Origin of the sequence: Amycolatopsis sacchari, assembly GCF_900114035.1 — a bacterium.
GTDB lineage: Bacteria > Actinomycetota > Actinomycetes > Mycobacteriales > Pseudonocardiaceae > Amycolatopsis_E > Amycolatopsis_E sacchari.
On sequence record NZ_FORP01000011.1, the window covers coordinates 57195 to 169144 of the forward strand.

110 protein-coding genes and 1 pseudogene (2 of these 111 cut by a window edge) are annotated in these 111950 nt (G+C 71.7%); 40 read left to right on the forward strand and 71 right to left on the reverse strand.

The window, feature by feature from the left end:
- The 7 genes in view from BMZ92_RS19340 to BMZ92_RS19370 are tightly spaced (at most 11 nt apart) and all read right to left on the reverse strand, a layout consistent with a single transcriptional unit that may run on beyond the window.
- Positions 1-74, reverse strand: the 5' portion of a protein-coding gene (locus BMZ92_RS19340) for an iron-containing alcohol dehydrogenase (protein ID WP_177228775.1). Its footprint begins 1114 nt before the window's first position; the window shows 74 of its 1188 coding nt (coding positions 1-74); it begins with the start codon at positions 72-74; the stop codon falls past the left edge of the window.
- 4 nt (positions 75-78) lie between these two features.
- Entirely contained in the window at positions 79-834 is a 756-nt protein-coding gene (locus BMZ92_RS19345) for an SDR family NAD(P)-dependent oxidoreductase (protein WP_091509521.1), read from the reverse strand.
- The gene (gene kce / locus BMZ92_RS19350) at positions 831-1760 is read right to left on the reverse strand and encodes a 3,5-dioxohexanoate:acetyl-CoA acetone transferase (protein WP_091509523.1); all 930 of its coding nucleotides are present in this window, start codon (positions 1758-1760) and stop codon (positions 831-833) included. Before kce ends, BMZ92_RS19345 begins: the two co-directional genes overlap by 4 nt.
- Complete coding sequence (locus BMZ92_RS19355; protein ID WP_091509526.1) at positions 1760-2623, reverse strand: LLM class flavin-dependent oxidoreductase; 864 nt, start codon at positions 2621-2623, stop codon at positions 1760-1762. The genes kce and BMZ92_RS19355 overlap by 1 nt, the downstream gene beginning before the upstream one ends.
- Positions 2620-3390 (reverse strand): HpcH/HpaI aldolase family protein, encoded by a 771-nt coding sequence (locus BMZ92_RS19360; protein WP_091509528.1) that lies wholly within the window; start codon positions 3388-3390, stop codon positions 2620-2622. Before BMZ92_RS19360 ends, BMZ92_RS19355 begins: the two co-directional genes overlap by 4 nt.
- The gene (locus tag BMZ92_RS19365) at positions 3387-4253 is read right to left on the reverse strand and encodes a cupin domain-containing protein (RefSeq protein ID WP_091509530.1); all 867 of its coding nucleotides are present in this window, start codon (positions 4251-4253) and stop codon (positions 3387-3389) included. Before BMZ92_RS19365 ends, BMZ92_RS19360 begins: the two co-directional genes overlap by 4 nt.
- An 11-nt stretch (positions 4254-4264) precedes the next feature.
- Positions 4265-5155: a DUF6282 family protein gene (locus BMZ92_RS19370; RefSeq protein ID WP_091509532.1), complete on the reverse strand. Its 891-nt coding sequence runs from the start codon at positions 5153-5155 to the stop codon at positions 4265-4267.
- A gap of 143 nt (positions 5156-5298) precedes the next feature.
- Between BMZ92_RS19370 and BMZ92_RS19375 the strand changes: the two genes are divergently transcribed.
- Positions 5299-6675, forward strand: a complete 1377-nt coding sequence (locus tag BMZ92_RS19375) for an MFS transporter (protein WP_091509860.1) — start codon at positions 5299-5301, stop codon at positions 6673-6675.
- Positions 6676-7701, forward strand: a complete 1026-nt coding sequence (locus BMZ92_RS19380) for a dihydroorotate dehydrogenase (RefSeq protein ID WP_091509534.1) — start codon at positions 6676-6678, stop codon at positions 7699-7701.
- On the opposite strand, the gene BMZ92_RS19385 is transcribed toward BMZ92_RS19380, so the two are convergent.
- Positions 7677-8471: an IclR family transcriptional regulator gene (locus BMZ92_RS19385; protein WP_091509537.1), complete on the reverse strand. Its 795-nt coding sequence runs from the start codon at positions 8469-8471 to the stop codon at positions 7677-7679. The genes BMZ92_RS19380 and BMZ92_RS19385 overlap by 25 nt on opposite strands.
- A 43-nt stretch (positions 8472-8514) precedes the next feature.
- Positions 8515-10713 (reverse strand): RNA polymerase recycling motor ATPase HelR, encoded by a 2199-nt coding sequence (gene helR / locus BMZ92_RS19390; protein ID WP_177228782.1) that lies wholly within the window; start codon positions 10711-10713, stop codon positions 8515-8517.
- 225 nt (positions 10714-10938) lie between these two features.
- On the opposite strand from helR, the gene cmtR reads away from it, so the two are divergent.
- Positions 10939-11280 carry a Cd(II)/Pb(II)-sensing metalloregulatory transcriptional regulator CmtR gene (cmtR, locus tag BMZ92_RS19395; protein WP_091509542.1) on the forward strand — a complete coding sequence of 114 codons (342 nt, stop codon included), beginning with the start codon at positions 10939-10941 and terminating at the stop codon, positions 11278-11280.
- Positions 11277-11936 (forward strand): cation efflux transmembrane domain-containing protein, encoded by a 660-nt coding sequence (locus BMZ92_RS19400; protein ID WP_425425829.1) that lies wholly within the window; start codon positions 11277-11279, stop codon positions 11934-11936. Before cmtR ends, BMZ92_RS19400 begins: the two co-directional genes overlap by 4 nt.
- A gap of 10 nt (positions 11937-11946) precedes the next feature.
- Here the strand turns inward: BMZ92_RS19400 and BMZ92_RS19405 are convergent, their stop codons facing one another.
- On the reverse strand, positions 11947-12525 hold the full coding sequence (locus tag BMZ92_RS19405; protein WP_245783139.1) for a CGNR zinc finger domain-containing protein: 579 nt from the start codon (positions 12523-12525) through the stop codon (positions 11947-11949).
- A gap of 52 nt (positions 12526-12577) precedes the next feature.
- Here BMZ92_RS19405 and BMZ92_RS19410 point away from each other — a divergent pair, with 52 nt between their 5' ends.
- Positions 12578-13444, forward strand: a complete 867-nt coding sequence (locus BMZ92_RS19410; protein ID WP_091509546.1) for a DMT family transporter — start codon at positions 12578-12580, stop codon at positions 13442-13444.
- Positions 13445-13632: 188 nt separating this feature from the next.
- Positions 13633-14853, forward strand: coding sequence for a DUF7933 domain-containing protein (locus BMZ92_RS19415; RefSeq protein ID WP_143249899.1), 1221 nt, complete (start codon positions 13633-13635; stop codon positions 14851-14853).
- Positions 14854-14898: 45 nt separating this feature from the next.
- On the opposite strand, the gene BMZ92_RS19420 is transcribed toward BMZ92_RS19415, so the two are convergent.
- From BMZ92_RS19420 to BMZ92_RS19480, 12 genes are all read right to left on the reverse strand, one after another.
- Positions 14899-16314 (reverse strand): MFS transporter, encoded by a 1416-nt coding sequence (locus tag BMZ92_RS19420; protein ID WP_177228776.1) that lies wholly within the window; start codon positions 16312-16314, stop codon positions 14899-14901.
- 699 nt (positions 16315-17013) lie between these two features.
- A complete protein-coding gene (locus BMZ92_RS19430; protein WP_091509552.1) occupies positions 17014-17352 on the reverse strand; it encodes a P-II family nitrogen regulator in 339 nt (112 codons plus the stop codon).
- Between the two features lie 25 nt (positions 17353-17377).
- Complete coding sequence (locus BMZ92_RS19435; protein ID WP_091509554.1) at positions 17378-17956, reverse strand: UbiX family flavin prenyltransferase; 579 nt, start codon at positions 17954-17956, stop codon at positions 17378-17380.
- Entirely contained in the window at positions 17953-19341 is a 1389-nt protein-coding gene (locus BMZ92_RS19440; RefSeq protein ID WP_091509556.1) for an aldehyde dehydrogenase family protein, read from the reverse strand. The genes BMZ92_RS19435 and BMZ92_RS19440 overlap by 4 nt, the downstream gene beginning before the upstream one ends.
- Positions 19341-20093, reverse strand: a complete 753-nt coding sequence (locus tag BMZ92_RS19445) for an SDR family NAD(P)-dependent oxidoreductase (RefSeq protein WP_091509557.1) — start codon at positions 20091-20093, stop codon at positions 19341-19343. Before BMZ92_RS19445 ends, BMZ92_RS19440 begins: the two co-directional genes overlap by 1 nt.
- Entirely contained in the window at positions 20090-21424 is a 1335-nt protein-coding gene (locus tag BMZ92_RS19450; protein WP_091509559.1) for an MFS transporter, read from the reverse strand. The genes BMZ92_RS19445 and BMZ92_RS19450 overlap by 4 nt, the downstream gene beginning before the upstream one ends.
- Before the next feature lie 283 nt (positions 21425-21707).
- On the reverse strand, positions 21708-22616 hold the full coding sequence (locus BMZ92_RS19455; RefSeq protein ID WP_091509560.1) for a LysR family transcriptional regulator: 909 nt from the start codon (positions 22614-22616) through the stop codon (positions 21708-21710).
- 7 nt (positions 22617-22623) lie between these two features.
- Complete coding sequence (locus tag BMZ92_RS19460) at positions 22624-23814, reverse strand: xanthine dehydrogenase family Fe-S subunit (RefSeq protein ID WP_091509563.1); 1191 nt, start codon at positions 23812-23814, stop codon at positions 22624-22626.
- Positions 23801-24622 carry an FAD binding domain-containing protein gene (locus BMZ92_RS19465; protein ID WP_091509566.1) on the reverse strand — a complete coding sequence of 274 codons (822 nt, stop codon included), beginning with the start codon at positions 24620-24622 and terminating at the stop codon, positions 23801-23803. The genes BMZ92_RS19460 and BMZ92_RS19465 overlap by 14 nt, the downstream gene beginning before the upstream one ends.
- 7 nt (positions 24623-24629) lie before the next feature.
- Positions 24630-25409, reverse strand: coding sequence for an enoyl-CoA hydratase/isomerase family protein (locus BMZ92_RS19470; RefSeq protein WP_091509567.1), 780 nt, complete (start codon positions 25407-25409; stop codon positions 24630-24632).
- A gap of 2 nt (positions 25410-25411) precedes the next feature.
- The gene (locus BMZ92_RS19475; RefSeq protein ID WP_091509570.1) at positions 25412-27811 is read right to left on the reverse strand and encodes a xanthine dehydrogenase family protein molybdopterin-binding subunit; all 2400 of its coding nucleotides are present in this window, start codon (positions 27809-27811) and stop codon (positions 25412-25414) included.
- The gene (locus tag BMZ92_RS19480; protein WP_091509573.1) at positions 27808-29319 is read right to left on the reverse strand and encodes a class I adenylate-forming enzyme family protein; all 1512 of its coding nucleotides are present in this window, start codon (positions 29317-29319) and stop codon (positions 27808-27810) included. Before BMZ92_RS19480 ends, BMZ92_RS19475 begins: the two co-directional genes overlap by 4 nt.
- Before the next feature lie 132 nt (positions 29320-29451).
- Between BMZ92_RS19480 and BMZ92_RS19485 the strand changes: the two genes are divergently transcribed.
- The 4 genes from BMZ92_RS19485 (at position 29452) to BMZ92_RS19500 (ending at position 33023) form a co-directional block, all read left to right on the forward strand.
- Positions 29452-30021 carry a PadR family transcriptional regulator gene (locus BMZ92_RS19485; RefSeq protein WP_091509575.1) on the forward strand — a complete coding sequence of 190 codons (570 nt, stop codon included), beginning with the start codon at positions 29452-29454 and terminating at the stop codon, positions 30019-30021.
- 87 nt (positions 30022-30108) lie between these two features.
- A complete protein-coding gene (locus BMZ92_RS19490) occupies positions 30109-31482 on the forward strand; it encodes a UbiD family decarboxylase (protein WP_091509578.1) in 1374 nt (457 codons plus the stop codon).
- A 30-nt stretch (positions 31483-31512) separates the two neighbouring features.
- On the forward strand, positions 31513-31995 hold the full coding sequence (locus BMZ92_RS19495; protein WP_091509580.1) for a hypothetical protein: 483 nt from the start codon (positions 31513-31515) through the stop codon (positions 31993-31995).
- Positions 31996-32099: 104 nt separating this feature from the next.
- Positions 32100-33023 (forward strand): NADP-dependent oxidoreductase, encoded by a 924-nt coding sequence (locus tag BMZ92_RS19500; protein ID WP_091509582.1) that lies wholly within the window; start codon positions 32100-32102, stop codon positions 33021-33023.
- A gap of 12 nt (positions 33024-33035) precedes the next feature.
- Here BMZ92_RS19500 and BMZ92_RS19505 read toward each other — a convergent pair whose 3' ends face one another.
- From BMZ92_RS19505 to BMZ92_RS19520, 4 genes are all read right to left on the reverse strand, one after another.
- On the reverse strand, positions 33036-34289 hold the full coding sequence (locus tag BMZ92_RS19505; RefSeq protein WP_091509584.1) for an alpha-hydroxy acid oxidase: 1254 nt from the start codon (positions 34287-34289) through the stop codon (positions 33036-33038).
- On the reverse strand, positions 34286-35686 hold the full coding sequence (locus BMZ92_RS19510; protein WP_218153500.1) for an MFS transporter: 1401 nt from the start codon (positions 35684-35686) through the stop codon (positions 34286-34288). The genes BMZ92_RS19505 and BMZ92_RS19510 overlap by 4 nt, the downstream gene beginning before the upstream one ends.
- 63 nt (positions 35687-35749) lie before the next feature.
- Entirely contained in the window at positions 35750-36904 is a 1155-nt protein-coding gene (locus BMZ92_RS19515) for a MalY/PatB family protein (RefSeq protein ID WP_091509586.1), read from the reverse strand.
- On the reverse strand, positions 36901-37365 hold the full coding sequence (locus tag BMZ92_RS19520) for a mycothiol transferase (RefSeq protein ID WP_091509588.1): 465 nt from the start codon (positions 37363-37365) through the stop codon (positions 36901-36903). The genes BMZ92_RS19515 and BMZ92_RS19520 overlap by 4 nt, the downstream gene beginning before the upstream one ends.
- Before the next feature lie 75 nt (positions 37366-37440).
- Here BMZ92_RS19520 and BMZ92_RS19525 point away from each other — a divergent pair, with 75 nt between their 5' ends.
- Positions 37441-37980 carry a CGNR zinc finger domain-containing protein gene (locus BMZ92_RS19525; protein ID WP_218153501.1) on the forward strand — a complete coding sequence of 180 codons (540 nt, stop codon included), beginning with the start codon at positions 37441-37443 and terminating at the stop codon, positions 37978-37980.
- Positions 37981-37987: 7 nt separating this feature from the next.
- Here the strand turns inward: BMZ92_RS19525 and BMZ92_RS19530 are convergent, their stop codons facing one another.
- Genes BMZ92_RS19530 through BMZ92_RS19545 form a run of 4 tightly spaced genes read right to left on the reverse strand, consistent with a single transcriptional unit; the run spans position 37988 to position 43792 of the window.
- On the reverse strand, positions 37988-41032 hold the full coding sequence (locus BMZ92_RS19530) for a helicase HerA domain-containing protein (protein ID WP_091509593.1): 3045 nt from the start codon (positions 41030-41032) through the stop codon (positions 37988-37990).
- On the reverse strand, positions 41032-41652 hold the full coding sequence (locus BMZ92_RS19535; RefSeq protein WP_091509595.1) for a hypothetical protein: 621 nt from the start codon (positions 41650-41652) through the stop codon (positions 41032-41034). Before BMZ92_RS19535 ends, BMZ92_RS19530 begins: the two co-directional genes overlap by 1 nt.
- On the reverse strand, positions 41649-43202 hold the full coding sequence (locus BMZ92_RS19540; protein ID WP_091509596.1) for a KGGVGR-motif variant AAA ATPase: 1554 nt from the start codon (positions 43200-43202) through the stop codon (positions 41649-41651). Before BMZ92_RS19540 ends, BMZ92_RS19535 begins: the two co-directional genes overlap by 4 nt.
- Before the next feature lie 5 nt (positions 43203-43207).
- Entirely contained in the window at positions 43208-43792 is a 585-nt protein-coding gene (locus BMZ92_RS19545; protein ID WP_091509599.1) for a TIR domain-containing protein, read from the reverse strand.
- A gap of 185 nt (positions 43793-43977) precedes the next feature.
- Here BMZ92_RS19545 and BMZ92_RS19550 point away from each other — a divergent pair, with 185 nt between their 5' ends.
- A complete protein-coding gene (locus BMZ92_RS19550) occupies positions 43978-44901 on the forward strand; it encodes an SEFIR domain-containing protein (RefSeq protein ID WP_091509601.1) in 924 nt (307 codons plus the stop codon).
- On the opposite strand, the gene BMZ92_RS19555 is transcribed toward BMZ92_RS19550, so the two are convergent.
- Genes BMZ92_RS19555 through BMZ92_RS19565 form a run of 3 tightly spaced genes read right to left on the reverse strand, consistent with a single transcriptional unit; the run spans position 44898 to position 46411 of the window.
- Entirely contained in the window at positions 44898-45290 is a 393-nt protein-coding gene (locus tag BMZ92_RS19555; RefSeq protein ID WP_091509603.1) for a VOC family protein, read from the reverse strand. The genes BMZ92_RS19550 and BMZ92_RS19555 overlap by 4 nt on opposite strands.
- A complete protein-coding gene (locus BMZ92_RS19560) occupies positions 45287-45580 on the reverse strand; it encodes an ArsR/SmtB family transcription factor (RefSeq protein ID WP_177228777.1) in 294 nt (97 codons plus the stop codon). Before BMZ92_RS19560 ends, BMZ92_RS19555 begins: the two co-directional genes overlap by 4 nt.
- Positions 45581-45601: 21 nt before the next feature.
- On the reverse strand, positions 45602-46411 hold the full coding sequence (locus BMZ92_RS19565) for an endonuclease/exonuclease/phosphatase family protein (protein WP_177228778.1): 810 nt from the start codon (positions 46409-46411) through the stop codon (positions 45602-45604).
- Positions 46412-46622: 211 nt separating this feature from the next.
- Here BMZ92_RS19565 and BMZ92_RS19570 point away from each other — a divergent pair, with 211 nt between their 5' ends.
- Positions 46623-46835, forward strand: a complete 213-nt coding sequence (locus BMZ92_RS19570; RefSeq protein WP_091509607.1) for a hypothetical protein — start codon at positions 46623-46625, stop codon at positions 46833-46835.
- A gap of 80 nt (positions 46836-46915) precedes the next feature.
- On the opposite strand, the gene BMZ92_RS19575 is transcribed toward BMZ92_RS19570, so the two are convergent.
- Both BMZ92_RS19575 and mdlC read right to left on the reverse strand, forming a co-directional pair.
- Complete coding sequence (locus BMZ92_RS19575; protein ID WP_091509609.1) at positions 46916-48142, reverse strand: MFS transporter; 1227 nt, start codon at positions 48140-48142, stop codon at positions 46916-46918.
- Between the two features lie 51 nt (positions 48143-48193).
- On the reverse strand, positions 48194-49768 hold the full coding sequence (mdlC, locus tag BMZ92_RS19580; RefSeq protein ID WP_091509611.1) for a benzoylformate decarboxylase: 1575 nt from the start codon (positions 49766-49768) through the stop codon (positions 48194-48196).
- A 103-nt stretch (positions 49769-49871) separates the two neighbouring features.
- Between mdlC and BMZ92_RS19585 the strand changes: the two genes are divergently transcribed.
- Positions 49872-50777 carry a LysR family transcriptional regulator gene (locus tag BMZ92_RS19585; RefSeq protein ID WP_091509873.1) on the forward strand — a complete coding sequence of 302 codons (906 nt, stop codon included), beginning with the start codon at positions 49872-49874 and terminating at the stop codon, positions 50775-50777.
- 2 nt (positions 50778-50779) lie between these two features.
- On the opposite strand, the gene BMZ92_RS19590 is transcribed toward BMZ92_RS19585, so the two are convergent.
- Positions 50780-51457, reverse strand: a complete 678-nt coding sequence (locus tag BMZ92_RS19590) for a hypothetical protein (protein ID WP_091509614.1) — start codon at positions 51455-51457, stop codon at positions 50780-50782.
- A 69-nt stretch (positions 51458-51526) separates the two neighbouring features.
- Positions 51527-52288, reverse strand: coding sequence for a dihydropteroate synthase (gene folP, locus BMZ92_RS19595; RefSeq protein WP_245783140.1), 762 nt, complete (start codon positions 52286-52288; stop codon positions 51527-51529).
- A 171-nt stretch (positions 52289-52459) separates the two neighbouring features.
- On the opposite strand from folP, the gene BMZ92_RS19600 reads away from it, so the two are divergent.
- Both BMZ92_RS19600 and BMZ92_RS19605 read left to right on the forward strand, forming a co-directional pair.
- Positions 52460-53929 carry a sensor histidine kinase gene (locus tag BMZ92_RS19600; protein ID WP_091509617.1) on the forward strand — a complete coding sequence of 490 codons (1470 nt, stop codon included), beginning with the start codon at positions 52460-52462 and terminating at the stop codon, positions 53927-53929.
- A gap of 20 nt (positions 53930-53949) precedes the next feature.
- Positions 53950-54564, forward strand: coding sequence for a response regulator transcription factor (locus BMZ92_RS19605; protein WP_245783141.1), 615 nt, complete (start codon positions 53950-53952; stop codon positions 54562-54564).
- A gap of 181 nt (positions 54565-54745) precedes the next feature.
- On the opposite strand, the gene BMZ92_RS19610 is transcribed toward BMZ92_RS19605, so the two are convergent.
- The 8 genes from BMZ92_RS19610 to pabB form a co-directional block, all read right to left on the reverse strand.
- Positions 54746-55441 carry an alpha/beta fold hydrolase gene (locus BMZ92_RS19610; RefSeq protein ID WP_091509622.1) on the reverse strand — a complete coding sequence of 232 codons (696 nt, stop codon included), beginning with the start codon at positions 55439-55441 and terminating at the stop codon, positions 54746-54748.
- Positions 55438-56274, reverse strand: coding sequence for a class III extradiol dioxygenase subunit beta (locus tag BMZ92_RS19615; RefSeq protein ID WP_483860454.1), 837 nt, complete (start codon positions 56272-56274; stop codon positions 55438-55440). The genes BMZ92_RS19610 and BMZ92_RS19615 overlap by 4 nt, the downstream gene beginning before the upstream one ends.
- Position 56275: 1 nt before the next feature.
- Positions 56276-56620 carry a protocatechuate 3,4-dioxygenase gene (locus BMZ92_RS19620; RefSeq protein WP_091509626.1) on the reverse strand — a complete coding sequence of 115 codons (345 nt, stop codon included), beginning with the start codon at positions 56618-56620 and terminating at the stop codon, positions 56276-56278.
- Positions 56617-57459: a bifunctional 5,10-methylenetetrahydrofolate dehydrogenase/5,10-methenyltetrahydrofolate cyclohydrolase gene (locus BMZ92_RS19625; RefSeq protein ID WP_091509628.1), complete on the reverse strand. Its 843-nt coding sequence runs from the start codon at positions 57457-57459 to the stop codon at positions 56617-56619. The genes BMZ92_RS19620 and BMZ92_RS19625 overlap by 4 nt, the downstream gene beginning before the upstream one ends.
- Entirely contained in the window at positions 57456-58331 is an 876-nt protein-coding gene (purU, locus tag BMZ92_RS19630) for a formyltetrahydrofolate deformylase (protein WP_091509629.1), read from the reverse strand. Before purU ends, BMZ92_RS19625 begins: the two co-directional genes overlap by 4 nt.
- Positions 58328-59203, reverse strand: a complete 876-nt coding sequence (locus BMZ92_RS19635) for a methylenetetrahydrofolate reductase (RefSeq protein WP_091509631.1) — start codon at positions 59201-59203, stop codon at positions 58328-58330. The genes purU and BMZ92_RS19635 overlap by 4 nt, the downstream gene beginning before the upstream one ends.
- Positions 59204-59242: 39 nt before the next feature.
- Complete coding sequence (locus BMZ92_RS19640; RefSeq protein ID WP_091509632.1) at positions 59243-60595, reverse strand: aminomethyltransferase family protein; 1353 nt, start codon at positions 60593-60595, stop codon at positions 59243-59245.
- Between the two features lie 77 nt (positions 60596-60672).
- Positions 60673-61827 carry an aminodeoxychorismate synthase component I gene (pabB, locus tag BMZ92_RS19645; RefSeq protein WP_091509878.1) on the reverse strand — a complete coding sequence of 385 codons (1155 nt, stop codon included), beginning with the start codon at positions 61825-61827 and terminating at the stop codon, positions 60673-60675.
- Positions 61828-62043: 216 nt separating this feature from the next.
- Here pabB and ligM point away from each other — a divergent pair, with 216 nt between their 5' ends.
- Positions 62044-63447, forward strand: coding sequence for a vanillate/3-O-methylgallate O-demethylase (gene ligM / locus BMZ92_RS19650; protein WP_091509635.1), 1404 nt, complete (start codon positions 62044-62046; stop codon positions 63445-63447).
- Positions 63448-63792: 345 nt separating this feature from the next.
- On the opposite strand, the gene BMZ92_RS19655 is transcribed toward ligM, so the two are convergent.
- A complete protein-coding gene (locus tag BMZ92_RS19655) occupies positions 63793-64713 on the reverse strand; it encodes a LysR family transcriptional regulator (protein ID WP_091509637.1) in 921 nt (306 codons plus the stop codon).
- A gap of 128 nt (positions 64714-64841) precedes the next feature.
- On the opposite strand from BMZ92_RS19655, the gene BMZ92_RS19660 reads away from it, so the two are divergent.
- Entirely contained in the window at positions 64842-65675 is an 834-nt protein-coding gene (locus BMZ92_RS19660) for an SDR family oxidoreductase (RefSeq protein ID WP_091509639.1), read from the forward strand.
- 249 nt (positions 65676-65924) lie between these two features.
- Here BMZ92_RS19660 and BMZ92_RS19665 read toward each other — a convergent pair whose 3' ends face one another.
- Genes BMZ92_RS19665 through BMZ92_RS19685 form a run of 5 tightly spaced genes read right to left on the reverse strand, consistent with a single transcriptional unit; the run spans position 65925 to position 71766 of the window.
- Positions 65925-66932, reverse strand: a complete 1008-nt coding sequence (locus tag BMZ92_RS19665; protein WP_091509642.1) for an amidohydrolase family protein — start codon at positions 66930-66932, stop codon at positions 65925-65927.
- Positions 66933-66941: 9 nt separating this feature from the next.
- On the reverse strand, positions 66942-68039 hold the full coding sequence (locus BMZ92_RS19670; protein WP_091509643.1) for a zinc-dependent alcohol dehydrogenase: 1098 nt from the start codon (positions 68037-68039) through the stop codon (positions 66942-66944).
- Positions 68040-68055: 16 nt separating this feature from the next.
- Positions 68056-69345: a phenylacetate--CoA ligase family protein gene (locus tag BMZ92_RS19675; RefSeq protein WP_091509646.1), complete on the reverse strand. Its 1290-nt coding sequence runs from the start codon at positions 69343-69345 to the stop codon at positions 68056-68058.
- A gap of 11 nt (positions 69346-69356) precedes the next feature.
- Positions 69357-70313 (reverse strand): LLM class F420-dependent oxidoreductase, encoded by a 957-nt coding sequence (locus BMZ92_RS19680; RefSeq protein WP_091509649.1) that lies wholly within the window; start codon positions 70311-70313, stop codon positions 69357-69359.
- Complete coding sequence (locus tag BMZ92_RS19685; RefSeq protein ID WP_091509651.1) at positions 70300-71766, reverse strand: aldehyde dehydrogenase family protein; 1467 nt, start codon at positions 71764-71766, stop codon at positions 70300-70302. Before BMZ92_RS19685 ends, BMZ92_RS19680 begins: the two co-directional genes overlap by 14 nt.
- A gap of 174 nt (positions 71767-71940) precedes the next feature.
- Here BMZ92_RS19685 and BMZ92_RS19690 point away from each other — a divergent pair, with 174 nt between their 5' ends.
- Genes BMZ92_RS19690 through BMZ92_RS19700 form a run of 3 tightly spaced genes read left to right on the forward strand, consistent with a single transcriptional unit; the run spans position 71941 to position 74856 of the window.
- A complete protein-coding gene (locus tag BMZ92_RS19690; protein ID WP_091509654.1) occupies positions 71941-73269 on the forward strand; it encodes an MFS transporter in 1329 nt (442 codons plus the stop codon).
- Between the two features lie 10 nt (positions 73270-73279).
- Positions 73280-73831: a UGSC family (seleno)protein gene (locus tag BMZ92_RS19695; RefSeq protein ID WP_091509656.1), complete on the forward strand. Its 552-nt coding sequence runs from the start codon at positions 73280-73282 to the stop codon at positions 73829-73831.
- Positions 73828-74856: a hypothetical protein gene (locus BMZ92_RS19700; RefSeq protein ID WP_091509658.1), complete on the forward strand. Its 1029-nt coding sequence runs from the start codon at positions 73828-73830 to the stop codon at positions 74854-74856. The genes BMZ92_RS19695 and BMZ92_RS19700 overlap by 4 nt, the downstream gene beginning before the upstream one ends.
- A gap of 51 nt (positions 74857-74907) precedes the next feature.
- On the opposite strand, the gene BMZ92_RS19705 is transcribed toward BMZ92_RS19700, so the two are convergent.
- Positions 74908-75912: a DUF11 domain-containing protein gene (locus BMZ92_RS19705; protein WP_091509661.1), complete on the reverse strand. Its 1005-nt coding sequence runs from the start codon at positions 75910-75912 to the stop codon at positions 74908-74910.
- A 64-nt stretch (positions 75913-75976) separates the two neighbouring features.
- Positions 75977-77581 (reverse strand): ABC transporter substrate-binding protein, encoded by a 1605-nt coding sequence (locus BMZ92_RS19710; protein ID WP_245783142.1) that lies wholly within the window; start codon positions 77579-77581, stop codon positions 75977-75979.
- Between the two features lie 385 nt (positions 77582-77966).
- Here BMZ92_RS19710 and BMZ92_RS19715 point away from each other — a divergent pair, with 385 nt between their 5' ends.
- Complete coding sequence (locus BMZ92_RS19715) at positions 77967-78740, forward strand: IclR family transcriptional regulator (RefSeq protein WP_245783153.1); 774 nt, start codon at positions 77967-77969, stop codon at positions 78738-78740.
- Between the two features lie 46 nt (positions 78741-78786).
- On the opposite strand, the gene BMZ92_RS19720 is transcribed toward BMZ92_RS19715, so the two are convergent.
- Positions 78787-79431 carry a TetR-like C-terminal domain-containing protein gene (locus tag BMZ92_RS19720; RefSeq protein WP_091509667.1) on the reverse strand — a complete coding sequence of 215 codons (645 nt, stop codon included), beginning with the start codon at positions 79429-79431 and terminating at the stop codon, positions 78787-78789.
- A 126-nt stretch (positions 79432-79557) separates the two neighbouring features.
- On the opposite strand from BMZ92_RS19720, the gene BMZ92_RS19725 reads away from it, so the two are divergent.
- Genes BMZ92_RS19725 through BMZ92_RS19740 form a run of 4 tightly spaced genes read left to right on the forward strand, consistent with a single transcriptional unit; the run spans position 79558 to position 83191 of the window.
- Positions 79558-80115: a cupin domain-containing protein gene (locus BMZ92_RS19725; protein WP_091509669.1), complete on the forward strand. Its 558-nt coding sequence runs from the start codon at positions 79558-79560 to the stop codon at positions 80113-80115.
- Positions 80112-80597 carry a nuclear transport factor 2 family protein gene (locus BMZ92_RS19730; protein WP_091509672.1) on the forward strand — a complete coding sequence of 162 codons (486 nt, stop codon included), beginning with the start codon at positions 80112-80114 and terminating at the stop codon, positions 80595-80597. Before BMZ92_RS19725 ends, BMZ92_RS19730 begins: the two co-directional genes overlap by 4 nt.
- Before the next feature lie 37 nt (positions 80598-80634).
- Positions 80635-82185, forward strand: a complete 1551-nt coding sequence (locus tag BMZ92_RS19735) for an amidase family protein (RefSeq protein WP_143249900.1) — start codon at positions 80635-80637, stop codon at positions 82183-82185.
- Positions 82186-82198: 13 nt separating this feature from the next.
- Entirely contained in the window at positions 82199-83191 is a 993-nt protein-coding gene (locus tag BMZ92_RS19740) for an NAD(P)-dependent alcohol dehydrogenase (protein ID WP_091509677.1), read from the forward strand.
- Between the two features lie 21 nt (positions 83192-83212).
- Here the strand turns inward: BMZ92_RS19740 and BMZ92_RS19745 are convergent, their stop codons facing one another.
- The 11 genes from BMZ92_RS19745 to BMZ92_RS19795 form a co-directional block, all read right to left on the reverse strand.
- Entirely contained in the window at positions 83213-84145 is a 933-nt protein-coding gene (locus BMZ92_RS19745; RefSeq protein WP_091509679.1) for an SDR family NAD(P)-dependent oxidoreductase, read from the reverse strand.
- Positions 84146-84157: 12 nt separating this feature from the next.
- The gene (locus tag BMZ92_RS19750) at positions 84158-84811 is read right to left on the reverse strand and encodes a response regulator (RefSeq protein WP_218153502.1); all 654 of its coding nucleotides are present in this window, start codon (positions 84809-84811) and stop codon (positions 84158-84160) included.
- A gap of 4 nt (positions 84812-84815) precedes the next feature.
- The gene (locus BMZ92_RS19755; protein ID WP_091509682.1) at positions 84816-85787 is read right to left on the reverse strand and encodes an ABC transporter ATP-binding protein; all 972 of its coding nucleotides are present in this window, start codon (positions 85785-85787) and stop codon (positions 84816-84818) included.
- Positions 85784-86809, reverse strand: coding sequence for an ABC transporter ATP-binding protein (locus BMZ92_RS19760; RefSeq protein ID WP_091509696.1), 1026 nt, complete (start codon positions 86807-86809; stop codon positions 85784-85786). Before BMZ92_RS19760 ends, BMZ92_RS19755 begins: the two co-directional genes overlap by 4 nt.
- Positions 86806-87684 (reverse strand): ABC transporter permease, encoded by an 879-nt coding sequence (locus tag BMZ92_RS19765; RefSeq protein WP_091509699.1) that lies wholly within the window; start codon positions 87682-87684, stop codon positions 86806-86808. Before BMZ92_RS19765 ends, BMZ92_RS19760 begins: the two co-directional genes overlap by 4 nt.
- Positions 87671-88681, reverse strand: coding sequence for an ABC transporter permease (locus BMZ92_RS19770; protein ID WP_091509701.1), 1011 nt, complete (start codon positions 88679-88681; stop codon positions 87671-87673). The genes BMZ92_RS19765 and BMZ92_RS19770 overlap by 14 nt, the downstream gene beginning before the upstream one ends.
- The gene (locus tag BMZ92_RS19775; RefSeq protein ID WP_245783143.1) at positions 88678-90282 is read right to left on the reverse strand and encodes an ABC transporter substrate-binding protein; all 1605 of its coding nucleotides are present in this window, start codon (positions 90280-90282) and stop codon (positions 88678-88680) included. Before BMZ92_RS19775 ends, BMZ92_RS19770 begins: the two co-directional genes overlap by 4 nt.
- 10 nt (positions 90283-90292) lie before the next feature.
- Positions 90293-91411, reverse strand: a complete 1119-nt coding sequence (locus BMZ92_RS19780) for an NDMA-dependent alcohol dehydrogenase (protein ID WP_091509704.1) — start codon at positions 91409-91411, stop codon at positions 90293-90295.
- 15 nt (positions 91412-91426) lie between these two features.
- Complete coding sequence (locus tag BMZ92_RS19785) at positions 91427-92533, reverse strand: NDMA-dependent alcohol dehydrogenase (RefSeq protein WP_091509705.1); 1107 nt, start codon at positions 92531-92533, stop codon at positions 91427-91429.
- 151 nt (positions 92534-92684) lie between these two features.
- Entirely contained in the window at positions 92685-93323 is a 639-nt protein-coding gene (locus BMZ92_RS19790) for a response regulator (protein WP_091509708.1), read from the reverse strand.
- Between the two features lie 83 nt (positions 93324-93406).
- Positions 93407-94639, reverse strand: a complete 1233-nt coding sequence (locus BMZ92_RS19795; protein WP_245783144.1) for a GAF domain-containing sensor histidine kinase — start codon at positions 94637-94639, stop codon at positions 93407-93409.
- 235 nt (positions 94640-94874) lie between these two features.
- Here BMZ92_RS19795 and BMZ92_RS19800 point away from each other — a divergent pair, with 235 nt between their 5' ends.
- Together BMZ92_RS19800 and BMZ92_RS19805 are read left to right on the forward strand one after the other, a co-directional pair.
- Positions 94875-95543, forward strand: a complete 669-nt coding sequence (locus BMZ92_RS19800) for a GntR family transcriptional regulator (protein ID WP_091509710.1) — start codon at positions 94875-94877, stop codon at positions 95541-95543.
- Positions 95544-95795: 252 nt separating this feature from the next.
- Entirely contained in the window at positions 95796-96662 is an 867-nt protein-coding gene (locus BMZ92_RS19805; protein WP_091509712.1) for an amidohydrolase family protein, read from the forward strand.
- 59 nt (positions 96663-96721) lie between these two features.
- Here the strand turns inward: BMZ92_RS19805 and BMZ92_RS19810 are convergent, their stop codons facing one another.
- A complete protein-coding gene (locus BMZ92_RS19810) occupies positions 96722-98086 on the reverse strand; it encodes an FAD-dependent oxidoreductase (protein WP_091509715.1) in 1365 nt (454 codons plus the stop codon).
- Positions 98087-98243: 157 nt separating this feature from the next.
- Here BMZ92_RS19810 and BMZ92_RS19815 point away from each other — a divergent pair, with 157 nt between their 5' ends.
- From BMZ92_RS19815 to BMZ92_RS19825, 3 genes are all read left to right on the forward strand, one after another.
- Entirely contained in the window at positions 98244-99353 is a 1110-nt protein-coding gene (locus BMZ92_RS19815) for an NDMA-dependent alcohol dehydrogenase (RefSeq protein ID WP_091509717.1), read from the forward strand.
- 9 nt (positions 99354-99362) lie between these two features.
- Positions 99363-99653, forward strand: a complete 291-nt coding sequence (locus BMZ92_RS19820) for a muconolactone Delta-isomerase (protein ID WP_091509719.1) — start codon at positions 99363-99365, stop codon at positions 99651-99653.
- Between the two features lie 66 nt (positions 99654-99719).
- Positions 99720-100838 (forward strand): NDMA-dependent alcohol dehydrogenase, encoded by a 1119-nt coding sequence (locus BMZ92_RS19825; protein ID WP_091509722.1) that lies wholly within the window; start codon positions 99720-99722, stop codon positions 100836-100838.
- A gap of 41 nt (positions 100839-100879) precedes the next feature.
- On the opposite strand, the gene BMZ92_RS19830 is transcribed toward BMZ92_RS19825, so the two are convergent.
- The gene (locus BMZ92_RS19830) at positions 100880-102280 is read right to left on the reverse strand and encodes a 3-oxoacid CoA-transferase (protein WP_091509723.1); all 1401 of its coding nucleotides are present in this window, start codon (positions 102278-102280) and stop codon (positions 100880-100882) included.
- 96 nt (positions 102281-102376) lie between these two features.
- Between BMZ92_RS19830 and BMZ92_RS19835 the strand changes: the two genes are divergently transcribed.
- The 9 genes and pseudogenes from BMZ92_RS19835 to BMZ92_RS19870 all read left to right on the forward strand — a co-directional run bounded on the left by BMZ92_RS19835 (position 102377) and on the right by BMZ92_RS19870 (position 109494).
- The gene (locus BMZ92_RS19835; protein WP_091509726.1) at positions 102377-102832 is read left to right on the forward strand and encodes a Rieske (2Fe-2S) protein; all 456 of its coding nucleotides are present in this window, start codon (positions 102377-102379) and stop codon (positions 102830-102832) included.
- A gap of 2 nt (positions 102833-102834) precedes the next feature.
- Positions 102835-103908 carry an amidohydrolase family protein gene (locus BMZ92_RS19840; RefSeq protein WP_091509729.1) on the forward strand — a complete coding sequence of 358 codons (1074 nt, stop codon included), beginning with the start codon at positions 102835-102837 and terminating at the stop codon, positions 103906-103908.
- Positions 103905-104954, forward strand: coding sequence for an amidohydrolase family protein (locus BMZ92_RS19845; protein WP_091509731.1), 1050 nt, complete (start codon positions 103905-103907; stop codon positions 104952-104954). Before BMZ92_RS19840 ends, BMZ92_RS19845 begins: the two co-directional genes overlap by 4 nt.
- A gap of 35 nt (positions 104955-104989) precedes the next feature.
- Positions 104990-105607, forward strand: a complete 618-nt coding sequence (locus BMZ92_RS19850) for a TetR/AcrR family transcriptional regulator (RefSeq protein WP_091509733.1) — start codon at positions 104990-104992, stop codon at positions 105605-105607.
- A gap of 111 nt (positions 105608-105718) precedes the next feature.
- Positions 105719-106917 (forward strand): annotated as a pseudogene (locus BMZ92_RS19855) (cytochrome P450).
- A gap of 26 nt (positions 106918-106943) precedes the next feature.
- Positions 106944-107747: an IclR family transcriptional regulator domain-containing protein gene (locus BMZ92_RS19860; RefSeq protein WP_091509736.1), complete on the forward strand. Its 804-nt coding sequence runs from the start codon at positions 106944-106946 to the stop codon at positions 107745-107747.
- A gap of 210 nt (positions 107748-107957) precedes the next feature.
- Positions 107958-108488 carry a CGNR zinc finger domain-containing protein gene (locus BMZ92_RS19865; RefSeq protein ID WP_091509738.1) on the forward strand — a complete coding sequence of 177 codons (531 nt, stop codon included), beginning with the start codon at positions 107958-107960 and terminating at the stop codon, positions 108486-108488.
- A gap of 73 nt (positions 108489-108561) precedes the next feature.
- Entirely contained in the window at positions 108562-108699 is a 138-nt protein-coding gene (locus tag BMZ92_RS37445) for a hypothetical protein (protein ID WP_177228779.1), read from the forward strand.
- Between the two features lie 153 nt (positions 108700-108852).
- On the forward strand, positions 108853-109494 hold the full coding sequence (locus tag BMZ92_RS19870; protein WP_245783145.1) for a hypothetical protein: 642 nt from the start codon (positions 108853-108855) through the stop codon (positions 109492-109494).
- On the opposite strand, the gene BMZ92_RS19875 is transcribed toward BMZ92_RS19870, so the two are convergent.
- The 4 genes in view from BMZ92_RS19875 to BMZ92_RS19890 are tightly spaced (at most 1 nt apart) and all read right to left on the reverse strand, a layout consistent with a single transcriptional unit that may run on beyond the window.
- Positions 109487-109849: a hypothetical protein gene (locus tag BMZ92_RS19875; RefSeq protein ID WP_091509741.1), complete on the reverse strand. Its 363-nt coding sequence runs from the start codon at positions 109847-109849 to the stop codon at positions 109487-109489. The two genes, BMZ92_RS19870 and BMZ92_RS19875, sit on opposite strands and share 8 nt — an antisense overlap.
- The gene (locus BMZ92_RS19880) at positions 109846-110706 is read right to left on the reverse strand and encodes a DODA-type extradiol aromatic ring-opening family dioxygenase (RefSeq protein WP_091509743.1); all 861 of its coding nucleotides are present in this window, start codon (positions 110704-110706) and stop codon (positions 109846-109848) included. Before BMZ92_RS19880 ends, BMZ92_RS19875 begins: the two co-directional genes overlap by 4 nt.
- 1 nt (position 110707) lies before the next feature.
- Complete coding sequence (locus tag BMZ92_RS19885) at positions 110708-111496, reverse strand: citryl-CoA lyase (RefSeq protein ID WP_091509745.1); 789 nt, start codon at positions 111494-111496, stop codon at positions 110708-110710.
- Positions 111493-111950 carry the end of a CaiB/BaiF CoA transferase family protein gene (locus tag BMZ92_RS19890; RefSeq protein WP_091509748.1) on the reverse strand. The gene runs 700 nt beyond the window's last position, so 458 of the gene's 1158 nt are visible here — the last part of the coding sequence; its start codon lies off the right edge, out of view; its stop codon occupies positions 111493-111495. Before BMZ92_RS19890 ends, BMZ92_RS19885 begins: the two co-directional genes overlap by 4 nt.

Below are 111950 nucleotides of genomic sequence, written 5' to 3' on the forward strand. Positions count from 1 at the left end.
GCCACGATCTCCGGCAGCTGGGCCCGTGCGCCGTAACCGAAGTGCACCCGGGCCGGCAGCCGGAGAGTCCCCACGTCTTCAGGCAAGGAAGCCCCCGTCGACCGGCAGGATGACGCCGCTGAGGTGGCTCGCGCGGTCGCTGAGCAGGAACGCCGCCACCGCACCGACCTCCGCGCCCGTGCCCGCCTTGCGCAGTGGCGTGGCGGCGATCCGCGCCTCCACCCCGCCCGGGATCGCCTGGCGCAGCTGGTCGAGCATCGCGGTCTCGGTCGGCCCGGGAGCCAGCACGTTCACGCGGATGCCGAGCGGTCCGAAGTCGTGTGCCGCGGTGCGCGTCAACCCGATGACCGCGTGCTTGGTGGCCTGGTAGGCGCCGCTGCCCGAACTGCCGCGCAGGCCGCCGATGCTGCTCACGTTGACGATCGACCCCGCGCCGAGCGGCTCCATCACCCGCACCTCCTCGCGGAGGCACAGCCACGTGCCCTTGACGTTCACCGCCATGATGCGGTCGAAGTCCTCCTCGGACACCTTGTCGAGGCGCCCGGCCCCGCCCATGGCCGCGTTGTTGAACGCGCCGTCGAGCCGCCCGAACCGCTCCACGGTGGCGTCGACGAACGCGGTCACGCTGTCCGCGGAGGCGATGTCGCCGACCGTGTAGGCCACGTCGTGCCCGGCGTCGGTGAGTTCCTTGGTGAGCGCGGCCAACGGTTCCTCGCTGCGGGCCACGAGCATCACCTTCGCGCCATCCTGGGCGAACACCCGGGCGGCATCGGCACCGATCCCCGCGCTGGCCCCGACGACGAGGACGACCTTGCCTGCCAGTGGCGCGCTCATGCGCTCTCCTTGTCGTTGCCGCGCAGCGCGAGCATCGCGCGCGCTTCCGCGGGGGTGGCGATCTCCTTGCCGAGGTCCTCGACCACGCCCCGGATCTTCCTCACCTGCTGGGCGTTGCTCTCCGCCAGCTTGCCCCTGCCGATCCACAGGCTGTCCTCCAGCCCCACCCGCACGTGCCCGCCGAGCCACGCGCTGTGGGTGCCGAACTGGAGCTGGTCGCGCCCGGCGGCGAACGCCGAGAACGAGTAGTCGTCACCGAAGAGCTTGTCGGCGATGCGCACCATGTGCTCCAGGTTCGCGTGGTCGGCGCCGATGCCGCCGAGGACGCCGAACACGCCCTGGATCAGCAGCGGCGGCTTCGCGAGTCCTTTTCGGACGAAGTAGTCGAGCGTGTACAGGTGGCCGATGTCGTAGCACTCGTACTCGAACCGCGTGCCCGCTTCGCCGAGCGTGCGCAGGGTCCGTTCGATCGAGTCGAAGGTGTTGACGAACGGGTGCGAGTACGTGTTGAGCACGTAGGGTTTTTCCCAGTCGTGCTTCCACTCGGTCACCTTGTCGGCGATGCCCGAGTAGACGAAGTTCATCGAGCCCATGTTCAGCGACGCGAGTTCCGGCCGCAGCCGCAGCGCGGCGGCGAGCCGCTGTTCCATCGTCATCGATGTCGCGCCGCCGGTGGTGATGTTGATGACCGCGTCGGTCTCGGCGGTGATGCGCCCGACGATCTTCTCGAACACCTCCGGGTCGGCGGTGGGACGGCCATCGGGCTCGCGGGCGTGCAGGTGCACGACGGCGGAACCGGCCGCGATCGCCCCGAGTGCGGCCTCGGCGACCTCGTCCGCCGAAAGCGGCAGGTAGGGGCTCTGGGACGGGACGTTGACCGATCCCGTGACGGCGGTCGTGATGATGACCTTTTCGGCTGCGCGCATCAGTTCTCCAACTCGGTGAGGGCGCGGTAGGCGTCGAGCTTGGCGTCGTCGAGCGGGCCGACCAGGCTCAGTGCGACCTGCGTGGCGCCCGCGTCGTACTGCCTCCGGACGGCTTCGCGCACCTGCTCGGGGGTGCCATAGGCGACGAGGGCGTCGACGAGGCGGTCGGACCCCGGCGGGGCGAGGTCGGCCTCGGTGAACCCGAGCCGCGCCAGCTTGGCGAGCTGGTGCGGCAACGTCAGGTAGTAGGCGAGCCGCTTGCGGGCGACCTCGCGGGCGGCCGCCCGGTCGCGGCCGACCACCGCCCACTGCACGACGGACAGGAACAGCTCGCTCCCGATCGTCTCGCGCGCCCAGCGGGTGTGCTCTGGTGTGACCAGGAACGTGATCAACCCGTCGGCGCGCTCGGCGGCGAGCCGCGTGATCCCGGACGAGTACGCCCCGAGCACGCGCGGCACGTCGCTGCTCTTGCCACCGCGGCGTTCGAGGGTCGCGTCGATCTCGTCGAGGTAGTTCCGCAGGAACGGCAACGGGCCCATGCCGCGCTCGCGGGCCGCGCCGCTGGCGCCCAAGCCCAGCACGTAGCGCCCGGGATAGCCGGCGGCGAGGTCCCGTGCCGCGGACGCGGCCGACTTCGGCACGCGTTCGAGCGCGCGGGCCACGCCGTTGCCGACCACGAGCCGTCCGGTCGAGGCGAGCACGAGTGCCGCCGTGGTGAAAGCCTCCCGGCCGGCGACCTCGGGGATCCACACCATGCGGTGCCCGCTGTCCTCCAGGAAACGGACGAAGCGCACGACGCCGTCGTGGTCGAGCTCGTCCAGCTCGGCCACCGACAACGCCGTGCGGGGCAGGGAAAGCGTCATCCCACCGCTTCCCGGAACGCCGACACCAGCCGGCTCGCCGCCTCGGCGAGCATCGTGGTGTCGTTGCTGAGCAGGACGAAGTCGCAGCCGTCGCGCACCGCCTGCGCGGCCCGCGCCGGCGCACCGCCGAACGCCAGCCCGCACCGTTTCCCGGCGGCGTGGGCGGCGTCGATCGCCGAAGCGACCAGCTCGAGCACCTCCGGTGCCGCGGGCGTGGTGCCCATCGACATCGACAGGTCCGCCGCGCCGACGAACACGGCGTCCACGGTGTCCAGCGCCAGCATCTCGGGCGCGGCCTTGATCGCCTCGACGCTTTCCAGCTGCGCGATGCACAGCACGTCGTCGTTGCCGGTGGCGAGGTACTCGGCGGTCGGGCGCAGTCCCCACGCCCCAGCGCGGCTCGTGCCGCCCGCGCCGCGGATGCCGTGGGGTGGGAACCGGCACGCCTGCCCGACGGCCTCGGCCTGCTCGACGGTGTCCACGTGGGGCACGAGGATGCCCATCGCCCCCGCGTCCAGGATCTTCTGGATGGTCGACGGCGTCTTGTCCGGCACCCGCACCAGGGGCACGACACCGAGCGCGGCGGCGGAGTTGATCAGCCGGTACGCGGTCTGCAGGTCGAGCGGTGCGTGCTCCAGGTCGATCACGACGAAGTCGAACCCCGCGTACGCCATGATCTCCGCCGGCTCGGTCGAGGCGATCTTGAGCCACGTGCCGACCGGGGTGTGCTCGCGGGTGAACAGCCCGCCGCCCGTGCGCGTGCTCATGGCATCGGGTATTCGTCGGCGTTGAGCACCCAGCCGGGTTTCTCGGAGAAGTCCGTGCGGGGCGGGCTGAAGATGTCGATCAGCTGGTTCACGCCGGGGTCGCTCGCCTCGGAGGTGTGCACGGTGGGCGGCGGGATGATCGTGACGGACGGGCTGCCGATGCGCACGTGCTCGTCCTCGCGCCACGTCGTGCTGTCGGTGAGCCAGGGCGTGCGGATGTGGTGGACGTACTCCCCTTGCACCGCGAGGGAAAGCTGCTCGAAGTCGTCGTGGTGGTGCGGCGAGAGCTTGCGCGGGTCGCGCGGGCCGTGCTGCTCGGGCAGGAAGTTCACCATGAACGAGCGGGTGCGGAAGATGCGGCCGAAGCGGCCGGGTTCGTCCGGCACCTGGGACAGCGGGTAGAACCGCACGCGCGGTTTCCCGGCGGGTTCCGGCCACCGCCGCAGCAGCGCGACGCGGGGGTGGTCCTGCGCGTAGGCGTCGGCGTTGGCGGGGCGGTCCCGCCAGGCGGGTTCAGTCGCCTCGACGAGGCGGACGAGCGGCCCGTCGCCCCGCACGCTGATCCGGGAGGCGCCGGGCGGCACCACGACGAGGCCCGGTTCGTCGACGTTGGTCGCGCCGTCCTCGGTGACGACGGTGAAGGCGGGCGAAGCGCCGGTGACGATGATCGCGAGTTCGCCCTCCAGCGTGCCGTTGTCCAGGTCGTCCCCGGCGCGGGCCTCGGTGTGCACCAGAATCACGTTCTGCGCCCGCACGACGGGGTTCTCCCGCAGGTCGAAGTACTGCGGCGCCGCGATGGCGTCCCCGGTGTCAGGCCGCGCCGCCGTCGCCAGCGACGAGCGTGGATCGTCCTTTTCGTACACGGTGGGTCCTTTCAGGCGTCCAGGTTCAGCAGGTAGCTGGGGTTGTCGCGGACCATGCGGCGGAGGTCCTTCTCCGGGACGCCGAGGTCGAGCAGCGCCTCGCCGACCCGCAGCCACGCGTCCACCGGCTTGGGGTTGGCCTTCTGCCCGAAGTCCGACGCCAGCACGATGTGCTCGGGGCCCAGCTGCTCGATCCAGTTCGCCAGCTGCTTCGGGTCCCACTTCTGCGTACCCTCCGGGTCGTACATGCCGACCTCGTGCTCGACGAACGCGCCGAGTTCGATCAGCTCGCGGCACAGCGCCGGGTCGGCGCCGATGACGAAGTCCGGGTGGCTCACGACCATCCGCTTGATGCCGCGTTCCTTCGCCTCCTGGAACAGCGTGCGGATGTACTCCGGGTACATGTGCCCGCCGTTGACGACGGCCCCCTGCTCCTTGATCTCGTCGAGGATCTCGCCCGCCTCCGGCTTCAGCGCGCCGCTGGAGTCGACGATGTCGATGCGCTCCAGCGTCAGCGGCACCGTCGTGGTCGGGAACGCGCCGTCCTCGGGGTGGCAGTCGATGTGCCTGCCCGAGGAGATCGTCGGGAACCACACGACCTTGCCGCCCATCCGCAGGCACATGCGCACGGCGTGCACGTTGAGCCCGCCGACGGTGCTGTTGAGCGCGATCCCGCCGAACACGGTGGCGGCGACGTCCGCCAGCCGCCCCTTCATCGCGAGGACGTCCATCTGCGTGTTGTGGTGGTGGGATTTCGCGACCATGGCGCGCATGCCGATCCTGGCGCCGTCCTGCGCGGCCTCGACGTGGTCGAAGCGCCGGGGGAACGGGCTGGGGCCGGAGTGGACGTGCATGTCGACCAGACCGTCCAGGACGGCGGCGATGGCGGGACGCTGGCTCATGAGGGCTCGCCTTCGTTCGTATTGTGAATTCAAAGTTCACTATAAGACCACGTGTCAACCCTCCCTTCGCTCTTGTGCTGCTTCGTTTGCCTGTTTACGGTATGGGCTGTTCACTTCGCGAACTGGAAGTTCGGAGGACGATGATGTCCACACCGCCCGAAGCCGCGGAACCCCCTGCGGCCCTGGACGCTCCCCGTGCCGGCACCCCGCACGGCCCCGACCCCGCCAAGGTGCGTGCCGCGGTCCGCGGCGGCACGCTCGCCTACTTCGTCGACCAGTTCGACATCTACCTGCCGATCGTGGTGCTGGCGCCCGCCACGATGTACTTCCAGGCGGCCAACCTGAGCGCGGCCACGACGGCGCTGCTGTCGTCGCTGGTGTTCGCCTCGACGCTGATCGGCCGCCCGCTCGGCGCCGTGATCTTCGGCCACTTCGCCGACACGGTCGGCCGCAAGCGCACGACGCTCGTCGCGGTCGGCGGCTTCGGCACGATCACGCTCCTGACCGCGTGCCTGCCCGGCCACGAGACGATCGGCATGTGGTCGGTCGGGGTGCTGATCGCCCTGCGTTTCCTCGACGGGATCTTCCTCGGCGGCGAGTACACGACCGCGGTCCCGCTGGCGATGGAGTGGAGCCCGAAGCACAAACGCGGCCTCTACGCCTCGATCATCACCTCGACCTCGCCCGCGGCCTACGCCGTGATCGCCGCGATCACGCTGCTGCTGCTCCAGCTGCTGCCCTCCGCCGGCCTGCACAGCGCGTACGTGCAGTGGGGCTGGCGCATCCCGTTCATCGTCGGGGCGCTGCTCGCGGCGGTGCTGTTCCGCTACTACCTCACGCAGGTGCACGAGCCGCCCGCGGAACTGACCGGCGAGAAGCACAAGCTGCCGTTCGTCCGGCTGCTCGTGCGCTACCCGAAGGCGCTGGCCCAGGTGTTCGTGCTGATGACCGGCACGTGGCTGGCGACCAACATGGAGGCCGCCGTGACGCCCGCGCAGCTCAAGGCGCACCTGGAGCTGTCGAGCAAGCAGATCACGCTGATCATGCTCGTGATCAACGCGTCCGCCGCGCTGTCCTACCCGCTGTTCGGGATGCTGTCCCAGCGCATCGGGCGGCGCCGGTTCTACATCGGCTACGGGCTGTCGGTCTCGGTGCTCGGCGCCGGGGCCTACACGCTGCTGATGGTGTCCCACAGCGGTTTCGGCGCGGCGCTGGGCTGGGCGGTGCTGATCGGCGTGTTCACCGTCGGCACGTTCGGCCCGATCGCGGCCTACCTGACGGAGCGGTTCCCGGCGAGCATCCGGTCCACCGGCTACGGTGTCGGCTACAGCCTCGCGCTCATCGCACCGGCGTTCTACCAGTTCTACCTGCAGCAGCTCGACGGCCTGATGGCCCCGCACCTCGCCCCCGCCGTGCTGATCGTGCTCGCCGGGCTGCTCATCAGCCTCGGTGGTTTCCTCGGCCCGGAGACGAAGGACGTGGACATGGCCGACGACCGCACGATCCCGGCACTGTCCTGAGTGGACGTCGCGGGACTGGTCACCGCCAACCCGGTCTGGGTCGGATCCTCCGAACTGACCATGACCCCGGCCGGGTTGGCCGCCTGCGTGGACGCGGGCGCGGGAGCCGTCGTGGCGAAGTCGGTGAACGAAAGCGACGCCGCCCGGCGGCAGCTGGACATCGCCGACTACGCCTTCATCTCCGGTGATCGTGAAGTGCGCCCGGCAGGCGAGGCCCGCCGGGAAGACGGGCTGCTCAACCGCTCCGGGCTCGCGCAAGTAGACCTAGACGACTGGCTGGAGGTCCTCGCGGCCGCCGCCGGGCACGGGGCGACGCGGGGCTGCCCCGTGCTCGGCAGCATCACCCTCGGCGATCCGGCCGCGGCGGCCCGCATCGCGCACGCGATGGCCGCGGCCGTGCCCGCCGTCGAACTCAACATCGGCGCACCACACGGCCGCGAGGCCCGCGCCGTGCGGCAGCTGACCGAAGTGGACGCGGTGCGCGAAGCGGTGCGGATCGTCCGGTCCTCTGTGGACATCCCGCTCCTCGTGAAGCTGCCCGGCCAGGCCTCGGATGTCGTCGCACTCGCCCGTGCCGCCCGCTCGGCCGGGGCGGACGGCATAGGGCTCGTCGGGCGGTACCCGGGCTTCCTGCCCGACCTCGACGGCGGCGCGGTGCTCGGGTCCTGGGGCGCCTGGGGTTCACCGGCGTGCCTGCCGATGAGCCTGTACTGGGTCGGCAAAACCCGGCAGGCGCTGGGCGCCGACGTGCCGCTGGTCGGGACCAATGGCGCGCGTACCGCCGCCGACGTGCTGCGGTTCCTCGCCGCCGGGGCCCGTGCTGTCGAGGTGGTCACCGCGTTGTGGATCGACGGGCCCGGCGTGGTCGCGGAACTGGTCGCCGGGGTCGAGGCGTACCTGGCCACCCGCGAGGGAGGCCTGGACGCGTTCGTCGGCAGTGCGCTCGCCGGAACACGGGACTACGCCGACATCCCGCCGCGGCCCTCCCCCGCCTGGCTGCCCTACCTGGGTTCGTCCGGCCAGTAACGCCCGCCGAGTTCGGCGGTCAGCTCCCGCGCGGTGTCCACGACCACCCGCAGCTCGGGCGCGTCGTCCGACATGGACAGTGTGTTGTCCGGGCCCACGATCGCGATCGTGGCGCAGATGCCGGACTCGTCGAACACGGGCGCGGCCACCGCCACGACGCCGGGCGTGCTCATCGCGGAACAGTGGCCCACCTCGCGGACCCGCTCGACCTCGGCCCGCAGCTCGTCGCGCGCCGTGCCGGACAGGTTCGCCATCAGCCGTTCCATCGACAGCTGGTCGGCGTGGTAGGCGAGGAAGACCTTGCTCTGCGCCGTGTCCAGCGGCAGGTGGCTGCCGACCCGCACCGACACCACGACGATCGTCGACGGGTTCTCCTCCACCCGCGACACCACCGGGCCCGTCAGGCCCCACAGGCTCAGCACCACGCTCGTCTGCGTCGCGCGGGAAAGCGCGCGCATGTGCCGTGGCGCCAGGTTGACGACCCGGCGGTGCCCGATCGCGAACGCGCCCAGCTGCAGCAGCAGCCCGCCGGGCACGTAGGCGCCGTCGGCGCTGCGTTCCAGCAGGCCGGCGGCGACCAGCGACGTGCAGTACCGGTACGCGGTGGTGCGGTTGAGCCCCAGCCGCTCGGCGACCTGGGCCGGCGTCACCTCGGGGGTGGCCGGCTCGAACAGCGACAGGATCTGGCTGACCCGGCTCACCGCCTGGATGTCGGCCTGGTCGCCGCGGTCGGCACGGCCGGCGTCCGCCGACCGCGTCGATTTGGTCACGGGCCCCTCCGCCGAACGGTGATCGAAAGCGTGGACTGGGTGTTCACTTCGTGAACACGCCCGTCAGGCTACCTGACCCGGCCCCGGCGAGACCGCTCAGTGCCCGGGGCAGCGGGCCCCGGTGCAGCACGCCGAGGCGCTGCGTCGCCCGCGTGAGGGCGACGTAGAGTTCCGCCGCGCCACGCGGCCCGTCCGCGAGGATGCGCTCCGGTTCCACCACCAGCACCGCGTCGAACTCCAGCCCCTTCGTCTCCGAGGGCGGCACCGCACCCGGCACGCCCGGCGGTCCGATCACGACGCTGGTGCCCTCGCGCCCGGCCTCGTCCCGCTCGAACTCCTCGATGGCGCCGGGCAGTTCGTCCTCGGTGACCTGCCGCGCCCAGGGGCGCACCCCGGACGCGCGCACCGACTCCGGCGGCCGCACGCCCGGCGCGAACTCGGCCAGCAACGCGGCGGCGACCTCCATGATCTCCGCCGGGGTGCGGTAGTTCACCGTCAGCGACCGGTAGACCCAGCGTCCCGGCACGTACCGCCCCAGCATCGACTCCCACGACCGCGCCCCGGCGGGCGAGCGCCGCTGCGCGAGGTCGCCGACGACGGTGAAGGACCGGTCGGGGCACCGCCGCATCAGCACCCGCCAGTCCATTTCGGACAGTTCCTGCGCCTCGTCGACAACGACGTGCCGGTAGGTCCACTCGCGGTCGGCGGCGGCGCGCTCGGCGAGGTCCCGCGTGTCCTGCTCGGTGAACCGTTCGGCGAGGTCCTCGGCGTAGAGCAGGTCGCTGGCGATCAGGCCGATGTCCTCGTCCACGTCCTGGCGCTCGATGAGGTTGTCCAGCACGTGGTCGGCGTAGGCGGCCTGGGCCCGCCGTTCCCGCTCCGCTGCGCGGGCGGCCTCGGCCTCGGCCGCCTTGTCGCGGCCCAGCAACTCGACCAGTTCGTCGAGCAACGGCACGTCCGAGACCGTCCACGCGGCACCGTCGGCGCGCCACAGCGCCTCGTCCGCGCCCGCCGCACGCAACCGGTCCTTCGACTGGTACAGCTCCGAGAGCACGGTTTCCGGGGTCAGCACCGGCCACAGCCGGTCGAGCGCGGCGGTGAAGGTCTCGTTGCCCGCCAGCTCCTCCAGCAACTGCCGCCGCAGGTCCTCCCACGCCTGCCGGTCGTTGCGGTCCAGCCAGCCCCGGCCGATGGCGCGCTCGGTGAGCACGTACGTGACGATGTCGGTGAACACCGCGCGCGCCTCGTTGTGCGGCAGGCCGCTTCCCCGCGCCTCCTCCCTGGCCCATTCGGCGGTCGCCGCGTCGATCCGTCCCGTGACGCCACCCAGCTCGACCTGCACCGGCTCCTCCGGCAGCCGCTGGTACTGCGCGATCGCCGCCTTCAGCACGTCCAGGATGCCCAGGGAACCCTTGAGCCGCGCGGCTTCGGGCGTGTCGTCGGCGGTGACGTGCAGTCCGGGCACCAGGTCGCCGGGCGTGGCGAACACGACGTCGGACTCGCCCAGCGACGGCAGGACGCGGCCGATGTGGTTGAGGAACGCCGGGTTCGGCCCCACGACGAGCACGCCGTGGCGTTCCATCCGCTCCCGCTGCGTGTAGAGCAGGTAGGCGACGCGGTGCAGCGCCACGACGGTCTTGCCGGTGCCGGGGCCGCCCTCGATCACGAGGACCCCGGGGTGGTCGAGCCGGATGATCTCGTCCTGCTCGGCCTGGATGGTCGCGACGATGTCCCGCATGCCCTCGCCGCGGGGCGCGTTGATCGCGGCCAGCAGCGCGGCGTCCCCGTGCTCGCTCCCGCTCGGGCGGCCGAGCACCTCGTCGGTGTAGTCGACCACGTGACGGCCGCGGGTGTGGAACTGGCGGCGCAGGCGCATACCCTCCGGGCTGACGGCGGTGGCGGTGTAGAACGGCCGCGACGCCGGGGCGCGCCAGTCCAGCAGCACCGGCCGGTACTCGTCCTCCTCGTCGAACAACCCGATGCGGCCGATGTACAGCCGGTCACCACTCACGGTGTCGAGGCGGCCGAAGCACAGCCCGTTGTCCGCCACGTTGAGCCGCTTGACCTCCCTGGCCTTGGCGCGCACCTCGACGTCCCGCTCCACCAGCGGGCTGCCGTCGCCCCGCAGCGCCGCTTCGTACTCCCCCTTCACCCTCGCCCGCTCGGCGTCGAGCCGCGCGTACAGCCCGGCGATGTAGTTCCGCTCGGACCGGAGTTCTTCCTGGTACCCCTGCTCGGACACGTGCCCCCTCATGCTGTTTTCCGGGTCGGAGACGCGATTCTGCGGCATCACCCGGGTCTTGCCGCAAGCCCCGGGGTGCGCTATATGTTTAAGTGGGAGGAGAAGTATTTCCCATCTCGCGGCCCGCCATTCCGCAGCGGACGCGCCATTCCCCGGATGACACCCCTTCTTCGGCGTGCGCTTGAGGCCTTCCCATGGTTCAGCCTTCGCTGTACTGTTCGAGGCATGCTGAAGTGTGAGACGCGGGGTGACGCGCTCGCCCGGCTGGGCCGCGCCCTCGCCGATCCGACGCGCTGCCGCATCCTGGTCGCGCTGCTCGACGGCACCGCCTACCCCGCGGCGCTGGCCGCCGAGCTGGGCCTTTCGCGGTCGAACGTGTCCAACCACCTCGCGTGCCTGCGGGGCTGCGGGCTGGTCGTGGCCACCTACGAGGGCAGGCAGGTCCGCTACGCGCTCGCCGACCCGCACCTGGCCAAGGCGCTCAACGAGCTGGCGCAGGTCGTGCTCGCGGTCGACACCGCGCAGCCCTGCCTCGACGAGCCCGCTGCCGCGGAGGTCGTCCGGTGAACGAGAGGCTGCCGCTTTACGCGGCCGAGGACACCTGTGCCGACGGGTGCTGCACGCCTGCGCGGTCGCGGCGGGCGGCGTTGTCGCGGCGGGTGCGGTGGCTGGTGGCGGCGACGATCACCTACAACGTCATCGAGGCCGTCGTCGCGATCACGGCGGGCTCGTCGGCTTCGTCCACCGCGCTGATCGGGTTCGGGCTGGACTCGGTCATCGAGGTCGCCTCCGCCGCGGCTGTCGCGTGGCAGTTCTCGGGCAGCGACCCGGAGGCGCGGGAACGAACGGCGCTGAAGGTCATCGCGGTGTCGTTCTTCGCGCTCGCGGCCTATGTGACCGTCGAGGCGGTTCAGTCGCTGCTGGGCTCGGGTGCGGCCGAGCACTCCACAGTCGGCATCGTGCTGGCCGCCGTGTCGCTGCTGGTCATGCCGGGCCTGTCCTACGCGCAGCGGCGCGCCGGCCGGGAACTCGGCTCGGCGAGCGCCGTCGCCGACTCCAAGCAGACCCTGCTGTGCACCTACCTGTCCGGCGTGCTGCTGCTCGGCCTGCTGCTCAACAGCCTGTTCGGCTGGTCGTGGGCCGATCCGGTGGTCGCACTCGTGATCGCCGCGGTTGCCGTCCGCGAGGGGCGCGAAGCGTGGCGGGGCGACCACTGCTGCTGACCAGACTTGATCAGCGCCGTGGCCGGTTCCGCTCGTAGTGGCGGCGGGCCCGGGAGCGGTTGCCGCAGTCGGCGGAGCTGCACCACCGGCGTGAGCCGTTCCTGCTGCTGTCGAGGAACACCCACCCGCACCCCTCGTCCGCGCACTGCCGGAGCCGCGTCCGGTCCACGGACTCCAGGAAGCGCCACACCTCCAGCGCGAGCAACACGGGCAGCTCGGACACGTCGGCGGGGGTGAACTCCCACTGCAGCGGCACCACGCCGGTCAGGCGCGCCCGGCGCAGCGCCTGGACGATCGCGTGGTGCACCGCCTCCGCCGCGTCGGAAGGTGGCTCCTGGCCGTCGATCGAGGCGCTCAGCACCGCGTAGAGGTCGTCACGCAGCTTCCGCGCCCGCTTGACGGTAGCCGCGGCCCGGGCTGGCGAGACCGGCGCTGGATCGGTCCGCAGCAGGCCGGTGCGGCGCAGCCAGGTCACCAGCGCGTCGGCCGTCGTGAGGTCGTCGGCGAACCGCGCCGGGTCGAGCCGCCACGCCACCGTGTTGACGAAATCGAGCACGACGTGCCCGCCCACCAACGGCCGCATCTCCATCTAACAACCATAACCGGTTTTGGTTGTTAGGTCTGCCGGGTAGCCGGGAGGCATGGAACGGACGGCGGCGGTGTGGGGCATGACGACGGCGGCACTGGCGGTGTCCGCGTCGGCGGTGGTCATCAGCGTTTCGGGGACGGCACCGGGCACCGCTTCGTTCTGGCGCTGCCTGATGGCGCTGCCGGCGCTGGTGCCGGCCGCCCTGTGGGAGCGGCGCCGCAGTGGCGCGCCGTCCCGCCGCGCGCTGCTCACCGCGGCGGTCGCCGGGGTGTTGTTCGCCGGCGACATGCTGCTGTGGACGCAGGCGATCTCCGAGGTGGGCGCCGGGCTGTCGACGGTGCTGGTGAACCTGCAGGTCGTCCTGGTGCCGGTGCTGGCGTGGCTGGTCGACCGGGAACGCATGACGCGGTCGTTCTTCGTGTGCGCCCCGGTGATGCTGGCGGGCGTGCTGTGCACCGCGGGTCTGCTCGACCGGGCTCCGGCGGGCGCGGATCCGGTGTGGGGCACGGTGCACGCGCTGCTGGCGGCGTTGTGCTACTCGGGTTTCCTGTTCCTGCTGCGGCGCGGCGGGCAGGGCGCACCGCCCGTGCAGCCGTACGTCCTGGTGATGGTCGCGGCGACGGTGGCGTCACTGGCGGCCGGTGCCTGGTGGTACGGCTTGGACCTCACGCCGGCCGCCCCCGCACTGGGCTGGCTGGCGTTGGTGGCGTTGTCCTCGCAGATCGTGGGCTGGCTGCTGGTCGCCGTGTGCTCGCCGAAGCTGTCCAGCCAGCTCGGTGCGGTGCTCCTGCTGCTGACGCCCATCGGATCGGTGGTGCTGGGCGCGGTGGTGCTCGGCGAACACCCCTCCCCCTGGCAGCTCGTCGGGTGCGCGCTGATCCTCGCGGGAGCATTTCGGTTGGCCGTGGCCAGGAAGTGAGTTCCGGGTTGACTCTTCTCCCCCGAGGGCCTGGGCGCCGGGGTCCATCGGCGCTGGCGCGCCTGCTGAGCGGCCCCAACGTGGGTGGGTGTGGGCGGTGGGCCATCCCCGTGAAGGGGTAGGTGCGTCAGGGTTTCCTCTCCTGCCCCGGTCTGTCCGGTGATGTCCTTTCCGGAAGGAGAAAACCGATGACAGCACGCTCGAGACCGCGGCGGCGGGCGAGGAGGGTGGCGGCCGGTGCTGCCGTATCGCTGCTCGCACTGGGTGGGGCGTTCGCCGCGCTGGGGTCGGCCAGTGCGGCCACCTCGGCTTCGCAGCAGTGGATGACCAGTGTCTCCCCGGCAGCGACCCCCGGAGTGGGCCAGACGATGACCGCCGGTTTCGGTGACACCGGCGTGACCGCGACGATCCAGGTGGTCTCCGGCACCAACACCACCTGTTCCTGGCCCGCTCCCGCAGGCACCCTCGGCGGCACCAACGCGACCGACTTCCTCGAACCCGATCCCCCAGCGGGCTCTGCCGCCGTGCAGCAGTGCACCGGCCAGGGCAGCGCCTTCACGCAGGTGGTCACGTTCAGCAAGCCCGTGCTCTCCCCGATCCTGCACGTCGACAACCTCGACGGCAGCCTCGCTTCCGTAGGCGGCACCACGACCACCGGTGCTCCCGTCACGCTGACCACGCTGACGAAGAACAACGCGCTGGAGGTTTCCCCGAGCGGCAACAGCACCGTCCTGAACAGCACACCGCAGGTCGCGCGCAACGCGGGTTGCCAGGCCGACGACGGGACGAACCCCACCGCGGGCTGCGGTTCCTTCGTGCTGGGCGGCGGCCCCGTCAAGTCTTTCACGCTCTACAACCAGATGGGCAACGTCACCGGCGGTGACGCGTGGGCCTGGTCGCTGTCCTTCCCGACCGTCAAGCTCACCAAGGCGTTCGAGCCGGGGAAGATCCAGGCCGGTGAGACCGGGGAGCTGAACTTCTTCATCACCAACCCGGTCGACAACCAGCAGCCGACCCTGTCCCCGCTCGACTTCACCGACGCGCTCCCCGCGGGCGTCACGATCGCGGACTCCACCTTCGGCACCAACAGCCAGTGCGGCACCCCGGCGGTGACCGATGCGGCCGGTGGCTCACTCGACGCCGGTGACACCGGGGTGAAGGCGGCGAACCTGACCGTCTCCCCCGGCACGACGTGCATCCTGACCGTGCACGTCACCTCGGACACGCCGGGCAGCTACACCAACGACAACAGCAACCTGTCGACCGGGGTGGCGAACCTCGTGCCCGACACGAGCACCGTGCTCGTGGTCGACACGCCGATGATCGCGGGCTCGGCCGCTGCCGCCGCCCTCGTCCTCGGCGGTGGTGGCTGGCTGTTCTCCCGCCGCTCGCGGGTGACGCGGCAGTAGAGACCGGACGGCGCGCCGGAGGGTTCCGGCGCGTCGTCCTTCCACTCAGGCGCGGCGGCCGGGCAGGAAGGCCGCGATCGCGAAGGCTCCCAGCGCGGCCGCCCCGCCGACGACCAGCACGACCTTGAAAGCGCTTTCCGTGGGCACCGCCACCGGGCCGAGGCGCATCGTCAAGTGGGCCAGGATGACCCCGGCGACCGCGCTCGACACCGACGTCCCGATCGAGCGCATCAGCGTGTTGAGGCTGTTCGCGGCGGCCGTCTCCGACACCGGCACCGCCCCCATCACGAGCGCGGGCATCGCGCCGTACGCGAGCCCGATCCCGGCGCCGATGAAGCTCGACGCGATCAGCAGCTGCCAGACCGTGCCCATCATGACCGTCGTCAGCCCGTAGCCGAACGCGACGACGAGCGCGCCGAGCATCAGCGTCACCTTCGGGCCCCGCGTCCGCGAAACTCGCGCGGACAGCGGCGCCACCGCCATCATCACCAGCCCGTTGGGCGCCATCACCAGCCCCGCCGCGAGGATCGACTGCCCCAGCCCGTACCCGGTCGCCGCGGGCAGCTGCAGCAGCTGCGGGATCACCAGCGACATCGCGAACATCGCGAAACCCATCACCACGGACGCGAGGTTGGTGAGCAGCACCTGGCGGCGCGCGGTGGTGCGCAGGTCGACCAGCGGCTCCCGCGTGCGCAGTTCCCAGAAACCCCAGCACAGCAACACGACGACCGCGGCGGCGAGCAGCCCCAGCGTGGTCCCGCTGCCCCAGCCCCAGTCGGCCCCCTTGGAGATCGCCAGCAGCAGGCACAGCAGCGCGACCGACAGGCCCAGCGCGCCGGGCAGGTCGAACCGGCCGCCCGTGCGGACCGCCGACTCGGGGACGAGCGCGACGACGAGCACCCCTGCGACGACACCGAGCCCGGCGGCGGTCCAGAAAAGCGTGTGCCAGTCGGCGTTTTCGACCAGCAGCGCCGCGGCGGGCAGGCCCAGCGCGCCGCCGACGCCGAGCGAAGCGCTCATCAGCGCGGTGGCGCCGCCGAGCCGTTCCGGTGGCAGCTCGTCCCGCATGATGCTGATGCCCAGCGGGATGACCCCGGACGCGAGACCTTGCAGCGCACGTCCGACGACCATCGGCGCGAGACTGTCCGACAGCCCGCACAGCACCGAACCCACGACCAGCATCGCGACGCTGAACAGCAGCATGCGCCGCTTGCCGTACATGTCGCCGAGCCGCCCGACCGTCGGCGTGGCGACGGCGGCGGCGAGCAGGGTGGCGGTGATCGCCCACGTGGTGTCGCCCGCCGACGCGCCCAGCAGCCCCGGCAGCACCGGCACCAGCGGGATCACCAGGGTCTGCATCAGCGAGACGACGATCCCGCCGAAGGCCAGGACCGCGACGACCACGTTCGGCCGCACCACCCCCGCGGCCCGTCTCGGTGTCCCCACAGCGGCACTGGTCATCAGGATCCCCTCTCGTCTCCGGTGTCGATCACCGGGCACGGGAGCTTATTCTAAGTCAACTGATTGACTTACCTTGGCGCGACCTGTGGAGAAGTCGAGCGCCTCGCCTCCACTGGTCCGGACCGGCCGCGGGCCGCCAACGCCCACTGACGGGGGGCGGCCCCACCGCGCGCGAACCGCGTCGTTCGGCGGCGGTCATCGGGGGTCCGGTGGTGGTCCTCGGGCCGAAGGCGCTGGGGCCGATCCCACCGGACCAGTTCGCCGAGAGGGTGGACCGGTCGGGCATCCGGTTGGTGACGCGATCGTGGTACCCGGTCAGCGAGCGGTTGATGGTGGTGGAGGAAGACGCGAGGTGGCCGCAAGACCCGTCGCCGGCCCGGGTGGCGACGGTGTTCCGCGTCGTGGACGGCAAGGCCACGACGCCGCGACGGGATGAACGAGGCAGGCCCGGGCCGGCTCCTCTGCTGGACAAGCGCGCCTTGTCCTGGTGACGGAGGCGGCGGCGGCACTGGCCGGCCGTGACGAGCCTGCGAGGGTGAACGCGATCGCGGATGAACCCGGTCTGACCAGAGTGGCGCTTCACGGCTGATCAGGGGCGCGGTCGGCGCCGGCGGCGACGGGCCGGCTTCCGGTCCGCGACGGCCGGCCTGATCACCCGCTCCCCCGCGATCGACCTGCCGGCCACGCGCCGGTGACCGGCTAAACGGCGTCCGCGCCGCGTTCGCCCGTGCGGACGCGCACGACCGTCTCCACCGGCGTGACCCAGATCTTGCCGTCGCCGATGCGGCCCGTGCGGCACACCCGCAGCACGGCATCGAGCACGCGCTCGACCAGTTCGTCGGGCAGCAGCACCTCGATGCGCACCTTGCGCACGAAGTCCACCTCGTACTCGGCACCGCGGTAGACCTCCCGATGGCCCTTCTGCCTGCCGTACCCGTGCACCTCCGTCACGGTCATGCCCAGGACCGCCAGGCGTTCCAGCGCAGCGCGGACGTCGTCGAGCACGAAGGGACGCACGATCGCGGTCAGCAGTTTCACGGGCACGATCCTGCCAGCCGGGCCGTCAGCGCGCGCCCGCCGTCCAGCGGGCGGTGGCGGGGTGCGGCAGCCGCAACGCGTCGAGCGCACGGCCGACGGTCTGCGTGACCAGCTCGTCCAGCGAAGCCGGCTTCGTGTAGAACGCGGGTACCGGCGGCATGATCGTCGCGCCCATCTCGCACGCCTGGCTCATCAGCCGCAGGTGCCCGGCGTGCAACGGGGTTTCGCGCACCAGCAGCACGAGCGGCCGCCGCTCCTTGAGCGTCACGTCCGCGGCCCGCACGAGCAGTGTCTCGTCGTAGCTGTTCGCGATGCCGGACAACGATTTCACGCTGCACGGCGCGACCAGCATCCCATCGGTGGGGAACGATCCGCTCGCGATCTCCGCGCCGAGGTCGTGCTCGGAATGCACGTGGTCGGCCAGCGCGCGCACGTCCGCGACGGTCAGGTCCGTCTCCTGCGCGAGTGTCGCGCGCGCCGCCTTCGTGAACACCAGGTGTGTCTCGACGCCCAGCTGTGACAGCAGTTCCAGCGCCCGCACTCCGTAGACGACCCCGGACGCGCCGCTGATGCCGACCACGATCCGCGGCGGGAACCCGGTCATACCGGCCCTCCGAAGTGGACGTGCTTGAGTTCGGTGAACTGCTCGATCCCCTCGACGCCCCGCGTCCGGCCGAGCCCCGAAGAACCGTAGCCACCACTGGGCATTTCGGCGTAGGACCGGTTGTAACCGTTGACCCACACCGTGCCCGCCCTGATCCGCCGCGAAGCCCGCCACGCCCGGTCGAGGTCCGCGGTCCACACCGACGCCGCCAGCCCGTACGGCGTGGCGTTCGCCAGCGTGACCGCCTCGTCCTCGTCGTCGAACGGCTCAATGCTCAACAGTGGGCCGAACAGGTCGTGCTGCACCAGCGGCGAATCCACACGCAGGCCGGTGACGGCGGCAGGTGTCACGAAGTGCCCGGGCCGGTCCAGGCGCTCGCCGCCCGTCAGGACCCGAGCGGACGAGCGGGCCAGCGCGATGTGCTCGGAGAACCGGTCCAGTGCGGGCCCGGAGATGAGGGGCCCGACGTCGGTCGCCTCGTCACGGGGATCACCGGTGCGCAGGGTACGCAGGACGTCCACCACGGTGTCCCGGACTCTCGCGAAAACCGGGCGCTGCACCAGCAACCTCGTGCACGCCATGCACATCTGGCCGGCGGTGATCACCGCGGCACGGGCGGCGGTCTCGGCGGCCTCGTCCACGCGGGCGTCGGCGAACACGGTCATGCTCGCCTTGCCGCCCAGCTCCAGCAGCGCTCGTGTCATGTCCGGCGCGGCGGCCGCGCGGATCGCCGCACCGACCGCCGTCGAACCGGTGAACGCGACCGCCCGCACGAGCGGATGTGTGACGAGGCGTTCCCCCACGAGCCCGTCGCCGACGACGAGCCGGACGACGTCCTCACCGATCCCCGCTTCACGGGCCAGTTCCAGGGCGCGCCGGGTGACGAGGGTGGTCTGCGGAGCCGGCTTCACGAGTGCGGTCACGCCGGCCGCGAGCGCCGGGGCGAGATCGCGCAGGAGCAGCAGCAACGGCCAGTTCCACGGCACGATGAACGCGGTGACGCCGACCGGCTCCCGCACCAGGTGCGCCTGCGAACCGTCGGGAAGCGTGCCCGCCCGGCCGTGCACCAGCCGGGCCATGCCCGCGTTGTAGCGCAAGGCGTCCACGACGCCGGTGACCTCGATCCCCGCTTCCCGCACGGGTTTGCCGCTCTCGGCGACGAGCGAGGTCACGAGTTCGCCGCGGTGCTCCTCCAGCAGATCGGCCCAGCGCCACAACAGTCCCTGCCGCTGCTTCGCGTCCACCGGCCAGGTACCGTGCTGGGCCTCGTCGGCCGTGCGCACCGCCTTGTCCAGCTCCCCCGGCGTGGTGGCCGGAACTTCGCCGAGGACGCGCAACGTGGCCGGGTCGGCGGGCCGGGCGTCCTGCGGCACCTCCCAGCCCATCAGACGAACACCCCGCCGCCGTCCACCACGATCGTCTGGCCCGTCACGAACCCGCTGTCCGGCCCGGTCAGCCACAACACGGCGCCGACGAGGTCGTCGGGCCGCATGTCGCGGGGCAGGGACCGGCCCGCGCTCGCGGCGGCCACGTAACCGGAGTCGTTGAGCGCACGGGTCGCGGCGTCGTCGACCAGGCCGGGCGACACGGAGTTCACCGTGATCCCGTACCGGCCGAGTTCCCTGGCCGCGGCGCGCGTCAGGCCCTCGACCGCGGCCTTCGACGCGACGTAGTGGGCGAACCCGGGAGGCGCGGTCCTCGCGACGGACGACGCGATGTTGACGATCCGGCCGCCGCCCCGCTCCCGCAACGCGGGCAGCGCCGCCTTGATCACCTGCCACATCCCGCGCACGTTGACCCGCAGCACGAGGTCCCAGTCGTCGTTGGTCAGCTCCTCCAGTGGCCGTTTGCGGCCCAGTCCCCGGTAGACGGCGGCGTTGTTGATCACCGCGTCCAGCCCGCCGAAGCGGTCCACGGCCAGCCGCACGGCGGACTCGAGCTCGGCGTCCTCCGTGACGTCGCAGCGCTGGAAGACGGCCTTGCCGGGACCGGCGACGGATTCGACCGCTGCGGTGCCGTCGGCGAGGTCCACCGCCACCACGTTGTGGCCCGTCGCGGTGAGCGCCTTGAGGTACGCGACGCCGATGTCGCCGGTGCAGCCGGTCAGCAGGACGGTTCGCTCGTTCACAGCGTTCACAGGATCTCCTCCTTGTTCGGGGTGCGGGCCACGGCACGCGACGCCGGTTCGTCCATGCCACCACGGGTTTCCGGGCTGATCGCGTTGGCCACGAGGAACACGGCGACCATCACGCCGAGGAACACGACGAGCCTGCTCGGCACATCCGCGAGCCCGGGGCTCGCGAGGTTGACGAAGGTGGGCATCAGGCCGCCGATCATGAAGCCGAGGTTCCAGCAGACCGCCGTGCCCCGCGAGCGTAGCGCCGTCGGGTACCGCTCGTTGAGGAACACGAGCACGGGCGCGTAGGCGGCGTTGGCGAGGAACCCGAGCGCGGTCGAGTACCACAGGATCGCCGTGGTGGCACCGGGATCGCTGCTGCTGATGAGCCACACGAGGAGCGGCAGCGCGACGAGGTTGACGGCGCCGAAGGCCAGCATCGTGCGCCGGCGGCCGAGGTGCTCGCTCAGTTCCCCGGCGACGATCGTGCCCAGCACCACGCCGAGGCTCGACACCAGCAGGATCACGCCCTGCGTACCGCCACGGACGCCGGTGACGTCGCCGAGCAGCGTGGGCAGGTAGCCGGAGGTGAGGTAGTACTGGGATCCCGCGCCCGCGACGAGGACGATGTTGAGGGCGAACACCTTCCCGCGCCCGCCACGCACGAGGTCGGCCAGGCGCGTCCTGGGCGGCGGTCCCGCCTGGTGCGCCGCCTTCCACAGCGGGGACTCCTCGACGCCGCGCACCACGAGGTAGCTCAGCAGGGCGGCGACGAGACCCGACAGGAACATCACGCGCCAGCCCCACACCGTGAACTGCTCGCCGGGGAAGAGCTGGCTCACGCCGATGTAGAGCCCGCTGGCGAGGGCCGCACCGACCCCGGCGCCCCCACCGCCGATCAGCCCGGACATCAGGCCACGCCAGCGCGGCGGCACGCTTTCCGTGCCGAGCGTGTGCGTTGCGGCCACCACCCCGCCGACGAAGATGCCCTGCACCAGCCGCAGCGCGAGGAACAGCAGCGGTGCGGTGATCCCGGCGGCGGCGTAGGTGGGCACCAGGCCCATCGCGGCCGTCGACAGCCCGACCCCGGCGAGCACGACCACCATGGTCTTCTTCCGCCCGCTCCGGTCCGCGACGACGCCGAAGATCGCCGCGCCCGCGGGCCGCAACAGCACGCTGACCGCGAACGACGCGTACACCGCGGCGAGGCTCAGCGTCGGGCTGTGCGCGGGGAAGATCAGCTTGCCGACGGTCCCGGCGATGTAGAGCAGGATGAACAGGTCGAACAGATCGAACGCCCAGCCCGCGACCGAGGAAACGGCCGCGTAGAGCGTCGCACGACGGGACGCCATACCCACCTCCTTGTGGTGTGTGCTCGCCCTTTGCAGGAACTTCTTGGTCTGTTCCGTGGCGGCAGGCGGCGGAACCTCCGCCGCCCACCCGTCGCCCGGCTCCCGCCCCCGGTGAACGTGCTGTTCCCGGCTCCGGGATCGCCTCCCCATGACTGTCCACGTCATCACGGGTTCTCCGCTCACCGAACGGCTGCCACCGCTTTGAAGAGATCTCCCTCCCCATTACAGCCAGGGCGGGTTCGCGCGGCGATGCGCAGTTCCCTACCGGCCCGGTAGGCGTTGCCTATGGCTCTCCGTCCACTGTGGTCTCGTCGCTCAGCTCGCGCGTCGCCGTCAGCAGCAGGTCCAGCAGGGCCCGTGCCGCGGGTGCGAGCTGACCGCCCGCGCGCCACACCACGGCCAGCTCCCGCGCATCCCGCGGATCGGCCAGGCGCACGGCGACCGGGTAATCCGCCGCGACCAGGCGCGGCACCACCGAAACCCCGACCCCGTTGCGCACCATGCCCGCGAGCACCGACAGCTGCTCGGTCTCCACGGTCACGCGCGGCGTGAACCCGTGCCGCCGGCACGAAGCCTCCAACAGCTCCCGCAGGCCAGAACCGGTGGACATCGCGACAAAATCGGCTTCCGCGAGGTCGGCCAGGTCCAGCTCCGCGAGCCCGTCCAGCCGGTGTCCCGGCGGCAGCATCGCCACCATCGGCTCGCGGATCAGCACCCGCCCGGTGATGCCCGGCCGCGACCACGGCGCCCTGGTCAACGCGAGGTCCAGCTCGCCGACCTGCACCATCCGCTCGAAGTCCGCCGAGACGTTGTGCTCGATCAGCCTCAGCTCGATGTCGGGGTGCGCCGCGCGGTACCCCGCGAGCACGCGCGGCAGCACGCTCGCCCCGGCACTGGGCAGGGTGCCGATCGCGAGCCTGCCGCGCTGCAGGTTCCGCACCGCCACGGCTTCCTCGCGCGCCCGCTCCAGATGGAACAACGCCGGCCGGACGTGCTCCAGGAACACCTCCCCCGCCGTGGTCAGCACGACCTTGCGACCCAGCCGCTCGAACAACGCGACGCCGAGTTCCTTCTCCAGCTTGCGGATCTGGACCGACAGCGACGGCTGCGCGAGGTAGAGCACCTCGGCGGCCCTGGTGAAGCCGCCCGCCTCGGCGACGGCCGCGACGTAGCGGAGCTGGTGCAGTTCCACCGGACCCTCACCGCCGGCGCCGCCGGAACCGGTCGAGCAGCGTCGCGAGCATGAGCTTGAGCGCGCTGGGCGGCTTGACCGGTCCCTCGGGCGCCCTGCCCGATGTCGCCGCGGTCGCGACCGCGGCTGCGAACTGCTCGAACATCCGGCGGCTGATGTCCCCAGCCAGCGCGCGGCCGAACTGCGCGATCCGGCCCGTCAGGTACACCTTCGCGTCGGCGTGCAGCACCGTGCCGCCCGCCGTGGCTTCGGTGCGCAGCTCGATCGCGGCCTGCGTCTGCGCGCCGCCGGTGTCGCGGCCCTGCGCCAGCACGCGCAGCCGCCCCGCCGAGCGGTCGTGCTCCAGGATCCGGGCCACACCGTCGAACTTGAGCTTCACCGGCCCGACCGAAACCTTCGCGCGCCCGGCGTAGGTGTCCGCGCCCAGCTCCTCGGTCAACTCCGCGCCCGGCAGGCAGCTCGCGAGCAGGTGGACGTCGTCGAACACGTCCCACACCCGGCCGGATTCGACGTCCACTCCGGTCGCTACCTCGACCGCGATCGTGGGTTCTCCGTCCGGAAGCGCGATTTCCGTGGACACCGGCTCCGCCACGGCCTCGGTCTCCTGCCGTTCGTCGCCGACCCGGACCGTCGCGCGCCCCGCCAGTGCCCGTGTACCGCAGTTGCCCGGTGCCGGAATGCCTTCCGGGAACGACTCCTGCGTCTCACGCACGGCCGTGACGATGTTGCGGTAACCCGTGCAGCGGCAGATCACCCCGGACAGCTCCGCCGGCAGTTCCTCGGGCGTCACGTCCGGTTTGCCAGTGAGCAGGTCGTAGGAGCTCATCAGGAAGCCCGGGGTGCAGAACCCGCACTGCAGCGCGTGGTTGCGGCCGAAGGACTCCTGCAGCGGGTGCAGCTCGTCCGGTTTGCCGAGCCCTTCCACGGTCACGATCTCGGCGCCGTCCAGCTGTACCGCGAACAGCAGGCACGCTCGCGCGGCCTGCCCGTCCACCAGCACCGTGCACATGCCGCACACGCCGTGCTCGCAGCCGACGTGCGTGCCGGTTAGCCCGAGGTGGTCGCGCAACGCGTCGGACAGCGTGACGCGGGCCGGCAGCTTCAGCGTCGCCGGGGTGCCGTTGACGGTGAAGGTGACGTCGACGAGTTCCCCCGCTTCCGCACGGACCGGGCGCGGGGTCGGTTCAGCGGTCGTCATTCCTGGCCTTCCTGGTGGCTCGGTCGATCTCCCGTCGCGCGAGCACGCGGAACAGGCGGCGGCGGTAGTCCCGCGAGGCGTGCGCGTCACCGTCGGTGTCGACCATCTCGTCGAGCAGTTCGGGCGTGACCTCGTCCAACGCCACGGCACGGGTCACCGGCCGGTCGGAGATGCCGAACCCGGTCAGTGTCACGCCCTCGCCGCGGACGTGCACCGCGACCCCGGCGAGCGCGAAATCCCCGTGCCTGCGAGCGATTTCGGCGAACCCGAACCCGTCGCCGGGCAGTGCCGACGGGAACCGCACCGCGGTCAGCAGTTCGTCGGGACCGAGCGCGGTCATCATCGCCCCGGCGAAGAACTCGCGGGCCGCGACACGGCGGGTGCCCGAGGGTCCCGCCAGCGTCAGCGACGCGTCGAGGCAGCAGGCCACCGCGGGCAGTTCCGCGGCCGGGTCGGCGTGCGCGAGGCTGCCGCACACCGTCCCCCGGCTGCGCAACTCACGGTGGCCCACCCACGGCAGCGCCAGTCCCAGCAACGGCACCTCCGAGCTGACCGGGTCCCGCTCGACGGTGCGCTGCCGGACGGTCGCGCCCAGCTTGGCGTACCCGTCGCCGCGCTCGATGCGGTCCAGCCCGGGGATCGCGTTGATGTCCACCAGCACGTCGGGCCGGGCCAGCCGCATCGCGAGCACCGGCACGAGCGACTGGCCGCCCGAGATGACCTTGCCGCCCCCGTCGGAACGGGTCAGCTCGGCCACCGCCTCGTCCACTGTGGAGGGACGGGAGTAGGCGAACGGCGCTGCCTTCAAGGGGTGCTCACCTGCCCTGGAACTTGGGCGCGCGCTTCTCGGTGAACGCCGCGACGCCCTCGGCGAAGTCCTTGCTGGAGCGCAGCATCGCGTACGCCTTGCGCTCCAGCTCGATCCCGGAGTACAGCGGCGCGTCCACGCCCTTGTCGAGGACCTCCTTGGCGGTGCGGGCGGCCAGCGGCGAGTACCCGAGCAGCACCCCGACGATCCGCTCGACCTCGGCGTCCAACGCCTCGCGGTCCGGCAGCACGTTCGCGACCAGCCCCCAGTCCCCGGCCTGCTGGGCCTTGATCCGGCTCGCGGTCATGATGTGGTACTTCGCGCGGGACAGCCCGATCAGCCGGGCGAGCCGCTGCGTGCCACCGGAACCGGGGATCATGCCCAGCCGCATCTCCGGCAGCGCGAACTCGCTGCGCTCGGTGCAGACGCGGATGTCCGTGGACAGCGCGAGTTCCAGCCCCACGCCGAAGCAGTAGCCGTCGACGGCCGTGATCACCGGCTTCGGGCTGCGCGCCGGGGCGGTGACGTTGTGGCCGAGGTCGGTGAAATCGACCGGGTCGACCTCCATGAAGCCCGCGATGTCGCCGCCGGAGGAGAAGTGCTCGCCCTCGGCCCGCACCACGACGACCTGGATCTCGTCGTCGGCGTCGATCTCGGCGAAGCGGTCGGCCATCACCTGCCGCGTCTCCCAGGTGATGATGTTGAACCTGCCGTGGTCGAGCGTCAGGTAGGCGACGCGGCCTTCGTGCCCGCGGTCCAGCCGGATCTCGCCTCCGGTGAGTGCCATGCTCAGTTCTTCCCTTCCTTGTTCTCCAGCAGCGCGTGCACGACGTCGCCGTGCAGCGGCAGGCTCGTGATCTCGACGCCTTCGGGCGCGAGCGCGTCGGCGACGGCGTTGGCGATCGCGACGGGCAGGCTCATGCAGCTGCCCTCGCCGCAGCCCTTCGCGCCGAGTTTGGTCAACGGCGACGGGGTTTCCCGGTGGTCGCTGTCGAGTTCGTAGGTGGTTTCGGCGGACGTCGGGCAGAGGTAGTCCATGAACGTCGCCGTCGGCTGGCCCGCGTCGGTGTAGCGCATCTCCTCCAGCAGCGCGCCGCCGAGCGCGTGCGCGAGCGCGCCGTGCACCTGGCCCTCCAGCAGGACCGGGTTGAGGATGGTGCCGGCGTCATGCACCGTCACCACGCGCTCCAGCTTCACCTCCCGCGTGTCGCGGTCGATCCGCACGACCGCCAGCTCCGCGACGAAGCCGTAGCAGAGGCTGGAGTTGATCTGGTCGCTGCGGCTGGCGGCTTTGGACTCCGGCGGGGTGAAGGCGGCTTCCTCGTACAGGCGCGCCGAAACGCCCTCCGGCAGCGAACCCGGGTCCCAGTGCACGAGCCCGGCCGCGTGCCGGAACGCCACCGAGCGCTCGGGTTCCGCGCGCACGCGGACCTTGCCCTCGGCCAGTTCGACATCCGCGGCGTCGGCGCCCAGCAGCACCGCCCCGGCGATCTTGATGGTCCCGGCGAGCCGTTCGCTCGCCTCGACGAGCGCGCTGGTGAGCAGCGGCGCGAACCGGGAGGAGTAGCTGCCGGAACTGATCGTCCACGGCGTCGTGGCCGTGTCCATCTCCACGACGGGGCGGACGTGCTCGCGCGGCAGCCCGAGCTGGTCCGCGACGATCGCCTGTGCCACGGTCGCGTGCCCCTGTCCCTGCGGCACGGTGCCGAGCAGCACCGACACCAGCCCGTTGGGGTCCACGCTGATCCGCACGTGCTCGGTGGACCCGGACTTGCCGCGCCCGGCCGCGCGCTGCTCGGCAGGCGTGGCGAGGCCGACGTAGCCGATGTTGGTCGCCGACGGATCGACGATCGTCGCGATGCCGATGCCGAAGTACTCCCCCGCCTCGCGCGCGGCCCGCTGCCGCTCACGCAGCGCCGGGTAGTCGGCGTTCTTCAGCAGCAGGTCCACGGCGGCGTGGTAGTCGCCGGAGTCGTAGATGCCGCCGGTGGGTGTGGGATAGGGGAAATCCGAGCCGCGGACGAAGTTGCGACGGCGCAGCTCCACCGGATCCAGGTGGCACTGCTGCGCGACCTCGTCCATCAGACGTTCGAGCCCGAAGTACAACTGCTGGCCGCCGAACCCGCGGTTGAGCCCGGTGGGCGTCTTGTTCGTCACCACCGCGCGCGAGCGGATCCGCACCGCGTCGACGCGGTACGCGCCGGTGATGTTGCCGAAGCAGCGGTACAGCGTGCTCGGCTCGGGCGGCCGCAGGTACGCGCCGACGTTGTCGATCAGGTCGGCCCGCAGCCCCTGGACGATCCCGTCCTCGGACACCGCGGCCTCGAACCGCATCTTCCGGTCGGACCCCGCGGAACTGCCCAGCAGGTGCTCGACGCGGTCCTCGGTCCAGCGCACCGGACGCCCGGCATGCTTGCTCGCCAGCGCCATCAACGCGACGTAGGGGTAGATCCCGGCCTTGATGCCGAAGCTTCCGCCGTTGTCGGCGGGGATGCGCAGCCGGATGCGGGACGCGGGCACGCCGAACGCCCCCGCGAGCACCGCGACCATCGAAAACGGGCCGTGGAAGTTCGCCCACGCCTCGATCGACGGCCCGTCGGCCTCGTCCCGCCACTCCGCGACGACCGAGTAGCACTCCATGGGGGTCGAGGAGTAGCGCGGGAAGTCGTACTCCCCCACCACGACCCGGTCTGCGCGGGCGAACACCTCGTCCACGTCGCCGAAGTCGAACGTGCGGTCCGTGGCGACGTTGCTCTCGGCGGTGTCGTGCAACCGGGGCGAGTCTGGCGAGAGGGCGTGCGCGATCTCCACCACGGGCGGCAGCGGCTCGTACTCGACGTCGATCAGCTCGGCGGCGTCCTCGGCGAGGTACCGGTCGGCCGCGACGACGACCGCGACCGGTTCGCCGACGAAGCGGGCCTTGTCCACCGCCGTCGGGTAGTACGGCATCGGGGTCTTCACCGCCAGCGGGAACGGTTTCAGCTCAGCGGCGACCTCCTCCGGGCCGAGCACCGCCGCCACGCCCGGATGGCGGCGGGCCCGGGACAGGTCCACGCTGCGGATGCGCGCGTGGGGATGGGGGCTGCGGACGATGGCGGCCGTCAGCGTGCCGGCGAACGGGTCGAGGTCGTCGAGGAACCGGCCGCGGCCGGTCAGCAGCGCCGGGTCCTCGATGCGGGCGGTGGTCATGCGTGCTCCTGAAGATCGTGTCGGGCGAGCACCTCGTAGTGCCCGGCGCCCAGTTCGCGGCGGAGGATCTTGCCCACGGCGGACTTGGGGATCTCGGGCACGGCGATCACGCGCTTCGGCCGCTTCAGTGACGGCAGGCCCGAGCCCTCGCGGGCGAAGCGCCACACCTGCTCGACGGCTTCACCGGGCGCGAACCCGTGCTCCGGCACGAAGAATGCGGTGACCGCCTGGCCCCACCGGTCGTCGGAGGTCCCCGCTACCACCACCTCACGCACGGCGGGGCAGCGTGCGAGCGCGTCCTCGATCTCGTCGGGGTAGATGTTCTCGCCGCCGGAGTTGATCATGTCGTCCACGCGGCCGGCCACCCACAGGTCGCCGTCCTCGTCCGCGGTGGCGAGGTCACCGGGGAAGTACCAGCCGTCCCGGATGGACTTCGCGTTGGCATCCGGCCGGTTCCAGTAGCCGGAAAACGCTTCCGGGCTGGCCATCGAGACCGCGAGCTGCCCCTGCTCCCCCGGGCCCACCAGGTCGTCCGGGCCCGCGCCCGGTTCCGGGGCGACGAGCCGGATCCGCGAGAACACGCCCGCCCGGCCCGCGCTGCCCGGTTTCGCCGCCGCGTTCGGGCCGACGCTGAACGTGTAGATCTCCGTGCTGCCGAAGTGGTTCACGAACTTCCGCGGGCGCAGCGCCTCGGTCAGCTGCCCGGCGAGTGCGGTGGTCATCGCCGCCCCCGCGTAGGAGATCTTTTCGACCGACTGTGCCTCGGCGAGTCGTCCGGTGCGCAGCAGGGACCAGAAGATCGTGGGCACGAGGTAGAGGCTGTTGACGCCTTCACGCAGGACCAGCTCCATCGCCTCGTCGGCGTCGAACCGCACCTGCGGCACCCACGTGCTCGCGGTGACCACGGACGACAGCAGTGTGCGCATGCCCATCGTGTGGAAAAGCGGCATCACACCGAGCGTGGTGTCGAAACAGGACTGTCCCGTCTGGATGATGTGGGCGAGCGCGGCGTAGTGCTCGGCGGCGTGCGTCCTGGGCACCCCCTTGGGTTTGCCCGTGGTGCCCGAGGTGTAGAGCATGACGCTGATCGCGTCGTCGGGTACCGCCACCGCAGGCGCCACGCCACCCCGGCTCGCCTGCGTCTCGATCGCTTCCGCGGAACTGCCGGCCACCGGCGGGATCTGCGCGAGCGCCGTGCCGACCAGCTCCTCGTGGGGCTCGTCGAAGACCACCAGCGCGGGTGCCGCGTCGGCGATGCAGTACGCCAGTTCGGGCGCGCCGAACCGGAACGACAGGGGGACCGACACCGCCCCGAGTTTCTGCGCGGCCAGGTGCAGGCTCGCCAGCGGCAGGCCGCCCGCGAGCACGAACACCACGCGGTCGCCGGGACGCACCCCCAGCTCGCCCAGCGCGCGGGCCAGGCGGCCGGTGTGCTCGTCCCACTCGGCGTAGGTGAGCGGGTGCCGGCCGCCGACGGCGCGGCGCCGGGATAACGCTCTGCGGTCCAGCGCAGTGCTGTGCCCAGATCCATCACTGCTCTCCGTTGCAACAGTTCGGAAGCGGGACGAAGCCCGCCAGGCGATAGTACGATGCGTATCGTCTGTTTCAGACTGTCTCGAACGTACGATAGCCTTCGGGGCATGTCAAGCGTGCGTCTCTCGACGACGTCCTACGTCGTGCTCGGCATGATCGCGCTCCGCGGCCCGTCGACGCCGTATGACCTCAAGCGCGCGGTAGGGCGTTCCGTGGGCTACTTCTGGAGCTTCCCGCACGCGCAGCTGTACTCCGAGCCCAAACGGCTGGAGGAGGCCGGGCTGCTCGACCTGCACGAGGAACAGCACGGACGCCGCCGGAAGCTGTACACGATCACCGACAGCGGGCGCGCCGCGCTGCGGGACTGGCTGCGGGAGCCGGTGCACGCGCACTTCGAACTGCGGGACGTCGCGGAGATCAAGCTGTTCTTCAACGAGCTGGCCGAACCCGTCGACGTCGCCCGGCTCGCCGCGGGCCAGATCGAGCAGCACGAGCGGCGCATCGCGGAGTACGAGGAGATGCAGCGCCGCTACGGCGACATCGACGACGTGGCCACCCGCATGGTCACGCTCGAACTCGGGCTCGGCATGGAACGGGCCGCGCTGGACTTCTGGCGCGGCGTCGCGGCACGGGTCGAACGCGGCGAGTTCCCGGTACCGCGGGAAAAGGTCCGGTAACGAACCGCCGCGATAGTCACCGCCTATCGTTGCCATCGCGCTTCGCGCATTGCCGCCGGGCCTCGCCGGGCAGCAGTGTCGGAGGGCATGAAACCCGGTGCGGAACTGCGGAACTGGCTCGACGTGCTTCAGGCGAGCGGTAGGCTCGCGCTCGCCGAACCGGAGGTGGCCCTGGAGTTCGGCCTCGCGGGCGTCGCGAACCGCCTCGACGGCACGCGCGCGACGCTGTTCCCGCGTCCCGGCGGGCACCCGGTGCCGGTCGTGTCGGGGCTGCTGTCCCAGCGGTCCTGGATGGCCGAGGCGGCGGGCGTGCCCGAAGGCGAGCTGGTGGCGCAGTTCCAGCGTGCCTGCCGGGAACCCGTGCCCTGCCGGAGGGTCGAGGACGCGCCGTGCCAGGAGGTCGTGCACCGCGACGTCGACCTGGCGGAGCTCCTGCCGTTGCCGACGCACAACGAACACGACCACGGCGCCTACATCACGGCGGGGCTGCTGATCACGCGGCACCGAGGCAGGCAGAACGTGTCGATCCACCGGTTGCAGGTCAGCGGAGCTGCCCGTCTCGGGGCGCTGCTGCTGCCCCGGCACACCCTCGCGTTCTTCCGGGAGCACGAGGAGTCCGGCGAGGACCTGGCGGTCGCCGTCGTGATCGGCGTGGACCCGCTGACGCTCATGGCTTCGCAGGCGATCGTCCCCTTGGGACAGGACGAGCTGGAGATCTCCGGCGCGCTGCGCGGTGAGCCGCTGCCGGTGGTGCGCTGCCTCGACAGCGACATCCTCGTGCCCGCGCACGCGGAGATCGTCCTGGAGGGCAGGCTGCTGGCCGGGGTGCGCGAGCCCGAGGGTCCGTTCGGGGAATTCCCGCAGTACTACGGGGAACGCGCGGCGCGGCACGTGATCGAGCTGAGTGCGGTGACGCACCGGCGCGAACCGCTCTACCACACGATCGTCGGTGGCGGGCGGGAACACCTGCTGCTGGGGTGCATCCCCCGTGAGGGCTCGTTCCTGTCCGAGCTGCGGCGGACGTTCCCGTGTGTCACCGCGGTGCACCTGCCACTCGGAGGCACCTGCCGCTACCACCTGTACGTGCAGGTGGACCGCCCGGCGCCGGGCGAGGTGAAGAACGTAATCCTCGCGGCGCTGGCCGTGCACTACGACATCAAGCACGTGACCGTCGTGGACACCGACGTCGACCTCCACGACCCGGCCGAGGTCGAATGGGCGGTCGCCACCCGCTTCCAGGCGGACCGCGACTTGGTCGTCGTGCCGGGCACGCAGGGGTCGCGGCTGGACCCGTCGACCGCGGACGGTGTCGGCGCGAAGATGGGCGTCGACGCGACCGTGCCGCACGGGGCGAAACCGGGGCGGTTCACCAGGATCGGCGTGCCGGGGCAAGACGCACTGGACATCGGAGCGCTGACCCGGCATGCTCCCCCCGACTGGCTGGGGGCGGCCCGCCGCTGAGGCTCGCCCGGAACCTGGGGAGGGCACGGCGTGTCCGTTCGGTGGAAGGCGATCCTGTCCGATTTCGCGGAACGCGCGGGCTGGTCGGCGGGGCAGGTGTTCTTCGCGACGCTGCTCGCCGGCGGTACGGCGATCACCGTGGCGAACCTGCCGTGGGGCTACGCCTCGGCGCAGGCGCTCGGCGCGGCGGTGGCGTCGGTGCTGCTGACCACGGTGCAGTACCTGCCGAACCTGCGTGACCCGGCGCGCTGGCACCTGCGCGGCGCCGGGTTGTTCTGGGGCGACCTGGCCGTGCGGCTGGCGAAGACTTTCCTGGCGTCGCTGGCGGGTTCGGTCGCCGCGGCGACGCCGTTCCACCTCGTGCGGTTCGACTGGACGGCGGCGCTCAACGTCGCGGGCCTGGCGGTGCTGACGGCGCTGGCGAAGGGCCTGCTGGCGCGCGGCAGCGGTACGGAGGAACGCACCCCGTCGACCCTCCCGACGGCGACGTACCTGGAGGCCGTCCGCTCCTGACGTTATGACCTGCGTCTCAACGGGTTGCCCCTCACACCGGCGTCAGCGGTGAACATGGCCTCAGCCCCGGAAACACCGGGGCGGCCAGACAGGAGGCAGGAAAAATGGCGCAGGCGTGGGGTTTCCGCGAACACGGCGGACCGGAGGTGCAGGAGTTCTTCGACCGTCCCGATCCCGTCCCCGGTCGCGATGAGGTGCTGATCCGGGTCGAGGTCGCCGGTGTGAACCCCCTCGACCACCTCCTGCGCGCGGGTCTGGTGCCCGGGCTCGACGGCGGGCGTCCGTTCCCCCGCGTGCTGGGCATGGAAGCGGCGGGAACCGTGCTCGCCCTGGGCGAGGACGTGGACGGTCTCGAGGTGGGTGACGCGGTCTTCGGCTTCGCGCTCACCGGTGGCGGCACCTACGCCGAGACGACGGTGCTGTCCGCGCCGAACACCGCGCGCATCCCGGCGGGGCTGTCCCCGACCGTGGCGGCGACGCTGCCGATCGCCGGGACCACCGCGGTGGACGCGCTCGACCAGCTCGGCCTCCCGGCCGGCGCGACGATCCTGGTGAACGGGGTCGGCGGCGGGGTCGGTCTCGCGGTCGCCCGGCTCGCCGCCGCACACGGGCTGCGGGTGGTCGGCACCGGGAGCGCCGCCAAGCGCGAGCACGCCGAGGCCGCCGGAGTGCGGTTCATCGACTACACCGCCGGTGACGTCGTCGCCGCGGCACGCGAGCTGGTTCCGGACGGCTTCGACGGGATCGTCGACCTGGTCGGCGGCACCGCGTTGCGGACGGTCGCCCCGCTGGCGCGGGATCCCCGCAAGGTCGTCTCCGTGGGTGACATGTCGGTGCCCGAGATCGGCGGCTGTTTCGTCGAGCGCCGCCTCGACCGCGAGAACCTGGAGCGGTCCGCCCGGCTGGCCCTCGACGGGGTCCTCACGCCCGTCATCACCGCGGTCCACCCGCTCTCCGACGCCCCGGCTGCCCTCGCCACCGTCGAAAACGGCCACGCCGCCGGCAAAGTGGTGATCAAGGTGGCGTGACGGCCTTCCGGATCACCCGGCGGCACGGCGCACGTGCCGCCCCGAGACCTTCCGCGTCGCGTCCAGGCCGAGCAGCTGCAGCGCCCGCTGGTACTCGCTCCGCAGGATCTCCACGGCCCGCTCGACGCCACGCTCCCCGCCCGCCATCAGCCCGTAGAGGTAGGCCCGGCCGACCATCGCGGCATCCGCGCCGAGCGCGACGGCCGCGAGGATGTCCTGCCCGCTGCGCACCCCGCCGTCGAGCAGGACCGCCGGGCCGGTGCCGACCGCGTCCCGCACCTCGGGCAGGACCTCCAAAGTGGACGGTGTGCGGTCGAGCTGGCGGCCGCCGTGGTTGGACACCACGACACCGTCGGCCCCCAGCTCGACCACCCGCCGGGCGTCCGAAGGCCGCAGGATCCCCTTGACGAGCAGCTTCCCCGGCCACACGCGCCGGAGCCACTCCAGGTCGCCGTAGCTGAGGCCCGGGTCGAACATCATCGCGGCCACGTCCGCGGACGAACCGGGGAAGCTGCGCAGCGACGCGAACCCGATCGGCGGCGTGGTGAGCTTGTGGAAGCACCAGGCCGGGAACCGCGCCATGTCGAGCACGGTGCGGACGGTCAGGGTGGGCGGGATCGTCAGGCCGTTGCGGACGTCCTTGAGCCGCCTGCCCGCGACCGCGGTGTCGATCGTGAGCAGGAGCGTGGAGAACCCCGCGTCCCGCGCCCGGCGCACCAGCTCGTCGTTGAGCCGCCGCTCGTTCGTGAGGTACAGCTGGAACCAGTGGTCCCCGTCGGGCACGGCGCGGCGCAGTTCTCCGGCGTTCGTCGTGCCCACTGTGGACAGTGAGTACGGCAGCCCCGCGCGGGCGGCGACCCTCGCGACGGCGATCTCGCCCTCGTGGTGCATCATCCGCGTGTAGCCGGTGGGCGAGAACACCAGCGGGAAGGCGATCTCACGTCCGAAAAGGACGGTGGACAGATCCGGGTCCCGCACCGGGTTCAGGCCTTCCGGCACGAACACCGTGTCGTCGAAGGCCGCGATGTTGCGGGCCGCCGTGACCTCGCCGTCCGCCGCCCCGTCCACGTAGTCGAAGACCGCGCGCGGCGTGGTGCGCCTGCCGGCGCGGCGCAGGTCCTCGATGGTGAGCGCCCGCGCGAGCCGCCGCTCGACCGGGCCGAGCCGCACCTTCCGGAACCGCAGCAGCTCCCGCACCTCCGCCGGCCGCGGCAGCCTGCGTGGCGCGACCTCCGGCGTGTCGGGAGCGACGTCGGTCGCCGTCATGGGGCTCCTTCCCGTGCCTGCCGCTCGCTCGCGGTCTCCTGTTCCACGTAGCCGTAGACCTCGGGCAGCACGTAGGTCGCCGCGAGGAAGCCGGTCAACGACAGCAGCGACACCAGCACGGTCGCCAGCGGCACGCCCAGCGCGTCGAACATGATCGGGAAGAAGAAGATCGACACGAACGACGCGAGCTTGACGAAGATGTAGCCGAACCCGGACGCGGTCGCCCGGTACCGGGACGGCGCGACCATCGAGGCGATCGTCATGCCGTTCGAGGCGTCCCAGTAGTGCCCGAACATCAGGCCCGCCGCCGCGAGCGGTACCAGCGGTTTCCAGTCCACCTGCAGGAACAGCGCGGCGAGCAGCAGCGACACGAACGCCATGCCGTAGCCGACGCGGGCCACGCCGCGGTGGCCGATCCGGGGCGTGGCGATGGGCGCGGTGAACCCGCCGATCGTGGCGATGACGTAGATCCCGGCGGTGACGAAGTTCGTCGCCGCGATGCCCGTGACGCCGGTGATGACGAGGATCGTCGGCAGGTAGAACCCGAACGCGGCGAACTCGGCGCCCTGCATGGCGTTCGAGATCCACGCGAAGACGCTCGCCCGGCGCCGCACGCGGTCCGACCAGATGCTCTTCAGGAAGTCCCGCGTACGCGGGCGGTCGATGCGGTAGTCCTGGTCGGGCAGCATGTCGAGGTCGTCGTCGAACATCTGCCGCGCCACCCGTTTGGCCTGCGCGAACCGGCCGCGCTGGATCAGCGCGAGCGCCGTGTCCGGCACGTCGAGCCGCAGCGCGAGCAGCACCAGCGCGGGCACCGCGCCGAGGCCGAGCCCGATGCGCCACAGCAGGTGGTGGTCGACCCCGGACAGGTACATGATCGTCACGACGATGATCGCGACGATCTCGCCGATCCCGAACATCGCCTGCCAGCGGTTGCCCATCACCTCGCGCTTGCCCTTGGGCATGCTCTCCATGATGTAGGCGTAGCCGGTGGAGATGTCGCTGCCCAGCGGGAAGCCGAGCAGCAGCCGGATGAGCACCAGCTGCCACATGTTCGTCGCGAACGCCTGCGCCACCGCCAGCACGACGAACAGCACCATCGTCGCGAGGAAGACCCGGCGGCGGCCGAGCCGGTCGGCGATCCAGCCGCCGAACACCGCGCCCAGTAGCGCCCCGGCCTGCACGGCGCCGGAGGCCAGCCCCAGCATCGCGGGGCTGGGGTGCAGCTCGTCGCGGATGAACAACAGCAGGAACGAGATGGCGTAGAGGTCCCACGCCTCGATCAGGATCGTCGAGATCATCAGCCAGCCGGCCTTGCGGCCGTCGCCGGTGCCTTCCCGGTTCAGCACGTGCCGGGCCGCACGGTCGCTCAATGCCCTCAGTTCGGCCTGGTCCACGGTCGGCTCCCTTGCCGGTCAACGCGGTTCGGGAAACGACCTGCCACACAACCGATTCAGTGGTCAACCGTTCACGGCGCCGTCGATCCCCGCCAGGACGCGGAGCAGCAGGTCCTCGCTGGTGGCGAAGTTCAGGCGGGCGAAAGGTTTCGCGTCGACGGCGGTGTGCTGCGCGAACTCCGGGCCCGGGCTGAGCCGGACCCCGGCGCGCAGGACCGCGTCGGCCGGATCGGTGAGGCCGGTGCGGGAAAAGTCCAGCCAGGCCAGGTAGGTGGCCTCGGGCGGGACACAGTCCACATCGGACTCCCGGCTCCAGTCCGCGACCAGGTCCCGGTTCCGCGTGAGGCGGTGCATCAGCCGCCGGTGCCAGTCCTCGCTTTCCCGCCAGGCGGCGACGGTCGCGACGCGCCCGAGCAGGCTCGGCGTGCCGAAGTAGTCCAGCGGGGCGCGGTCCAGCTCCCGCCGGACGCCCTCGTGGCCGACGTGTGCGACGGCGCAGCGCGTGGCGGCCAGGTTGAAGGCCTTCGTGGCCGAGGTGGCCGTGATCGTGCGCGCCGCGGTGTCGTCGTCGAGGGACGCGAACGGCACGTGCCGGTGCGGGTCGTAGGTGAGGTCGGCGTGGATCTCGTCCGAGAGCACGACGAGGTCCAGTTCCCTTGCGGCGTCGGCGAAAGCGCGCAGCTCCTCGCGCCGGAACACGCGGCCGGTGGGGTTGTGCGGGTTGACCAGCAGCAACATGGTGCAGCCCTCGTCGCGCAGCCGCCGGGCGTCCACGGGGAACTCCCAGCCGCGCTCACCCTTGAGCACCGGCAGCGGCACGGGACGGCGGCCCGCACGGTGGATGCTCGCGAGGAACGGCGGGTAGTTCGGCACGTGCAGCGCGATCCCGTCGCCGGGCGCGGTGGCGTGTTCGATGACCACCTGCAGGATCTGGATGAGGTCGGTGAACACGCGGGTGCGGCCGGGTTCGGGTGCCCAGCCGTACCGGTCGCGCATGCGCTGTTCGAACGCGGCGACGACCGGATCGCCGCCGGGCCAGTGGGGGTAGCCGAAGTCCTCGCGGTCGACCACCTCGCGCAGCCGGGCGCGCACGGGGCCGGGGATGCCGAAGTCCATGTCCGCCACCCACGCGTTGAGCAGGTCGTCGTCCAGTCCCCACTTGACGCCGAAACCGCTCCGCAGGCGGTCGAGGTCGACGGATTCGAAGGTGTCGCTCATGCGGTCTCCGCCAGGATGACGTCCCGCAGGACCTGCATCTGGCCGTGGTGCTGCGCGAGCTCCTCGAAGACGTGCTGCAGCACGGCGCCCTGCGTGTGCACGCGGCCGGGGCCTTCGAACTCGGCGGGCGGCACGGCGCGTGGTGGCGCGGCCGGGTCGGCTTTCCGCACGTCCTCGGCGAAGGTTGTCTGGATTGCCCGGGTTCGGTCGAGCAGGGGCGCGACGGGACCGCTCGCGGTGAACTCGGCGGCGCGGTCCCGTTCGGCCGGGCGGCCCGCGACGAGGTGGCCCGCCCAGTACTCGATGACGCCGAGGCAGTGCGTGAGCAGGGCGTACGGGCTGTTGGCGCCGGGCACGCCCGGGCGGCGGTTGGCGCGTTCGTCGCCGAGTTCGCGCACGATGCCCGCCATGCCGTCGAGGGCGCGGTCGGCGAAGTACGTGTAGTCGGAGGGGGTGAGCAAGGGGAACTCCTGTCGTCACCAGTTCAACTGGTGACGACAGTTGCAGCCCAGGGCGTCACCTGTCAAGGTGGTGACGTGACGTTCGTGTTCGTCAGCGGCCACGTGGCGCTGGATTTCGCGGGGACGCTGAAGTGGCGCCGCTCCGAGCCGGAGGAAACGCTTTCCGGCCCTCGGGAGCTGGCGCGCTGGTTCGTGGCAGCCGGGGTGCTGACGGAGCCGCCCCCGGTCGCGGCCGGGGACCTTCCCCGGGCGCTGACCCTGCGCGAGGCGATCTACTCGTTGACGACGGCCACCCGGACCGGCGCCCCGTGGCCCGGCGACTCGATCGCGGCTTTGAACGCGGCCGCGGCGGGCGAGGTGCCGGTGCCGGTCCTCGGCGAGGGCGCGGTTTCCCGCACCGGCCCGGCGGCGGCGGGTCTGACGGCCCTCGCCCACGCCGCGATCGACCTGCTCACGGGCCCGGACGCGGAGCTGCTGAAGGAATGCGCGCGAGACGAGTGCACCCGCGTGTTCGTCGACCGCTCCCGCGGCAGGCGCCGAACGTGGTGCGGCATGGACGAATGCGGCAACCGCGTGAAGGCCGCCGCGTACCGCGCGAGGAAACGAACCGCGTGAAGCGCTTTCAGGACAGCGGTTTCCGGGCCCGTTCGAGCACCTCCTCCAGCCGCAACGGACTCGCCGGGTGGTGGCTCAGGCACAGCGGAGTCGCGACCTGCCGGAAGCCGAACGCCTCCCCGGCCACGTAGAACTGGGCACGCTCGAGCCGGGAGATGTCCGCGACCGGGCTGCCCTTGGCGCGAGCCAGCTCGTTCGCCGCGGCGATCTGGGCCGGGCTGTTGAGCCGCCCGAAGAACTGCGTCATCGCGTTGCCCACGACCTGGTTGTGCAGCCCCTTCGGCGCCTGCGTCGCGAACAGCAACCCCAGCCCGTACTTCCGGGCCTGCGACGCGAGCACGATCGTGCTGCGGGTGCTCGCCGTCAGCGTGCCCGACGACGCGAGCGTCTGCGCCTCGTCCATCACGAACAGCGCTCCGAGCGGCCGGTCCCCCGCCGGGTTGCGCTTGACCCACGCGAACAGCTCCATCTGCAGCTGGTTGACGAAGTTCTGCCGCTGCTCCTCGGCGGGCAGCCCGACGAAACTGATCACCGACACCCGCGCCCGCTTGCCCGCCGCCGGGGTCAGCAGGAGGCCGGGGTCCACCGATTCCCCGTTGCCCGCGAAGAGCGGGTCGTTGACCATCGCCGCCTTCAGCGCTTCGGCGAGATCGGCGGCGATGCGCCTGCCGTCGTTGAGCGTGGTGACCCCCTCCGGCAGGTCGGCCAGGACCTCGATCAGCCCGGGCAGGCTTCGGGAGCCCGTGCGCGCGTGGTGCACGACGGCCTGCCGCAGCACGGCCAGCCCGAGGTTCGCCCGCTGGGTGCTGCCGGTGAGCCGGATCTGCGGGGCGAGCGTCGCGACCGCCACCTCCACGGCCGCGTTGAACTCGTCCTCGTCGTCGAGCACACCCGCGAAGTCCGGCAGCGGCCGGAACGTCAGCGGTCTGCCGTTCGCGCGTCCCGGCGTCCACACCACGACGTCGGTGTCCGCGAGGTACTGCTCCGCGAGCCGCGCGTCGTCCGGTGCCCACGCCTCCGGTGGCTCCGGCCACGGGTCGCCGAGGCGGGCGAGGTCGTTGTTGGGGTCCAGCACGATCGCCGACACCCCGCGCAGCGCGCACTCCTCGACGATCCGGCGCAACAACACGGTTTTCCCCGACCCCGACCCGGCGAAAACCGCGGCGTGCTTGCGCAAAGCCGACAGCTCGATCCGCACCGGCTCGCCGGTGCCGACCACCGTGCCGAGCGTGAGCTCCGCCGCCCGTGCCCTTGCGCGCTGCCCGTCCGGCAACGCCTCCGACAGCAGCTCCGACCGCCCCGCCGGCCGCCGGTCGATCAGCCACTCCTGCAAGCCGGCAGGCGCCTCGGTGAACATCCGGTCCAGCGCCCAGAACGTGCGGATGTCCGATTCGGACAGTGCCAGCCGTCGCCCGCCGGCTTCCTCGATCGCCTTGAGTTCCCGTTGCGTCACCTCACCGCGCGCCCACTTCGAGTTGCGCAACAGGATCAGGTGGCGGTTGTCGGCCCCGGCTCGTGCGCCCAGCGCGGCACGGGCCTTGCGCAGCCGGTGCAGCACGGACAGGTGGTGCGGTGCGCCGATCACCCGGAAAGCCCAGTGCTCCTGCAGATCGGCGGCCTCGTCGAGGGTGTGCGTGAGCCACGCGTGCACCTCGGTCCCCTGCCGCGGCTGCGGCTCCCACTGCATGTCGTCGTTGCCGACCTCGGCGATCCACCCGCGCAACGCCGCCGACAGCAGCACGGGCATCACCTCGTCCTCCCGGTGGTGGTCCAGCAGCCGCGAAACCTCGGCGGCCGATCGCAGCTCCCCGAACCGGGCGTCCAGTTCCGCGAACCGGTCCTGCGGTACGGCCGCACGCCGCGGCGGCGGCACGGGCTCGCGCTCGTCGAAACCCGTCAGCTCCCAGACCTGCCCGGCACGCACGCACGCGTCGATGTGCGAGCCGACGCGCTTGAGCAGCTCCCGCGGCGTGTACTGGGGCCACTTCCCCTCGAACGCGGCGGGCGCCACCGGCCACGACGGGTACGGCGGCGCGAACCCCATCGCCCGGTACGCCACGCCCAGCCGTTTCTCCACGAGCGTGCGGCCGAGCGCCGCGTCGGTGATGCGGCCCAGGGTCTGCGCCTCGCGGAACCGGTCGGGCACCGTGTCGGCCGCCCTGCCCTTGATCCGCGCCCACGTGGCGGGCAGGCACGCCAGCACCGTGACGGTCCGCCGGGTCACCTCGCGCAGGCCCATCAGCCCGTCGGCGATCCCGGCCACCAGCAGGTCCTCGTCGGCGCCGCTGTCCGTGGTGCGGCGGGTACTGCGGGCGATGAGGGTGTCGAGCTGGTCGACACCGATCACGAGCGGACCGGTCGCGGCGAGCAGGCGGGTGAGGTCGCGGACCTGCGCCGCCGGGGACTTCGGGTGCGACCGGATCCCCCACTTCCGCCGCTCGCCGCTCTTCGCCTCCTCGAACCGGCCAAGGTAGTCGTCGGCGATCTGGTTCGCGCCCGCGTCCTCGCTGCCGTGCAGCACGAGCGCACGCGCCACGTCCCCGCAGTCGACGGCCAGCTGCCGGTCGACGGCGCGGAGCCCGTCGAGCACCGCGTCCACGTCGCCGGGCCGGAGCTTCCGTCCATTGAGGACGTTGTCGGTGACCCGCTGGTCCACGCGTCCGGCCTGGCAGATCCGCTGCAGGAACGTCTTCGACTGCGGTGCCCCGGAGTCGTCCGGCTGGGACAGTCCCCGGCGCAGCGCCTCAGCCGTGTTCTCCCAGAACGCGTCCTCGGCGGTGAGCTCGTCGAGGAAGAAGTACCCGCCGGCGCGGTGGGCCTGGCGCCGCACGAGGCCGAGCAGGTGCGTCTTGCCGACGCCCTTCTGCCCCTTGAGCACGAGCCCGATCGGGCTGGGCCCGTCGCTGACGGCGGCGGCGCGGATGTCCTTGTCGATCTCGTCGGCGATGTCGTCGTGCAGGCCGTCGACGTGGTAGGGCGAGTCGCGCCAGACCTGGTCCGGCGTGTCGGCCCAGTCGAACCGCAGGGTGGCAAGTGCGGACAACGGTTCCATCACCACTCCTCCAGCGCGAGCAGGTGGTTGTCCTCCCCACCGAGCCGCACCGCCGCCTCGTGGTCCTCGCCGGTCAGCGCCTTGCGGTCGGACTCCGGGATCAGGTGGGCCCGGCCGCTGCGGCTGAGCTCCTGGAGCGCCTCGTCGACCGCCTTGGCCGGGGCGCCGTTCAGCAGCGGCCGCAGTTCGGCCAGCCGCGCCCACTCGCCCGGGGCGGCCGTGAGCTTGCGGTAGGCGGCGCGGATCCGGTGCTCCAGGTCCGCCGGCTGCCCGAACACGTCGACCAGGCGCAACCCGGACTGCCCCAGGTACTCGGCGAACCCGGCGAGCATCGCGTAGAGCGCGGGGACGAGGGTGCTGCGCGGGTGGGGTGGCGGAGGCGTGCGAGCCCCCAGTTCCTCGCCACACCACGCCCAGCCCCGCTCCGTCAGCTCGTGCGTGAACGGCCGGTTGCCTTCCCGGCGGCTGTCGACCAGCTTCAGGTCGTTCAGCCGCACGCGGTCCTGGCCGTCGAGGGTGAACCCCACCGCCTCCTTCAGCTCGGTGTTGGAGACCGCTTTCGCGAGCACCATCAGCGTGAACATCGCCGCGGTCTGCTTGTGGTTGAGCCGTTCCGTCATCCGGGTTCCCCTTCCTCCGTGGCGCGCAGCGCCCGCTCGATCGCCGCCCGCGTGCTCGCGGGGGCGGGCACTCCCCGTCCCGTGCGCTTGACGACCAGCGCGAGGTCGCCGATGAGCTCCCGTGCCTGTTCCTGGTCCGCGTCGCCCAGCGCCCGCACGATCTCGTCCACCAGCTCCCACAGCAGCGGCCGCAGGGTCGCGCGGGAGGCGCGCCGCAGGACGGCGCTCGCGTCGTCCTCGCCCGAGCCGTCGAGCTGGCCCGCGATCTCGCGTGCCAGCTCGGCCGGGCCGCCCGTGCCCAGCCGGAGGTAACGCAGGTTGCCGAAGGATCCGGGCAGGTCACGGGCGTCCGCGTCGCCGGCGAGCACGGGCAGCACCCGCCGGTCCTGACCGAGCGTGCGGTGCAGGAACAGCTCGGCCTCCGTGGCCTGCCAGCGGTTGACCTTCCCGTCGACCAGCAGGCAGAGGTGCCGGGCGTCGTCCTCGCCACGCTGCAGCAACGACCGGTCGCCGGACAGCGAAAGCTGGGCCCTCGCGCCGAACGCCGTCAGCTCCGCGACCAGTTCCTGTGCGACGCCCAGCAACGAACGCGGGGTGCTCACGCGGAGTTCGTGGGGGAACTCGCGCCTGCTGGCTCTGACCGAGGCCACGTAGGCGTCCCGGTTCTCGGTCAGCAGGTCCGCGCGGTCGAAGTGGGAGGCGATGACCGCCGCCACCGTCTCCAGCGCGAAGCTCACCTGGTCCGGCGCCGGTTCCGGCTCGGTGCGCACCGGCAACTGCTCGCCGAAGGTCCAGAACGAGACGTAGGGCAGGGTGAGGTACCGCGCCATCTGGTCCGGCGTGACGTCGCCGTGCAGCCAGTTGTGGTACAGCCCCTTGGTCTCCTCCAGGCAGATGCGCCGCCACTCCTCCGCCCTGGCGTACTCCTCGCGGCTGTCGAACCGGGACAACACGGGCAGGACCGGCAGCTGGGGGCGGTCGTAGGGCAGCCGGTCGCGTGCCGCGTTCGCCCGCTCCGCGATCTCCACCGCGCCCCGCACGCTCTGCAGGTTGGCGGTGAACAACACCACGAGCCGGTCCGGCAGGTGGGCCGTGCAGATGCCGCCGATGTCGGAGACGCCGGTGCGGCTGTCGAGGAGGACGTAGTCGTACTCCTCGGTCCAGCGTGCGCGGCACTGTTCGAGGTACTCGCCGAACCCGTCCTCGTACAGCCCCGCCCAGTCGATCCGTTGCACGCGGCCGACGTAGTCCGGGTCGGCTCGGCCCGCGGCGATGAGGTCGAGCGTGCCCTCACCGGTCAGGCGCGTCCGGTGCGCACCCGGATCCGGCCGCCCGGACACGAAGTCGTCGACGAGGTCCACCACGCCGCTCGCTGGGTCCGCGGCCAGCAAGGGGCGGAAGTAGTCCGCCAGCCCTGGTGCCTCCAGGTCCCAGTCCACGCACAGCACCCGGTTCCCCCAGCGCGCCAGCAGGACCGCGATGTTGGCGAGCGTGAAGCTGCGGCCGACGCCGCCCTTGTAGGAGTAGAACGTGATCACGGTTCCCGGCATGGTCTTCAGAACCTCGGCAGACGTGATGTCGGCGGCGGATCGGGCAGCGGGGTTTCCACCGGCCAGTCGGGGCGCCACTCCGGCGCGTGCGCGATGAGCCCGGCCAGCTCGGTCGCGACGACCTGCAGGTTGCGGTGGAAGTCGAGGTAGGCCGGCGAGTCCTGGAACTGCTGGTACGGCTGGTTCCAGCGTTTGAGGTCCAGCATGCGCCGCTCGTGCGCGTACTTCGGGAAGTTCTCCGAGTCGCAGAAGATCACCGGGTAGATCAGCCCCTGCGGGCGTTCCGGCGTCGCCAGGCCCGTGAGCTCCTCGCGGCGGGCCATCGAATGCCATTCCGCCAGGCACCACTCGCTGGAGAAGTACTTCGGCGAGCACACCGCGACGAGCACCTTGGCCCGCTGCAAGGCATTGCGCACCTCCAGCGGCCAGGCCGTGCCCGCGGGTACCTGGTCGTCGAAGAAGATCTTCGCCTCGTGGTCGAGGTAGTCGTCCAGCAGCTCCGCCAGCCTGGGGTGGAAGTGCGTGCGCACCCACGCGGGCACGGTGCCCCCCTTGCGCCGGTAGCTGAGGAAAACGTCGTACTCGTACACCCGCGCCGCCCTTCCCGCCGCCGCACCGTGGCCGATGCTAGCCAGCTCCGGCCCGGGAACGGATCGTCAAAAACACGACAATCTCCTGCCACTTTTCCCGACAGAGTCCACAAAGGACACGACAGGAAGTCGTCAGTTCCACGACACGCCTTCACGGGTGGTGCGGGCACGGAGAGAATGCGGGGATGTCCGACGGGAAGGCACCGAGGGTCTTCATCAGCTACGCGCAGGACTCGCCGGAGCACATGGCGCAGGTCAGGGGTTTCGCGACGCTGCTGCGCAGGCGGATCGGGCTCGACGTGGCACTCGACCAGTGGGCCGACCACCGGCGTCTCGACTGGTCGGCGTGGGCGACCGAACTGCTCACGAACGCCGATTTCGTCCTGGTCGTCGCGTCACCCGCCTACCGGCGCCGCGCCGACGGGCAGGCACCACCGGACGAGGGCCGCGGGTCGCAGTACGAGGCGGCGATCCTGCGGGACAACCTCACCAGGAACCTGCGTGCGGAGACGCAGCGCGTGCTCCCGGTCGTGCTGCCGGGACGCTCGGTCGAGGACATCCCGGCGTTCCTGATGGCCTACTCCACGACCCGGTTCGAAATACCGGAAATCAGCGTCCGGGGTGTGGCGGGACTGCTGGCCGCGATCACCGGGCAGGGCCCGTACCCGATGCCCGAGCGCGGCGAGTGGCGGGGCGGCGCGGCGGACGATCCGCTGTCGCCGGGAACGCCGTGGGTCGCCCACAGCACCGGTGTGCACAGGGCCGGAGTACTGCTGGACGGGGTGCGGTACGACAACAGCATCGTCTTCCGGCCGCGGGAGCCCGGCGGGACGGGTTTCGTCGAACTGGCGCTCGATGCCTCCTACGGCAGGTTCACCGCTGTCGCGGGCGTCCCCGACGACGCGGCGGAACCGTTCCAGGTAGGGCGTTTCCGCGTCCTGCTCGACGGTCGGCCGCGCGCGGAGACCACGGCCACCCTCGGCAAACCGGTGCCGGTCGAGCTGGACGTCACCGGCACGCTGCGGCTGCGACTGGAGATGCACCGCCCGCCGGCACTGGCCGGGTCCCACCCGGCGGAACTCGCGTGGGGGGACCCGCTTCTGGTCTAGACCTTCTGGTGCGCGATCTGGATGAGGTTGCCGCACGTGTCGTCGAAGACGGCGGTGGTCACGGTGCCCATGTCGGTGGGTTCCTGGGTGAAGCGCACACCCAGCCCGGTCAGCCGGTCGTACTCCGCCTGCACGTCGTCGACCGCGAACTGCGTGAACGGGATGCCGTCGGCGGCGAGCGCGTCCTTGAACGACTTCGCCGCGGGGTGGCCCGTCGGTTCGAGCAGGAGCTCCGTGCCCTCCGGCCGCTCCGGCGACACCACGGTCAGCCACCGCGCCCCGCCGCCCACCGGGATGTCGTGCTTCTTCACGAAACCCAGCACCTCGGTGTAGAACCGCAGCGCCTTCTCCTGGTCGTCGACGTACACGCTCGTCAGCTGAATCCTCATGCCGAACCCCTCCTGCGCAGCCACCGCTCGACTATCGGCTCGAGCGGTTCCGTGTTGATGTGGTGGAACTTGTACCGGCCCTCGCGCCTGGCTTCGACCAGACCGGCGGCCTCCAGCACGTCGAGGTGCTGCGAGACCGCCTGCCGCGACGAACCGAGGCCGTGCTTCATCGTGAGCCGGCCGCAGATCTCGAAGAGCGTCTGCCCGTCCCGCTCGGTGAGCTCGTCGAGGATCGCCCGGCGCGTGGGATCCGCCAAGGCCTTGAAGACGTCACCCACGCGCCCCACCATAGGCAAGTGGCTACTTGCCTGTCAACGCACCAGCACGCGCGCCGCCAGCGGCAGGTGGTCCGACGCGGCCGGGTCGGCGTGCACGACGCGCGTGACCAGGGGCCGCGCACCGGCACCGGCGTAGACGTAGTCGATCCGCCGGTCCGGGGCCTCCGCCGGGTAGGTCGCCTCGTCACCACGGCCGGAAACCGGCCAGGCGTCCGTGAAAGCGCTCGCCAGCGTGGCGATCTCCGGCGCGTCCGGCAGCGCGTTGAGGTCGCCGACGAGCACCGAGGGCCGGGTTCGGCCGATCAGGTCCACGATCTGGCGCGTCTGCGCGAGCCGGTCGGTCTGGGAACTGGCCGCCAGGTGCGTGTCGTAGAAGTGCACGCGCTTGCCGCGCACGTCCAGTTCCGCGTGCAGCAGACCGCGCTGCTCCTGGTCGGGCGAACGGGACAGGTACGTGTTGTCCCAGGCGCGGATCGGGTACCGCGACAGGATCGCCGTGCCGTACTGCACCCGCGGCTGCCCCGGCGAGGGCGGCTCACGGTCGATGTTCGCCCCGAACACGACCTGGTAGCCCAGCAGCCGCGCCAGCTCCCCCGCCTGGTCGGCCCACTCGCTGCGGGCCGAGTAGTGCCGGTCCACCTCCTGCAGCCCCACCACGTCCGCACCGCTGCGCCGGATCACGTCCGCGACCCGCGCGACGTCCAGCACCCCGTCCGTGCCCGCGGCGTGGTGGATGTTGAACGACAGCACGTTCAGCACCCGGGCGGCACTCGCCTGGGCGGGTGCCGCCGCCACCGTCGTCACGCCGCACACCAGCAGCAGCGTCACCAGTACTTTCCGCACATCTTCTCCTCATCCGGTTCCGGGATCGCGAACGATCTTCGGCCAGGCGGGCACACGGCGGATGAGGTGCCGGTGAACCGGGGCGGGCGCTTGCGCGACGAGCACGTGGCGCGGCCGACCAGCGGGTCCGGCGGTTCCGGGTGTCACCTGACCTGCTGAAACCCCCGGGGTCCACTGGCCGCGGCGCGCGGGAAGCGGCACTCTTTCCGGTGTGGATGAGGCACAAGCTCTCCGAGTCTTCTGGGCCCGCTGCCGGAAACACCACGTCCCGACCACCACCGCCGAGCTGGCGCTCGCCGGCGCGCGGTTCGACGTGCGGACGGGACGGGTGCTCGCCCGTGACCCCTACCGCCTGGCCTGGCGCCGGCTGCGCCAGCTGGGTGCCGCCGACGAGCAGGCCACCGACAAACCCGCCACCGCCTGACGGTCCGGTCCGGACGGTTCATCCGGACCGGACCACCCGCCGGGAAAGCGCTTCCCGCGCCGTCCGTCCTCTTCGGACTTTCAGCTCGGCAGCGCCGCCGCCTCGCTGCCGGACACCGTTTCCGAGCGGCCGCCCAGCAGCAGGACCGCGGCCAGTCCCAGCGCGGCCACGAGCGCGAAGAACCAGAACCCCCACGGGTAGGCCACGCCCGCCGTGACGAGCGCACCGGTGATGAACGGCCCCACGATGGACCCCAGCCGCCCCACGGCGGACGTCAGGCCGAGCGCCGTACCGCGTGCCCGCGCCGGGAAGACCTGCGTGACGTAGCCGTAGATCAGCACCTGCGCCGAGAACACGAACACGCCCGTCAGCAGCACCAAGGCGTTGAGCAGCACGCTGTTGCCGATCCGCAGGCTCAGCAACGCGAGCAGCACCGCACCCGCGCCGAACCAGATCCGCGCGATGGGCCGGATACCGCGCCGGTCCGCGATCGTGCCCGCCAGCACGAGGCCGATCACCGCGCCGACGTTGAGCACGAGCAGCAGCGCGATCGACGTCGAGATCGGGTAACCCGCGCTGCGCATGAGCTGCGGCAGCCACGTGTTCAGCCCGTACACCAGCAGCAGTCCCATGAACGAACCGGTCCAGACCGCGATGCTGACGCGCCGGAACCGCGGCCCCAGCAGGTCACGCAGGCGCAGCCGCTCCGCCTCCGGCTCCTGCTTGGCCGCCAGGTACGCCGCCGATTCGGGCAGCCGCCACCACATCAGCGGCACCACGAGCAGCCCGACCGCGCCGCCGCCGTAGAACAGCACGTGCCAGTCCTCCGCCACGACCAGCGCGAGGATCGACGTCAGCACGGCACCCACGTGGTAGCCCGTCATCGTGAACGTGCTCGCGCTCGCCCGCCGCCGTGCGGGCAGGTTCTCCGCCATCACCGTCAGCGCCACCGGCATGCACGCGCCGAGGCCGAGCCCGGCGGCGAACCGGAGCACCCCGAACACCGCCACGTTGGGCGAAAACGGTGTCAGCAGGGTGAAAAGCGAGAACAGCAGCACCGAGCCGATGAGCATGCTCCGCCTGCCGAACCGGTCGGTGAGCGGCCCGAGCCCGGCCGCCCCCACCGCCACCCCGACCAGCGAAACCGTCGCCACCGCGGTCGCCCCGGCGGCGGTGAACCCGAGGTAGTGCGTCTTGAGCAGCGTCGGGATCGTCGCGCCGAGCGCCACGAGGTCGTAGCCCTCCAGCAGCACGGTGAGCCAGCACAGCAACGCCGTGGCGGCCGACCGGGTGGGAGACGTCGTCATTGCCGTACTCCTTCGGGGAAAGGGGATTCCATCATTGTCCTGTTAGGACGGTCACGGGGTGGTCTCTGCGGTGTCGACCTGGATCAGGCGCGGCCCCGCCGCCGTCGTCTTCAGCTGCGCGCGCAGGTCGTCCAGCTCCGTGACCGCGGTGGCCGGCACGCCGTACCCCGCGGCGATCGCGGTGAAGTCCAGCCCGGGGATCTCGGTGCCCGGCACGTCCGGCGTGCCGAGCACGCTCCCGAACCACCGCAGCGCGCCGTAGGTTCCGTTGCGCAGCACCACGAACGTCACCGGCACGCGGTACTGCGCCGCCGTCCACAACGCGGTGATGCCGTAGTTGGCCGAGCCGTCACCGATGACCCCGACGACCGGCCGCCCGTCGAGGCCCATCGCCATCCCGACCGCCGCGGGCAGCCCGAACCCGAGCCCGCCGGCGGCCGGGAAGAAGTACGAACCGGGGCGCCTCAGGTCCATCTGCCGCCACCACGCGGAGTTCGTCGACGTGGACTCGACGACGTAACACGTGTCCGCGGGCTGGGTTTCCCGCAGGGCGGCGAAAACCTGCTCCGGGTGCAGCGCTCCCTCCGCGGTCGCGGGCTCGGGGTTCGGCACGAACTCGCGGTCCCCGCCGGGAACCGCGGGCAGCCGGGTGAGCAGGCCCGCCAGCACCGGCCCCGGATCCGCGACGAGCGCGCGTCCCATGGGCGCGCGGGCGGCGGCCCCGGCGTCGTCGGTGACCTGGACCAGCCTGGTGCCCTCGGGCAGGTACGGGCCCGGCACGTGCTGGTGGTACCGGAACACGGGCGCCCCCAGCACGAGCACGAGGTCGTGCCCCGCCACGGCGTCCGACACCGCGCCGATGCCCGCCGGGAGCACGCCGCGGAACAGCGGGTGCCGGTTGGGGAACGGCAGGCGGTGCGGCGACGGCGCCACCCACACCGGCAGCTGCCGGTGCTCGGCGAACGCGACCGCACGGTCGAACAACCCCGCGGTGTCGAGGTCCGCGCCGAGCACCAGCACGGGGTTGCGCGCGGCTTCGAGCTCCTGCGCCAGCTCCCGCAGCTGGGCCTCGTCCGGCCCCGACGCGCGTTGCACGCTCCGGTCGAGCGTCAGAGCGGCGTTGGCGTCCAGCTCGGCCGACCAGTCGTCGTAGGGCACCGACAGGTAGGTGGGACGGCGCTGCAGTTCCGCCTCGAACACCGCCTGCGCGAGCGAACGCGGCACGTCGGCGGCGCAACTCGGCTCCCCCGCCCAGCCGACGAGCGGGCGCATGAGCTGGGTCGCCTCGACGTTGGCGAGCATCGCCTCCAGGCCGATCGCCGAGCGCACCTGCTGGCCCGCGGTGAGCACGAGCGGTGAACGCGAGGAGACGGCGTTGGTGAGCGCGCCCATCGCGTTGCCGGACCCGGCCGCGGCGTGCAGGTTCACCAGCACCGGACGGCCGGTGGCCTGCGCGTACCCGTCGGCCATGCCCACCACGACGCCTTCGTGCAGGCCGAGCACGTAGCGGAAACCCTCGGGCAGCTCCGCGAGGAACGGCAGCTCGTTCGACCCGGGGTTGCCGAAGATCGTGGTCAGGCCCCGGCGTTCCAGGAACTCGTGGGCGATCCGGCGGGCGGTCGGCATGACGCGGTGTCCTCCTCGGCAACGGTGGTGGGCTGAGCGTAGGACCGGGAGCGGCCTGTGTTCCAATCAATGTTGGCGACGACGCTTATAGACAGGATCGATGATGCGGGAGTTCGACCTCAACCTCGTGCGCACGTTCGTCCTGCTCTACGAGACCCGCAGCGTGACCGCGACGGCCGAGTCGATGCACGTCACCCAGCCGACGATCAGCTACGGCCTGCAGAAGCTGCGGCGCCGCTTTTCCGACGAGCTGTTCCGCCGCAGCGGCAACGGCCTCGTGCCCACGACGACCGCGCGGGAGCTGTACCGGCCGCTGCAGAACGCGCTGGTGGAGATCGAGTCCGCGGTCAGCGGGGCGCACTCGTTCGACCCGGCGTCGGCGCGCACGTCGTTCACGCTGTGCCTGTCGGACCTCGGCGAGGTGTCGCTGCTGCCGGTCCTGATGGCGGCGCTGCCGTCGCGCGCGCCCGGGGTGACGCTGACCGTGCGCCCGCTCGACGTGGTCAACGCCGTGGACCAGCTGGGGCGCGGGGAGATCGACGCGTTCATCGCTTCGCCGCCGCTGAGTTCGCAGCGGGTGCGGCGCGTTCCGCTGTTCTCCGAGGGGTACGTCGGCATGGTGGCGGCGGACCACCCCCGGCTGCGGGGCAAGCGCGCAGACCTGGCCGCGCTCGCGGGCGAACGGCACATCGCGGTGTTCGGCCCCGCCGGGCACGAGGGGCCGCGCCGGGCGCTGGAGGCACACGGGCTGCTCGACCGCGTCGTCCTGGAGGTGACGCGGTTTTCGACGCTGCCGTACCTGGTGCAGGACAGCGAACTCGTGGCGATGGTGCCCCGGCTCGTCGGCAGGGTGTTCACGGCCGAGCACCGCGTGCGGCTGCTGGAGCTGCCGATGGAGATCGAACCCGCGCAGGTGTCCGTCTACGCGCGGCACCGTCACACGTGCACCCCGGCGCAGCAGTGGCTGGTGGAGTTCATGCACGCGGAGCTGGCCGGCCTCGGCCAGTGACGTCAGGCGCGCGTCACGGCGGCGGCGAGCAGCGGGCCGAGCTTGCCGAACACCGCGTCGGCCTTGCGCTTGACCTCCCCCGCCGCGTTCCCCTGGACGTCCAGGGTGGCCGACGTCACGAGCGTGCCGTGTGCGACGACGACCACGCAGTTGCGCTCCGCGAAGGGGCCCTCGTACTCCGAGCACACTGCGGCCTGCGCGTCCACGCCGGGCGCGGCGGCCAGCTGCGGCTGCTTCGTGCCGGTGGGGCTGCCCGTGCCCGCGGTGCAGCCGCCGGCGGCGACCAGTTCGGCGACCGCCTGCGCCGCCTTGCCATCCGGGTACTGCGCGGTCTGCTGGTGCAGGTTCACCGCGACGCTCAGCGGATCCCCGGTGTACCAGTCCTTCCCCTGCTCCTGGATGATCTCGGCGTCCGAAGGCAGCTTGTCGCGGCACGAGCCGACGAGCTGGAGGCCGGGCCCGCTCACGGCGCGCGGCTGGGTGTCGCTCGTGAAGCCGAGCGTCGCCGCGTCCTGCGCGGTGAGCATCGCACGGACGACCGGTGCGGCGTCGGGCGCTTGCGAGCTGCTCGCGGGAGGCGGGGGCGGCGGTGCGGACGGCTGGGGTGCAGCCGGGGCGGGGGCCGAACACGCGGCGAGGGACAGCAGCAACAGTGCGGCGGCCGCGATTCTGCGGAGCATGGGAGGAACCTTCCGGGAGCGCCGCGGCGCCCGCGGACGATTCCATGATCGTTCCGCCGCCGGGTCGCGTTACAGGTCCCACACCGCCTTCAGCACGGCGATCGTGTCCACCGTCTCCGCCACGTCGTGCACCCGGATCAGGTCCACCCCGGCCCGCAGCGCCGGGGCGAGCAACGCCAGCGACGCCGGCAGCCGGTCGTCCACCGGCCTGCCGGTGAGCGCGCCCAGGAACGACTTGCGGCTCACCCCCAGCGCGACCGGGATCCCGAGCTCGCACAGGCGCGGCAGGTCCCGCAGCAGGCGGACGTTGTCCTCGGCGTTCTTGCCGAACCCGATCCCCGGGTCGAGCCACAGCTCCCGCACGCCGTCCGCCCGCGCCGCCTCCGCCAGCGAGGTCAGGTAACCCGTGACCTCCGCACATACGTCCACATAGGACGGTGCCGCGTCCGGTAGCACAGGCACCGTGTGCGCGTGCATCCCGATGTAGCCGACGCCGAGCCTGCCCGCCACGTCGTACAGCTTGCCCGAGACGTCGTTGACGATCGTCGCCCCGGCCTCGACCGCCGCCTCCGCCACGTCGGCGTTGCGCGTGTCCACCGAGACCCGGCCGCGCGCCGCCAGCGCCGAAACCACCGGCACGACGCGGTCCAGCTCCTCCTCCACCGAGACCGGCACGGCGCCGGGACGGGTGGACTCGCCGCCGACGTCCACCGCCCACGCGCCGTCGCTGAACATCCGCTGTCCGGCCGCGACGGCGCGCGCGACCGTGTCGAAGCGGCTGCCCGCCCAGAACGAATCCGGCGTCGCGTTCACGATTCCCAGTACCCGCACCGGAAAGATCGTAGGCAGCGGCACCGGGCGCGGACCACGGAGCAATGACGGCGCCCACGCGGTAATCGGCCTCGGACGGGCCGAGACAAATGATGCGGATCCGGCCCCTGGCTCTGCTGCCCGCGCCGTCCCACCGGCATGCTGGAGGAGCACGTGTGGAAGGAGAATGCCATGCCCGGCCTGAAAGCCCCGGCCGTCGACGTGGCCGCGCTCGCCCTCGACGCGCCCGACGGACTGGCGCTGGTCGATCCCGGCGGCCGGTTCGCCTGGCTCAACCACGCCGCCGCGCGCCTGTGCGGCCGCGAGGTGCTCGGCGCACCGTCGCCGTTCACCGCCGGCGAGGGCGAGCAGAGCGCGGTGTGGACACCGGAACCCGAGGTGCGGCGGGAATTCGCCTACCGCACGCGGGGTCTGCCCGACGGGTCCACTCTGGTCTCGTTCCGCGACGTCACGGACGAACGCCACCGGCAGCGGCGGCTCGCCGCCCTGGCCAGCACGGCGGCGAACCTGGCTTCGCAGGGGTCGTTGCCCGAGATCCTCGACGCGCTCGCGTCGGAGGTGCTGCGGACCGACGCGCTGGCGGCCGTGCAGATCCTCGCGCTCGACGACTCGGGAGCGGGGTTGCGGATCATGGGCTCGGCCGGGTTCCGGCACTGGCCGGACTTCTTCCCCCGGCTCATGGAATGCCGCCGCCGGGGCGCGTCGCTGAAGATGCTAGAGGCGTTCGAAACGGGCGAACCGGTGGTCGTGCCCGACCGGGGCGCGGCGATCCAGCGCGACCCGGCGTGGCGGCCCCTGGCCCACTACATGGGCGAGCTCGACTGGGAGACGTTCGCCAGCGTCCCGCTGCTGGTGCGGGGTGCGGCGGTGGGCGTGCTCAACGCGTTCTTCCTGCCGGGGCACTCCGTCGGGCCGCAGACGGTGGAGTTCCTGCTCGCGATGGCGGAGCAGGCGGCGATGGCCGTGGACTACGCCGGGCTGCTGCGCCGTGAACGCGAGGACGCGCGCCGCGAGGAACGGCAGCGGCTGGCGCGCGACCTGCACGATTCGATCGTGCAGCAGGTGTTCTCCATCAGCATGCAGGCGAAGTCGCTGGAGGTGCTGGGGCAGCGCGGCGACAGCGTGCCGGTGGCGGCGGTGGCGCGGATCGCGGGTGAGGTCGGCTCGCTGTCGCACACCGTGCTCGCCGACCTGCGGGCGATGGTGCACGAGCTGCGGCCCTCGACGTCGGCGGAGCTGGGCGGGCTGGAGGAGGCCATCAGGGCGCTGGCCGACAGCACCGCGAACCGCACGGGGCTGAAGTTCGGCCTCACCGTGGGGCGCGGCGCCGGGCGGCTCACCGGCGAGCTGGCGGAGGACGTGTACCGCGTGGTGGCGGAGGCCATCCACAACGTGGTGAAGCACGCGGGCGCGGAACAGGTGTCGATCCGCCTGGCGGTGCGCGACGGCCGGTTCACGGCGACGGTCACCGACGACGGGTGCGGGATCGGCGCGGCGGGGCCGGGCGGGTACGGGTTGAGGACGATGCGGGAGAGAGCTGAACGATGGGGCGGAACCGTGACAGTGCGGCGACACCGGAGGTCCGGCACGGTCGTGCGGCTCGTGGTGCCGGTGGACAGCCCGGCCCCGTCCGGGTCCTGATCGTCGACGACCACGCCGTCGTGCGGCGGGGCATCCGGGCGTACCTGGAGGTGCTCGACGGGATCGAGGTCGTCGCGGAGGCCGGTGACGGTCAGGAGGCGCTGGACCGGCTCGCGGCGATGGCAGCGCACCGGGAGGAACCCGACGTGGTCCTGCTCGACCTGCTGATGCCGGGGATGGATGGGATCGGCGTGATTTCCCGTGTGGCGCAAGGGTTCCCGGGTGTGCGCGTGGTGGTGCTGACGAGCTTCGGCGAGACGGAGCGGGTGCACGCGGCGCTGGCCGGCGGGGCGGCGGGTTACCTGCTCAAGAGCGCCGGCCCGGACGAGGTGGTGGCCGCGATCCGCGCCGCCGCCCGCGGCGAGGTGTTCCTGGACCCGTCCGTCGCGCGGCGGCTCACGCGGGAGCTGGTGTCGCCGCGCACGGGGCTCGGCGCGCTGACCGACCGGGAACGGGACGTGCTGATGCTGCTCGCGGGCGGCCGGTCGAACCGGGAGATCGCGGCGGAACTGGTGATCAGCGAGCGCACGGCCCGCACCCACGTCAGCAACGTGCTGCGGAAGCTGGAGCTGAGCTCCCGCACGCAGGCGGCGCTGGTCGCCGTCCGGGAGGGGCTGGTACCGCCGCAGGGGTGAGGTCGGTGGCTGGCGGCGGTTGCCGGCTGCCGGTCGCGGCACGGCAGCCCCAACGCCGCCACGCGATCAGGCGTTAGGGCAGCGTTGCCCGGCCCGGCAGGACGTAGGACTCGGCGCCAGGCACCGCGGCACGGCCCAACCCCGGCGCGGGACACGGCAACCGCATCCCGCGCCGCGGGCATCACGCCAGCGTCAGGAGTACGTCGGCCAGTTCCTTGGGGGCCGTGACCATCGCCTCGTGGCCGGTCGCCACTTCGTGCACCGGCCAGCCCCTCGCGGCTGCGCGTTCGGCGTGGGGGCGGAACACCCGCATCCAGTCCACGCACTCGATGAACGCCGCCGGGACCTCGGAACCCTTGAGCCGCAACGGTTCGGTGTACGTCAGCCACGGGTGGGGCGTCAGGCGCGGGGTCAGCCAGTCCAAATCGGCCTGCTCCGTCACGCCCAGCACCGTCAGCGACCGGACCGGGATCAGCCAGCCGAACCCCGGCCCCGCCACCGACTCCCGGTAGTGCCCGGCCACCGTCTCCGGCAGCAGGTCGATCGCGGCCTCACCGTCGTCGCCGACGAAGGCGTCCAGGTACACCCGGCGGGCGATCCGCGAAGGCACGCGGTCCGCCACGCCCGTCACGACCTGCCCGGCGTAGCTGTGCCCGACCAGCACCACGTCCTCGAGGTCGTGGGCCTCCAGCAGCGCCACCACGTCCTGCACGTGCGTGCTCAGGCCCACCGAAGGGTTCAGCAGGTGCGCCCGGTCGCTCACGCCCGTCAACGTCGGCGCGTACACCTCGTGCCCCTCGGCCCGCAGCAGCGGCGCGACCCGCTGCCACGCCCAGCCACCGTGCCAAGCCCCGTGCAGCAACACGAAAACACTCACGAAAGCTCCTCGAACAAAGCCAGCGCGGCCGCGGTGTTGGACGCCGGTACGTGGTAGGTCTCCGCGATCCGCCGGATGTTCCCGCTCAGCGCCCCGCGCATCACGAGCCACATGATCAGCTCGATGCCCTCGGTGCCCGCCTCGCGGATGTAGTCCTCCCGCGTCAGCGCCGCGAGCTTCTCCGGATCGGTCTCGATGGCCTCCAGGAACATGCGGTCGAACTCGGGGTTGATGAGCCCCGCCCGCGCGCCCGCGAGCTGGTGCGACATGCCACCGGTGCCGAACACGGCGACCTTCAGATCCTCCGGGAACGAGCGGATCGCCCGCCCGAGCGCCTGTCCCAGCGCGTAACACCGCGCCGCGCTCGGCTGCGGGTACTGGATCACGTTGACCAGCACCGGCACCACCGGGCAGGGCCACTCCGGCCCCGGATCGGGGCAGTACACCGACAACGGCACGGTCAGCCCGTGGTCGACGTCGAGGCGGTGGCAGGTGGTGATGTCGAACCACTCGTCGGTCAGCTCACGCACCAGGTGCTCGCTGAACTCCGGCGCGCCCTGCACGGTCGGCACGGGACGCGGGCCCCAGCCCTCGTCGGCGGGCTTGTACTCCTCCGCGGTGCCGATCGCGAACGCGGGCACCATGTCGAGGTCCACCGCGTTGGCGTGGTCGTTGTAGACCACCACGGCGACGTCCGGCTTGTGCTCCGCCATCCACGCCCGCGCCGGGGCGTACCCGTCGAACAACGGCTTCCAGTACGGGTCCCCGGTCTTCCCGGAGTCCATGGCCGCGCCGATCGACGGCACGTGCGAGGTCGCCAGACCCCAGATCACCCTAGCCAAAACGCCGCCCTCCCGAGCGCAGCAGGGCGGTGAACTCCTCCGCCGACATCCCGGTGAACACGCCACCGAGGTACTGCATCGACTTCTTGTCCAGCATCGCCAGTTTGTAGGTGTAGAAGATGGACGCCCCGAGGTCGAGCATCCCGGTCCAGTCCCGTTCGAGCACCGCGCGCTTCTGCTCCGGCGAAAGCCCGTAGGCGTCGCAGTAGGCGGCCTCGTCCTCGCTGAACCGCTCCCGGTTCGCGGCGTCCTTCAAGGACCCGCAGAGCCGGTTGATCGCGTACCCGCGCCGGCTCGCCGACAGGTCGAGCAGGTAGTTGTCCTGTGCCTGGGTCACTTTTCCGTTCCCTCCCGCGCCGCCCGTACCGTCTGGGCGAGCAGGGTCGCGATGGTCATCGGGCCGACGCCACCGGGCACCGGCGTGATGAACGAGGCGCGTTCCGCCGCCGCCTCGTACTCCACGTCACCCCTGTTGTCGGCGTACCCGGCGTCGACGACGACCGCCCCGGGCTTGATCCACTCCCCCCGGATGAGCTCCGGACGGCCCACGGCCGCGACGACGATGTCCGCCCGCGCCACGTGCTCCGCCAGGTCCCGGGTGCGCGAGTGGCAGTACGTGACTGTCGCATCCCGTGCCAGCAGGAGCATGCCGACGGGCTTGCCGAGGATCGGGCTGCGCCCGACGACGACGGCGTGCTTGCCGGACAAGGGGATCTCGTACGCGTCGAGCAGCGCCATGATCCCGCCGGGCGTCGCCGAGGCGAACCCGCCTTCGTCGAAAGCCATGCGGGCGAAGGAAGTCCGGGTCACGCCGTCGACGTCCTTCGCCGGGTCGATCGCCTCGAACGCCGCCCGCTCGTCGATGTGCCCGGGCACCGGGTGCTGGAGCAGGATGCCGTCGACCGCCGGATCCGCCGACAGCTCGCGGATCGTCTTGACGAGGGTCTCCGTGCTGATCCCGGCGTCCAGCTCCACGCGCCGCGACTCCATGCCGACCTTCGCGCACCGGTTGGCCTTCATGCGCACGTACGTGTGCGACGCCGGGTCGTCCCCGACGAGGACGGTCGCGAGCACCGGCACGCGCCCGTGCTCGCGGGAGAACTCCGCCACCTCCTCGCGGACGCGGTCCAGCATGGCGGCCGAGGTGGCCCGGCCGTCGAGGATCCGTGCGGTCACGAAAACACCACCGTGGTGTTGCCGTCGCGCAGCACGCGATCTTCGCAGTGCCACTCCACCGCCCGCGACAGGACAAGGCGTTCCACGTCCGCGCCCTTGCGCTGCAGCTCCCGCACCGATTCGTGGTGCGACACGCGGATCACGTCCTGCTCGATGATCGGGCCCTCGTCGAGGTCCTCGGTCACGTAGTGCGCCGTCGCGCCGACCAGCTTCACGCCGCGTTCCTTCGCGCGCTGGTACGGGCCGGCGCCCATGAACGCGGGCAGGAACGAGTGGTGGATGTTGATCACGGGCACGCCGAGCTCCTCGAGGAACTCCCCCGACAGGATCTGCATGTACCGCGCGAGCACGAGCAGGTCGATGTTGCCCTTCAGCAGGTTCAGCTGTTCCTTCTCCGCGGCCTCCTTGCGGCCCTTCTCGACCGGCACGTAGAAGAACGGGATGCCGAACTGCCGCACGTCGTCGCCGAGGTCGGGGTGGTTGGACACGACCATCGGCACCGTCATCGGGATCTCGCCGCGCCGCTGCCGCCACAGCAGGTCGAGCAGGCAGTGGTCCGCTTTGGACACGAACACCGCGACGCGCTTGCGCTTGCGGGCCTCCACGAGCCGGAACTCCAGCCCGAGGTCCTCGCCCAGCCGCGTCTCCAGCGCGGCGTTCAGCTCGTCCAGCTTCACCGACAGCTCCGGCAGGTGGAACACGGTGCGCTGGAAGAACCGGCCGCCCGACGGGTCGCTCGACGACTGGTCCAGCGACACGATGTTGGCGCCGTGCTCGGTGAGCACCGCGGACACCGTCGAGACGATGCCGGGGCGGTCGGCGCCCTGGACGATCAGGCGGCCGTAGTCGGTCTGGTGCGTCAGTTCGGTCATGACCGGTCCTTCTCGGGGAGCGAGGCCAGCAGCCGCTGCCGCCACTGCTCGGTGCCCCGCAGCTCGTTGAACGTGAAGATGTGCAGGCCGCCGAGGTTGGCGTCCACCTTCGGCGCGGCCGCGGCGAGGCGCTTGGCGAGCTTGGTCGGGTTGTAGCCGCCGGGCAGCAGGAACCGCCAGAACAGGCTCTGCTGCTTCTGCAGGAACCGCGCGGACTGCCCCAGCCCGATCCCGGCGGAGATCCGCACCAGCTTCTGCCGGTTGACCGGCCCCGGCATCCCGACGTAGATGGGCAGCCCGATCCCGTCCTCCGCCAGGCCCGCGGCCCAGTTCGCGGTCGTGCCCGCGTCGAAGCAGATCTGCGTGAGGATGCGCGTGGCCAGCGGCGCCTTCTGCTTGAGCGCGAGGTCCAGCGCCTCCTGCGGGATCTTGGCGTGCCCCTCGGGGTACCCGCCGATGCCGACCTCCTCGAAGGGGTGGCCGAGCTCGTCCATCGCCTGCAGCAGCGAGTACGCGTCGGTGAACCGGCCCGCCGGCTTCGGCGCGTCGCCGCCCACGACGAACACCGAGCGGAACCCGGACTCGCGCAGCCGCGCGACCACGTCGGCGACGTGCGCGTCGTCGGTGAACTGCCGGGCGGGCAGGTGCGGCGCGACCTGGTAACCGTGCCCCAGCAAGCGTTCCGCGAGGTCCAGCGTCGCCCCGATGCCCTTCGCCTCGGTGACCGTCACCGTGAGCGGCACCGACGTCGGCACGTACTCCAGCACGTCCCGCTCGGTGTTCTTGAACGGCATCACCTCGTAGCTCATGGCGTGCACGAGTTCGGCGAAGCCCGACCGCCGGGCGCCGGGCACCTCCTGCTGGGTGGTCATGGGCTGTTCCTCATTCCTGTGTGCGGGCACGACGGGGGATCACGACCTGCGGTAGGAGTCGCGGACTTCCCGGACGAACGGCGCGGGCGCGACCGTCGCCCTGACCGCGGTCTGCCGGTGGCGTTCGACGGCGGGCTTGGCGGAGTTGGGCTCCTCGCCCCACAGCACCGTGACCTCGGTGCCGGGTTCGCTTGCGGCGACGTCGAGGGTCGCCAGTGACACGAACGCCTGCTCGTTGGTCAGGTACCCGGCGTCGAGCGAGAGGCCGACGGGCACGCCGTCCCGCAGCACCTTGTCCACCTGGAAGAACGCGTAACGCGCCTTCGGCATTTCGAGGTACTTGGCCGGTGTGCCCGGTTCCACGAGCGAGCGGACGGTCGCGGCGAGGTCTTCGGGGTGCCAGACGAGCGTCACCTTCCGGCGGCGCGGCCGGTCGGCGAGGCGCTCCAGCGCGGCACGGCCGAGGAAGTCGTGGTCGAACTTCACCGTGCGGCCGTAACCCACGTCATAGGGGGTGACGTAGTAGTCGGCGATGTCCGGCGAGTCCATGCTGCCGCCGAGCGAACCGAGCGAGTCCGCGCTCAGCCACTCGCGGTAGCCGGTCAGCTCCGGCCCGAACACGGCGGGCACCGGGGTGGGGATCCACCCGGACTCCAGGTTCGCCGTGGAGTACGCCTTCGCGCCGGCGCGCACGAGCCCGGTGTGCTGCCCGGCTTCGAGGATCGCGCCGAGCACGTCCTCGCCCTCCTCCCACGGGCCGAACAGCTCGAAGCCGGGCTGACCCGCCATGCCGTGCCGCAGCGCGCGGACGTGGTGCCCGCCGATGCGGAATTCGGTCATGTGGAAGAACTTCACGTCGGGCAGCGGCTCGCCGGTGAGCTTTTCCACGAGCGGGCCCGCGGTCGGGCCCTGCAGTTCGTAGCGGTACAGGCGCGGCGGGCCGGACGGGCGGTCGTAGGAGTTCGGGTCGCGCTCGATCGTGACGTCGTAGCCGCCCGTCTCGGCCTGGTACTGCAGCCAGTCCGGCACCATCGAGTGGCCGACGAGGTCGAAGTAGTCGTCGTCGAGGTGGAACAGGATCGCGTCGCCGACGAGCTGACCGTCCGCAGTGGCGGCCACGTACTGCTTCGCCTTGCCGGGGGTGAAGTTCGCGAACGAGTTGACCCCGAAGTCCGCCAGCAGCCGCAGCGCGTCCTTGCCCCGCAGGAAGAAGTCCGTCATGTGGTGCGACTGGTCGAACAGCACGCACGACGTCCGCCAGGCCCGCTGCTCCGAGCGCCAGTTGGTGAACTCGGGCGCGACGGGGAAGGCGTGCGGGCGGGCGGCCGAATCGCGCAGCAGCGCGACCGGCGAGCCCGCACGGCGGATCGCGGCTTCGAGGCTCTCTCCCATGTGTTCCAGTACAACCGAGGAGAGATCGCGTTACCTCGGGCATCGAGGCCGAGTTGACCGCGACAAATGTCCGACGATCACCCCGGGATGCGCGGGCGCGCGGTCAGGACCTCCGCTTTGGCCAGCAGTTCCGCGTACTCGGCGGCCGGTTCGGACCCCCACGTGATCCCGCCGCCGGTACCGTACGTCGCCAGGCCGGTGTCGCGATCGGCGAGGACCGTGCGGATGGCCACGTTGAACCGCGCCCGGAACGGCGCCCCCTCAGGAGCGACTACACCGACCGCGCCACAGTAGACGCCACGCGGCCCGGGTTCGAGGTCGCGGATCAGGGCCATCGTGCGGGGTTTCGGCGCGCCCGTGACCGAACCACACGGGAACAACGCGCGGAACACGTCCGCCGTCCCGGTGCCGGGCAGCAGCCGCGCGCTGACGTCCGATGTGAGCTGGTGCACAGTCTCGTACTGTTCGGCGTGGCACAGCGAGGTGACGCGGACGCTGCCGGTCTCCGCGATGCGCGCCACGTCGTTGCGCATCAGGTCGACGATCATGATGTTCTCGGCGCGTTCCTTGGTGCTGGCGCGAAGTCTCGCGACGATCGCGGCGTCCTCCTCCGGCGTGCCACCGCGGCGGGCGGTGCCCTTCATCGGGCGCAGGTGGACGTCGCCGTCGCGGATCTCGAAGAACAGCTCGGGGCTCGCCCCGGCGATCACGAACCGGCCGAGGTCGAGGTACGCGCTGTACGAACCCCGTTGCGCCAGCGCGAGATCCGCGTAGCAGGCGGCGAGATCACCGCTCAGTCCGGCGGTCAGGCGCGTGGTCAGGTTGCACTGGTACGTCTCGCCCGCCGCGATGTGCCGCCGCACGGCCTCCACGCGGCGGCGGTGTTCCTCCTCGGTCCACTGCGGCGTCCACTCCCCCACCCGGTACGCGCCGGGCTCGGGCGGGGTGACCACCGGCACGGACTCCGGCGCCGCGCACACGCCGAACCACGCCAGCGGCAGCCCGGGCACCGGGTCGTGCACCGGCAACGCGGGGTCGAGCCCCGCGGCCGCCTCGTACGCCACGTAACCGAAGGCCCACCAACCGTCAGCGGTCGCGCGGTCCAGCTCGGCGAGCACCCCGGCCACGTCCTCCGGGCGGTGCGCCACCAGGTCGTAGGCGATCTCCGGGAACGCCATCGCCGTGCCGGCCCGCAGATCGTCGAACCGCGCGAACGCCACCTGTGGCCGCATGCGGCCCACCTCCCTTTCCCGTCGATCACCGGGGTTTCCCCACGCTAGGCGGCCCGGGGCCGCGGCGGTACGGCGCGACGGCGAGGTGGTACCGCGACAAATGACCCGTGCGTCCTGGCCGGTGCGAGTATTGCATTCCCGCCATTCCTCGCTGCCGCTGCGCACCCGCCATGCGTAGCTTTCAACTCAGTAGATCCGAACGAGAACGGGTAGCAGATGAACGCGAAAAACCTGCAGCAAGTGCTGGACCAGGCGGGCAACACGGTGGAACTGCTGCGCAACTCGCAGCTGGGGGCCTACATCTACCCCGTGGTCCCCGCCGAGTTCACGAACTGGCGCCGCGAGACGATCGCGTGGCGGGAGACCGCGGTGCTGTTCGACCAGTCGCACCACATGGTCAACCTGTTCGTCTCCGGGCCGGACGCGCTGAAGCTGTTCACCGACACCGGCATCAACAGCACGGCGAAGTTCCCCGTCAACACGGCGAAGCAGTTCGTCCCGGTCTCCCCCGAGGGCGGGGTGATCGGCGACGGCATCCTCTTCCGGCTCGAGGAGGAGGAGTTCGTGTTCGTCGGCCGCGCGCCGGTCGCCAACTGGCTGTCCTTCAAGGGGGCCAAGGGCTACAACCTGGACATCCGGCTCGACCAGCGGTCGCCTTCCCGCCCGTACGGCCTGCCGGTCAAGCGCGACCTGTGGCGCTTCCAGATCCAGGGCCCGAAGGCGTGGGACGTCATCGAGAAGGTCAACGGCGGCCCGGTGGAGCAGGTGAAGTTCTTCCGCATGGGCTACATGAACATCGCGGGTGAGCGCGTGCGCACGCTGCGCCACGGCATGGCGGGCGCGCCGGGTCTGGAGATCTGGGGCCCGTACGAGAGCTACTTCAAGATCCGTGACGCGATCCTCGAAGCGGGCCAGGAGTTCGGCATCGAGCCGTGTGGCTCGCGGGCGTACTCCTGCAACACCCTGGAGTCGGGCTGGATCCCGTCGCCCCTGCCCGCCGTGTACACGAGCGAGGAGCTGCGTCCGTACCGTGAGTGGCTCGGTGCGGACAGCTACGAGGCGACCAACGCGCTGGCGGGTTCGTTCGTGTCGGACCGGATCGAGGACTACTACCTCAATCCGTGGGAGCTGGGCTACGGCGGGTTCGTCAAGTTCGACCACGACTTCATCGGCCGTGACGCGCTGGAGGCGCTGGACAAGGACAGCCAGCGCCGCAAGGTGACGCTGGCGTGGAACTCCGAGGACGTCGCGAAGCTGCTGTCGACGCTCGTCGAGCCGGGCGGCCCGAAGTACCAGTTCTTCGACCTGCCCAACGCCAACTACGGTTCGTCGAACTTCGACTCGGTGCTCGACGCGGACGGCAACACCATCGGCCTGTCGCTGTTCACCGGCTACAGCGCCAACGAGCGCCAGGTGCTGTCGCTCGCGACGGTCAAGCCGGACGTGCCGCTGGGCGCCGAGGTCACCGTCGTGTGGGGCGAGCCGGACGGCGGCAGCAAGAAGACGACGGTGCAGCCGCACGAGCAGCTCCGCGTGCGGGCCGTCGTCAGCCCGGCGCCGTACTCGAAGATCGCGCGCGAGGACTACCAGCCCGGGTGGCGCACCGCCGTCACGGTCTGAGGTCCGTTCGCCGCCGGGTGGCGGGGTTTCGGCCCCGCTGCCCGGCTTTTTGCCGGGGCGCCTCGCGTCGCCCGGGTGGCGGGTTCGGCTCGGTGAGGGTGAGCGGTGGCCCGGCTTCCCGCCACCGGCGCGGATCTTCCGGCCCGCGCGGCGCAACACGGCGGCCTCGACGGGGCCGGGTATCGGTACCCGCCGCAGCCAGCCCGGCTGACCCACCCCGGCCACCCGGCTTCCCGCCACCGGCGCGGATTCCCCCGCCCGCGGCGCTGTCGCGGCAGGCCGCGACAGCGCCGGGTTTTCGCTGCCACGACAGCCAACCTGGCCCGAGCCCGCCACCGAAGCTGATCAACCACGCTTCTCCCCACGGGCGTGGATCTCCTCCCCCGCGCGCCGCAGCGCGGTGACCACCGCGGCGGCCTCCGCGGCAGGTTCGGCTGCCGTCACCGCGAGCGTGACCCGGTCCTGCCAGCTCGGGTCCTCGACGGCCACCGTGACCACACCCGCCGGAATGGACAGTGCGGCGACCTCGGGCACGAGGCACAGCCCCAGTCCCGCCGCGACGAGCCCCAGCCGCGCCGGCCAGCCGCGTACGACGTGCCCGATCACCGGGTCGCTCAGGGTGGGCCACGCGCGGAACTGCGGATCGCCGTTCGCGCCCTCTCCCGCTATCCACGTCTCCCCCGCCAGTTCCGCCACTTCGACGGTGCCCGCGCCGACGAGGCGGTGGCCCGCGGGCACGGCCACGCGCAGGCCCCCGGCGAACACCACCTCCTGCCTGAGCCCGCTCAGGTCGTAGTCCGGCAGGCCCGCGCCGACCCCGATGACGGCCACCCCCAGCCGCCGCGCACGCAGCTGCCGCAACAGCGTGGGCGTCGAGCCCTCGGCCAGTGCCACCTCCAGCCGGGGGTGGTCCGCCCGCAGCCGGGCGAGCGCCAGCGGGACCAGCACCGCGGTCGCCGACGGGAAGGCGCCCAGCTTGATCCGCCCGGCCAGCCGGTCGTCCAGGCTCGCCAGGTCCTGCCGCAGCGCGTCCAGCCCGGCCAGCACCCGGCCCGCGTGCTCCACCACCACCTCGCCCGCCGGGCTGAGCCGCACCCCACGGCCCTCGCGGACGAACAGCGGCGCCCCGGCGGCCGCCTCCATCGCCGCCACCTGGCGCGAGATCGCGGGCTGCGAATAGCCCAGCAACCGCGCCGCGGCGGTGAACGACCCGGTCAGCGCGATCTCCCGCACGACCCGCAGGCCCGCGATCGTCAGTTCACTCACGGGTCCGATCCTACCCATGCGCCATGCGTATGGCTCCGATCCGGAACTCTCATCGCCCGTATGGATTTTTCGTTGCCGCGCACGGGTTTTCGCTAACGAAGGCACCAACGACAACGAGGAGAGAAGACATGTCGAGGACCTGGTTCGTGACCGGCGCCTCCCGGGGCCTGGGCCGTGAACTCGTCGAGCAGGTGCTGGCCCGCGGTGACCGGGTGGCGGCCACCCTCCGCCGCCCGGAGCAGCTGGACGACCTCGCCGCCCGCTACGGCGACCGGCTGTGGGTGCGGGCGCTGGACGTCACCGACACGCGGCAGCTGCGGGCGGTGGTCGACGAGGCGTTCGCCGCGCACGAGCGGATCGACGTCGTCGTGTCCAACGCGGGTTACGGGGTGTTCGCCGTCGCCGAGGACCTGACCGATCAGCAGATCGACCAGATGATCGCCACCAACCTGACCGGCTCGATCCAGCTCGCCCGCGCGGTCGTGCCGCACCTGCGGGCGCAGGGCGGCGGGCTGCTGATGCAGATGTCGAGCATGGGCGGGCACCTCGCGTTCCCGGCATTCTCGCTCTACCACGTCACCAAGTGGGGCATCGAGGGGTTCTTCGAGGCACTGGCCGAGGAGGTGGCGCCGTTCGGCATCCGCACGACGCTCATCGAGCCCGGCATGGTGCGCACGACCTTCTACGACGCCGCCACGCGCGTGCCGGTCAGCGAGCCCTACCGCGGCGGCCCCGGGGACACGGCGCCGATCCCGCTGGAGGAGATGACCGACAGCGAGGAGAACACGATCGCGGGGGTGATCCGGGCCGCCGAGTCCGCGGACCCGCCCCGGCGGCTGGTGCTGGGCTCGGACGCGTGGGAGCTGGTCACCGGCGCACTGCGGCGGCGGCTCGCCGAGATCGAACCCCAGCGGGACAACGCCGCCACCGCCGACGCCGAGGACGTGCGAGCCGCCAGCTGACCGCGCCGGTGCTGGGGAAGGCGTTGCAGCGCCCCGCGCCGCCTCCGGTCAGCTGGCCGGAAGCGCCACGCCGAGGCAGGGAAACGCCTTGCGCAGTCCCGCCAGACGCGCCGCTCCCGTCAGCTGACCGGAGGGGCCATGCCGGGGCAGGGGAAGGCGCTGCGCAATCCCGCGCCGACCTTCGGCAGCTGGCCGGAAGCACCACGCCAGGGCAGGGAAGCAGGCTGCGCAACCCCGCGCCGCCTCCGGTCAGCTCACCGGCGGCTCCATGCCGAGGAACCGGAAGGCGTTCCCCCACAACACATCCGCCAGCGCGTCCTCCGGCAGGCCCGCCATCCGCAGCGTCCGCCCCGCCGGGTCCTCCCGGGGCATGGCCGGGAAGTCCGAGCCGACGAGCAACCGGTCGGCACCCAGCAGGTCCACCAGGTACCGCACGGCGCGGACGTCGAACACCATGGAGTCGTAGTAGAACCGGCGCGCGTACTCCAGTGGCGAGGGGCCGTCGTCGTGCTGGAGCGCGCGCTCCGGCACCGGCGGCTCCTCGTTCCACGTGCCGCTCCAGAAGTACTGCGCCCTCGGCACCATGAGCCCGAACCCGCCCGCCGCGTGGCTGAACGACACCCGCAGGTCCGGGCACTTCGCCGCCGTGCCGCCGGTGATCAGCGACGCGGCGGCGAGCGCGCCCTCCAACCCCACGACGTACGTTCCCATCGTGGACGCGGGCAGCCGGTCGCTCAGGCTCGGCATCGCGTGCACGAACACCGACAGTCCCAGCCGTTCCGCCTCCGCGAAGAACGGCAGGAACCGTTCGTCCCCGATGGACACCCCGAGCACGTTCGACGCGATCTCCACACCCCGCAACCCGGCGTCCCGCACGGCGGTCAGCTCCGCCGTCGCCACGTCCGGGTCCTGCAGCGGCACCATGCCCAGCCCCGCGAACCGCGACGGGTCGGTCGCGCACAGCGTGGCCGTGAACTCGTTGACGTGCCGTGCCAGCGCGAGCCCGTCCGCGACAGGCAGGTCGTAGCGCAGCAGGGGCGGCATCGGGCTGAGCACCTCGAAGTCCACCCCGGAGGCCGCCATCTCGTCGATCCGCCGTTCGGCGTCGAAGAACGCGTCACGGGCCTTGAACTTCAGGCTGCCGAACAACAACATCCGCGCGGTCTCGCCGTCGACGGGTTCCATGCGGGGAAAACACGCGGGCGCGTCCGCCGGGTAGTCGCGCGGCAGCAGGTGGGCGTGGGCGTCGGCGAGCACGGGGGCCTCCTAGGAGTTCGGGTGGACGGAGACGTGCACGGCCTGCTCGCCGGGCACCTCGCCGGCGAGGGTCTCGATCGCGAGCGCGGTGTCGTCGAGACCGAAGGTGTGGGTGTGCATCTTCTCGAGCGGGAACCGGCCGGATTCGAGGATCGCGATCGCCTGCTCGTTGGCGGTCGCGTCGACCCCGAAGGCGCCGAAGACCTGCAGCGCGCGGTTGATGATCAGGTCCGTCCTCAGTGGGATCTCCTTGCCGCCCTTGAGGCCCGCGAGCACGACGCGGCCGCCGTGCCGGGTGGCGAGCAGGGCGTCGGTGACCGGAGCGGCGGCCATCGGGGTGAGTTCGAGCGTCACGTCGGCCATCGCACCGCCGGTGAGGTCGGCGACCTTCTCGACGGTGTTCTCCGAGTCGGCGAAGATCGTGTGGTCGGCGCCGAACTCGCGCGCCAGGTCCAGCTTGTGCTTGTCGGACTCCAGCCCGGTCACGATGACCGTCCCGGCCCCGGCGGCGCGCGCGGCGATCACCGACGCGATCCCCCGCTGCCCGGAGCCGAGCACGAGCACGGTGTCGCCGAGCCGGATCCCGCCCAGCTGCGCCGCCCAGCGCACCCCGGCGCCGAGCGGGTTGAACATCGCCGCGACCTCGACCGGCACGCTCCGGTCGATCTTGTGCAGCACGCTGCCCGGCGAGATGTACAGGTACTCCGCGAGCCCGCCCCACAGCGTCGGTTCGACGTCGATGCCGGTCACGCCGTGCCCGTACTTGCGGTTGGGGCAGGACTGGTAACGCCCGGTGAGGCACTGCTGGCACGCGCGGCACGGCACGATCACCTCCAGCGCCACGCGGTCGCCGGGCTGGACACCCCAGCGCTCGGCCGCCCGCTCCCCCAGCTCCTCGACGATGCCGAGCGGCTCGTGGCCGGGGATGAACGGGCCGCGCGCGCTGTAACCCATGTGCCCCTTGTAGGTTTCGACGTCGCTGCCGCAGATGCCGTTGGCCTCCACACGCAGCAGCCCGTCGTCGGGACCGATCTTCGGGCGGGGGAACTCGCGGATCTCGATGGCGCGGGGGCCGGTCTGCACGGCGGCGCGCACGGTGTCTGCCATGGCTTCCTCCCAGGTGTCAGCCGGCGAGCCGGACGAGGCGGGACTTCATCTCGGACCGTTCGAGCGTGCCGGGCGGCACCAGCGTCACCTCGGCGCGGACCGACAGCCGCGAGCGGATCAGCCCCTCCAGCTCCTGCCGCAGCTGGTCGCGGTCGCCGGGGGCCTCGCCCCACTCGGCCTCGACGCGCAGCGGCGGCTCCACCCGCGGCCCGGTGCCCGGCACGACGATCTGCACCGCCCCGGTGGTGCGCGGGTGCTGGGTCTGCACCAGGTCGCGCACCGCGGAGGGGAACACGTTGACGCCCAGCACGATCAGCATGTCGTCGGTGCGCCCGACGCAGCGGATCAGCGGGGCGCCGTCCTCGGCGCGGCCGGTGATCACGACGCGGTCGTGCGTGCGGAAACGCACCAGCGGGCAGCACTCCCGGTCCACGGAGGTGTAGACCAGCTCGCCGGTGGCGCCGGGCTCGGCCTCGACGGGCTCGCCGCTGTCCGGGTCGATCAGCTCCACCACCACGTGCCGTCCGCCCGTGAAGCGCATGCCGCCGCTGCCGGGAGCCTCGCCGAACAACACAGGCGCCATGTCGGCGTTGCCGAGCCCTTCGGTGACCGGCGCGCCCCACTCGCGTTCCACGTACTCGCGGAACGCGGGTTCGCCGCCGCCCGGCTCGCCGCCCACGAACACCTTGCGCAGCCCGAACTCCCGCGGATCGCGGCCGAGCCCGCGCACGTACTCGGCGAGGTAGCGCACGTAGGACGGCGTCGAGTGCAGCGCCGTGACACCGAGGGTGTCCATGGCCTGCACGACCTTTTCGGACGCCCCGGTGCCGATCGGGACGAACGTGGAGCCGATGCTCTCCAGCGCGTCGCGGATCGGCAGTCCGCCGACGAACAGGGTCAGCCCGGCGCCGTGCACCACGATGTCCTCACGTGTCGCGCCCATCGTGCGGAAGGCCCGCGCCACCATCTCGGTCCACGCTGCCGCGTCACGCCGCGTCACACCCACCCAGCTCGGTTTCCCGGTGGTACCGGTGGAGGCGTGCACGCGGACGACCTCGGTCAGGTCCACCCCGGCGTGCCGGCCGAGCGGGGGCGCCTCGGCCTGCGAGTCGCGCAGCATCTGCTTGGTGGTGAAGGGGAACTTCGCCAGATCATCGAGTGTGGACAGTGCCGAGGGCGTGACGCCGTGCTCGGCGAAGGAGTCCGCGTAGAACGGCGAGCGCGCGGGCAGCCCGTCGAGCTGCGTGCGCAGCGCCGCCGTGACGGCGTCTCGGTCCTCTGGTGCGACGAAGCCGGAATTGACCACAGGATCACCTTTCAGGGGCTCGCGGGTGCGACAGCCGCGTGGTGCGGCACGACCTCGGCACCGAGCAGCGCGATGTGCTCCAGGTCGGAGATGTCGTAGATGTGCAGGTAGACGGTGTCGGCCCCGGCCTCGCGCAGCGCGCCGATCCGGTCGGACACCTCGGCGGGCGTGCCGATCGCGGCGTTGGTGCGCATGAACTCGGACCCGATGATCGCGGCCCGCCGCTCGATCTCCGCGGGCGTCGTGCCACACGCGACCGGCAGCACCGCCGACCGCCTGGCCTCTTCCGGGTCACGCCCGATCGCCTCGCAGGCGCGGGCGAAGATCGCGAAGCGTTCCCGCAGGTCCCCGCCGAGCGCGCCGTTGAACTCGTCGGCGAAGCGCGCGGCGATGGCTGGTGTCCTTTTAGGACCGGATCCGCCGATGATGACGGGTGGGTGCGGCCGCTGCACGGGGCGGGGTGGTGCACCGTTCTCGTCGATCGAGAAGTGCTTGCCCTCGAAGGAAAAGGTCCCGCCCTCCGGGGTGCGCCACAAACCGGTGACGATGGCCAGCACCTCTTCGAACCGGTCGAACCGCTCCCCCGTGCCCGGGAACGGGATGCCGAACGCCGCGTGCTCGCGCTCGTACCAGCCGGTGCCCAGGCCCAGTTCGACGCGGCCGCCGCTCATCTGGTCCACCGACGCCACGATGGTGGCCAGCAGCCCTGGCGCGCGGAACGTCGCGGCGCCGACCAGCGCGCCCAGCCGCACGCGGCGGGTGTCGCGGGCGAGCCCGCCGAGCGTGGTCCAGCAGTCGGTGGGCCGGTAGGTGCGGTCGTCCGGGTCGACGCCGAGCAGGTGGTCCGAGCGGAAGAACGCCTCGAACCCGGCGTCCTCGACGGCCAGCGCGAGTGCCAGTATCTCGTCGTAGGTGGCGCCGTGGCGGGGCTCCATGAGCACCCGCAGCCGGAAGTCAGTTCGTGCCACGCAACGACACCGCCTTCACCTGGGTGTAGTTGAGCACGGCGTCGGCACCCATCGTGCGGCCGAACCCGCTGCGCTTGTAACCGCCGAACGGCGCGCCGATCAACCCCGCGCCGAGCGCGGCGTTCACCGCGACCTGACCGGCCTGCAACGCCTTCGACAGCCGCACCGCGCGCCCGACGTCCCGCGTCCACACGGACGCGACGAGCCCGTAGTCCGTGCCGTTGGCGACGTCGATCGCCTCGCCCTCACCGTCCACCGGGATCACCGACAGCACCGGGCCGAAGATCTCCTCCTGCGCGATGCGCATACCGGGGTCGACGCGGTCGAACAACGTGGCCTCGACGAAGAACCCGCGCGCGTAGTCCTCCCCCTCGGGCACCCCGCCGCCGACGACCAGCTCGGCGCCCTCTTCCTGGCCCAGCCGCACGTAGTTCAGCACGCGGTCGTGCTGCTTGGCGTTGATGAGCGGGCCCATCTGCACCTGCTCGTGCCACGGCCCGACGCGCACCTGGCTCAGCCGCTCGGCGAGCCGCTGCACGACCTCGCCGTGCACCGACCGCTCCACCACGACACGGGAACCGGCGGCGCAGATCTGCCCGGTGTTGAGCGTGATCCCGTTGACGATGGCGGGGACCGCGGCGTCGAGATCGGCGTCGGCGAAGATCACCTGCGGGGACTTGCCGCCCAGTTCCAGGTGCAGCGGCGTAAGGTTCTTCGCGCACGCCGCCATCACGAGCGAACCCGTCTCGGGCGAGCCGGTGAAGCTCATCCGGCGGATGCCGCGGTGCGCGGGGATCGCCGCGCCCGCCTCGTGCCCGTAACCGGTGACGACGTTGATCACGCCGGGCGGGATGCCCGCTTCGAGCGCCAGCCGCGCGAGCGCGAGCGGCGTGAGCGGGGCGTCCTCGGCGGGCTTGATGACGATGGTGTTGCCCGCGGCGATCGCGGCACCGACGTCGCTGACGAACATCGGCCCCGGCGCGTTCCACGGGATGACGCTGCCGACCACGCCGTACGGTTCGCGCAGGGTCAGGCCCAGCACGTCCGGCGTGAAGCCCGGCAGGGACAGGCCCTGCACCTTGTCGGCCTGGCCCGCGATGAACGTGAGGATGCGCCCGTACGGCGGCGGTCCCCAGCTCGGCCGTCCGACCTCACGGGACTCGAGCCGGTCCAGTTCGGTCTCGTGCTCGCCGATCTTCTGCACCCACCGCATGATGAGCGCGGCGCGGGCGCTCGGGTTCGTGTCCCGCCAGGCGGGGAAGGCGGCGGTGGCCGCCCGCACGGCCGCGTCGACGTCCTCGGCGCCGCCGCGGGGCACCCTGGCGAGCACCTCCCGCGTCGCCGGGTCGAGCACGTCGATGGTCTCGCCGCTGTGCGCCGGCACCCAGTCCGCTCCGATGAGCTGGGCGTTGTCGACGAGCAGGGGCCCCGGATCAGGCAGGAGTGTCGTCATGGGAAGAACTATGCCGAGCTGGTCCGACACGGGGCGAGATGCCTTTCACGACGCGGAAAACCGTCGGCGGACGCGACATCCGTCCCACGCCGCGCCCGCCTCCTGACGGACGACGTGGCGCGCCGTCACCCCTTTACTTCGAGATAACCTTTTCACGAGTTCGGAGGACGGTTCATGACCGGCTCACCGCCCAGCAGGGCGTCGATCCTGCTCGCCAGTTGCGTCGGCACGTCGATCGAGTGGTACGACTACTACATCTTCGGCAGCGCGTCGGCACTCGTCTTCGGGTCGCTGTTCTACCCGTCGTTCTCCCCCGTCGCCGGCACGCTCGCCGCGTTCGGCACGTTCGCGGTCGGGTTCATCGCCCGCCCGCTCGGCGGCGCGGTGATCGGGCACTTCGGCGACCGGATCGGCCGCAAGTCGATGCTGGTGCTCACGCTCATGCTCGCCGGGCTGTCGACGTTCCTCATCGGCCTGCTGCCCACCTACGCCACGATCGGCGTGGCCGCGCCGCTGCTGCTCGTCCTGTTGCGGCTGCTGCAGGGTTTCGGCGTCGGCGGCGAATGGGGCGGCGCGGTGCTGGTGGCGACGGAACACGCGTCACCCCGGCAGCGCGCGGTGTACGGCAGTTTCGCGCAGTTCGGCGTGCCGATCGGCGTGCTGACCTCGAACCTGGTGTTCCTGCTGGCGTCCCAGCTGCCCCCGGCGAGTTTCCAGTCGTGGGGCTGGCGGATCCCGTTCCTGCTCAGCGTCGTGCTGCTCGGGGTCGGCATGCTGGTGCGGCGGAAGCTCGACGAGAGCCCGGACTTCCGGCGCGTCAAGGAGAACAACCGGGTCAGCAAGCTGCCCTTCGGGACGCTGCTGCGGGAACAGCCCGGCACGCTCGTGCTCGCGAGCATCGCCGCGATCGCGCCGCCCGCCGTCGGCTACACGGTGATGGTCTACATGCTCAACTACGGCACCGCGGTCGCCGGTTTCGCCCGCACCACCCTGCTGACGCTGTTGCTGCTGTCGGCGGTGCTGTGGATCGTGATGATCTACTTCGCCGCGTTGTGGGCCGACCGGTGGGGCAGCAAGCGGGTGTACGTCGTCGGCGCGCTGACCGCGGTCGCGTGGGCCTTCCCGCTGTTCGCGCTGATCAACACCCGGAACCTCTTCGCCGCGGCGGTCGCGTTCTTCGTCGCCGCGGTCGTGCAGGCGATCATGGCGGGGGCACAGGGCGCGTTGTTCACGGAGCTGTTCTCCACGCGCCTGCGGTTCACCGGCGCGTCGGTCGCCTACCAGCTCGGCGGGCTGGTGGGCGGCGCGGTCGGGCCGCTGGTGTCGACCGCGTTGTTCGGCGCCTTCCACTCCTCCGTCCCGCTCGCGCTGTACCTGGCGCTGATCTGCGCGGCGAGCCTCGGCGCGGCGCTGCTGCTGCGGCCGGTTTCCCTTCCGGGGCGCGAAAAGGCCGTCGCGGAGGTGGAACTGCCCGGCCTAGCGTCGGAGCGGGAACCGACGTGAGGAGCCGCCCATGTTCGAGGCGATGATCGATCCGACCGGCCGTCCCGGAGCGGGCGCCGCACGCGGTGCGCTCGCGCCGCGCCCGGCGTCGCTCGCGGGGCTGACCGTGGGCCTGCTGGCCAACACGAAGAAGAACGCCGAGACCTTCCTCGACGAGGTGGGCGCGCTGCTCACCGAGGAGCACGGCGTGGCGAACCTGGTGCGCCGCAAGAAGCTCAACATCGCCGAGGCGGCGCCGGAGGAGATCCGCAAGGAGCTGGTCGAGGCGTGTGACGTCGTGGTCGTCGGCGTCGGGGACTGCGGTTCGTGCAGCGCCTCGGCGATCGCCGACGGGCTGCTGCTGGAGGCCGGCGGCGTACCCGCGGTGGTCATCTGCAGCGAGGCGTTCGTCGCGACCGCCGACGCGATGGCGGACCTCAAGGGCGCCAAGGGGTACACCTACGCCCGCACCCCGCACCCGGTCGCGCCGCTGGAGCGCGACGAGGTGCGGGAACGCGCGGTGCGCATCCTGCCCGACCTGCTCGGCGTGCTGACGACCTCCGGCGCGACGGCCGCGGCATGACCGACGTCGAGCGGCTGGACTACACGCGGCTCGCCCTCGAACACGCCTACGAGCAGGGCTGGACGGACGGGCTGCCGGTGGTACCCGTGACCGGGGGGATGGTCGAGGAGTTCCTGGCGACCACCCCGCGGCCGCGGGACGAGGTGGTCGCGTCCGTGCCGCACCTGGAGCGCGAGTGCACGGTCGAGCAGGCCGCGGTGAACGCGGCGCTCGCCGGGTGCCGCGCGGAGTACTTCCCGGTCGTGCTCGCCGCGTGGGACGCGCTGATGAACCAGCGCGTCGTCACCGGCGGCGGCTGGCAGAGCACGAGCGGCCCGGCGCCGCTGATCGTCGTGAACGGGCCGATCAGGCACGAGCTGGGCATCAACTCCGCCGGCGGCGTGCTGGGCCCGGGTTTCCGCGCCAACGCGACGATCGCGCGGTCGATCGGGCTGGTGGTGCGCAACGTCTTCGGGATCCGGCCGCACGAGCTGGAGCAGGCGACGCAGGGCCTGCCGGGCCGGTGGACGCTGTGCGTCGGCGAGAACGAGGAAGAAAGCCCGTGGGAGCCGCTGTCGGTGGAGCACGGCCTCGAACCGGGCACGAACGCGGTGTCGGCGCTGCTGCTGCGCACGTGCGAGTTCGTGGACAACCGGCACACCAAGGACCCGGAGGAGGTCCTCTGGGACTTCTGCGACACGGTGTGGCGCACGGGTGCGGCGATCGGACGGTTCTCCTCCGCGGGGCTGATCCTGAGCCCGGAGCACGCGCAGCTGTTCGCCGACGGCGGGTTCGCCAAGCGGGACGTGCAACAGTGGCTGTACGACCACGCCGTCCGCACCCACGCCGATCTGGAGCGGGCAGGCAAGGCCCTGGACGAGCGGGACGCGCCCGGCGTCGACGAGTACGGGCTGCACATGACGCCGAGCCCGGAGCAGATCCCGATCATCGTGGCGGGCGCGCGCAACGCCGCCATGTCGATGGTCGTGCGGCCCTTCGGTTTCGGTGGCTGGTCGCGGACCTCGCATCCCGTGCAGCGGGTCTAGGCCTGTCCGCCGGGCTGGGCAGGGGAAACCCGCCCAGCCCGGCGGCTCCCGTCAGTTCCGGACCGGGCGCGTCCGGCGTCGCAGCAGCCAGCCGCCGCCCGCGAGGCCCAGCGCACCGGCGGCGACACCGGCCGACACCATCGGGACCCGCGTGACCATGGTCGACACGCTGGACGAGTTGTTGCCCGGGTTCGGGTCGTCCTCGTTGCCGGCCACCGAGGCCGAGTTGGTGAAGATCTTCGGCGAGTTCTGGTCCACCACGGCGGTGAACGTGTACGCGTGACCCGCGCCGACGGCCAGCGGACCACCCGTGCAGGTGATCGTGTCAGTGGCGATCGTGCAGCCCGGGGGCGGCACCGCCTGCGTCAGCTCCCGCGGAAGCCGGTCGGTGAGGACGAAGCCCGTCGAGTCGGCCGGGCCGTTGTTCATGACCAGCAGCGTGTACTCGATCCGGTCACCCGCGTTCGCCGAATCGGGGCCGGACTTCACGACCGAGAGGTCCGCCTGGGGACCGGCCGGCTCGCCGACCGAGACCTGCATGAACGAGATACCCCGCGCCTGGTCCGGGTTGTTCAGCGCGGCCCACGTCAGCGACGTCGTCGGGGCGGTCGTCACGAGGACGGTCTCGTCCTCGGTTCCGGAGCCGTCCGGGCCGGTGTGGCACAGCGTCGAAGTGGCGGGATCCCAGGTGTGCGCGGGCGCCAGGCTCTCGACCGCCACCCCGCCGTCGGGGAACTGCACGCATTCGTAGCCGGGCGACTCGGGCGGCGAACCGTTGAGGTTGGTGATACCGAACCGGACGCTCACCGGCTCGCTGAACGACCAGGTCTGGGGGCCGTCGGCGGGGTAGGTCAGGTACACGCCCGACCCACCCCACCGCCCCTGGTCCACCGACGCCGTGACACCGTTGGCGAGCGTCGCCGACGCCGGCCCCTGGCCGATGGTCTGCAACGGCACGTCGGCGGTGACCTGCGCGGCGCCGGCGCTCAGCGCGCCGGCGGCCACGGCTCCCGTCACCATCCCGGCACCCAGAAGTCCCAACAGGGGTCTTCGCATCGCTTTTCCTTCCCGTGAGGTTCATGGAACGGCACACGGGAAGACCGGGCGGAGAGGGCGAACATCACGCCCCGCTGCGCCACACCTCGTCCCACAGGACGCCGCTGTTCACGACCAGCGGCGGGATCTTCGTGGTCAGCCCCGGCCCGTACACGCCCTTCACCGCGAGGTTCGCCGGGGCGAACGCCAGCCCGAACGGGGCGTAGGCCTTCTCGCTGATGTACTGGCCCGCCTGCAGGTACAGCGCGTCACGCTGCCCCGAATCCACCGTGGCCGACGCCTGGTTCAGCAGGTCGTCCAGGTGCGGGTCCTTGACACCGCTGAACGGCGACGTCGACGAGAAGCGGAACGCCACGCCCACCCCGGCGGCCGGGTCCCACGCGCCCGCGGTCTGCAGCATCGCCTGCCAGGTCCCGGAGTTGAACTGCTGGACCAAAGTGGACAGTTGGTAGGTCTCGATCGTGACGTTGATGCCGACGGCCTTCCACTGCGTCTGCAGCGCCGTCACCACCTGCTGCGCCACGTACGCGCCCAGCGTGCCCAGCTTGATGTTCAGCCCGCCGAGCTGCTGCACCAGCTGCTTGGCCTTCTCCGGGTCGTACGTGCGGTAACCCGGCACCGTGGGGTGGTTGAACAGCCCGCCCTCGGCGGTGAACATCTGGCTCACCGGGTACAGGCCCTTGAACAGGCCCTTCGCGATCGCCTCGAAGTCCGTCGCGTAGTAGATCGCCTGCCGCGCCAGCTCGTTGTCGAACGGCGCCGTCTTCGTGTTGAGCTGGATGACGTAGGGCGACGTCGGCGGCTGGACGGTCACGGTGAGCCGGTTGTTCGTCTTCGCCTGCTCCAGCAGCGGAACCGTGCTCAGCCCCTCGTACGCCTGCGCCTGTCCCGCCTGCAGCGCCTGGTACGCGGGCTGGTCGCCGCCGATGGACTTGAACGTCAGCTTGTCCAGGTACGGCAGGCCCGCCTTGAAGTAGTTCGGGTTGCGCTCCAGCACCAGTTCGGAGCTGAGCCGGTTCGACACGACCTTGAACGGGCCCGCGCCCACCGGGTTGATCTTGAACTGGTCCGGGCCCGCCTGCTGCAGCGCGGTCGGCGAGACGATCCAGTTCACGTTGGAGATCGGGAACGCGTTGACCGCCGTGGCGTTGGGCCTGCTGAACTTCAGCACGATCGTGCGCGGGTCGGCCACGGTGATGCCGTCCTGCGTCAGCTGCCACTGCGGGGCGCACGTGCAGGTCGCCGTCACGTCGCGGCGGAAGTTGAAGGCGACGGCCTCGGCGTCGAGCGGGGTGCCGTCGCTGAACTTGATGCCCTGCCGCAGGGTGATCTTCAGCCCGCGGCCGCCGTCGAGCACCTCGTAGCTCTCGGCCTGGTTGGGTTCGACGCGGGCGTTGGTGCCGTCGTCGTTGGCGGCGACCCGGAACAGGCCGCCGTAGATGGCGCTCATCTGCGAGATGTTCGCGCCACCGGTGGTGTTCGTGGCCGGGTCGAGGCCGGAGGGCCAGCCGCCGGCGAACGCCCCGTCCTCCAGCACCGTCAGCTCACCGCCGCGCTGCGGCGGGCCCGCCGGGGCGGCGCTGCCGCCGGACGAACCCTGGCCCCCGCACGCGGCGACGCCCAGGAGCGTCGCGAGCAGGAGTGCCGTCCATTGCCTTTTCCTTCTCACGTGCGTCCTCCCACTGTCCACTCCGACCTGGTGGTTCCGCTCAGGGTGACCGCGGGGACCGGGGCCGACAACGAGCGATTTCACGGGACGGAAAGGAAGCTGGGCCGCGCGCGCCGGGATGCCAGCGGGGAAGCACCGCGTACAACATCCGTCGCGGCACCCGCGAGCGCTTTCGGCGAAGGCGCGGAGTTGGTCTTGTGGCGGGCCCGCGGCCCCGGGAAGAATCGTAAGACGCACCCGGTCCGTCCTGCTGGACGCCCTGTGAAATCCATTTAGGACGGTGCGGGACACCGTGGTCTTGCGGAGGTGTGACATGCCCGGTTCCCCGGCGACGGCGGCGGGAAGGCGGACCGTGGCGGAGCCGGAGCCCCGGCCCACCGCGGCGATGCGGGTACTGGCCGTGCTCGGCGCGTTCGGTCCCCGTCACCGCACCCTGACGCTCAGCGACATCGCGCGGCGCGCGAACCTGACCCTGCCCACGGCGCACCGGCTCATCCGGGAGCTGGTCGCGTGGGGCGGCCTCGAACGCGACGAGGACGGCCGGTACTCGGTCGGCCTGCGGCTGCTCGAACTCGCCGCGCTCGCCCCGCGGGGGCTGCAGCTGCGCGAGGCCGCGTTCCCGTACCTGGACAACCTGCACGAGACGACGAGGGGCAACGTGCACCTCGGGGTCCGTGACGGGCGGGAGGTCGTGTACGTCGAGACGCTGCGGTCCCGCAAGCCGGTGAGCAGCAGGGTGGGCGACCGGTGGCCGATGCACGCCACCGGGACCGGGCTGGTGCTGCTGGCGCACGCCGAGCCCGAGCTGCAGGCGGAGGTGCTGCGCTCGCCGCTGGAGCGGTTCACGCCGCTGACGATCACCGACCCGGCGGAGCTGCGCAGGCAGCTCGCGCGGATCCGGCAGACCGGCGTCGCGGTCGCGCGCGGCCAGATCACGGTGGACGACATGGTGGTCGCGGTCCCGGTGGTGGGGGTCGACGGGCACGTGACGGCGGCGATCAGCGTGGTGGTGGAGACGGCACGGGCCCGGCCACGCGCACTGGCCCGCATCCTGATGGAGACCTCGCGCTCCCTGTCCCGCACGCTCGCGGAACGCGCCGTCCCGACGGCGGCGCCCCGGTGGCTCGCCGAGACCCCCGCACCCCGGGCGGCGCACTGACGGCTTGCTGGGGCCCCGCGGCCCCGTAGTCCACTGTGGACCTCGCCTACGCGGTACCGCCGGATTCGCCGTCCGCCCGGAGCACGAGCGGCAGGTGGATGTCGTCGACGATGTCGACGATGACCGCGTCCACGTCGGGGTCCGGCGTCATCAGCAGGTGCCTGATGATCAGGTCGGTCGCGACGGTCACGCGGCGGGTGCCGCGCACCCGCGGGTCGACCTCGCCGCGCTCGATGCCGCGCTCCAGCAAGGTCGTCATGATCTGCTCGGCGACGTCGAACTGGGCCTCGGCCAGCGCCGCGAACTCGGGACTGCGGGCGATTTCGCTGACCACGGTGCGGATGACACTGCCGAAGGGACCGGTGATCCGCGCCCCCATCTCCCGCAGCACCGCGAGCACATCGGTCCGGTACGCGCCGGTGTCCGGCACCTCGATGTCGGCCATCTGGTGGCGCGCACAGGCGTCGGCGACCAGCTGGGGCAGCCCGGACCAGCGGCGGTAGATCGCGGCCTTGCTGGTCCTGGCCCTGGCCGCCACCCTGTCGACGGTCAGCGCGGGGTAGCCGACCTCGGTCAGCTCTTCGACGGTGGCCGTGAGTATCGCCTGCTCCAGGGCCTCCCCGCGGCGGCGCGGCCCGCGGCGCGGGTCCGTGGTGGCCGGCTCGGCGGCGTGCTCCGTGTGCGGTGGCATCTCGCTCCTCGCGTGTTCCTCGTCGCCCTTGCCGGGCGGCCGCGCCCAGGCTACTGTAGTGAAAGAGTACGAAATCGTACCCTAAGTAGCACGCCGTAAAGCCTGACTACAGTGAGGAGTCGGCCCATGTCGACGACCGCAGAGAACCCGACGACCGCAACCGCCCCCGAGGTCCCGCTGCCGCCCGCACCGGAGGAGGCGACGTTCGCCCAGCCGGACATGTTCATGCCCCTGGAACCGGACAGCTTCCAGCCGATCGCGGGCTTCCCGGCCGCGGACCTGCGTCCGCTGCCGGCCGTCGCGAAGTACAGCGGCGGTCTGGCCAACGCTTTCGTCATCAAGGCCAACCCCGAGTACAAGTGGCAGGGCGCGCCCTGGCACATGCACCACCTCAACGTGCACTTCAACTACATCGTCAAGGGGTGGGCCCTCTTCGAGTTCGAGGGAGTCGGCAAGGTCCGCCTGGAGGCGGGCACGGCCTTCTACCAGCCGCCGCGCAACCGGCACCGCGAACTGGACGCCTCGTCCGACTTCGAGGTCATCGCGGTCGAGCTGCCCGCGTCCTACCCGACCACGTTCTACGCCCTCGACCCGGAAACCGGCGAGTACCGCGCGACGGTGATCGACGCCGAGACCCAGGGCGGCGAGCTGACGAACGTCGTGAAGGTCGACGAGGCGGGATGACCGGACCGCTGAGCGCGCCACTCGAGGCCCGGGTGGCGCGCCTGGAGGCCCTGGACGCCATCCGCGCGCTGCAGATGGCTTACGTCCGCTTCTGCGACGCGGGTTTCCCGCTCGACCGCATCCCCGAGCTGTTCACGCCGGCGTGCGTGTGGGACGGCGGCGGACTGCTGGGGCGGCACGCGGGGCATGCGGAGCTGCGGAGGCACTTCGCCGACGTCGCGGCCACGCTGGAGTGGTCGCTGCACTACATCGTCAGCGGCGACATCGAGCTGGCCGACGACCTGCGCAGCGCCCGCTCCACCTGGTACCTCTGGCAACCGCTGACGATCTACGGGACCGCCGCGTGGCACATGGGCCGCTACCGCGAGCGGCACGAACCCGGCCCCGGCGGCTGGCGGATCAGCGACCTCGTCCTGACCGTCGACGCGTTCACGCCGTTCGACCGGGGCTGGGTGGCGCAACGATTCATGCCCCTCGCCTGACCTGGCCGGGGTCCACCGGAAACCGAAAGGGGTGCGCATGTCGCACGCCATCAGCGAGGAGGAGTTCTACGACCTCGCCTCCTCGTGGGGAATCTCGCGTGCCGGCGCGGCCGGCGTCCTGCCCGCCATCGCCCACCTGGCACCGGTCATCGCCGCGATGGACGACCTGCGGGCGGACCCGCCGTCGGTGGCGCAGGCCGATCGCGTCGTGCACACCGACGCCCGCCAAGACCCGTACAACGCGGTCGTGCACTGGGTGTCGGTGCGCAAGCCGGGCGCGCGCGGGCTCCTGTCCGGCGTCGGCGTCGCGGTCAAGGACTGCGTGGCGGTGGCCGGTGTGCCGATGACGGCGGGCTCGGCGTTGCTGCAGGGGTTCGTGCCCGACCGGGACAGCACCGTGGTCCGCCGGCTGCTCGACGCGGGCGGGCACATCTGCGCCACCACCAACATGGACGAGATGGGGGTCGCCCCGAGCGGTGACTCGAGCTGCTACGGGCCGACCCTCAACCCGTGGGACACCACGCGGACCGCGGGCGGCTCGTCCGGCGGTTCGGCGGCGGCGCTGTACTACGACGGCATCGACGTCGCGCTCGGCGCGGACTCCGGCGGCTCGGTGCGGATCCCGGCGGCGTGGTGCGGGCTGGTCGGTCTCAAGCCGACGCACGGCCTGGTGCCGCACTCCGGGGTGCTCGGCGGGGAGCCGCTGCTCGACCACGTCGGCCCGCTCGCCCGCACCACGGCCGACGTCGCGGCCGTGCTGCAGGTGCTGGCCGGGACCGACGACGAGGACCCCGACCCGCGCCAGCCCGCGCGGCTGCCCCGGCTCGACGCCGTGGCCGCGGTCGAGTCGGCACCGGCGTCCCTGGCCGGTCTGCGCATCGGGGTCCTGGCCGAGGGGCTGGATCCCGCGGGCGGGGTGTCGCCGGAGGTCCGCCAGGCGTTCGACGTCTCGCTCGCCCGGCTGCGTGAGCTGGGCGCGTCGGTGGTGCCCGTTTCGGTGCCCGAGCACCGGTTGTGCGGGCCGATCGCGTTCAACCTGTTCCCGGAGAGTTTCGCGGCGCAGATGCGTGGCGGCGGGGCGTTGTTCGGTGCGGGCGGCCGCTACTGGCCGGAGCTCGCCGAGGCCCTGCGGCGGGGGTTCGAGAAGGTGGGCGACGCCCTGTCGCCCACGCTCAAACTGATGCTGATCCTGGGCAGCGGAGCGGAACGCGCAGGCGGCGGCAGTCGCTACGCGCGGGCGGCCAACCTGCGGCACCTCGTCACCACCGGCTACGAGAAGGCGCTCGCCGAGTGCGATGTGCTCGCCATGCCGACCGTACCCGTGGTGGCCCACCCGGTGGCGCCCGGTCTCGACCCCGCCGACCGGGCGCTCCGGGCGTGGGGCCTGGTCGCCAACACGGCGCCGACGAACATCACCGGCCATCCCGCGATCACCCTCCCGCTCGGTCTCGCCGAGGGGCTGCCCGCCGGCGTCATGCTCGTCGGCCGGAAGTTCGCCGACACGCGGCTGCTCACGGTGGGCGAGACGGTCGAAAGGGCGATCGGCTGGCCGCGGCGCCCACCGGAAAACCGAGGAGGAACGTCGTGAAAGGACAGAAGACATGGCGATGATGCGCGCGGCGCAGTACGACCGCTACGGGCCGCCGGACGTGTTGTACGAGGGCAAGGTCGCGGTGCCGCGGCCGCGGCCGGGTCAGCTCCTGGTGCGGGTGCAGGCGACCAGCGTGAACGGCGGGGAACTCAGCGCCCGGGCCGGAAAACTGCGCCTGCTGACCGGAAAGCGCTTTCCCAAAGGGATCGGGCTCGACTTCGTGGGCGAGGTCGCCGACCCCGGTTCCGGTGACTCCGGTCTCCTGGCGGGTGATCGCGTGTGGGGTACCCTCCCGCGCACCGCCGAGGTCGGCTCGCGGAGCGGGGCGGCGGCCGAGTACCTGGCGGTCGACGCGGACCGCGTGTCGCGCGCTCCGGCCGGCCTCACCCCGGTCGAAGCGGCGTCGCTGGTGGTGGCGGTGGTGCCGATCATCGGCCTGCGCGACAAGGCGCACCTCGTCCGCGGCGAGCGCCTCCTCGTGCGCGGGGCCAGCGGGGGCACCGGCAGCCTGGCCGTGCAGGTCGGCAAGGCGATGGGCGCGCACGTCACCGGGCTGGCCGGACCGGCCAACCTGGATTTCGTGCGCGGGCTCGGCGCCGACGAGGTGGTCAGCTACAGGACCGCGGGCCCGGCCGACCTCGGTTCGTTCGACGTCGTGTTCGACACCGTCGGCACCGACCTCGCCGCGTTCCGCCGCCTGCTGACGCCCGGGGGCAGGATGGTGGCGATCTCCTTCGACCTCGAGCACATCGCGCGCTCGCTCGGCTCCATCGCCGCGTCCGCGGTGCACGGCTCGCGGCGGGTGCGGTTCTTCAGCGGCAACCCGAAGCGGGAACTGCTCGCCGAGGTCACCCGCCTCGCGGAGAACGGGCAGCTGCGGCCGGTCGTCGACGGCGTCCACCCGCTCTCCGCCATCGCCGAAGCCCACCGCGCCGTCGAAGCGGGCGGCGTGCGGGGCAAGCACATCATCGACGTCGACGGCTCCGGCCAGGCTGCCCCGTGAGGCCGTCCCGGGCCGGCCGCGTCACCGCGCGGTGGCGTCCGCGACGTCCGCCACGTCGAGCGGGATGACCGGCAGCGGGCCCGCCAGGTCGGCCGGTGCCGCGGGGGCGTAGGCGAAGTTCTTCGCCCTCGCGCCGCCGTCCACGACGAGGTCGCAGCCGGTGATCAGGCGCGCGTAGTCCGAGCACAGCCACGCCACGCAGTGCCCGATGTCCGTCGGCGTGCCGGTCGTGCCCATCGGCACCAGCGGCATGCGATCACCGCTCCACCGCGACGGGCGGCGCCACGGTTCGTCGCCCGTGGGGCCGCCCAGTCCGTTGCTGCGCGGGCGATCCAACACGCCACCCGGCCCCTGCTCGGCGATCAGCTCCGGGTTGTCCGGCGTGGGCGCGGTCGGCGTGAAGCTGTTGACCCGGATGCCGTACGGCGCGAGATCCATCGCCGCCGCACGCACGAAGTTGTTCACCCCGCCCTTGTGGAACGCGTACGCGATCACCCCGGCGCTGCCCGACCAGCCGTTCGACGACGAGATCGACACGATGGACCCGCGGATCCCGTGCTCGGCCATGTACCGGCCGACGTGCTTGGTGTTGAGGAAATTGCCCATCGCCGCGACCTGCACCGCGCGCGAGAAGAACTCCGGGCTCTCGTCGAGCACCCCGCGCCCGCCCAGCAGCGCCGCGTTGTTGACGAGGATGTCGATCCGGCCGAACTCCGCCACGACCCGGTCGAGGTAGGCCAGCACCTGCTGCTCGTCGGTCACGTCGCCGGGGATCGCGATCGCCGTGCCGCCGTTGCGTTCGATGCGCTCCACCGACTTCTGCGCGGCGTCGGCGTCCAGGTCGTTGCACGCGACCTTCGCGCCGTACCGGGCCAGCGCGAGCGCGATGCCGCTGCCGATGTTCGGCCCGGCACCGGTGACGACGGCGACCTTGCCCTCCAGGGAAACTTCCACCACATCCACCTCTCAGTCGACGGCGTCCGGCAGCGGCACGAGCCCCTCCCGGATCGCCAGCAGTGCGGCCTGCGTCCGCGAGGACAGGCCGAGCTTGGCCAGGACGTTGCTGACGTGCGTGCGCGCCGTGCGCTCGCTGATCGTCAGCCGGTCCGCGATCTCCTGGTTCGAACAGCCTTCGGCGACGAGCTCGAGGATTTCGTTCTCCCGCGCGGTCAACGTCGCCGGCCCGGCGGCGGGCGCGCCGAACGTGCGGGCCAGCCCACGGGCCGCGAGCCCCGACAGCCACACCTCGCCCCGCACCGCCGCCCGCACCGCGGCGGCGACGTCCTCGGGGTCGGCGTCCTTGAGCACGTACCCCGACATGCCCGCCGCCAGCGCGGCCTGCACCCGCCCGCTCTCACCGAAGCTCGTCAACGCCACCACGGCGGGACCGGGGAACTCGCGGCGGATCCGTTCCGTCGTGGTGATCCCGTCCACCCCGGGCAGCATCAGGTCCATCAGGACGACGTCGGGCAGCACCGGCGCGGTCGCCAGCCAGCGCAGCGCACCCTCGCCGCTGCCCGCCTCGCCGACGACGTGGATGTCCGGGACCACCTCCAGGTAGGCGGTCAGCCCCCGGCGCACCACCGCGTGGTCGTCGACGAGCAGCACGCTGATCGCCACCGCCTCACTCCCCCGGCATCGGGAAGTGGCAGGCGACGCTGTGCCCCGGCGCGAGTTCACGCAGCACGGGCGCTTCGGTGGCGCACCGGTCCTGCGCGAACGGGCAGCGCGTGTGGAACCGGCAGCCGCTCGGCGGGGAGATCGGCGACGGCGGTTCTCCTTCCAGCGTAACCGGTTTCTTCCCGCGCGCCCCGGGGTCCAGCTTCGGGATCGACGCCAGCAGCGCGACGGTGTAGGGGTGCATCGGCGCCCGGTACAGCCCCTCCGCCGGGCCGATCTCGCACAGCTGGCCGAGGTGCATCACCGCCACGCGGTCGCTGACCTGCTTGACCAGCGCCAGGTCGTGGGAGATGAACAGGTACGACAGCCCCAGCTCGCGCCGCAGCTGCTCGAACAGGTTCAGCACCTGCGCCTGGATCAGCACGTCCAAAGAGGACACCGCCTCGTCGCACACCACGAGGGCCGGGTCGAGCGCGATGGCGCGGGCGATCGCGACGCGCTGGCACTGCCCGCCCGACAGTTCGTGCGGGCGGCGGCTCGCGAACGTGTCCGGGTTGAGCCCCACCAGGTCCAGCAGTTCCCGCACCCGCGCGTCGCGGTTGCCGACGCGGTACCCGACGAGCGGCTCCGCGACGATCTCCGACACCCGCCACCGCGGGTTGAGCGACGCGAACGGGTCCTGGAACACCATCTGCAGCTGCCGCCGCGCCTCGGTGAGGTCACGGCTGCGGCGGCGCATCAGGTCCTGCCCCTGGAAGTACACCTCACCCGACTTGGGCCGCGGCGCCTGCAGGATCGAACGGGCCAAAGTGGACTTGCCCGAGCCGGTTTCCCCGACTATGCCGAGGGTTTCCCCGGCCTGCAGGTCGAACGACACGTCCGAGAGGGCGTGCACCACGCCGCCCTTGACCCCGCCGCGGCCGCGGGCGGTGAACTCCTGCACGACGTTGCGGACGCTGAGCAGCGGCGTGGTCATGACGGTTCTCCACAGGGGTGCCAGCAGGCCCACCAGTGGCCCGGCTCGTGTTCGGTGAACGGCGGGACCTCCGTGCGGCACTCGTCGGTCGCCCGCGCGCACCGCGGCGCGAACGGGCAGCCCGGCGGGAGCCGCGTCAGGTCGGGCGGCTGGCCCGGCGTGACGGGGAGTTCCGCGTGCGGCGGTCGTTCCAGGCGGGGGATCGCCGCCATCAGCGCCTCGGTGTAGGGCATCCGGACGCGGGAGAACAGCGTGCTCGCGGGCGCGTACTCGACGGCCCGCCCCGCGTACATGACCACCACGTCGTCGGCGTAGCTGGCGGCGAGGCCGAGGTCGTGGCTGATCAGCACGATCGCGGTGCCGAGCCTGCGCTGCAGTTCCAGCAGCAGCTCCATGATCTGCGCCTGCGTCGTCACGTCGAGCGCGGTGGTCGCCTCGTCCGCGATGAGCAGCTTGGGGTCCGCCGCGAGCGCGATCGCGATCATCACGCGCTGCCGCATGCCACCGGAGAGCTGGTGCGGGTACTCGTGGAAACGCCGCTCCGCCGCGGGAAGCCGGACGAGCTGCAGCAGCTCGACGGCCCGCGCGTGCGCCGCCTTGCGGTCGATCTTCGCGTGTGCCCGCACGGCTTCGGTGATCTGCGTGCCGATGCGCATCGTCGGGTTCAGCGAGCGGGCCGGGTCCTGGAACACCATCGCGATGTCGGCGCCCCGCAGGCCGCGCAGCTGTTTCTCCGACCGGCCCACCAGCTCCTTCCCGGCGAAGCGGGCCGAGCCGGTCACCTTCGCCGTCGGCGGCAGCAGGCCCATGAGCGCCCGCGAGCTGACGCTCTTGCCCGAGCCGGACTCGCCGATGATGGCGAGCGTGCGGCCGGCGGAGAGCCGGTACGACAACCCGTTGACGGCGTTGACCCGCCGCCCCTTCGTGTCGAAGCGCACCCGCAGGTCGGTGACCTCCAGCAGCGGGCCGGGCGGGTCGGGAACGGACACGGCCGCGGGCTGCGCGGCTTCTTCGATACTCATCGGCCACTCCAGCGGGAGCGCAGCGTCTCGCCCAGCAGGTTGAACGCCAGCACGGTCAGGAAGAGCATCAGGCACGGCCAGACCACGAGCATCGGCGTCGCCGACAGGCTCTGCTGGCCCTGCGAGATCATGTTGCCCCAGCTCGGGGCGGGCGGCGGGATGCCGAGCCCGAGGAAGCTCAGCGCGCCCTCGATGACGATCACGATGCCCATGCCGAGCATCGAGAACGTCACCAGCTGCGGCAGGATGTTCGGCGCGATGTGCTTGAACAGCATGCGCCACGTCCTCGTGCCGCACAGGTCCGCGGCCACCATGAACGGCTGTTCGCGCAGGCGCAGCGTCGCCGCGCGGGAGATCCGCGCGAACGCGGGCACCGAGAAGAACGCCAGCGCGAAGATCGTGTTGAGCTGGCTCGGGCCGAGGCTCTGCGCGACGGCCAGCGTCAGCACGAGCGACGGGAACGCGATCAGCACGTCCAGCACCCGCATGATGATCGCGTCCAGCACGCCGCCCGCGTAAGCGCTCACCGCACCGAGCGTGCCGCCGATGAGCAGGCCCAGCACGTTCACCGAGACACCGACGATCAGCGACGAGCGGCCGCCGTAGAGCAGGCGCGCCCACACGTCGTTGCCGTTGGGGTCGGTGCCGAGCAGGTGCCCCGGCGAGAACGACGGCAGGTTGGACGACAGCACGTCCCCGCCGATCGGGTCGGGCACCGGGCCGACGAGCGGCCACACGAAGCACGCGCCGACGACCAGCACCAGCAGCGCGATCGGCACGACGAGCTCGAGCTGGCGCAGCCAGCCGCGGCCCCGGCCCAGTCCGGTGTCCTCGGCCAGCAGCACGGCCGAGGCGCTCGCGTCAACCATTGCCATAGCGGATCCTCGGGTCGAGTACGGCGTAGAGCAGGTCGGTGATCAGGTTGGCCAGCACCGCGACGATCGCGAACACCACGACGCACGCCTGCACGACCGGGTAGTCGCGGGTGTTGATCGCCTGCAGCAGCAGCTGCCCGATGCCCGGCAGCGCGAAGATCTGCTCGATGATCACGGTCGCGCCGATCAGCGTGCCGAGGTTGAGGCCCACGACGGTGAGCAGGCCGAAGGAGGAGTTGCGGAAGGCGTGCCGCAGCAGCACCTGCCACGGCCCGATCCCCTTGGCCCGCGCGGTGGTGATGTAGTCCTCGCCCTGCAGCTGGTCCACCAGGTCGCCGCGGAGGAACCGGGTGTAGAAGCAGAACAGCGGGAACGCGATCGCCACCGCGGGCAGGAACAGCGAGCGCAGGTTCTCCCCCAGCCCGTCGCTGATGGGCACGAACCCGATGGCCGGGAACACCGCCAGCTGCACCGCGAACACCAGCACCAGCAGCAGCGCGAACACGTAGTTCGCCACCGACAGCCCGGTGATGCTCACCAGCATGCTCACGCGGTCCAGCAGCTTGTTGGGCCGGTAGGCGGCCAGCAGCGCGACCGGGATCGCCAGCCCGAGCGAGACCACGAAGGCGAGCCCGACCAGTTCGGCGCTCACGCCCAGCCGCGAGGTCAGCTCCCCCGACACCGACTGCCCGCTGACGAGCGAGTTGCCGAAGTCGCCGTGGACCGCGCCCGCCAGCCAGTTCAGGTACCGCTCGACGGCGGGCTGGTCGAGGCCCATCTGGTGGTTCAGCGCGTCGATCTGCTCCTGCGTCGCCTCCGGACCGAGCAGCAGCTGCGCCGCGTTGCCCGGGATCAGGCTCAGCACCAGGAAGGTCAGGATGCTGACGCCGAGCACGATCGGGATCGCGGTCAGCAGCCGCCGGACGACGAGCCGCAGGCTCGGCGAGCGCAGGACGTGGGTCAGCGTGCTCGGTGCACGCGCCTCGACCGCGGTCATGAGCTCCTCCAGACGCTGTCCCACTGGATGCCGTTGTTGACCACCAGTGGCGGGATCTTCGTGGTGAGGCCGGGGCCGTGCACGCCGCGGGCGGCGAGGTTGGCGCGGGCGTCGGCCAGCAGGAACGGGGCGTAGGCCTTGTCGCTCATGAGCTTGCCCGCCTGCTGGTACAGCGCGTCGCGCTGCGCCGGGTCGGTGACGGCCTCGGCCTGGTTGAGCAACGAGTCCAGCTGCGGGTCGTCGACGCCGCTGAACGGGCGGTTCGACAGGAACCGGAAGCCGACACCGGTACCGGCCGCGGGGTCCCACGCGCCGGAGGTCGCCAGCTGGATCTGCCACTGGCCCGAGTTGTAGCGCTGGATCTGCGCGTTCAGCTCGTCGGTGTGCATCGTGACGGTGATGCCGGCGGCCTCCCACTGGCTCTTCAGCGCGGTGATCACCTGCTCGGCGACGTAGCTCTTGAGCGTGGCCAGGTCCACCGTGAGCCCGCCCAGCTGCGTCACCAGTTCCTTGGCCTTGGCCAGGTCGTAGGTGCGGTAGCCGGGCACGGTGTCGTGGTGGAACAGGCCGCCGGGCGCGGTGAACATCTGCGAGGCCGGGTAGAGGTCCTTGAACAGGCCCTTGCGGATGGCCGCCACGTCCGTCGCGTAGTAGATCGCCTCGCGGGCGCGCTGGTCGTTGAACGGCGCTGCCTTGGTGTTGAGCTGGATGACGTAGGGCGAGGTCGCGGGCTGGACCGTGAGCGTGACCCGCTTGTCGGCCTGCGCCTGCTCGATCAGCGGCGTGGTGACCATGCCCTCGTAGGCCTGCGCCTGCCCGGCCTGCACCGCCTGGTACGCGGCCTGGTCCCCGCCGATCGACTTGAAGATCAGCTTGTCGAGGTAGGGCTGGCCCGGCTTGTAGTAGTTCTCGTTGCGGGTCAACCGGAGCTCGGAGCTGAGCACGTTGTTCTCGACCTTGAACGGCCCGGCCCCGACCGGCGTCACGCGGAACTTGTCCTGCCCGAGCTGCTGCAGCGCGGTGGGCGAGGCGATCCAGTTCGCGTTCGACACCAGCATCGCGTTGATCACCGGCGCGTAGGGCCGGGTGAACTTCAGCACGACGGTGTTGCCCTCGGTGGTGATGCCGTTGTCGGCGAGCGGCCACTTCGGCGCACACGTGCAGGTGGACTTGATGTCGCGGGTGAAGTTGAACGCGACGGCTTCGGCGTCGAACGGCGTGCCGTCGCTGAACTTCACGCCGTCGCGGATGGTGATCCGCACCGTCCTGCCGTCGGGGCTGACGTCGTAGCCGCTGGCCAGATCGGGTTCGACGCGCGCGTTGCTGCCGTCCTCATCGGCCGACAGGCGGAAGAGCCCGCCGTAGATGGCGGTCATGAGGCTGAGGTTCGCGGCTCCGGTGGTGTTGGTCGCGGGGTCGAGGCCGCTCGGCCACCCGCCCGCGAAACTCGCGAGCTCGAGCACGGTGAGCGTGCCACCGCGCTGGGGCGGTCCGGCGGCCGCGTTCCCGTCGCCCGCCCCGCCCGCGCCGCCGCAGGCGGTGGCCAGCACGGCCACCGCCACCAGCGCGAGCACCCTGGCTGTCCTGGTCTTGAAGTCCACAGTGGATTCCCTAGTGCTCGTGGATGATCACGCCGCGGATGTTCTTGCCGTCCAGCATGTCCTGGTAACCCTGGTTGACCTCGTCCAGCTTGTACTTGCGGGTGACCAGCTCGTCGAGCTTGAGGTCGCCCGAGCGGTACAGGCCGAGCAGGCGCGGCACGTCGTAGAGCGGGTTGCTGTCGCCGAAGAGAGCGCCGCGGATCTGCCGCTGGTAGCCGATCAGCATGCCGCCGGGGAAGTGGACCGCCTTCTCGCCGAGCTTCCCCACGGCCGTGATCGTGACCTTGCCGGTCTTGCCGGTGACCGCGATCGCGGAGTTGACGATCTCCTCGGTGAGCACACCCGGCGTGCAGATGGCGTGGTCGGCCAGCTGACCCCACGTGGTCTCGACCACGAAGTCGTGTGCCTCCTTGGCGTCGGCGAACGTGTGGGTCGCCCCGAACACCTTCGCCATGTCCCGCTTGAACTCCACCGGGTCCACCACGACGACGTTCTTCGCCCCGGCGTACCGCGCGCCCTGCACGGCGTTGCTGCCCACACCGCCCGCCCCGTAGATCACCACGGTCTGCCCGGCGCGGACTCCCGCGGCGTACACGGCCGAGCCCCAGCCGGTCGGTACGCCACAGCCGACGAGCGCGGCGATCTCGAACGGGATGTCGTCGGCCAGCGGGATGCACGCCCACTCGGAAACCACGGCGTACTGCGAAAAAGTGCCCAGCGTGCAGAAGCCGCCGAGGTCCTCGCCGTCGAGGTGGAAGCGGAACGTGCCGTCGAGGAACATGCCCGTGGAGGCGTTGAGCCCCTTCTCGCACATGTTCTGGTGCCCGGTCGAGCAGGGGCGGCACGCCCCGCACGCCGGGATGTAGGAGCACACGATCCGGTCGCCGGGCTTGACCCGCCGCACGTGCGGGCCGACCGACTCGACGATGCCGGCGCCCTCGTGCCCGCCGACGACGGGCAGCCGCACCGGCGCGTCGCCGCGGGTGATGTGGTCGTCGGAGTGGCACATCCCCGCCGCGTGGAACCTGACCCTGACCTCGTGCGCCTTCGGCTCGTCGAGCTGCAGGTCGACGATCTCCCAGGGGGTGTGCGCCTTGCGGGTGATCGCGGCGCGCGTCGTGATCGGCATGTCTGGGAACCCCTTTCAGTGTTCGTGGACGATGACGCCGCGGATGTTCTTGCCGTCCAACATGTCCTGGTAGCCCTGGTTGACTTCTTCGAGCTTGTAGCGGCGCGTGATCAGCTCGTCGAGCTTCACGTCGCCCGAGCGGTACAGGCCCAGCAGGCGCGGCACGTCGTAGAGCGGGTTGCACGCGCCGAAGATCGCGCCCTGCACCCGCCGCTGGTAGCCGATCAGCATCCCGGCCGGCAGGTCGAGCTGGCCCGGCCCGACCGCGGTGATCGTGACCTTGCCGGACTTGCCGACGACGTTGACCGCGTTCGTGATCACCTCGTCGGACAGGATGCCGACCGTGATCAGCGCGTGGTCCGCCAGCTGGCCCCAGGTGGTCTCGACCACGAAGTCGTGGGCTTCCTTGGCATCGGCGAACGTGTGGGTCGCCCCGAACACCTTCGCCATGTCCCGCTTGAACTCCACCGGGTCCACCACCACGACGTTCTTCGCCCCGGCGTACCGCGCGCCCTGCACGGCGTTGCTCCCGACGCCACCGGCGCCGTAGACCACGACCGTCTCGCCCGGCCGGACGCCGGCCGCGTACACCGCGGTGCCCCAGCCCGTCGGCACGCCGCAGCTGACGAGCGCGGCCACGTCGAACGGGATGTCGTCCGGGATCTTGATGACCGAGTACTCCGACAGCACCGCGTACTGCGAGAACGTACCGAGCACGCACAGCCCGCCGTAGTCCTCGCCGTCGCGGTGGAAGCGGAACGTCCCGTCCGCGAACTCGCCCGTCGAGGCGTTCTTGCCCTCGTCGCACAGGTTCTGGTGGCCCGTCGAGCAGTAGCGGCACTTGCCGCACGCGGGGATGAACGAGCACACGACGTGGTCGCCCACCTCCACCCGCGTCACGTCGGCGCCCACGGCCTCGACCACCCCGGCGCCCTCGTGCCCGCCGACGACGGGGAAACGCATGCGCGCGTCGCCCTTCTGGATGTGGTCGTCGGAATGGCACAGGCCCGCGGCGTAGAACTTCACCCGAACCTCGTCGGCCTTCGGTTCGTCGAGCTCGAGATCGACGATTTCCCAGGGGCGCCGGGGTTCCCGGCAGATCGCGGCCCGCGTAGTGATCATCTGGCTCCCCGTTCATCCGGCAGTGGCTCAACAATCGCCCGCCGGTGTGACCGCGGCCATAGCCATTCCACCTCGCGAAAGGCGGGATCGGGGCCGGGACGAACGAAAAGGGCGCCCCGCAGGACGCCCTTTTCGCCGGATGAAAAAGCCGTCAGCTCGGCGCGTCGATCAGCCCCTCGCGGATGGCGAACAACGCGGCCTGCGTGCGGGACGGCAGCTGCAGTTTCGTCAGCACGTGGCTGACGTGCGTGCGGGCCGTCCGCTCGCTGATCGACAGTTCGGTGGCGATCTGCCGGTTGGACAGCCCCCGGCCCACGAGCGTGAGGATGGTGCGCTCGCGGGCGGTGAGGGCGGCCAGGCCCATCGGCGGGGACACCAGCTGCCGCGTGAGCCGCCCCGCCACGGCCGGGTCGAGGTGCACCTCGCCGCGTGCGGCGGCGCGGATGGCGGCGGCGACCTCGTCGGGGTCGGCGTCCTTGAGCAGGTAGCCCGCAGCGCCCGCCTGCAGCGCCGCGTGCACGCGTTCGGTCTCGCCGAAGCTGGTCAGCACGACCACGCGCACGTCCGGGTACTTGGCGACCACCGAGGCGAGCGCGGAAATCCCGTCCAGGCGCGGCATCAGCACGTCCATCAGCACCACGCGCGGCAGCCACCCCTGCGCCGCGAGCCGGGCGAGCGTCGCCAGCGCGTCCTGCCCGTCGGTGGCCTCCGCGACCACCTCGATCCCCTCGGCGCTCTCCAGGTACGCGGCCAGCCCGCGCCGCACCACGGCGTGGTCGTCGACGACCATGACGCCTATCTGGTCTCGCCCGCCCGTCACCCGGCCACCACCCCCGGTCGAGGCGCTCTGCGCCGCTGTGAAATCCGCCGCGATCAATGCTCCTCCGGCACCGTCATCCGCACCAGCACCCGGCAGCCGCCGGCGGTGTTCCCGATCTCCATCGTCCCGTTCCACTGCTGGGCGCGCTCGCGCATCGACACCAGCCCCAGTGCGTGCGGACGGGGCGTGCCCGCCAGGCCCACCCCGTCGTCCCGCACCTCCAGCGTCAGCCTGCCGTCCGTCACCGCAACCGAAACGACGGCCGAGGTCGCCTGCGCGTGCTTGACCACGTTGTGCAGCGCCTCCTGCACGATGCGGTACACGTCGTCCTGCAGTTCCGTGGGCAGCTCGGGCAGCTCGTCGGCGATGATCCGGATCCGCACTCCGGATGCCGCCTGCAGCGACTCGGCGAGCGTGCGGACGGCACCCACCAGGCCGCGGCCGGCCAGTTCGAGCGGGTGCAGTTGCAGGACCAGCCCGCGCAGGTCGGCCAGCGCGTTCTGGGCGAGGCCGAGCAGTTCGTCCGCGACACCCCGCACCTGGTCCGGGGTCGCGCTGCCGACCTGGGCCCGCAGCGCCTTGGCGTGCATGCGCATGGAGAACACCTGCTGCACCACGGAATCGTGCAGCTCGCGGGCGAGGCGGGCGCGTTCCTCCAGCCTCGCCTCGTGGCGGGAGCGGGCCAGCAGCTCCGCGGAGTCGACGGCCATCGCGGCCTGGTCGGCCATCGCGTCGAGGAACTCCAGCGTCTCGTTGCCCGGGTCCTCGCCCGGCGAGTAGAACGCGTTGAGGACGCCGACCGCGCGGCCCCGCACGACGAGCGGGACGGCGACGAACGTGTCCCAGTCCGGGGCGCCCATGATCGCGTGCAGCGGTTCCCAGCGGGGGTCGGCGAGGACGGCGGCCTTGCGGTGCGGCACGACGATGCGCCGGTGGGACTGGTAGGCCTCGACGAACATCAGGCGCGCGCCCAGCTTGCGGCACGCCTCCAGCCGCTCGGCGAAGTCGTCGGCGTCGGTGAAACCCGCCTTCCCGACGACGCGCATCGTGCCCCGCTCGACACGCAGGATCTGGACCGCCGAGATGTGCGTGGCCTGCACGACCTCACGCGCGACGACGTCCAGCGTCACGCTGAGCGACGCCGCGTCGGCCACGCTCGACGCCGCACGCGCGATCGCCGCGAGCCTGCGCTGCCGCCGCCCGACGTCGTCGACCCCGCCGCCGTCGCCCGGCGGACGGCCACATCCCGGGCAGACCACCGCCACCTTCGTCACCACTTCCGTCACGCTGGACCCCTTCGTGCAGCGTCCTCCCGCACCGCCGTGGTGCGGGACTTCCCGGCGGCCCCAGTCTGTGCAGGTGGTTCGGGTGGCCGCAAGGGGGCGCGCGGGTGTTTCTGGGTGCGCCCCGGCGTCCCGTCCCGGATCAGGCGCGACAAATGTCGCGAGTGGCCCGTGGCAATGCACGGAAAACGGCCGCGGGCGGCTGCCCGGGCCGTGCCCGGTGTCCCACAATCGAGCCATGCCGCCGTCCGCCCCGCACTCGTCGGCGACTTCCGCCCTGCTGGAGGCACTTCGGACGGCGATCTACCAGGGTGAGCTGCCGCCGGGGCAGCGACTGGTCGAGGCGGAGCTGGCGAAGCGGCACGGCGCCTCGCGGGGCACCGTCCGCGAGGCGATCGCCTTGCTGAGCAACGAAGGTCTCGTCGCGAGGGAACGCAACCGCGGTGCCCACGTGCGTCCCGTCCCGCTCGCGGAGGCCGTGGAGATCACCGAGGTCAGGGCCGTATTGGAAGCCCTGTGCGCCGCCAAGGCGGCCGAAGCGGCGACCGCGGCCGAGCGCCGCCAGCTGCGGGTGATCGAACGCAAGCTGCGTGAAGCGGCGGACCCCGCCGACTCGGTGGCGTACGCGCGGCTGAGCCAGCAGATGCACGTCCGGCTGCGGGAGATGGCCAGGCAGAGCACGGTCGCCGCGATCCTCGAACGGCTGCGGTACCAGAGCGTGCGGTACCAGCTGCACGTCGCACTGCTACCGGGCCAGGCGGCGCAGGGCACGCGGAACCACGTGCGCGTCATCGAGGCGGTGTGCTCCCACAACGCCGAGGAGGCGGAAGCCGCGATGCGCGAACACTGGGAAGCGGTAGCGACCGCACTACGGCGCCTGGTGGAGGTGAACACCGCAGGCCCGTGACTGGACACCGGGGCAGCACCCACGCCACGCAACCCGGCGATGCGAAGCGAGCAGGGCCCACCGCCCACACCCACCCCCGCCCCGATCCCCAGCCGCACTTACGGCCGATCTGGCGTGTCAAGGGTGGCGCAGCCATCGCGAAGCGACGCCGCAGGCGCCCTTTACACGCCAGATCGGCCGGGACACTCAAAGATCGGGGCGGGGGTGGGCCCACAAGAAAGGGCGCCCAGCGCCCGAACGCAAGGAGCCCACATGGAAACCGACCACCTGAAAGCCATCGACGTCCACACGCACGTCCAGCGCTCCACCCACGCCACCCCGGACACCCCCAGCGAAGCCCTGACCTCGATGGCCCAGTACTTCAGAACAACCCCCAAGAGCTACACGGTGGACGAACTGGCCGCCTTCTACCGGGACCAGAACATGGCCGCCGTGACGTTCACCGTCGACGTCAAGGACGCCCCCGAGAACCCCGGCCAGCCGACCAACGAGGAGATCGCCGAGCGGGCGCACGCGAACTCCGACGTGCTGATCCCGTTCGCCAGCGTGGATCCCGCCCGTGGCGCCGAGGGTGTCCGGTGGGCACGGCGGCTGATCGAGGAGCACGGCGTGCGCGGGTTCAAGTTCCACCCCACCGCGCAGGCGTTCCAGCCCGACGACCGCGCCGTGTACCCGCTGTACGAGGTGATCCAGGAGGCCGGGCTGCCCGCCTTGTTCCACACGGGCCAGACCGGCGCCGGGGCGGGGCAACGTGGCGGGGGCGGGCTGAAACTGCGTTACTCCAACCCGATCTACCTCGACGACGTGGCCGCCGACTTCCCCGACCTGACGATCATCATGGCGCACCCGTCGTTCCCCTGGCAGGAGGAGGCGATCTCGGTCGCCCTGCACAAGCCGCTCGTCTACATCGACCTGTCGGGCTGGTCGCCGAAGTACTTCCCGCCGATCCTGGTGCAGTACGCGAACACGCTGCTGAAGGACAAGGTGCTGTTCGGCACCGACTTCCCGATGCTCACGCCGGAGCGCTGGCTGGCGGACCTGGAGAAGACCGGGATCCGCGACGAGGTGAAGCCGAAGCTGTTCAAGGAGAACGCGATCCGCGCGCTCGGCCTGGGGTGACGTGGAAGGCCCCGGTTCCCGGCGGGGCAGGGGACGGACTCCGCCGGGAACCGGGCCGCTCAGGTGCCCGGCGGGAGCGTCTCACCCAGGAAGACGCCGCCGCGCGCCAGGCGCTGCTGCAGCACACGCACATCGATGTCACCGGCCGAAACGCGGTCCAGCGCGAGGTCCGCCGCCACACCGGCCGCCTCCCCCATCGCGAAACACGGGCCGGTCACGCGGGCCGAGGACTGACCCCCGTGGGTCATCGACGCGCACCGGCCGACGACGTAGAGGTTGCGGATCTTCTCGGGCACGATCATCCGGAACGGCAGCTGGTTGAACCCACGGGGATTTTCCCCGCGCTGCCACCGGAATTCGACGGTACCCGCGACATGCGCTTCGACGGGCCAGCCGTTGACGCCGATGGTGTCGTCGAAGTCCGCGCAGTCCAGCACGTCGTCCTCGGACAGCTGGTAGCGCCCCACGATCCGCCGGGTCTCGCGGATGCCGATCTGCGGGGCGATGTCGACGATGTAGGACTCGCGGAATCCGGGCGTGCGGTCGCGGATGAACGAGAACGCGTCCCACGCCTGCGCCCTGCCCTGCAGCTCACCGCGGGTCAGCTGGTCGACGTCCGTGCCGTCGATCGCCCCACCGTCCTCAGTGGACAGCTGGGTCAGGTTCGCCCGCCACTCCAGCGGGTTGCGCTGCGGCCGGACGATGGGCTTCTTGCGCGGGAAGTGGTGCGTGCCGGCCTGCTCCGCCTCGTTCATCAGGCGCTCGACCGTCTTCCACGGCGCCGGGCCCGCCGCCGCCACGTCCACCCCGTTGAGCCGGAACATCAGCGACGGGTACAGCATCCCGTCCACCGGCGGGGACTTCTCGAACGGCGCACCGGCCCACGCGGCGACGTCGCCGTCGCCGGAGCCGTCGATGAACATCCGCCCGCGCACGGCCATCCGCCCGGACTTCGACTCCACGAGCACCGAGTCGATCGTGTCCTCGTCGGCCATGACGACGCCGGCGGCCATGGCGTGGAACAGGATCCGGGCACCGGAGGACACGAGCAGGTCGTCCAGCGCGATCTTGTACGCGGAGATGTCGAACGCCTGCGCCTGGATGCCGTCGTTGATCGTCAGGTGCGGCTGGTTGAGGCCGTCGAGCTTCTCCAGCCGCCCGAGCAGTTCGTCGGCCAGCCCGCGGATGACGCGGTGGTGCTCCCCGTGGATCTTCGCGTGCAGCCCGCAGAACGTGCTCAGCCCGCCCGCCGTGCCCGCGCCGCCGAGGAAGCCGTACCGCTCGATGAGCAGCGTGGACCGGCCGGTGCGGGCGGCCGCCGCGGCGGCCATCAGCCCGGCGGGACCGCCACCCACCACGACCACGTCGAACTCGCCGTAGAGCGGGGTGCGGCGCGGCGGTTCTTCGACGGTGCGGGAACTCATGCGCCCAGCCAAACACGCCGTGGCCCCGCTTGGGAACGACCGTCGAGCGAAGAGCGGACCGGGACCGCGCCGCCGCGGTCACCCCGCCTGCGTCGTTTGACGTATTTCTCGCTCGCGGCAGGGGGTGAACGCCCTCGCCGGCCGCATACTCCCACAGGTGAAGACCACAGCGGCCGTCCTATGGGAGTACGGCAAGGACTGGGAAATCGAAGAACTCGAACTCGACGAACCCCGCGAGGGCGAGGTCCTGGTGCGCCTCGCGGCCTCCGGGCTGTGCCACTCCGACGAGCACGTGCGGGTCGGGGACCTGCCACTGGAAGCGCTGCCCGGCATCGGCGGGCACGAGGGCGCGGGCGTGGTGGAACGCGTCGGGCCCGGTGTGTCCAAGGTGCGCGAGGGCGACCACGTCGTGCTCAGCTTCATCCCCGCGTGCGGACAGTGCACCTGGTGTGCCGCCGGGCACCAGAACCTGTGCGACGAGGGCGCCGGCCTGACCGTGGGCCTGCAGCGCGACGGGACCGCGCGCCACCACGTGCGGGGCCACGACGCCCGCCTGATGTGCCTGCTCGGCACGTTCTCGCCGTACACGGTGTGCAGCGAGAACTCCGCGATCCGCATCGACGACGACCTCCCGCTGGACAAGGCGGCGCTCATCGGCTGCGGGGTCACCACGGGCTGGGGCACGGCCGTCTACGGCGGCCAGGTGCGGGCCGGGGACACCGTCGTGGTGCTCGGCGTCGGCGGTGTGGGCGCGAACGCCGTGCAGGGCGCCCGGATCGCCGGCGCGACCCGGATCCTCGCGATCGACCCCGGGGAGTTCAACCGCGAGCAGGCCAGGCGCTTCGGTGCGACGCACACCTTTGCGTCCACAAAGGACGCTCTGGAGGTGCTGCCGGACATGACGCGGGGGCGACTGGCGGACAAGGCGCTGATCACCGTCGACACCGCGACGCCGACGATCATCGCCGACGCGATCTCGATCGTCGGCAAGCTGGGCAGGGTGGTGCTCACGTCGCTGGCGCCGGTCGCCTCGCGGCAGGTGGAGCTGCCGATGTTCGAGCTGACCGCGTACGAGAAACAGGTCGTGGGCTGCCTGTTCGGCCACGCGAACCCCCGTGCGGACGTGCCGAAGCTGCTCGAGCTGTACCGGCAGGGCGAACTGCTGCTGGACGACCTCGTCACGCGCACCTACACCCTCGACCAGGTCAACGACGGGTACGCGGACATGCGGGCGCACCGCAACATCCGCGGGCTCATCCGCTACTGAAGGGACAGCATGGAGTTCCTGGTACGCCAGCAGAACAACGCCGACCCGGAGCGCCGCGAGGCGCTCCGGCCGCGTGAGCGCGCCCGCGCGCAGGAGCTGCGGGACGCGGGCATCCTCGTGAAGCTGTGGCGCGTGCTCGGTTCGACGGACTCGATCGCGCTGTACGAGGCGCCGGACGCCGACGCGCTGCACGAGGCGTTGTACTCCCTGCCGATGGCGCCGTGGATGCGGTTCCAGGTGGAGCCGCTCGTCACGCACCCGCAGGAGAAAAGCCTTCCGCCACGCGAAAAAGGCGCTTGACCCTGGGCCCGGTGACGGCCGGTTCACCTACGTTGGCAGGAGAAGATCGACAGGACGGGAAGAGCCATGCGCACGCGAGCCGCGATCATCCGGGAGACCGGGAAGCCCTGGGAGGTCACGGAACTGGAGCTGGACGACCCCCGCGAGGGTGAGGTCCGCATCCGGTTCGCCGTGTCCGGGATGTGCCACTCCGACGAACACCTGCGCACCGGCGACAGCGTCTCCAGGCTGCCGATCGTCGGCGGTCACGAAGGAGCGGGCGTCGTGGAGGCGACCGGCCCCGGCGTGACCCGCGTCCGGCCCGGCGACCGCGTGGTGTGCTCGTTCATCCCCGCGTGCGGCGTGTGCCGCTACTGCTCGACGGGCAGGCAGAACCTGTGCGACCAGGGCGCGGAGATGGCCACGGGGCTGCTGCCCGGTGGCGGGTTCCGCTTCCACGACGACGCGGGCGAGGACCTCGGCGGGTTCTGCATGCTGGGCACCTTCGCCGAGCACGCGGTGGTTTCCCAGGCCTCGTGCGTGAAACTGGACGACGACATCCCGTTCGAGGTCGCCGCGCTCACCGGCTGCGGGGTGCCGACCGGCTGGGGTTCGTCGGTCTACGTGGCGGGCGTCCGCGCCGGGGACACGGTGGTCGTCTTCGGCTGCGGCGGCGTCGGCTCGAACGCCGTGCAGGGCGCGGCCTACGCGGGCGCCAAGAACATCGTCGTCGTGGACCCGGTGCCGTTCAAACGGGGCAAGGCGGAGGAGTTCGGCGCGACGCACGTGTTCGCCGACGCGGCGTCGGCGCACGAGGCGGTGGTCGAGCTGACCCGGGGGCAGCTCGCCGACCACGCCATCTGCACCGTCGGCGTGCTCACCGCCGAGGTCGTCTCGCAGGCCACCGCGATCGTCGGTAAGGACGGCCAGGTCACCGTCACGTCGGTGGGCCGCACGGGTGACGTGCACGTCCAGCTCGCCGCGAACGGGCTGCTCGTCGGCTACCAGCGGCGCGTGCAGGGCCACGTGTTCGGCAAGTGCAACCCGCTGTACGACATCCCGAAGCTGCACGGCCTGTACCGGGCCGGGCGGCTCAAGCTCGACGAGCTGATCACCCGCCGCTACCCGCTGGACGAGATCAACCAGGGGTACGCCGACCTCGACGAGGGCCGGATCATCCGCGGCATCGTCGTCCACGGGCAGTGACGGTGCGGTGGTGGCCCGGCGGCGCGGCCGGGCCACCGGGGTCACCAGCGGTCCTGCATCGTCCCCACGTGCTCGGCGACGGTGACGGGCATCGCGGTCAGCGCCAGCACCTCCTCGACAGTGAAGCCCGCGGCGGTCTCGTCGAGCCGGAAACCCCCGTCCGTCCTGGTGAGCAGCGCGAGATCGGTGACGATGGTGTCGACGCAGCCCGGCGCCGTCAGCGCGAACTCGCACTGCTCGACGAGCTTCGGGCGCCCCTGGGAGTCGGTGTGCTCCAGCAGTGCGACGACCTGCCGCGCGCCCACCGCCAGGTCCATCGCGCCGCCGATACCGCCGCCCGTCATCGTGGGCAGCGTCCAGTTGGCGAGGTCGCCCGCCGCGGACACCTGGTAGGCGCCCAGCACGACCGCGTCCAGCCGTCCCGAACGCGCGATCTCGAACGACGTCACACTGTCGAAAAAGGACGCTCCCGGCCGCAGGCCGACGAAATAGCCGCCGGCGTCGTGCACGTCCGGGTCGAACGAGTCGTCGCGGATGATCGCGCCGTAGCGCAGGATGCCGTTCTCGCTGTGCAGCGCGACGGGGCGGTCGCCGACGAAGTCGGACACGAGGGTCGGCAGCCCGGCGCCGAGGTTGACGGTCGCCCCGTCGGGCAGCAGCGCCGCCGTGCGCCGGGCCATTCCCGCCCGCGTCAGCGCGGGCTTGCCGCCGTACTCGCGTGCGCTGTCCGCGGCGCGGCTCGGCCGCATCGGCAGGTTCCGCACGTCGAGCTGGACGGTGCTGCGCACGACGCGGCTGACGAACACGCCGGGGAGGTCGATCTCCTCGGGCGCCAGCTCGCCCACGCCGACGATCTCGTCGACCTCCGCGATCGTCACGCGCGCCGCCTTCGCGAAGCTGACGTTGAAGTTCCGGCTCCCGCCACGCAGCTGGAGGTTCCCGGACGCGTCGGCGCGGTGCGCCCTGACGAACGCGTAGTCGGGGCGGATCGCGGTTTCGAGGATGTGCGGCCTGCCGTCGAAATGACGCACGTCCTTGCCCTCGGCGATGGCGGTGCCGACGCCGACGGGCGTGTAGAACGCGGGGATCCCCGCGCCACCGGCCCGCATCCGCTCGACGAGCGTGCCCTGCGGGACCATTTCCAGCTCCATGGTCCCGGCCCGGATCTGGCGCTCGGCCTCGGACACGATGCCGGGCCGCGCCGAGAAACACGTGACGAGGCGGGCGATCTGCTTGCCCTCGGCGAGCAGGTGGGCGGTCGGCGTGCCGGGCTGGCCGAGCCCGTTGCAGTACACGGTGAGCCCGCTCGTGCCGAGTTCGTGCAACGCCACGATGAGGCTGGAGGGGAACCGGTGCGCCACCCCGAAACCGGCGACCGCGATGCTCGCCCCGTCGGGAATGTCGCGGACCGCTTCGGCGGGCGTCACCATGACCTTGTCCATGAGGCCTCCAGCTGGCGGAAGAATGTCAACAAAAATGTTGACAATAAATTCTACAACGGCGATTCTCGATCAGCCAGCCCCGAAGGAGCGTGCTCAATGAAGATCGTGGTGGCGAAGGTTTCCGAGTTCCCGCCAGGAGACCGGCGCATCGTGCAGGTCGGGAAACGCTCGATCGGCGTCTTCCGGATCGGCGAGAGGTTCTACGCCCTCAACAACTACTGCCCGCACCAGGGCGGGCCGCTGTGCCTCGGCCGCACGGCGCCCACGACCTCCTCCAGCAGGCCCGGCGAGTACACCGTGAACGAGGACGTGTTCGTCGCCTGTCCCTGGCACGGCTGGGAGTACGACGTCACGACCGGCCAGTCCTACCTGGGGCCCGGCGAAACCCCGGTGCGCAGCTACGGCGTTTCCGTGGCACCCGGTGAAGCACTGGGCGGGGACGTGAAGTTCCCGGACCGGGTGCCCGGCCCGTATGTGGCGGAGACCTTCGAAGTGCACGTGGAAGACGACTACGTGGTGGTCGACACGACCGCCCGGCAGGCAGTGAGGTGACCATGACGACCACCGAGAGCCGGCAGCGGACCGCCGTTGTCGACGCCGACATCCACCCGACGATCCCGGCGGCGAACCTCGCGGCGCGGTTGCCCGAGCCGTGGCGCACGCGGTTCCAGACGTTCGGCACGCGCGTCGCCCCGCCGCCCGCGATCTACCCGCGCGTGCGCAACGGCGGCATGCGCCTGGACTCCTACCCCGCCAACGGCATCCCCGGCAGCGACCTCGGGCTGATCCGCGAGCAGCTGCTCGACGCCTACGGCATCGGCTACGGCGTGCTGATCCCCTTGCAGGCGCACAGTTACGGCGCCGAGCAGCCGGAGTACGCGCAGGCGCTGTGCCACGCGCTGAACGAAAGCATCCGCGAGGACTTCCTCGACCCCGAGCCGCGGCTGGTGAGCAGCCTGTGCGTGCCGCACGAGTCGCCGGAGCTGTCCATCGCGGAGATCGAGCGCTACGCCGACGACCCGCGGTTCGTTCAGGTGCTCTTCCCCGGCGGGCCGGAAACCGTGCTGGGCCACCAGAAGTACCTGCCGATCTACCGCGCGGCGGCGGAGGCCGGGCTGCCCGTCGCGATTCACCTCGGCGGCATCGAGCAGCACCGCGGGGACGGCTGGCCGTCGTTCTACCTGGAGCACCACTGCTGGTTCGGCAACGGCATGGCGATGCTGGCCGCGAACCTGATCCTCGAAGGCGTGTTCGAGCAGGTGCCGGACCTGCAGATCGTGCTCGTCGAAGGCGGCATCGCGTGGTCGGCCCCGCTGATGTGGAGCCTCGACGAGGCGTGGTCGCTGCTGAGTGCCGACGTGCCCCGGTTGCAGCGCAAGCCTTCCGAGTACTTCCGCGAGCACTTCTGGTTCAGCACGCAGCCCATCGAGGAGCCGCCGAACCCGAAGCACCTCGGGATGGCGCTGGCGCAGACCGGGATGACCGACCGGATCATGTTCGCCTCCGACTACCCGCACTGGGACTTCGACTCGCCCACGACGGCGCTGCGTGAGCTGCCCAAGGAGCTGCGCGAGGAGATCATGAACGAGAACGCCTACCGGCTCTACCGGAACCTGGAGCGCCCGTGACCGAGCACATCGACACCGACGTCCACTGCGCGCCGGCCTCGCTGGAGGCGCTGTTCCCGTACCTGGACAGCTACTGGCGCGAGTACGTGACCGAAGCGAACATGAAGCTGTCGCCCACCTTCGGCGGCGCGTACCCGCCGGGCGCACCCACGTCCGCGACGCCGGAGTCCCGCGCGGCGGGCACCTTCCCGCCCGACAACGTCGAGGCGATGCGCAAGCAGGTGTTGGACCGGGACGGGCTGCGGTACGCGATCCTCAACTGCGTCACGTCGTTCGACATCAGCCACAACCCGTACTACGAGAACGCGCTCACCCGCGCGGTCAACGACTGGCTGCGCACGGAGTGGCTCGACCAGGACGACCGGCTGCGGGCGTCGATGGTGATCCCGACGATGGACACCGATGCCGCGATCGCCGAGATCGAGCGCCTCGGTCCCGACCGCCGGTTCGTGCAGGTGCTGTTGCCCATCCGCGGGCAGGACGTGCGCTACGGCAACAAGCGCTTCCACCCGGTGCTGGCGGCGGCGGCGCGGCACGGGCTCGTCGTCGGGCTGCACGCGTGGGGCCGGATTTCGAGTTCTCCCACGCCGACCGGGTTCGCCCACACCTACGTCGAGGACTACCTCAGCAACTCGCAGATCGTGCAGGCGCACGTGGTGAGCCTGATCGCGGAGGGCGTGTTCCGCGACCAGCCGGAGCTGAAGATCTGCCTGAGCGAGTGCGGGTTCTCGTGGCTGCCCTCGCTGCTGTGGCGGTTCGACAAGGAGTGGCGCTCGGTGTGGCGCGAGGTGCCGTGGATGCGGGAGTCGCCCGCGGAGTACTTCTACCGGCACTTCCGCTCGACGACCGAGCCCGCGCAGCTGCCCCCGGACGACGGGCAGCTGGCGGAGCTGATCGAGATGATGCGGGCGCCGGAGTTCCTCATGTACGCCAGCGACCATCCGCACGACCACGGGCCGGGCGGGCAGCGCCTGCTGGGTGCCCTGGACGCCGATGCCCAGGCCGCCGTGCGGTACGGCAACGCGGCGGCGTTCTACCGGTCCTGACGGCGGGTGCGGGCGGCGGGAGCGAGAATGGCCGGATGCCCGACCAGCCGAACCCCTCCCCCGTCCGCACCCGCAACCGCTGGGGCGAGGGCGAGCGCCTGCGCGGCGAGATCCTGGCCGCCGCGAGCCGCCTGCTGTCCGGTCTCGGCGGTGAGGACGGGCTGACGATCCGCGGGGTCGCCAGGGCGGCAGGCATCGCCCCGGCCAGCATCTACCAGCACTTCGCCGACCGTGCCGCGCTGGTCAGGGGCCTGCGCGAGCACGAGTTCGCGCGGCTCCGGTCGCTGATGCGGGAGGCCGACGCGCGGCCACCGGAACACGACGTGGTGGCCCGGGTGCGGGCTCAGCTGCACGCCTACTGCGCGTTCGCCATCGACAACCCCGGGCACTACCGGCTCATGCTCAGCGGGCGCTCCCCCGCCGAGGGCTCGCCACGCGGTCCGCTGGCCGACGTCTTCGCCGCGCTCACGGAGGCGTTCGAACGCTGCGCCGCCGCCGGGCACACCCTGCGGATCCCCAGCGATCGCGCCGCCGTCATCGTGTTCGTCGGCGCGCACGGGCGCGTGGCCCTGCTGCACAGCAATCCCGGCGGCCCCGGGGCACCGGCGGTGCGGAGCTTCGTCGACGAGCTGGTGGCGCTCGTCTTCGCGTGAACGCGTTGCTCCGGGCGTGTGGTCTCCTTCGACAACCTCCCCCACAGTTGCCTAACATCTGTTCGACAAGTAACCGAACAACCGTTTGGGAACTGTGCGGCAGGAGGCCCGATGACCGAGGCACCCAGCTTCCCCATGACCCGGCGCTGCCCGCTCGACCCGCCCCCGAGCTGTCCCGGCTGTGCGAGGAGGCACCGGTCACGAGGGTCCGGCTGTGGGACGGCAGCACCCCCTGGCTGGTCACGCGATACGAAGACGTGCGCGCGATGCTGCGCGACCCGAGGGTCAGCGCCGACAGCGACCGGCCCGGCTACCCCCACGTGACCCCCGGCATCGCGGCGCGGCGACGGCGGGCGAAGACCTTCATCAACCAGGACGATCCCGGGCACGCCGCCGGGCGGCGCCTGCTCACCGCCGACTTCACGGTGCGGCGCGTCGAGGCGCTGCGCCCCCGGATCCAGCGGATCGTCGACGAACTCGTCGACGACCTGCTCGCCGGACCCCAACCGGCCGACCTCGTCGAGGCGCTCGCGTTGCCGGTGCCGTCGCTGGTGATCTGCGAGCTGCTCGGCGTGCCCTACGCGGACCGGGCGTTCTTCCACGGCATCAGCAAGCTGCTGGTCTCGCGCGACGCCACCCCGGAGGCGTCGGTCGCGGCCGCGGAGGAGCTGCTGGACTACCTGGGCGGGCTGGTCGAGCGCAAGGCCGCCGACCCGGGCGACGACCTGCTCAGCAGGCTCGCCGTGGCACAGTTCCGCACCGGGAAGCTGACCCGGCGCGAGATCGCCGCGATGGGCCAGCTGCTGCTCGTCGCGGGGCACGAGACGACGGCCAACATGATCGCGCTCGGCACCGTCGCGCTGCTGACACATCCCGGGCAGCTCGCGGAGCTGCGGGCCAGCGAGGACCCGGAGTTCGTCGCCAACGCCGTCGAGGAGCTGCTGCGGTACCTGACGATCGTCCACTCAGGACGACGGCGCGTCGCAACGGAGGACCTGGAGCTGGGCGGGCAGCTGATCCGCGCGGGCGAGGGCCTCATCGCGGCGACCGACGCGGCGAACCGGGACGAGACGGCCTTCCCCGGCGCGGACTCGCTCGACCTGCACCGCGCGGCCCGGCACCACGTGGCGTTCGGCTACGGCGTGCACCAGTGCCTCGGCCAGCCGCTGGCCCGGGTCGAGCTGCAGGTCGTCTACGGCACGCTCTACCGCCGCGTTCCGACGCTCGCGCTGGCCGTCCCGGCCGGGGAGTTGCGCTACAAGCACGACATGCTCGTCCACGGCGTGCACGAACTGCCCGTGACCTGGTGACGTGCCAGTGCGGCTAACCTGCTCGTATGCGTCGTGACGGGAACCCGGAGTTCATCGAAGCGCTGGCCCGCGGGCTGGACGTGCTCCGCTGCTTCGAACCGGGCCGGGCGTCGATGACGCTCAGCGAGGTCGCCGCCGCGGCGGAGCTGGCCAGGCCCACCGCGCGCCGCATCCTCATCACCCTGGAGCAGCTCGGCTACGTCCGCAACGACGGCGGCGCGTTCTCGCTGACGCCGCGGGTGCTGGAGCTGGGCATGGCCTACATCGGCTCGGTGAACCTGTGGGACCTGGCGCACCCGCACCTGCGGGAGCTGGTCCGGCAGACCGGCGAGTCGTGCTCGATCGCGCAGCTCGACGGCTCCGACGTGGTGTACGTGGCGCGAGTGGCGGTGCCGAAGCTGGTCACGCTCGCGGTCACCATCGGCACCCGGTTCCCCGCGCCGGCCACGTCGCTGGGCAAGGTGCTGCTCGCCGCGCTGAGCCCCGGCGAGCTGGACGCCGCGCTCGCCGAACCGAGCCGGGCCGGGGTCACCTCCCGCTGGCAGCCCGGCCGGGCGGAGCTCGACGCCGAGCTGCGGGAGGTGCGGGCCCGCGGCTGGGCCGCCACGGACGAGCAGCTGGCGCTGGGCATCCGCTCGGTGGCGGCGCCGATCCGCGACGGCGACGGCCGCGTGGTGGCGGCGGTGAACGTCAACGCCCACGCGGCCGAGACGTCCATGGAGACGCTCGTGGACCACCACCTGCCGCTGCTGCTGCACGCGGCGAGCGCGATCGGCGCGGACTGGGCGGCGTGGCACAACCGTCCACTGGAGACGGTCGTCGAGGGCTGAACCCCTTACCGCGCTGGGGTTCTGACAACGGCTCGTGACCGTCCATCGAGGACGAGCCGGATCACCCCGCACTCGCATCGCAGGTAACGGACCTCGCCCTCGGAGGTGGGGTGGCGGGAGATCACCCGCTCGCGGCAACCGTGGTGTTCACTGACCATGCCCCCAGCATGAAGTAAGGACGTTGTGCAGTTCAATGCTTACACTGGGGGCATGCAGTTCACGCCTTACGGAGGGGTCGCCGCGCAGCTGGCCGCCGCCCTCGTCAACGCGGCCCCCGGCGCGACGACCGCCACCTACGAGGACCTCATCGAGACCTACGACTACCGCGGCACGTCCCCGGTCACGCCGGCGGAGGCGGCCGAGCTGACGGCGTGGGCGGGGCGGCTGCGCCCGGTGTTCTCGGAGCCGGCTCTGCAGCCGCGGGTGGACCTGGTGAACGAGCTGCTGGCCGTGGTGGCCGCCCGCCCGTACCTCTCGCAGCACCACGACCGCCCGCCGCACTTCCACTACGCGGCCGAGGACGCGCCGACGGTGCAGCGCATCAAGGCCTACACGATCATGGGAGTGGGCCACGTCCTGTGCGACGATCCACAACGGATCGGCTCCTGCGGCCGCCCGGGCTGCGCGACGGTGTTCGTGGACACCTCCCGCAACGGACGGCGCCGCTTCTGCTCACCGGAATGCGCGAACCGCGCCCATGTCGCGGCACACCGGCGAAGGCAAAAGGCCGGGACGGCTTGAGGCCCGGCGCGGAGCTGGATCTTCCGGCGAAAGCCGGGCACCCGGTGCGCCGGGGCGGCAGCAGGCCGGGATAGTGGACGACGCGTTCGGGGACGCGTGCGGAACCGCGGCGGAGGGCCCCGCGTCGGAGCAGCAGGCGCCGCACCCCGCGCGCCGCCTCGCACCCGGGGACGACGACCACTTCGACCAGAACTCGATGCTGTGCCGCTGACCACTCCGCTCACACCGCCGGGGCGGCGCTCACACCCGCCAACCGGGCACTGGCCAAGGACGCCGTGCCGGGCGATGGGGACGAGCCGTGGTTCGACAAGAGCCGGGTCGGTGGGGACCGGAGTCCGGAGGAGACCCGTAAGGACCTCGACGTATGACCGAACCCAGTCCCGCCCGGCGGCGGGCCGCGGAGAAGATCTTCGCCCACGAGGAACGCCTTGCGGCACAGCGGTACGAGCGCGAGGTTCGCCCCGGTTTCCGGGAACGGGTCGAGGAGCTGATGCGCGGCGAGTGGGGCGAGCCGGTCGCCGCGCTGCGCCTCGGCGACACCTCGCTGGGGTTCGAGGTGCCCGGCAGGCGCCTGGACGGCACGGTCAAGGGCAGGAAGCTCGTGCGGCGGTTCTTCTGGAACATCCTGCGTGGCGTCGCCGGCGGGGCGTGGGCCGTCTTCGCGCTGGTCAACGGCGCGGGCAGTGGCGGCGGACGATGGGGCAGCCCGTTCGAGCGGGAGATCCGCGTCAAGGGCCCGGCGAACGCGCTCGCCCTCGACCTCGCCGACCCGCTCCGGTCGGTGAAAGGGCCCTGGCTGGTGCTCTCCCGGTCGGCCGTCGCCGTCGTCGACAGCGGATCGGCCTACCTCGACCCCGCCGACGCGGCCCCGCTGCGGATCATCTGGCAGGCGCGGAAGCCACAGGCACCGGAGGTCGACGTCCACGGGCGCACCATCACCTGGCCCGACGGGTCGACCTTCCGGTTTCCCCTGCACAGCAGCGCCGAAGCACAGCGCCTCAGGTAGCGATGTCCGGGTACGGCAACGAAAAGTGCGCCAGCCGCTGCGCGTACTCGCGCTGGAAGGCCATCGGCTCGTCGTAGTCGCGTTCGAACATCGCGATGAACAGGGTCAGCGTGAGGAACGGGTGCGCGCCCAGCTCGAACAGCTTCGGGTAGTCGTGAGTGGACAGTGCCTCGCGCTCGACGTCTTCGAACCGCAGCCACGTCGAGCTCTCCCCGCCGTGGCAGTTGAGGATCACGTTGGCGCGCTCGGCCTCCCACCACCGCACCGTGCCCGCCGGGTCCTCGCGGTAGCGCTCGACGAGCTCCGGGTCGCGGTCGATCGTGTACAGGAACTTGTCCAGCAGGTACTTGCTCACCGCAGCCCTCCCGGGTACCAGGTGAAGTAGGCCTCCATCGTGTGGAACAGGTCGTAGGTGTCGACGTAGTCCACCCGCTGCCCCTCCCCCGCCACGCCCATCATCAGCATGAAGTCCATGAACCCGTGCGTCGCGTTGCCCGGCAGGTGCAGGCTCTCCAGCGTCACCTCGCCGAGGCACTTCTCGATGTCCCCGTTGGCGATCCAGTCCACGGCCTTGCGGTCGAACTCCGGATCCGGCCCGTGCGGCCCGGACTGCCGCGGCCCGCCCAGCTCCAGCGACAGGTGCCCGGTGCCGATCACCGCCACGCGCTGGTCCGACGGCCAGGACTCGATCAGCTGACGGATCGTCCGTCCCAACTGGACGAACCGCTTCGGCTGCGGCAGCGGCGGCGCGAAGATGTTGGTGTAGATGGGCACGATCGGCAGGTCGTTCTGCGGGCGCAGGGTGATGATCGGGCACGTGATGGAGTGGTCGATCCGCAGCTCGTTGGAGAACGCCAGGTCGAACCCGGCGTCCAGGCCCTCGCGCAGCACGTACTCCGACAGGTCCTCCTGTCCTTTGAGGACCATCCTGGGCAGCCCGAACTCGCGTTCCTCGTTGTACCAGTTGGCGTCGTAGACCGGGGCCTTGCCGACGAGGAACTGCGGCATGTTGTCCAGCCACAGCTGGTGGAAGTGGTCGGAGCCGACCATCACGAGCACGTCCGGCCGCGCCCGCGTCAGCGTCTCGCGGAACGCCTCGACCTTGCGCACCCACTCGTCGGCGAAGTCCGGGCGGTCCTCACCGGTCGCGGTGCTGGCGCGGTAGTAGAACGGGTGGTGGGTGGACGCGATCACCGCGACCAGTTGAGCCATCTCAGCCTCCGGACGGTTCGGGTGGCACGGACCGGTTGTTGAGGTCCACGGACAGGAAGATCTCGTTGGCGACCGGGTTGCGCAGCTCCTCGGCCAGCTGCCCGATGAGCCCCGCGGTGCGGGCGAGCAGGGCGAATCCACGCAGCAGCTCCAGTGGCAGCCCCAGGTCCGCGAGCGCGGCGCCGCAGACCCCGGCGCCGTTGAGCGGCAAGGTGCGGCCGAGCACCTGCGGGTGCACCCGCCCGATCGCCGCGAACAGCGACAGGTGCGGGCCGAACAGGTCCTCCTCGCGGGCGATCTCGAACAGCCGCGGCGTGCGCGGGTCGCCTTGCTTGTGCACGTGGTGACCGAGACCGGGGATGAGCTTTCCGGCTTCACGGCGGGCTTTCACGGTCTCCAGCGCGAGCGCGTCCCAGCCGGCCTCGTCCTCTGGATCCTCCACAGTGGACAGAACTTCGTGCAGGAAACGACCGCAGTCCTCGGTCACGCCGAGGAACCGCGAACCGCCGCCGAGCAGGCCCGCGGCGAGCGCGCCCTGCACCGAGTCGGGCGCCGACAGGTAGGTCAGCCGGGTCACGATCGCGGTCGGGGTGAAGCCGTGGTCCGCCAGCGCGGCGAGCACGGCCTCGAACACCCGCGTTTCCCCGGGCGAGGGGCGTCGCTGCGTGGCGAGCCAGAACGCCAGCTCACCGAAGGAAACGTTGCCCATCACGTCCCGCGCCAGGTCCTGCCCCAGCAACGTGATCTTGTCCAGCGAGGACGCGCCCAGCGCCGTCGGGTACTCCGTCATTCCTGCTGCTCCAGCCACTTGCGCAGTTCCGCCCCGTGCTCGTCGAGCTCGGGCGGCGGCAGCCGGTAGTCCACCGGCGTCTCGGAGAACCGGATCGGGTGCCGGGTCGTCGGCACTCCCCCGACCTCGACGACGGGGTCCAGCTCGAACCGTTCCGCCATCGCGAACCCCTGGTCGATCGTGTTGATCGGCCCGCACGGCACCCCGGCCTCGACGAGCAGGTCGAACCACTCCAGTGCGCCGCGTTTGCGCAGCTGCTCGGCGAGGATCGGGCGCAGCTCGTCGCGCCGCTCGGTGCGGTCGGCGTTGCGGGCGAAGCGCGGGTCGTCCGCGATCTCGGGGATGCCGAGCACCTCGCACAGCTTGCGGAACTGCCCGTCGTTGGCGGCGGTGACGATGAGGTCGTTGTCGGCCGTCGGCAGCGGCTCGTACGGGAACACGCTGGGGTGCGCGT

Coding starts and splice junctions, on each gene's coding strand:
- BMZ92_RS19345 (WP_091509521.1), bottom strand. CDS start 834: ATGAGCGCGCCACTGGCAGGCAAGGTCGTCCTCGTCGTCGGGGCCAGC.
- kce (WP_091509523.1), bottom strand. CDS start 1,760: ATGCGCGCAGCCGAAAAGGTCATCATCACGACCGCCGTCACGGGATCG.
- BMZ92_RS19355 (WP_091509526.1), bottom strand. CDS start 2,623: ATGACGCTTTCCCTGCCCCGCACGGCGTTGTCGGTGGCCGAGCTGGAC.
- BMZ92_RS19360 (WP_091509528.1), bottom strand. CDS start 3,390: ATGAGCACGCGCACGGGCGGCGGGCTGTTCACCCGCGAGCACACCCCG.
- BMZ92_RS19370 (WP_091509532.1), bottom strand. CDS start 5,155: ATGAGCCAGCGTCCCGCCATCGCCGCCGTCCTGGACGGTCTGGTCGAC.
- BMZ92_RS19375 (WP_091509860.1), top strand. CDS start 5,299: ATGTCCACACCGCCCGAAGCCGCGGAACCCCCTGCGGCCCTGGACGCT.
- cmtR (WP_091509542.1), top strand. CDS start 10,939: ATGCTGAAGTGTGAGACGCGGGGTGACGCGCTCGCCCGGCTGGGCCGC.
- BMZ92_RS19405 (WP_245783139.1), bottom strand. CDS start 12,525: ATGGAGATGCGGCCGTTGGTGGGCGGGCACGTCGTGCTCGATTTCGTC.
- BMZ92_RS19410 (WP_091509546.1), top strand. CDS start 12,578: ATGGAACGGACGGCGGCGGTGTGGGGCATGACGACGGCGGCACTGGCG.
- BMZ92_RS19415 (WP_143249899.1), top strand. CDS start 13,633: ATGACAGCACGCTCGAGACCGCGGCGGCGGGCGAGGAGGGTGGCGGCC.
- BMZ92_RS19420 (WP_177228776.1), bottom strand. CDS start 16,314: ATGACCAGTGCCGCTGTGGGGACACCGAGACGGGCCGCGGGGGTGGTG.
- BMZ92_RS19435 (WP_091509554.1), bottom strand. CDS start 17,956: ATGACCGGGTTCCCGCCGCGGATCGTGGTCGGCATCAGCGGCGCGTCC.
- BMZ92_RS19440 (WP_091509556.1), bottom strand. CDS start 19,341: ATGGGCTGGGAGGTGCCGCAGGACGCCCGGCCCGCCGACCCGGCCACG.
- BMZ92_RS19450 (WP_091509559.1), bottom strand. CDS start 21,424: ATGGCGTCCCGTCGTGCGACGCTCTACGCGGCCGTTTCCTCGGTCGCG.
- BMZ92_RS19460 (WP_091509563.1), bottom strand. CDS start 23,814: ATGACGACCGCTGAACCGACCCCGCGCCCGGTCCGTGCGGAAGCGGGG.
- BMZ92_RS19470 (WP_091509567.1), bottom strand. CDS start 25,409: ATGGCACTCACCGGAGGCGAGATCCGGCTGGACCGCGGGCACGAAGGC.
- BMZ92_RS19475 (WP_091509570.1), bottom strand. CDS start 27,811: ATGACCACCGCCCGCATCGAGGACCCGGCGCTGCTGACCGGCCGCGGC.
- BMZ92_RS19485 (WP_091509575.1), top strand. CDS start 29,452: ATGTCAAGCGTGCGTCTCTCGACGACGTCCTACGTCGTGCTCGGCATG.
- BMZ92_RS19490 (WP_091509578.1), top strand. CDS start 30,109: ATGAAACCCGGTGCGGAACTGCGGAACTGGCTCGACGTGCTTCAGGCG.
- BMZ92_RS19500 (WP_091509582.1), top strand. CDS start 32,100: ATGGCGCAGGCGTGGGGTTTCCGCGAACACGGCGGACCGGAGGTGCAG.
- BMZ92_RS19505 (WP_091509584.1), bottom strand. CDS start 34,289: ATGACGGCGACCGACGTCGCTCCCGACACGCCGGAGGTCGCGCCACGC.
- BMZ92_RS19515 (WP_091509586.1), bottom strand. CDS start 36,904: ATGAGCGACACCTTCGAATCCGTCGACCTCGACCGCCTGCGGAGCGGT.
- BMZ92_RS19530 (WP_091509593.1), bottom strand. CDS start 41,032: ATGGAACCGTTGTCCGCACTTGCCACCCTGCGGTTCGACTGGGCCGAC.
- BMZ92_RS19535 (WP_091509595.1), bottom strand. CDS start 41,652: ATGACGGAACGGCTCAACCACAAGCAGACCGCGGCGATGTTCACGCTG.
- BMZ92_RS19540 (WP_091509596.1), bottom strand. CDS start 43,202: ATGCCGGGAACCGTGATCACGTTCTACTCCTACAAGGGCGGCGTCGGC.
- BMZ92_RS19550 (WP_091509601.1), top strand. CDS start 43,978: ATGTCCGACGGGAAGGCACCGAGGGTCTTCATCAGCTACGCGCAGGAC.
- BMZ92_RS19555 (WP_091509603.1), bottom strand. CDS start 45,290: ATGAGGATTCAGCTGACGAGCGTGTACGTCGACGACCAGGAGAAGGCG.
- BMZ92_RS19560 (WP_177228777.1), bottom strand. CDS start 45,580: ATGGTGGGGCGCGTGGGTGACGTCTTCAAGGCCTTGGCGGATCCCACG.
- BMZ92_RS19575 (WP_091509609.1), bottom strand. CDS start 48,142: ATGACGACGTCTCCCACCCGGTCGGCCGCCACGGCGTTGCTGTGCTGG.
- mdlC (WP_091509611.1), bottom strand. CDS start 49,768: ATGCCGACCGCCCGCCGGATCGCCCACGAGTTCCTGGAACGCCGGGGC.
- BMZ92_RS19585 (WP_091509873.1), top strand. CDS start 49,872: ATGCGGGAGTTCGACCTCAACCTCGTGCGCACGTTCGTCCTGCTCTAC.
- BMZ92_RS19590 (WP_091509614.1), bottom strand. CDS start 51,457: ATGCTCCGCAGAATCGCGGCCGCCGCACTGTTGCTGCTGTCCCTCGCC.
- BMZ92_RS19600 (WP_091509617.1), top strand. CDS start 52,460: ATGCCCGGCCTGAAAGCCCCGGCCGTCGACGTGGCCGCGCTCGCCCTC.
- purU (WP_091509629.1), bottom strand. CDS start 58,331: ATGACCGAACTGACGCACCAGACCGACTACGGCCGCCTGATCGTCCAG.
- BMZ92_RS19635 (WP_091509631.1), bottom strand. CDS start 59,203: ATGACCACCCAGCAGGAGGTGCCCGGCGCCCGGCGGTCGGGCTTCGCC.
- BMZ92_RS19640 (WP_091509632.1), bottom strand. CDS start 60,595: ATGGGAGAGAGCCTCGAAGCCGCGATCCGCCGTGCGGGCTCGCCGGTC.
- pabB (WP_091509878.1), bottom strand. CDS start 61,827: ATGCGGCCACAGGTGGCGTTCGCGCGGTTCGACGATCTGCGGGCCGGC.
- ligM (WP_091509635.1), top strand. CDS start 62,044: ATGAACGCGAAAAACCTGCAGCAAGTGCTGGACCAGGCGGGCAACACG.
- BMZ92_RS19660 (WP_091509639.1), top strand. CDS start 64,842: ATGTCGAGGACCTGGTTCGTGACCGGCGCCTCCCGGGGCCTGGGCCGT.
- BMZ92_RS19670 (WP_091509643.1), bottom strand. CDS start 68,039: ATGGCAGACACCGTGCGCGCCGCCGTGCAGACCGGCCCCCGCGCCATC.
- BMZ92_RS19685 (WP_091509651.1), bottom strand. CDS start 71,766: ATGACGACACTCCTGCCTGATCCGGGGCCCCTGCTCGTCGACAACGCC.
- BMZ92_RS19690 (WP_091509654.1), top strand. CDS start 71,941: ATGACCGGCTCACCGCCCAGCAGGGCGTCGATCCTGCTCGCCAGTTGC.
- BMZ92_RS19695 (WP_091509656.1), top strand. CDS start 73,280: ATGTTCGAGGCGATGATCGATCCGACCGGCCGTCCCGGAGCGGGCGCC.
- BMZ92_RS19700 (WP_091509658.1), top strand. CDS start 73,828: ATGACCGACGTCGAGCGGCTGGACTACACGCGGCTCGCCCTCGAACAC.
- BMZ92_RS19705 (WP_091509661.1), bottom strand. CDS start 75,912: ATGCGAAGACCCCTGTTGGGACTTCTGGGTGCCGGGATGGTGACGGGA.
- BMZ92_RS19715 (WP_245783153.1), top strand. CDS start 77,967: ATGCGGGTACTGGCCGTGCTCGGCGCGTTCGGTCCCCGTCACCGCACC.
- BMZ92_RS19720 (WP_091509667.1), bottom strand. CDS start 79,431: ATGCCACCGCACACGGAGCACGCCGCCGAGCCGGCCACCACGGACCCG.
- BMZ92_RS19725 (WP_091509669.1), top strand. CDS start 79,558: ATGTCGACGACCGCAGAGAACCCGACGACCGCAACCGCCCCCGAGGTC.
- BMZ92_RS19730 (WP_091509672.1), top strand. CDS start 80,112: ATGACCGGACCGCTGAGCGCGCCACTCGAGGCCCGGGTGGCGCGCCTG.
- BMZ92_RS19735 (WP_143249900.1), top strand. CDS start 80,635: ATGTCGCACGCCATCAGCGAGGAGGAGTTCTACGACCTCGCCTCCTCG.
- BMZ92_RS19740 (WP_091509677.1), top strand. CDS start 82,199: ATGGCGATGATGCGCGCGGCGCAGTACGACCGCTACGGGCCGCCGGAC.
- BMZ92_RS19755 (WP_091509682.1), bottom strand. CDS start 85,787: ATGACCACGCCGCTGCTCAGCGTCCGCAACGTCGTGCAGGAGTTCACC.
- BMZ92_RS19760 (WP_091509696.1), bottom strand. CDS start 86,809: ATGAGTATCGAAGAAGCCGCGCAGCCCGCGGCCGTGTCCGTTCCCGAC.
- BMZ92_RS19765 (WP_091509699.1), bottom strand. CDS start 87,684: ATGGCAATGGTTGACGCGAGCGCCTCGGCCGTGCTGCTGGCCGAGGAC.
- BMZ92_RS19770 (WP_091509701.1), bottom strand. CDS start 88,681: ATGACCGCGGTCGAGGCGCGTGCACCGAGCACGCTGACCCACGTCCTG.
- BMZ92_RS19780 (WP_091509704.1), bottom strand. CDS start 91,411: ATGCCGATCACGACGCGCGCCGCGATCACCCGCAAGGCGCACACCCCC.
- BMZ92_RS19785 (WP_091509705.1), bottom strand. CDS start 92,533: ATGATCACTACGCGGGCCGCGATCTGCCGGGAACCCCGGCGCCCCTGG.
- BMZ92_RS19790 (WP_091509708.1), bottom strand. CDS start 93,323: ATGGTCGTCGACGACCACGCCGTGGTGCGGCGCGGGCTGGCCGCGTAC.
- BMZ92_RS19800 (WP_091509710.1), top strand. CDS start 94,875: ATGCCGCCGTCCGCCCCGCACTCGTCGGCGACTTCCGCCCTGCTGGAG.
- BMZ92_RS19805 (WP_091509712.1), top strand. CDS start 95,796: ATGGAAACCGACCACCTGAAAGCCATCGACGTCCACACGCACGTCCAG.
- BMZ92_RS19810 (WP_091509715.1), bottom strand. CDS start 98,086: ATGAGTTCCCGCACCGTCGAAGAACCGCCGCGCCGCACCCCGCTCTAC.
- BMZ92_RS19820 (WP_091509719.1), top strand. CDS start 99,363: ATGGAGTTCCTGGTACGCCAGCAGAACAACGCCGACCCGGAGCGCCGC.
- BMZ92_RS19825 (WP_091509722.1), top strand. CDS start 99,720: ATGCGCACGCGAGCCGCGATCATCCGGGAGACCGGGAAGCCCTGGGAG.
- BMZ92_RS19830 (WP_091509723.1), bottom strand. CDS start 102,280: ATGGACAAGGTCATGGTGACGCCCGCCGAAGCGGTCCGCGACATTCCC.
- BMZ92_RS19835 (WP_091509726.1), top strand. CDS start 102,377: ATGAAGATCGTGGTGGCGAAGGTTTCCGAGTTCCCGCCAGGAGACCGG.
- BMZ92_RS19840 (WP_091509729.1), top strand. CDS start 102,835: ATGACGACCACCGAGAGCCGGCAGCGGACCGCCGTTGTCGACGCCGAC.
- BMZ92_RS19850 (WP_091509733.1), top strand. CDS start 104,990: ATGCCCGACCAGCCGAACCCCTCCCCCGTCCGCACCCGCAACCGCTGG.
- BMZ92_RS19860 (WP_091509736.1), top strand. CDS start 106,944: ATGCGTCGTGACGGGAACCCGGAGTTCATCGAAGCGCTGGCCCGCGGG.
- BMZ92_RS19865 (WP_091509738.1), top strand. CDS start 107,958: ATGCAGTTCACGCCTTACGGAGGGGTCGCCGCGCAGCTGGCCGCCGCC.
- BMZ92_RS19870 (WP_245783145.1), top strand. CDS start 108,853: ATGACCGAACCCAGTCCCGCCCGGCGGCGGGCCGCGGAGAAGATCTTC.
- BMZ92_RS19880 (WP_091509743.1), bottom strand. CDS start 110,706: ATGGCTCAACTGGTCGCGGTGATCGCGTCCACCCACCACCCGTTCTAC.
- BMZ92_RS19885 (WP_091509745.1), bottom strand. CDS start 111,496: ATGACGGAGTACCCGACGGCGCTGGGCGCGTCCTCGCTGGACAAGATC.